At 57.1% G+C, this 114,635-nt stretch carries 106 protein-coding genes, 3 pseudogenes and 1 other annotated feature (1 of these 110 running past the window's edge); of the genes and pseudogenes, 54 read left to right on the top strand and 55 right to left on the bottom strand.

The genetic code is table 11. The annotated features are described in order from the left end of the window. Positions 1–1,300 carry the 5' portion of a LysM peptidoglycan-binding domain-containing protein gene (locus tag MUU53_RS09675; RefSeq protein WP_247260716.1) on the bottom strand. The gene continues 536 nt to the left of window position 1, outside the view, so only the first 1,300 of its 1,836 coding nucleotides appear in the window; it begins with the start codon at positions 1,298–1,300; the stop codon falls past the left edge of the window. A gap of 167 nt (positions 1,301–1,467) precedes the next feature. Between MUU53_RS09675 and MUU53_RS09670 the strand changes: the two genes are divergently transcribed. Further along, on the top strand, positions 1,468–2,073 hold the full coding sequence (locus MUU53_RS09670) for an LOG family protein (protein ID WP_247260715.1): 606 nt from the start codon (positions 1,468–1,470) through the stop codon (positions 2,071–2,073). 61 nt (positions 2,074–2,134) lie between these two features. Here the strand turns inward: MUU53_RS09670 and rarD are convergent, their stop codons facing one another. From rarD to MUU53_RS09610, 12 genes are all read right to left on the bottom strand, one after another. Next, positions 2,135–3,043 (bottom strand): EamA family transporter RarD, encoded by a 909-nt coding sequence (gene rarD, locus MUU53_RS09665; RefSeq protein ID WP_247260714.1) that lies wholly within the window; start codon positions 3,041–3,043, stop codon positions 2,135–2,137. 105 nt (positions 3,044–3,148) lie between these two features. Beyond that, a complete protein-coding gene (gene cimA, locus MUU53_RS09660; protein ID WP_247260713.1) occupies positions 3,149–4,765 on the bottom strand; it encodes a citramalate synthase in 1,617 nt (538 codons plus the stop codon). Positions 4,766–4,833: 68 nt separating this feature from the next. Further along, the gene (gene pip / locus MUU53_RS09655; RefSeq protein ID WP_247260712.1) at positions 4,834–5,793 is read right to left on the bottom strand and encodes a prolyl aminopeptidase; all 960 of its coding nucleotides are present in this window, start codon (positions 5,791–5,793) and stop codon (positions 4,834–4,836) included. A gap of 1 nt (position 5,794) precedes the next feature. Further along, the gene (locus tag MUU53_RS09650; RefSeq protein ID WP_247260711.1) at positions 5,795–6,262 is read right to left on the bottom strand and encodes a GFA family protein; all 468 of its coding nucleotides are present in this window, start codon (positions 6,260–6,262) and stop codon (positions 5,795–5,797) included. Between the two features lie 139 nt (positions 6,263–6,401). Then, entirely contained in the window at positions 6,402–7,787 is a 1,386-nt protein-coding gene (gene cysS / locus MUU53_RS09645) for a cysteine--tRNA ligase (RefSeq protein WP_247260710.1), read from the bottom strand. A gap of 267 nt (positions 7,788–8,054) precedes the next feature. Continuing rightward, positions 8,055–8,942 (bottom strand): DMT family transporter, encoded by an 888-nt coding sequence (locus MUU53_RS09640; RefSeq protein ID WP_247260709.1) that lies wholly within the window; start codon positions 8,940–8,942, stop codon positions 8,055–8,057. A 29-nt stretch (positions 8,943–8,971) separates the two neighbouring features. Beyond that, complete coding sequence (locus MUU53_RS09635) at positions 8,972–9,712, bottom strand: SDR family NAD(P)-dependent oxidoreductase (RefSeq protein ID WP_247260708.1); 741 nt, start codon at positions 9,710–9,712, stop codon at positions 8,972–8,974. Positions 9,713–9,765: 53 nt separating this feature from the next. Next, positions 9,766–11,256 (bottom strand): amidophosphoribosyltransferase, encoded by a 1,491-nt coding sequence (purF, locus tag MUU53_RS09630; RefSeq protein WP_247260707.1) that lies wholly within the window; start codon positions 11,254–11,256, stop codon positions 9,766–9,768. Positions 11,257–11,387: 131 nt separating this feature from the next. Then, positions 11,388–11,969: a CvpA family protein gene (locus tag MUU53_RS09625; protein ID WP_165136494.1), complete on the bottom strand. Its 582-nt coding sequence runs from the start codon at positions 11,967–11,969 to the stop codon at positions 11,388–11,390. 123 nt (positions 11,970–12,092) lie between these two features. Beyond that, positions 12,093–13,493, bottom strand: a complete 1,401-nt coding sequence (radA, locus tag MUU53_RS09620; protein ID WP_247260706.1) for a DNA repair protein RadA — start codon at positions 13,491–13,493, stop codon at positions 12,093–12,095. Positions 13,494–13,593: 100 nt separating this feature from the next. Continuing rightward, positions 13,594–14,760: an alanine racemase gene (alr, locus tag MUU53_RS09615; RefSeq protein ID WP_247260705.1), complete on the bottom strand. Its 1,167-nt coding sequence runs from the start codon at positions 14,758–14,760 to the stop codon at positions 13,594–13,596. Between the two features lie 156 nt (positions 14,761–14,916). Next, complete coding sequence (locus MUU53_RS09610; RefSeq protein WP_247260704.1) at positions 14,917–16,413, bottom strand: replicative DNA helicase; 1,497 nt, start codon at positions 16,411–16,413, stop codon at positions 14,917–14,919. A 380-nt stretch (positions 16,414–16,793) separates the two neighbouring features. Here MUU53_RS09610 and MUU53_RS09605 point away from each other — a divergent pair, with 380 nt between their 5' ends. From MUU53_RS09605 to MUU53_RS09595, 3 genes are read left to right on the top strand one after another with little or no spacing between them, the layout of a single operon-like run. After that, positions 16,794–17,249: a MarR family winged helix-turn-helix transcriptional regulator gene (locus MUU53_RS09605; protein WP_247260703.1), complete on the top strand. Its 456-nt coding sequence runs from the start codon at positions 16,794–16,796 to the stop codon at positions 17,247–17,249. Continuing rightward, the gene (locus MUU53_RS09600; protein WP_247260702.1) at positions 17,246–18,973 is read left to right on the top strand and encodes an MFS transporter; all 1,728 of its coding nucleotides are present in this window, start codon (positions 17,246–17,248) and stop codon (positions 18,971–18,973) included. Before MUU53_RS09605 ends, MUU53_RS09600 begins: the two co-directional genes overlap by 4 nt. 4 nt (positions 18,974–18,977) lie before the next feature. After that, a complete protein-coding gene (locus MUU53_RS09595) occupies positions 18,978–20,039 on the top strand; it encodes an HlyD family secretion protein (RefSeq protein WP_247260701.1) in 1,062 nt (353 codons plus the stop codon). Positions 20,040–20,115: 76 nt separating this feature from the next. On the opposite strand, the gene rplI is transcribed toward MUU53_RS09595, so the two are convergent. The 6 genes from rplI to MUU53_RS09565 form a co-directional block, all read right to left on the bottom strand. After that, positions 20,116–20,691 (bottom strand): 50S ribosomal protein L9, encoded by a 576-nt coding sequence (gene rplI, locus MUU53_RS09590; protein ID WP_247260700.1) that lies wholly within the window; start codon positions 20,689–20,691, stop codon positions 20,116–20,118. Between the two features lie 24 nt (positions 20,692–20,715). Continuing rightward, positions 20,716–21,681: a DUF2232 domain-containing protein gene (locus MUU53_RS09585; protein WP_247260699.1), complete on the bottom strand. Its 966-nt coding sequence runs from the start codon at positions 21,679–21,681 to the stop codon at positions 20,716–20,718. A gap of 157 nt (positions 21,682–21,838) precedes the next feature. Next, positions 21,839–22,087, bottom strand: a complete 249-nt coding sequence (rpsR, locus tag MUU53_RS09580; protein ID WP_062552730.1) for a 30S ribosomal protein S18 — start codon at positions 22,085–22,087, stop codon at positions 21,839–21,841. Between the two features lie 26 nt (positions 22,088–22,113). Continuing rightward, positions 22,114–22,569, bottom strand: coding sequence for a 30S ribosomal protein S6 (gene rpsF / locus MUU53_RS09575; RefSeq protein WP_247260698.1), 456 nt, complete (start codon positions 22,567–22,569; stop codon positions 22,114–22,116). 285 nt (positions 22,570–22,854) lie between these two features. Further along, on the bottom strand, positions 22,855–23,736 hold the full coding sequence (locus MUU53_RS09570) for an RTX toxin (RefSeq protein WP_247260697.1): 882 nt from the start codon (positions 23,734–23,736) through the stop codon (positions 22,855–22,857). 181 nt (positions 23,737–23,917) lie between these two features. After that, entirely contained in the window at positions 23,918–24,961 is a 1,044-nt protein-coding gene (locus tag MUU53_RS09565) for an aldo/keto reductase (RefSeq protein ID WP_247260696.1), read from the bottom strand. Positions 24,962–25,188: 227 nt separating this feature from the next. Here MUU53_RS09565 and fabD point away from each other — a divergent pair, with 227 nt between their 5' ends. From fabD to gmk, 7 genes are all read left to right on the top strand, one after another. Then, complete coding sequence (fabD, locus tag MUU53_RS09560; protein ID WP_247260695.1) at positions 25,189–26,133, top strand: ACP S-malonyltransferase; 945 nt, start codon at positions 25,189–25,191, stop codon at positions 26,131–26,133. Between the two features lie 18 nt (positions 26,134–26,151). Continuing rightward, positions 26,152–26,889, top strand: a complete 738-nt coding sequence (gene fabG / locus MUU53_RS09555; RefSeq protein ID WP_247260694.1) for a 3-oxoacyl-[acyl-carrier-protein] reductase — start codon at positions 26,152–26,154, stop codon at positions 26,887–26,889. Positions 26,890–27,179: 290 nt separating this feature from the next. Beyond that, the gene (locus tag MUU53_RS09550; protein ID WP_003502080.1) at positions 27,180–27,416 is read left to right on the top strand and encodes an acyl carrier protein; all 237 of its coding nucleotides are present in this window, start codon (positions 27,180–27,182) and stop codon (positions 27,414–27,416) included. 113 nt (positions 27,417–27,529) lie between these two features. Further along, positions 27,530–28,792: a beta-ketoacyl-ACP synthase II gene (gene fabF / locus MUU53_RS09545; protein WP_247260693.1), complete on the top strand. Its 1,263-nt coding sequence runs from the start codon at positions 27,530–27,532 to the stop codon at positions 28,790–28,792. A 110-nt stretch (positions 28,793–28,902) separates the two neighbouring features. Further along, complete coding sequence (gene mltG, locus MUU53_RS09540) at positions 28,903–30,108, top strand: endolytic transglycosylase MltG (RefSeq protein ID WP_247260692.1); 1,206 nt, start codon at positions 28,903–28,905, stop codon at positions 30,106–30,108. A 98-nt stretch (positions 30,109–30,206) separates the two neighbouring features. Further along, positions 30,207–31,094 (top strand): YicC/YloC family endoribonuclease, encoded by an 888-nt coding sequence (locus MUU53_RS09535; protein ID WP_247260691.1) that lies wholly within the window; start codon positions 30,207–30,209, stop codon positions 31,092–31,094. A gap of 3 nt (positions 31,095–31,097) precedes the next feature. Continuing rightward, entirely contained in the window at positions 31,098–31,766 is a 669-nt protein-coding gene (gmk, locus tag MUU53_RS09530) for a guanylate kinase (RefSeq protein WP_062552723.1), read from the top strand. A 165-nt stretch (positions 31,767–31,931) separates the two neighbouring features. Here the strand turns inward: gmk and rsmA are convergent, their stop codons facing one another. The 7 genes from rsmA to MUU53_RS09495 form a co-directional block, all read right to left on the bottom strand. Beyond that, positions 31,932–32,759, bottom strand: a complete 828-nt coding sequence (gene rsmA / locus MUU53_RS09525; RefSeq protein WP_247260690.1) for a 16S rRNA (adenine(1518)-N(6)/adenine(1519)-N(6))-dimethyltransferase RsmA — start codon at positions 32,757–32,759, stop codon at positions 31,932–31,934. After that, positions 32,759–33,787, bottom strand: coding sequence for a 4-hydroxythreonine-4-phosphate dehydrogenase PdxA (gene pdxA, locus MUU53_RS09520; RefSeq protein ID WP_247260689.1), 1,029 nt, complete (start codon positions 33,785–33,787; stop codon positions 32,759–32,761). The genes rsmA and pdxA overlap by 1 nt, the downstream gene beginning before the upstream one ends. Further along, positions 33,784–34,725, bottom strand: a complete 942-nt coding sequence (locus tag MUU53_RS09515) for a SurA N-terminal domain-containing protein (protein ID WP_247260688.1) — start codon at positions 34,723–34,725, stop codon at positions 33,784–33,786. The genes pdxA and MUU53_RS09515 overlap by 4 nt, the downstream gene beginning before the upstream one ends. Positions 34,726–34,853: 128 nt before the next feature. After that, entirely contained in the window at positions 34,854–37,178 is a 2,325-nt protein-coding gene (locus MUU53_RS09510) for an LPS-assembly protein LptD (RefSeq protein ID WP_247260687.1), read from the bottom strand. Then, positions 37,178–38,269 (bottom strand): LPS export ABC transporter permease LptG, encoded by a 1,092-nt coding sequence (gene lptG / locus MUU53_RS09505; RefSeq protein ID WP_281435059.1) that lies wholly within the window; start codon positions 38,267–38,269, stop codon positions 37,178–37,180. Before lptG ends, MUU53_RS09510 begins: the two co-directional genes overlap by 1 nt. Then, positions 38,266–39,441 carry an LPS export ABC transporter permease LptF gene (gene lptF, locus MUU53_RS09500; RefSeq protein ID WP_247260686.1) on the bottom strand — a complete coding sequence of 392 codons (1,176 nt, stop codon included), beginning with the start codon at positions 39,439–39,441 and terminating at the stop codon, positions 38,266–38,268. Before lptF ends, lptG begins: the two co-directional genes overlap by 4 nt. 112 nt (positions 39,442–39,553) lie before the next feature. Beyond that, positions 39,554–40,345 carry a phosphatase PAP2 family protein gene (locus MUU53_RS09495; protein ID WP_247260685.1) on the bottom strand — a complete coding sequence of 264 codons (792 nt, stop codon included), beginning with the start codon at positions 40,343–40,345 and terminating at the stop codon, positions 39,554–39,556. Positions 40,346–40,518: 173 nt separating this feature from the next. Between MUU53_RS09495 and MUU53_RS09490 the strand changes: the two genes are divergently transcribed. The 3 genes from MUU53_RS09490 to MUU53_RS09480 all read left to right on the top strand — a co-directional run bounded on the left by MUU53_RS09490 (position 40,519) and on the right by MUU53_RS09480 (position 43,264). Then, complete coding sequence (locus tag MUU53_RS09490) at positions 40,519–42,006, top strand: leucyl aminopeptidase (RefSeq protein ID WP_247260684.1); 1,488 nt, start codon at positions 40,519–40,521, stop codon at positions 42,004–42,006. A gap of 8 nt (positions 42,007–42,014) precedes the next feature. Beyond that, complete coding sequence (locus MUU53_RS09485; RefSeq protein ID WP_247260683.1) at positions 42,015–42,464, top strand: DNA polymerase III subunit chi; 450 nt, start codon at positions 42,015–42,017, stop codon at positions 42,462–42,464. A 206-nt stretch (positions 42,465–42,670) separates the two neighbouring features. After that, positions 42,671–43,264, top strand: coding sequence for a nitroreductase family protein (locus tag MUU53_RS09480; protein ID WP_247260682.1), 594 nt, complete (start codon positions 42,671–42,673; stop codon positions 43,262–43,264). Positions 43,265–43,331: 67 nt separating this feature from the next. Here the strand turns inward: MUU53_RS09480 and MUU53_RS09475 are convergent, their stop codons facing one another. From MUU53_RS09475 to MUU53_RS09460, 4 genes are all read right to left on the bottom strand, one after another. Continuing rightward, positions 43,332–44,180, bottom strand: coding sequence for a polysaccharide deacetylase family protein (locus tag MUU53_RS09475; protein WP_247260681.1), 849 nt, complete (start codon positions 44,178–44,180; stop codon positions 43,332–43,334). A gap of 101 nt (positions 44,181–44,281) precedes the next feature. Beyond that, a complete protein-coding gene (locus MUU53_RS09470) occupies positions 44,282–46,348 on the bottom strand; it encodes a prolyl oligopeptidase family serine peptidase (protein ID WP_247260680.1) in 2,067 nt (688 codons plus the stop codon). A 131-nt stretch (positions 46,349–46,479) separates the two neighbouring features. Continuing rightward, positions 46,480–48,432, bottom strand: coding sequence for a HAMP domain-containing methyl-accepting chemotaxis protein (locus tag MUU53_RS09465; RefSeq protein ID WP_247260679.1), 1,953 nt, complete (start codon positions 48,430–48,432; stop codon positions 46,480–46,482). Between the two features lie 409 nt (positions 48,433–48,841). Continuing rightward, positions 48,842–50,728 carry an ABC-F family ATP-binding cassette domain-containing protein gene (locus MUU53_RS09460; protein ID WP_247260678.1) on the bottom strand — a complete coding sequence of 629 codons (1,887 nt, stop codon included), beginning with the start codon at positions 50,726–50,728 and terminating at the stop codon, positions 48,842–48,844. Between the two features lie 183 nt (positions 50,729–50,911). Between MUU53_RS09460 and MUU53_RS09455 the strand changes: the two genes are divergently transcribed. Together MUU53_RS09455 and ndk are read left to right on the top strand one after the other, a co-directional pair. Next, positions 50,912–51,595 carry a glutathione S-transferase family protein gene (locus MUU53_RS09455; RefSeq protein WP_247260677.1) on the top strand — a complete coding sequence of 228 codons (684 nt, stop codon included), beginning with the start codon at positions 50,912–50,914 and terminating at the stop codon, positions 51,593–51,595. A gap of 122 nt (positions 51,596–51,717) precedes the next feature. After that, on the top strand, positions 51,718–52,140 hold the full coding sequence (gene ndk, locus MUU53_RS09450; RefSeq protein WP_062552712.1) for a nucleoside-diphosphate kinase: 423 nt from the start codon (positions 51,718–51,720) through the stop codon (positions 52,138–52,140). 66 nt (positions 52,141–52,206) lie between these two features. On the opposite strand, the gene MUU53_RS09445 is transcribed toward ndk, so the two are convergent. The 3 genes from MUU53_RS09445 to MUU53_RS09435 form a co-directional block, all read right to left on the bottom strand. Then, positions 52,207–52,416 (bottom strand): hypothetical protein, encoded by a 210-nt coding sequence (locus MUU53_RS09445; RefSeq protein WP_247260676.1) that lies wholly within the window; start codon positions 52,414–52,416, stop codon positions 52,207–52,209. An 80-nt stretch (positions 52,417–52,496) separates the two neighbouring features. Continuing rightward, the gene (locus MUU53_RS09440; protein WP_247260675.1) at positions 52,497–53,000 is read right to left on the bottom strand and encodes a hypothetical protein; all 504 of its coding nucleotides are present in this window, start codon (positions 52,998–53,000) and stop codon (positions 52,497–52,499) included. Then, positions 52,997–53,548 carry a CGNR zinc finger domain-containing protein gene (locus tag MUU53_RS09435; protein ID WP_247260674.1) on the bottom strand — a complete coding sequence of 184 codons (552 nt, stop codon included), beginning with the start codon at positions 53,546–53,548 and terminating at the stop codon, positions 52,997–52,999. Before MUU53_RS09435 ends, MUU53_RS09440 begins: the two co-directional genes overlap by 4 nt. A gap of 61 nt (positions 53,549–53,609) precedes the next feature. Here MUU53_RS09435 and MUU53_RS09430 point away from each other — a divergent pair, with 61 nt between their 5' ends. Next, entirely contained in the window at positions 53,610–54,506 is an 897-nt protein-coding gene (locus MUU53_RS09430; protein ID WP_247260673.1) for a branched-chain amino acid ABC transporter permease, read from the top strand. Here MUU53_RS09430 and MUU53_RS09425 read toward each other — a convergent pair. From MUU53_RS09425 to MUU53_RS09405, 5 genes are all read right to left on the bottom strand, one after another. Further along, positions 54,496–54,966, bottom strand: a complete 471-nt coding sequence (locus MUU53_RS09425; protein WP_281435058.1) for a molybdenum cofactor biosynthesis protein MoaE — start codon at positions 54,964–54,966, stop codon at positions 54,496–54,498. The two genes, MUU53_RS09430 and MUU53_RS09425, sit on opposite strands and share 11 nt — an antisense overlap. Before the next feature lie 4 nt (positions 54,967–54,970). Continuing rightward, on the bottom strand, positions 54,971–55,228 hold the full coding sequence (gene moaD / locus MUU53_RS09420) for a molybdopterin converting factor subunit 1 (protein WP_247260672.1): 258 nt from the start codon (positions 55,226–55,228) through the stop codon (positions 54,971–54,973). Next, positions 55,225–55,812 (bottom strand): CDP-diacylglycerol--glycerol-3-phosphate 3-phosphatidyltransferase, encoded by a 588-nt coding sequence (pgsA, locus tag MUU53_RS09415; RefSeq protein ID WP_247260671.1) that lies wholly within the window; start codon positions 55,810–55,812, stop codon positions 55,225–55,227. The genes moaD and pgsA overlap by 4 nt, the downstream gene beginning before the upstream one ends. Positions 55,813–55,903: 91 nt before the next feature. Beyond that, on the bottom strand, positions 55,904–57,940 hold the full coding sequence (gene uvrC / locus MUU53_RS09410) for an excinuclease ABC subunit UvrC (RefSeq protein WP_247260670.1): 2,037 nt from the start codon (positions 57,938–57,940) through the stop codon (positions 55,904–55,906). Then, positions 57,937–58,698 (bottom strand): SDR family oxidoreductase, encoded by a 762-nt coding sequence (locus MUU53_RS09405; RefSeq protein WP_343229108.1) that lies wholly within the window; start codon positions 58,696–58,698, stop codon positions 57,937–57,939. The genes uvrC and MUU53_RS09405 overlap by 4 nt, the downstream gene beginning before the upstream one ends. Positions 58,699–59,066: 368 nt before the next feature. Here MUU53_RS09405 and MUU53_RS09400 point away from each other — a divergent pair, with 368 nt between their 5' ends. Continuing rightward, positions 59,067–59,708 carry an outer membrane protein gene (locus MUU53_RS09400; RefSeq protein ID WP_247260669.1) on the top strand — a complete coding sequence of 214 codons (642 nt, stop codon included), beginning with the start codon at positions 59,067–59,069 and terminating at the stop codon, positions 59,706–59,708. Positions 59,709–59,772: 64 nt separating this feature from the next. Here the strand turns inward: MUU53_RS09400 and MUU53_RS09395 are convergent, their stop codons facing one another. The 3 genes from MUU53_RS09395 to MUU53_RS09385 all read right to left on the bottom strand — a co-directional run bounded on the left by MUU53_RS09395 (position 59,773) and on the right by MUU53_RS09385 (position 61,992). After that, positions 59,773–60,369: a glutathione S-transferase family protein gene (locus MUU53_RS09395; RefSeq protein ID WP_247260668.1), complete on the bottom strand. Its 597-nt coding sequence runs from the start codon at positions 60,367–60,369 to the stop codon at positions 59,773–59,775. 16 nt (positions 60,370–60,385) lie between these two features. Continuing rightward, a complete protein-coding gene (locus MUU53_RS09390; protein ID WP_247260667.1) occupies positions 60,386–61,051 on the bottom strand; it encodes a ribonuclease T2 family protein in 666 nt (221 codons plus the stop codon). 77 nt (positions 61,052–61,128) lie between these two features. Beyond that, complete coding sequence (locus MUU53_RS09385; protein ID WP_247260666.1) at positions 61,129–61,992, bottom strand: 23S rRNA (adenine(2030)-N(6))-methyltransferase RlmJ; 864 nt, start codon at positions 61,990–61,992, stop codon at positions 61,129–61,131. A gap of 86 nt (positions 61,993–62,078) precedes the next feature. Between MUU53_RS09385 and MUU53_RS09380 the strand changes: the two genes are divergently transcribed. The 3 genes from MUU53_RS09380 (at position 62,079) to MUU53_RS09370 (ending at position 65,026) form a co-directional block, all read left to right on the top strand. Next, positions 62,079–64,202, top strand: a complete 2,124-nt coding sequence (locus tag MUU53_RS09380; RefSeq protein ID WP_247260665.1) for a molybdopterin-containing oxidoreductase family protein — start codon at positions 62,079–62,081, stop codon at positions 64,200–64,202. Then, on the top strand, positions 64,199–64,792 hold the full coding sequence (locus MUU53_RS09375) for an NUDIX domain-containing protein (protein ID WP_247260664.1): 594 nt from the start codon (positions 64,199–64,201) through the stop codon (positions 64,790–64,792). Before MUU53_RS09380 ends, MUU53_RS09375 begins: the two co-directional genes overlap by 4 nt. A 66-nt stretch (positions 64,793–64,858) precedes the next feature. Then, the gene (locus MUU53_RS09370) at positions 64,859–65,026 is read left to right on the top strand and encodes an alpha/beta fold hydrolase (RefSeq protein ID WP_247260663.1); all 168 of its coding nucleotides are present in this window, start codon (positions 64,859–64,861) and stop codon (positions 65,024–65,026) included. A gap of 267 nt (positions 65,027–65,293) precedes the next feature. Here the strand turns inward: MUU53_RS09370 and purN are convergent, their stop codons facing one another. Together purN and purM are read right to left on the bottom strand one after the other, a co-directional pair. After that, entirely contained in the window at positions 65,294–65,926 is a 633-nt protein-coding gene (gene purN, locus MUU53_RS09365) for a phosphoribosylglycinamide formyltransferase (RefSeq protein WP_247260662.1), read from the bottom strand. Continuing rightward, positions 65,923–66,996 (bottom strand): phosphoribosylformylglycinamidine cyclo-ligase, encoded by a 1,074-nt coding sequence (purM, locus tag MUU53_RS09360; RefSeq protein WP_247260746.1) that lies wholly within the window; start codon positions 66,994–66,996, stop codon positions 65,923–65,925. The genes purN and purM overlap by 4 nt, the downstream gene beginning before the upstream one ends. Positions 66,997–67,294: 298 nt before the next feature. Here purM and MUU53_RS09355 point away from each other — a divergent pair, with 298 nt between their 5' ends. The 4 genes from MUU53_RS09355 to ppx all read left to right on the top strand — a co-directional run bounded on the left by MUU53_RS09355 (position 67,295) and on the right by ppx (position 73,009). Further along, entirely contained in the window at positions 67,295–68,458 is a 1,164-nt protein-coding gene (locus tag MUU53_RS09355; protein ID WP_247260661.1) for an AI-2E family transporter, read from the top strand. Beyond that, positions 68,442–69,152 carry a DnaA regulatory inactivator HdaA gene (gene hdaA / locus MUU53_RS09350; RefSeq protein ID WP_247260660.1) on the top strand — a complete coding sequence of 237 codons (711 nt, stop codon included), beginning with the start codon at positions 68,442–68,444 and terminating at the stop codon, positions 69,150–69,152. The genes MUU53_RS09355 and hdaA overlap by 17 nt, the downstream gene beginning before the upstream one ends. A gap of 140 nt (positions 69,153–69,292) precedes the next feature. After that, on the top strand, positions 69,293–71,482 hold the full coding sequence (locus tag MUU53_RS09345; RefSeq protein WP_377307280.1) for an RNA degradosome polyphosphate kinase: 2,190 nt from the start codon (positions 69,293–69,295) through the stop codon (positions 71,480–71,482). Positions 71,483–71,488: 6 nt separating this feature from the next. Then, a complete protein-coding gene (gene ppx / locus MUU53_RS09340) occupies positions 71,489–73,009 on the top strand; it encodes an exopolyphosphatase (protein WP_247260659.1) in 1,521 nt (506 codons plus the stop codon). Positions 73,010–73,018: 9 nt separating this feature from the next. On the opposite strand, the gene MUU53_RS09335 is transcribed toward ppx, so the two are convergent. From MUU53_RS09335 to MUU53_RS09320, 4 genes are all read right to left on the bottom strand, one after another. Beyond that, a complete protein-coding gene (locus tag MUU53_RS09335) occupies positions 73,019–73,969 on the bottom strand; it encodes an adenylate/guanylate cyclase domain-containing protein (RefSeq protein WP_247260658.1) in 951 nt (316 codons plus the stop codon). Positions 73,970–74,174: 205 nt separating this feature from the next. Next, positions 74,175–75,326: a ribonuclease D gene (gene rnd, locus MUU53_RS09330; RefSeq protein WP_247260657.1), complete on the bottom strand. Its 1,152-nt coding sequence runs from the start codon at positions 75,324–75,326 to the stop codon at positions 74,175–74,177. A 144-nt stretch (positions 75,327–75,470) separates the two neighbouring features. After that, the gene (locus MUU53_RS09325; protein WP_247260656.1) at positions 75,471–76,877 is read right to left on the bottom strand and encodes a multicopper oxidase family protein; all 1,407 of its coding nucleotides are present in this window, start codon (positions 76,875–76,877) and stop codon (positions 75,471–75,473) included. Between the two features lie 87 nt (positions 76,878–76,964). Next, the gene (locus tag MUU53_RS09320) at positions 76,965–78,212 is read right to left on the bottom strand and encodes an MFS transporter (protein ID WP_247260655.1); all 1,248 of its coding nucleotides are present in this window, start codon (positions 78,210–78,212) and stop codon (positions 76,965–76,967) included. Positions 78,213–78,526: 314 nt separating this feature from the next. Between MUU53_RS09320 and aspS the strand changes: the two genes are divergently transcribed. The 4 genes from aspS to MUU53_RS09300 all read left to right on the top strand — a co-directional run bounded on the left by aspS (position 78,527) and on the right by MUU53_RS09300 (position 83,801). Further along, on the top strand, positions 78,527–80,371 hold the full coding sequence (gene aspS, locus MUU53_RS09315) for an aspartate--tRNA ligase (protein WP_247260654.1): 1,845 nt from the start codon (positions 78,527–78,529) through the stop codon (positions 80,369–80,371). A 141-nt stretch (positions 80,372–80,512) separates the two neighbouring features. After that, positions 80,513–80,836: a DUF1236 domain-containing protein gene (locus MUU53_RS09310; RefSeq protein ID WP_247260653.1), complete on the top strand. Its 324-nt coding sequence runs from the start codon at positions 80,513–80,515 to the stop codon at positions 80,834–80,836. A 201-nt stretch (positions 80,837–81,037) separates the two neighbouring features. Next, positions 81,038–81,682 (top strand): glutathione S-transferase family protein, encoded by a 645-nt coding sequence (locus MUU53_RS09305; protein ID WP_247260652.1) that lies wholly within the window; start codon positions 81,038–81,040, stop codon positions 81,680–81,682. A 25-nt stretch (positions 81,683–81,707) separates the two neighbouring features. Continuing rightward, a complete protein-coding gene (locus MUU53_RS09300) occupies positions 81,708–83,801 on the top strand; it encodes a putative bifunctional diguanylate cyclase/phosphodiesterase (RefSeq protein WP_247260651.1) in 2,094 nt (697 codons plus the stop codon). A gap of 62 nt (positions 83,802–83,863) precedes the next feature. Here the strand turns inward: MUU53_RS09300 and MUU53_RS09295 are convergent, their stop codons facing one another. Beyond that, positions 83,864–85,054 (bottom strand): hypothetical protein, encoded by a 1,191-nt coding sequence (locus MUU53_RS09295; RefSeq protein ID WP_247260650.1) that lies wholly within the window; start codon positions 85,052–85,054, stop codon positions 83,864–83,866. Between the two features lie 184 nt (positions 85,055–85,238). On the opposite strand from MUU53_RS09295, the gene parC reads away from it, so the two are divergent. Continuing rightward, entirely contained in the window at positions 85,239–87,500 is a 2,262-nt protein-coding gene (gene parC / locus MUU53_RS09290) for a DNA topoisomerase IV subunit A (RefSeq protein ID WP_247260649.1), read from the top strand. A gap of 89 nt (positions 87,501–87,589) precedes the next feature. On the opposite strand, the gene MUU53_RS09285 is transcribed toward parC, so the two are convergent. The 3 genes from MUU53_RS09285 to hemB all read right to left on the bottom strand — a co-directional run bounded on the left by MUU53_RS09285 (position 87,590) and on the right by hemB (position 90,018). Next, the gene (locus MUU53_RS09285) at positions 87,590–88,351 is read right to left on the bottom strand and encodes an arginyltransferase (RefSeq protein ID WP_062552679.1); all 762 of its coding nucleotides are present in this window, start codon (positions 88,349–88,351) and stop codon (positions 87,590–87,592) included. A 114-nt stretch (positions 88,352–88,465) separates the two neighbouring features. Then, positions 88,466–88,924, bottom strand: a complete 459-nt coding sequence (locus MUU53_RS09280; protein ID WP_247260648.1) for an RDD family protein — start codon at positions 88,922–88,924, stop codon at positions 88,466–88,468. 80 nt (positions 88,925–89,004) lie between these two features. Then, on the bottom strand, positions 89,005–90,018 hold the full coding sequence (hemB, locus tag MUU53_RS09275) for a porphobilinogen synthase (RefSeq protein ID WP_247260647.1): 1,014 nt from the start codon (positions 90,016–90,018) through the stop codon (positions 89,005–89,007). A gap of 116 nt (positions 90,019–90,134) precedes the next feature. Here hemB and MUU53_RS09270 point away from each other — a divergent pair, with 116 nt between their 5' ends. From MUU53_RS09270 to MUU53_RS09215, 12 genes are all read left to right on the top strand, one after another. Then, positions 90,135–90,575 carry a DUF6163 family protein gene (locus MUU53_RS09270; protein ID WP_247260646.1) on the top strand — a complete coding sequence of 147 codons (441 nt, stop codon included), beginning with the start codon at positions 90,135–90,137 and terminating at the stop codon, positions 90,573–90,575. A gap of 233 nt (positions 90,576–90,808) precedes the next feature. Further along, positions 90,809–91,321 carry a transcriptional regulator LdtR gene (gene ldtR, locus MUU53_RS09265; RefSeq protein WP_247260744.1) on the top strand — a complete coding sequence of 171 codons (513 nt, stop codon included), beginning with the start codon at positions 90,809–90,811 and terminating at the stop codon, positions 91,319–91,321. A gap of 341 nt (positions 91,322–91,662) precedes the next feature. Then, complete coding sequence (locus tag MUU53_RS09260) at positions 91,663–92,997, top strand: L,D-transpeptidase family protein (RefSeq protein WP_247260645.1); 1,335 nt, start codon at positions 91,663–91,665, stop codon at positions 92,995–92,997. Between the two features lie 222 nt (positions 92,998–93,219). Beyond that, positions 93,220–95,475 (top strand): DUF3772 domain-containing protein, encoded by a 2,256-nt coding sequence (locus tag MUU53_RS09255; RefSeq protein ID WP_247260644.1) that lies wholly within the window; start codon positions 93,220–93,222, stop codon positions 95,473–95,475. A 158-nt stretch (positions 95,476–95,633) separates the two neighbouring features. Then, entirely contained in the window at positions 95,634–96,923 is a 1,290-nt protein-coding gene (glyA, locus tag MUU53_RS09250) for a serine hydroxymethyltransferase (protein WP_247260643.1), read from the top strand. A gap of 12 nt (positions 96,924–96,935) precedes the next feature. Next, a complete protein-coding gene (gene nrdR, locus MUU53_RS09245) occupies positions 96,936–97,415 on the top strand; it encodes a transcriptional regulator NrdR (protein WP_062552671.1) in 480 nt (159 codons plus the stop codon). A 3-nt stretch (positions 97,416–97,418) separates the two neighbouring features. Next, entirely contained in the window at positions 97,419–98,507 is a 1,089-nt protein-coding gene (gene ribD / locus MUU53_RS09240; protein WP_247260642.1) for a bifunctional diaminohydroxyphosphoribosylaminopyrimidine deaminase/5-amino-6-(5-phosphoribosylamino)uracil reductase RibD, read from the top strand. Next, a complete protein-coding gene (locus MUU53_RS09235; protein WP_247260641.1) occupies positions 98,489–99,103 on the top strand; it encodes a riboflavin synthase in 615 nt (204 codons plus the stop codon). The genes ribD and MUU53_RS09235 overlap by 19 nt, the downstream gene beginning before the upstream one ends. A 163-nt stretch (positions 99,104–99,266) precedes the next feature. Beyond that, positions 99,267–99,722, top strand: a complete 456-nt coding sequence (gene ribH / locus MUU53_RS09230) for a 6,7-dimethyl-8-ribityllumazine synthase (RefSeq protein WP_062552668.1) — start codon at positions 99,267–99,269, stop codon at positions 99,720–99,722. Positions 99,723–99,725: 3 nt separating this feature from the next. Next, complete coding sequence (gene nusB, locus MUU53_RS09225) at positions 99,726–100,202, top strand: transcription antitermination factor NusB (RefSeq protein ID WP_247260640.1); 477 nt, start codon at positions 99,726–99,728, stop codon at positions 100,200–100,202. A 14-nt stretch (positions 100,203–100,216) separates the two neighbouring features. Continuing rightward, positions 100,217–101,443, top strand: coding sequence for an MFS transporter (locus MUU53_RS09220; RefSeq protein WP_247260639.1), 1,227 nt, complete (start codon positions 100,217–100,219; stop codon positions 101,441–101,443). A 188-nt stretch (positions 101,444–101,631) separates the two neighbouring features. After that, entirely contained in the window at positions 101,632–103,770 is a 2,139-nt protein-coding gene (locus MUU53_RS09215; protein WP_247260743.1) for a sodium-translocating pyrophosphatase, read from the top strand. Between the two features lie 76 nt (positions 103,771–103,846). Here the strand turns inward: MUU53_RS09215 and MUU53_RS09210 are convergent, their stop codons facing one another. Beyond that, on the bottom strand, positions 103,847–104,359 hold the full coding sequence (locus MUU53_RS09210) for an outer membrane protein assembly factor BamE (protein WP_247260742.1): 513 nt from the start codon (positions 104,357–104,359) through the stop codon (positions 103,847–103,849). A 10-nt stretch (positions 104,360–104,369) separates the two neighbouring features. Continuing rightward, the gene (locus tag MUU53_RS09205; RefSeq protein WP_247260638.1) at positions 104,370–104,597 is read right to left on the bottom strand and encodes a hypothetical protein; all 228 of its coding nucleotides are present in this window, start codon (positions 104,595–104,597) and stop codon (positions 104,370–104,372) included. 29 nt (positions 104,598–104,626) lie between these two features. Here MUU53_RS09205 and MUU53_RS09200 point away from each other — a divergent pair, with 29 nt between their 5' ends. The 6 genes from MUU53_RS09200 (at position 104,627) to MUU53_RS09175 (ending at position 108,973) form a co-directional block, all read left to right on the top strand. Further along, entirely contained in the window at positions 104,627–105,175 is a 549-nt protein-coding gene (locus tag MUU53_RS09200) for a ubiquinol-cytochrome C chaperone family protein (RefSeq protein WP_247260637.1), read from the top strand. Continuing rightward, positions 105,172–105,741: a YceD family protein gene (locus MUU53_RS09195; RefSeq protein ID WP_247260636.1), complete on the top strand. Its 570-nt coding sequence runs from the start codon at positions 105,172–105,174 to the stop codon at positions 105,739–105,741. The genes MUU53_RS09200 and MUU53_RS09195 overlap by 4 nt, the downstream gene beginning before the upstream one ends. 95 nt (positions 105,742–105,836) lie before the next feature. After that, complete coding sequence (gene plsX, locus MUU53_RS09190) at positions 105,837–106,886, top strand: phosphate acyltransferase PlsX (protein WP_247260635.1); 1,050 nt, start codon at positions 105,837–105,839, stop codon at positions 106,884–106,886. 19 nt (positions 106,887–106,905) lie between these two features. After that, a complete protein-coding gene (locus MUU53_RS09185; protein ID WP_247260634.1) occupies positions 106,906–107,877 on the top strand; it encodes a beta-ketoacyl-ACP synthase III in 972 nt (323 codons plus the stop codon). A gap of 88 nt (positions 107,878–107,965) precedes the next feature. Further along, complete coding sequence (locus MUU53_RS09180) at positions 107,966–108,304, top strand: integration host factor subunit alpha (protein WP_247260633.1); 339 nt, start codon at positions 107,966–107,968, stop codon at positions 108,302–108,304. Between the two features lie 138 nt (positions 108,305–108,442). Further along, entirely contained in the window at positions 108,443–108,973 is a 531-nt protein-coding gene (locus tag MUU53_RS09175) for a MerR family transcriptional regulator (RefSeq protein WP_247260632.1), read from the top strand. 143 nt (positions 108,974–109,116) lie between these two features. On the opposite strand, the gene MUU53_RS23195 is transcribed toward MUU53_RS09175, so the two are convergent. Then, positions 109,117–109,248 (bottom strand): hypothetical protein, encoded by a 132-nt coding sequence (locus MUU53_RS23195; RefSeq protein ID WP_281435057.1) that lies wholly within the window; start codon positions 109,246–109,248, stop codon positions 109,117–109,119. A 176-nt stretch (positions 109,249–109,424) separates the two neighbouring features. Here MUU53_RS23195 and MUU53_RS09170 point away from each other — a divergent pair. Both MUU53_RS09170 and MUU53_RS09165 read left to right on the top strand, forming a co-directional pair. After that, a pseudogene (locus MUU53_RS09170) lies at positions 109,425–109,600 on the top strand (IS3 family transposase); the annotation flags it as partial. Further along, positions 109,517–109,628: a sequence feature (AL1L pseudoknot), on the top strand. (Overlaps the previous pseudogene by 84 nt.) Positions 109,629–109,920: 292 nt before the next feature. After that, positions 109,921–110,134: pseudogene (locus MUU53_RS09165) on the top strand (IS5/IS1182 family transposase); the annotation flags it as partial. Here MUU53_RS09165 and MUU53_RS23355 read toward each other — a convergent pair. Continuing rightward, positions 110,132–110,608, bottom strand: a pseudogene (locus tag MUU53_RS23355) (IS110 family transposase); the annotation flags it as partial. The pseudogenes MUU53_RS09165 and MUU53_RS23355 sit on opposite strands and share 3 nt — an antisense overlap. A gap of 472 nt (positions 110,609–111,080) precedes the next feature. Here MUU53_RS23355 and rpsL point away from each other — a divergent pair. From rpsL to MUU53_RS09140, 4 genes are all read left to right on the top strand, one after another. Then, on the top strand, positions 111,081–111,452 hold the full coding sequence (gene rpsL / locus MUU53_RS09155) for a 30S ribosomal protein S12 (protein WP_003507760.1): 372 nt from the start codon (positions 111,081–111,083) through the stop codon (positions 111,450–111,452). A gap of 72 nt (positions 111,453–111,524) precedes the next feature. Then, the gene (rpsG, locus tag MUU53_RS09150) at positions 111,525–111,995 is read left to right on the top strand and encodes a 30S ribosomal protein S7 (RefSeq protein ID WP_062553872.1); all 471 of its coding nucleotides are present in this window, start codon (positions 111,525–111,527) and stop codon (positions 111,993–111,995) included. Between the two features lie 33 nt (positions 111,996–112,028). Further along, entirely contained in the window at positions 112,029–114,128 is a 2,100-nt protein-coding gene (fusA, locus tag MUU53_RS09145) for an elongation factor G (protein ID WP_062553873.1), read from the top strand. Positions 114,129–114,201: 73 nt separating this feature from the next. Next, a partial coding sequence (locus MUU53_RS09140; protein WP_247260630.1) for a GTP-binding protein occupies positions 114,202–114,635 on the top strand: 434 nt, incomplete at its 3' end.

The following is a 114,635-nucleotide window of genomic DNA, read 5'->3' as shown; positions in this document are numbered from 1 at the left end:
CGGCAACCTGCTCCATGCTCGGCGTTGCATTGTTTGCATAGAGGTTCTGAAGCAGTTGGAATGCCTTTGCTACTTCATTGCGCAGTTTGTCGAAGGCCCCGGCGTCAATCTGTGTCAGGCTCGCCGCAGAATTTTGTTGCGATGCAACCGCCGCTACCTGGTCTCCGGCTGGTCGGTTGAAAGGAACCTCGACGCGGACGATGACCTTGTCGTCTGCGCCGATTTGATCGACGGCAATTGTATGCTGACCGACCGTCAGTTCGCGAACGCCATCGATGACGAAACTTCCGTCACCGCCTGCGGTAGTCTGGCCAATAAGCTGTCCGTCCGCATAGCCCTTGAGACGCGAACCGGGTTTCGCGACGCCAGCGACGAAGAGTTTGTTTCCTTCGACTTCAACCGCGCTGATTTGGAGGTTGGCCTTTGCTGCGTCGGACGGCTCCGTTGCGGGTGTCGCCAGTGCCTGGGTACTCGTGCTTTGCTGTGCCGGAGCTGTTGTACCCGTTGCAGGCGCCGCGACTGTCGGCAGCTGCGGGTCCGTTGACGGCTGAGCACTTGGAGCGTTCATGACCTGTGGAGCGGGCTTGGCAGGCTCGGTTGATAGCTGTGCCGAGGATGCATCAGGCGCAGTTGTCGCAACAGGGTCGGTCTTCGCGGAGGCTGCCGGTTTGGCGATGATGCGGCTGGCTTCCCCCGGTTTTGTAACCATGGCCAGCAATTCCGTCTCCTTGCCCCGAGGAACAGAAACGGTGGCGATTTCTTCGGAGATCACCGTCTTGCCGTCAGGAGTTGTCGCCTTCAAGACGAGCTGGTGGTCGCCCGGAGAAAGCGGCTTGTCGAGAATGGCAACGAACTCGCCAGCCTTGTCGACGGTGGTCGTGGCAACCGTATGCGCCTGGTCCGTTACCTCCAGCCTCGCGCCGGGGGCTGCGCGACCTGCAATCACCGTCGAGCCGTCCGGCTCGACACGAAGAACGTCGAATGTCGGAATGATGACCGGAGCCACGGCTTTCTGCGGTGCAGGCGAGGCTGGTGCTGTTGCAGCCTTTTCCGGTGCAGGCAGCACCTCCTGCTTCGCCTCGGCTTGCGGTTTTGCGCCCTTACTGGCCGTTGTTGATTGTGGTGTCGAACTTTCCGGTGCTGGAGGTTTAGGTGCCTCTACTACCGGAGCTGCCGGGGTCATGCCCGTCGACTGCGGCTTCTCATCGCCCGATAGCCTGGGCATGACGAAAAACACCATCAGCAGGGTTGCGACAGCAAGAACAGCAAGAGCAAGCCAACCGGCACGATTATGGATCATCAAAACCTCTCCTGGCGTCACAGCGCCAACGGTTCCGGATTACAGTGTTCATTAGGAGTTAACAAGGATTCGCCGCCTTTTGCACTTGCTCACCGCTTCATTCCCCGTCACTTTTGACAACGGAGCCGTGAAATTTGACATCCGATACATGTAATACGGAGAACGCTGTGCCAATTCGATCCATTTGTGCTTATTGTGGTTCACAGCCGGGACGGAATCCGGCCTACGTCTCGGCAGGCAGAATACTCGGTAAATCCATTGCCACCCATGGCCTGCGGCTTGTCTATGGCGGCGGTACAAAAGGTATCATGGGGGCGGTCGCATCAGGCGTTCTCTCCAACGGAGGTAAGGTCACCGGCATTATCCCGGAATTCCTGGTGGATATGGAGGCGACGCGCCATTCGCTTGGGCAGCTCAACGAGCTGATCATCACGAAAGATATGCACGAACGGAAACACAAGATGTTCGAACGCGCCGATGCTTTCGTTACGCTTCCCGGCGGGATCGGAACGCTGGAGGAGATCGTCGAGATCATGACTTGGGCGCAGCTCGGTCGTCATGGAAAGCCGATGGTTTTTGCCAACATCGGTGGCTTCTGGGATCCCATGCTGGAGTTGATCGATCATATGAAGCGTCAGGGCTTCATTCACAACGCCAATCTGGTCCAGCCTCTTGTTATCGATGATGTCGAGGATGTTGTTCCAGCGATCATGGATGCTTGGAGTGATACGCCTTTAGCAGAAGGTGACAGTGACGTGATTAAAAAGCTCTGATCCAAGAGAGTTTTCGGTGTGCCGGTTTTAGCGCAAAACCGGTACCTCACATGACCCACTCTCATCGAGTGCGGAAATTTCTCAGCATCGTGACGCTGTAGATCGCGAGGGACGACCAGATGAGCACGAATGCAAGAAGCTTTACTGGATTCATGGGTTCCTTGAAGACGAAGACCGCAATCAGGAACACAAAGGTGGGAGTCATGTACTGCATGATGCCGATGGTTGATAGCCTGAGCAGCTTGGCTGCATTGGCATAGATCATCAACGGGATTGCGGTCGCCAGCCCCGCCGCCGATAAAAGCCAGGTATCTGAAACCGTGCCATGTGTGAAATGCCCGGTTCCGTTCATTTCGAGCCAAATAATGTAAGGCAGGGCAAAGACCGTCAGGATGGCCACCTCAAGGAAGAAGCCTTGATTGGGGCCAACCGGCAAAGTTTTTCGAAGCAGCGCGTAAAATCCCCAACTGATGCTCAAGGTCAGTGAAATCCAGGGAAGTCGACCGGCGTCCCAGGTCAGAATTGCCACAGCGATCAGCGCAATGACAATCGCGGCTTTTTGTGCGGGCGCCAGTTTTTCTTTCAACAGCGTGGAGCCCAGCATGATGCTGAAGAGCGGATTGATGAAATAGCCGAGCGCCGCTTCGATCGCATGGCCTGAAGCAACCGCGTAGACATAGGTGCACCAGTTCACCGTGATCAGGCAGGCGGTCACGAAGGCCATGACCATGGTCTTGCCGGACTGAAGGGCGGCTTTCAGGTGGCCGAACCGCTTTGTCATCAGAAGCACGAGGGCGGCCAGCGGAAGCGACCACACCACCCGATGCGCCAACACTTCGAAAGGCGACAGATGGGACAGCATCTTGAGGTAGATTGGCATGAAGCCCCAGAGTCCATAGGCGGCAAAGGCATAGGCAAATCCCTTTGGCGTATCGCCACTCAGGGCAGGGGTTGCTTCGCTGCTTGCCATGCTGCATGCCTTTCATCGCTACGAGGTAGATGGTTACGCCTGAAGCACAGGCGTAACCAATTCATTTCGATGAAGCGAACATTCCAGTTATTGAAGCTCTGCGCCCTATTCGGCAGCCAGCCGCCCTGCCATATGCCGGTTCTTCATCAGCTTGTAGATGATGGAATCGATAAGCGCCTGGAAGGAGGCGTCGATGATGTTTTCCGAAACGCCGACCGTCCACCAGCGGGTTCCGTCCCCGTCCATGGACTCGATGAGCACGCGGGTGATTGCCTCGGTGCCGCCATTGAGAATGCGCACCTTGTAATCCACGAGTTCGAGTTCTTCGATCTCCCGATTGAATTTGCCGAGGTCCTTTCGCAAAGCCAGATCCAGTGCGTTCACCGGACCATCACCCTCTGCCACCGACATGATGCGGTGCCCATCGATGGCCAGGCGAACGACAGCCTCCGAGACGGTTTTCAACTGGCCGTTGGCGTCAAACCGTCGTTCCACCATGACGCGGAAACCGTCGATATCGAAGAAATGCGGAATTGTGCCCAGAGTGCGCCTCGCCAGAAGCTCGAAGCTCGCATCGGCACCTTCATAGGCATAGCCTTGCGCCTCACGCTCCTTGACGATGGAAATCAAAGTATCCAGACGCGGATCATCTTTTGCAACGTCCAGCCCGATGCGCTTCAGCGCGTTGAGGAAGTTGGATTTGCCACCCTGGTCGGAAACCATGACCTTGCGGAAATTGCCCACGCTTTCCGGGACCACATGCTCATAGGTGCGGGGATCCTTGAGCAATGCAGAGGCATGGATGCCCGCCTTCGTTGCGAAGGCGGAGGCGCCCACATAGGGTGCCTGGGCATAAGGTGAACGGTTCAGCAATTCATCGAAGGCGTGGGACAGCCGGGTCAGGCCCGTCAGGCGTTCCGCATCGATTGCGGTTTCGAAACGATCCGAATAAACCTTTTTCAAAGCGAGGGTGGGGATCAGCGTGATGAGGTTTGCGTTGCCGCAGCGCTCGCCGATGCCGTTCAGCGTTCCCTGGATCTGCCGCACGCCTGCCTCAACGGCAGCTAGCGAATTGGCAATGGCCTGCCCCGTATCGTCATGCGCATGAATGCCAAGCGAAGTCCCGGGAATGCCGGAGGCGATGACAGCGGCAACGATTCTGCGCACTTCGTCCGGCTGTGTGCCACCATTGGTGTCGCAGAGCACAACCCAGCGCGCACCGGCCTCATAGGCGGACTTGGCGCAGGCAAGCGCGTAATCGGGGTTTGCCTTGTAGCCATCGAAGAAATGCTCGCAATCGATGAGCGATTCCCGCCCCGATGCGACGACCGCCTTTACGCTGTCCCGGATCGATTCGAGATTTTCTTCGTTCGTGCAGCCAAGCGCGACCGCGACATGATAGTCCCAGCTCTTGGCGACAAGACAGATCGCATCGGTTTTCGATTGCAAAAGGGCGGCCAGACCAGGATCGTTTGCTGCCGAGACCCCCGCACGTTTCGTCATGCCGAAAGCGGTGAATTTGGCCGCATGCGTTTGCTTGCGTGCGAAAAATGCAGTGTCGGTGGGATTGGCGCCCGGGTAGCCCCCTTCCACATAATCAATGCCGAACTCGTCGAGAAGCTTCGAAATCGCGATCTTGTCCTCGACCGAGAAATCAATGCCGGGCGTCTGCTGCCCGTCACGCAGTGTCGTGTCGAAAAGATAGATGCGTTCCATGCTCATCAGTTGCGCCTCCCCGGGTCGCAAATCGTTCAATCAGAGGGCCCAAAGCGGGCCGCAAATCGCTTTCTTCAGTCCGTCTTGCCGGCAAAACGGTCCGTTGCCAGGATCAGTTGATCCAGAATTCCGGGCTCTAGGTAGGCGTGACCGGCCCCTTCGATGAGGTGAAAATCAGCCTTCGGCCAAGCCTTGTGCAGAGCCCAGGCATATTTGGCCGGGCAGGGCATGTCATAGCGGCCATGGATAATCACGCCCGGGATATCTTTCAGCTTGGAGGCATCGCGCAGCAGCTGCCCTTCCTCAAGCCAACCGGCATGAACGAAGTAATGGTTTTCGATGCGCGCAAACGCCAGTGCATAGGCGTCTTCCTCGAATGTGCCGGAATAAGTGGGATTCGGCAGAAGCGTGATCGTCTCACCCTCCCAGATGCTCCAGGCGCGCGCGCAACGCAACTGCGTCTCGCGATCATCGCCGACCAGACGGCGGCGATAGGCGGCCATCATTTCGTGGCGCTCATCTTCGGGAATGGGTGCCTGAAAACGCTCCCACTTGTCGGGGAACATTTCAGATACGCCGAACTGATAATACCAATCAAGCTCTGCCTTGGTGAGCGTGTAGATGCCGCGCAAGACAAGTTCGGACACGCGGTCAGCATGGGTTTCCGCATAGGCCAGCGCCAGCGTGGAGCCCCAGGAGCCGCCGAAGACCAGCCATTTTTCGACGCCCATCATCTCGCGCAACCGTTCGATATCGGCCACAAGATGCCAGGTCGTATTGTTCTCCAGGCTTGCATTCGGCGTGCTTTTGCCACAGCCGCGCTGATCGAAGAGGATCACATCGTACAGTGCCGGATCGAACAGGCGTCGCTGCGTCGGGCTGATCGTGCCGCCGGGACCGCCATGCAGGAACACCGCAGGCTTTGCTCCCTTCGTCCCGACCCGCTCCCAATAGACCCGATGACCATCGCCGGTCTCCAGGAAACCTGTCTCGAAGGGCTCGATCTCGGGATAAAACGTCCGCAACTCGCTCATGTCATGCATCCTTTGGCGGCCACTCGGCCGTATCGTGATCCGGGTGCTGGTAGCTTTCGACGGATGCCCATTTTGCATCGTATTCAGGACTAGAAAACTGCGTCTTCTCAAGCAGATGATCGATCCAGGGCAAGCGATGGCTGTAGTTCACCTGAATTTCCGGCTCAATCAGTTCAGGACGATCGAATGCACCGATAGCGATCTCCACCCCCTCATCAGATTGATAGGTGAGGGGCGTTCCGCACTTCGGGCAAAAACCACGCTTCACCTTGGCGGAAGAGCGAAACAGGCTGGGCTGCCCACGCGTCCAGGTCAGATGCGCCTGATCGGCCGTCACAAGTGCACCGAAAAAGCCCCCGAACGCTTTTTGGCACATGCGACAATGGCAGATGGACGGGCGGCCCAGTTTCTCAGCCCGAAACCGCACTGCACCGCATTGGCATCCGCCGGTAAATACGCCTTCCATCATGCCTCTCCTACCTCAAACTCACATAGGCAACCACGCTGATCGTGATCGCGGCAACCAGAACACCTTTTGCAATGAGCCCGTAAAGCAGCCATTTCGGCATTTTGGTGTTCGGGTTCTCAGCCATCCGTCCTTCTTCCTCTCAGCGCTTCATGTCCCAGGTGGTCACACGCTCGCCGGTATCCTTGTCCTTGCCATCTTTCAGCTGAATGCCCTTGGCGGCAAGTTCATCGCGAATGCGGTCGGCCTCGGCAAAATTCTTTGCCTTGAGAAGTTCGAGCCGCATTTCGACAAGTGCATCGATGCCCGCGGCAATGGCTTCGTCGACTTCCGTTGCCTTTGGCAGGATGCCGAGCAGATTGGCGGAAGCCGCAAAGCGTGCCTTCGCGTCTTCATCCGAATGCGAGGCCTGCGCCAGTGCATGGATGGCCTGAACGGCTGCAACCGTATTCAGGTCATCCGCCAATGCATCCAGTACGCTTTCGCAAGATTTTGCATTTCCCACCTCGACCACCGGCCATTTCGCCAGAAGACGTTCTGCCTCTTCCAGCCGTTTGACGGAGAAATCGATCGGCTCGCGGTAATGCGTCATCAGCATGGCGAGGCGCAGAACTTCGCCTGGCCATGTGCGGCCACCAAATTTCTCGGTTTCCAGCAACTCGTTGATCGTGACGAAATTGCCTTCCGACTTCGACATCTTGCGGCCTTCGACCTGCACGAAGCCATTGTGCATCCACACATTGGCCATCACATGCGTGCCGTGCGCACAACGGGACTGGGCGATTTCATTTTCATGATGCGGGAAGATGAGGTCTAGCCCGCCGCCGTGTATATCGAATGTCTCCCCCAGATAGCGGGCACTCATGGCCGAGCATTCGATATGCCAGCCGGGACGGCCACGACCCCAGGGGCTTGGCCAGCCCGGTTCACTTTCGCTGGACGCCTTCCATAGCACGAAGTCGCCGGGGTTTTTCTTGTGAGCATCGACCGCTATGCGCGCTCCCGCCTGCTGCTCATCCAGCGGACGCTTGGAAAGCTGGCCGTAATCGCTCATCGAGCGTGTATCAAAGAGAACCTCGCCCTCCGCCGCATAGGCGTGGCCGCGCCCGATCAGCTTCTCGATGATGCCGATCATCTGGGCAATGTTATCGGTTGCGCGCGGCTGGACGGTTGGTTCAAGGCAGCCGAGGGCGGTCACATCCGCCTGAAACTGCTTTTCGGTCCGTTCCGTCACCAGGCGGATGGCCTCGTTCAGATCGAGGCCCGGATGATCGCGCAGGGCGCGCGCGTTGATCTTGTCATCCACGTCGGTGATGTTGCGGGCATAGGTCACCTGCGCCTCGCCATAGACATGACGAAGCAGGCGAAACAGCACATCGAACACGATGACGGGGCGCGCATTGCCGATATGCGCGAAATCATAAACGGTGGGGCCGCAGACATACATGCGCACATTGTTCGGGTCGATTGGCTGAAATTCAGCCTTCTCGCGGGTCAGCGTGTTGTAAAGCTTGAGCTTGAGGCTCATGGACAGTCTCTCCCGAATGAAATTCACCCACCGGCCGGAACCGGTTCCCTTGTCTTCTTGGAATTTCGAGAGACGAGAACGGCCAGGCCAGCGAAACGCTAGCGAATAATAATCCCGCAAATGATGCAGCAGTTGGCCTTGTTCATGGGGCAAAGCTTATGGCGCGACAGGCAGGGATGGTCAAGGGGGCGTCAAGGCGCAAACGTTCGCCGGATCCGATCCCGACAGAATATTCTTTCTAGCGGGCCGCAGGCGCGCGAGAGAAGCTCAAGGCTGAAGCGGGATCTTGTCCTTGGCGGGAAAAATACCGAGTACCAGTGCACATCCTGCAATGATAACCGCACCACCGATGAATTGCAGGATGGTGATGGGTTCATTGAGGGCGAAGGCTCCCACAAGCACCGCAATCACCGTAACCACGAACTCGACGCTGATCGCGCGCGTGGCGCCAATGCTGCTGACGAGGCCGAAATACAGCACATAGGTGAGGGCGCTCATCACGCCGGCCTGAACAAGCAGATAGAGATAATCGATGGCGTGTGGCACACCCGGAACCGGAACGAGAAACAGGAGTGGCAGTGCCATGACCCCGCCGAACAGGAAGGCGCCGATCGTCACTTCCCAAGGGCCGGTGTCGCTCAGGTAACGGCTGGCATAATTGCTGCCAAAGGCCGCGCAGAAGGTGCTGAAGACCATGGCAACGCAGCCGAGAATGAAATTCCGGTCGACAGGCACAGCTGGAAAACCGACGAGCATGATGATGCCAATGGTTCCCAGGGCAAGCCCGGCAACGCGCGAAGGCGTGATGAGCTCTGTCCCCCACACTCTTGCAATCACCATGGAAAACAGGGGTATCGTGGCAACGAAGATCGCCGCCATGGCGGTGCCGATCAGCGGCGTGGCGTAGGAAATACCGATGAGCTGTCCGGCGACTGTTGTCGCACCGACAACGGCGAGTGGCCTCCAACTCGCCGGGAACCGCAGCTTGCGTCCCATAATCCGCGCGAGACCCAGCAGAAGTGCCCCCGCCAGCAGACAACGGAATGTTACCGATCCGACCCAGCCGAAGGCTGCAATGACATGCAGCAGCAGCAGGAAGGAAAGACCCCATGCGACCGAAAGAAAAATGTAAACGAGGATGTCGCGAGGGCGCATGAGAACTGTCTGAAACGCGGCTGCCGGAGTTATTCCGGCAATTTATAGTCTACGAATTTACCCTCGCGGACCACATAAAGACGGCCGGTTTCCGTCATGTCCGGGGCACAGAGCGGCAGGAGCTTTTCCGCGACCTCGGAAGGGTGCGGAACGGTTTTCGGATCTTCACCCGGCATGGCCTGCGCGCGCATGGCTGTGCGGGTGGCTCCAGGATTGACGTTGTTGACGCAGAGCTTGGTATGCGAGGTTTCCGCCGCCCAGGTGCGCCCCAGCATTTCGACAGCCGCCTTGCTAGTGGCATAGGCACCCCAAAAGGGACGGGCATCATTGGCAACGCCAGAGGAAAGCAGCAGGGCACGCCCCGCATCCGACTTCAAAAGAAGCGGTTCGACCGAGCGAATGAGCCGCCATGTCGCTGTGACGTTCGTCAGCATGACCTTCTCGAAGACCTTTGCTTCGACATGGCCGAGTGGGGAAATGACGCCCAGAATACCGGCATTGGCGACGAGAATGTCCAGCTTGCCCCAGCGCTCGAAAATCGAAGCTCCCAGCCGGTCGATTGCCTGCATGTCTGTGATGTCGAAGGGAACGAGGGTCGCCGTGCCGCCTGCTGCCTGAATGGCATCGTCCAGTTCTTCAAGGCCGCCCACCGTGCGTGCACAGGCAATCACATGCGCACCGGCTTTGGCGAGCGCCAGTGCCGTGAAATAGCCGATACCACGCGACGCGCCGGTGACCAGCGCGATCCTGCCCTTCAAGTCAATGCTCATATCCGTCCCACTATGAATGATCCGGCAGAGGCGATCCGCTCTGCCGGATTGTCTCAGCCGTTGCTGGCGAGAACCGAAACCTTCCGTCCCATCGTCTCGGCTGCTTTGTCAAGCAGGCGCGTCGGATAGTCGCCGGTAAAGTAGTGGTCGGTAAATTGCGGACGGGCCGGGTTGCGGTCTTCACCGCCAACGGCACGATAGAGACCGTTGATAGACAAGAACTGCAGGCTGTCTGCGCCGATATAGCGGCACATGGCTTCCACGCCGTCATATTGATTTGCCAGAAGCTTTTCCGCATCCGGCGTATCGATACCGTAGAAATCCGGATGGAAAATCATCGGGCTAGCCACACGCAAGTGCACTTCCTTGGCGCCTGCATCGCGGATCATCTGCACGATCTTCAGCGACGTCGTGCCGCGAACGATGGAATCATCCACCAACACGACCCGCTTGCCTTCGATCATGGCCCGATTGGCCGAATGTTTCAGCTTCACACCGAAGGCGCGGATCTGCTGCGTCGGCTCGATGAATGTACGACCGACATAATGATTGCGAATGATGCCGTATTCGAATGGAATGCCGCTTTCCTGCGCATAGCCAAGTGCCGCAGGTGTGCCGCCATCCGGCACGGGCACCACGACATCAGCCTCGATCGGCGCTTCCTTGGCGAGATTGATGCCCATGTTCTTGCGGGCGACATAGACGCTGCGACCGCCGACGACCGAGTCCGGACGGGCAAAATACACGTATTCGAACAGGCAGAGGCGTTCCGGCTGCGCTGTCGGAGACTTGCGCGAATCGATCTCGATCGAACCATCCGGCTGGATTTCGCAAATGATGATCTCGCCGTTCTCGACATCACGAACGTATTTCGCGCCGATGATATCGAGCGCACAGGTCTCCGAGCAGAAGATCGGCTTGCCATCGAGTTCACCCATGACCAGCGGGCGGATGCCCGTGGGGTCGCGTGCGGCAATCAGCTTCGTGCGGGTCAGCGCCAGCATCGAATAGCCGCCTTCCATCTGGCGGATGGCATCGATGAAGCGATCCGTTGTCGATGTATAGCGGGAGCGGGCGATGAGGTGCAGAACCACTTCCGTATCGGACGTGGACTGACAGATGGCGCCACCGGCGATCAACTGGCGACGCAGGGTCAGGCCATTGGTGAAATTGCCGTTGTGGGCGACCGCAATGCCGCCGACTTCGAGTTCTGCAAACAGCGGCTGCACGTTGCGCAAAGCAACTTCGCCGGTCGTCGAATAGCGCGTGTGGCCAATCGCCATGTCACCCGGCAGTTTCGCCAGCGTTGCGGGGTTGGTGTAGTGGTCTCCCACCAGACCCATATGCTTTTCAGTATGGAATTGTGTTCCATCGAAGCACACGATACCCGCTGCTTCCTGACCGCGATGCTGAAGGGCATGCAGGCCGAGGGCTGTCAGTGTTGCTGCATCGGGATGACCGAGAATACCAAACACGCCGCATTCTTCATGCAGGGTGTCACCATCAAGATCATGGAATGCGTCATGCGAAACCGGCTGATTCATCTGCAGGTCCTTGCCAACTCAGAAAAAATTGAAAGAGGCCGGTAGGGTTCGCAAGGAACATTATCCGGCCTTCTGTCATGGGTTTGTAACACAAATGGAGGCTTTTGGCTTCCCTCGGTAGTCCAGGTTCGTCAATTATTTGTAACAGGTGCGTTCGGAGCTTCGTCAGATGGAGCCGCCTCATTGCCCTTCGCCTCGCCACGTCCCAGGATGCGCGCGCGGATCTGAGGCTCGATATCCGTCGGCAGAACGGTCTCAAGCCGCGCAACGAGCGTATCCAGGAACGGCTTGGACTTGGCCTGCGTAACCCAGGCAGGCTGCGACCTGACATCGACCAGCCAGTTCCAGAAGGCGACGGCAACGACGAGCAGCAGAATGCCGCGCGCTGCCCCAAACAGGAAGCCGAGCGTGCGGTCCAGCGCGCCGATGCGGCTGTCGATGATGAAATCGGCAATGCGTGTCGTAATGAAAGTGATGATGATCAGCGCAACGAGAAAGATGACGCCTGCGGATCCGGCAAGAGCGATACGGTCGTCGGCTGTATAATTCTTGGCATAGGGCAGGAGCAGCGGGTGCAGATAATAGGCTGCCGCGATGGAACCCGCCCAGCTTGCGATGGACAGCACTTCGCGGGAGAAGCCGCGAACCATGGCGAGAACCGCCGAAAACAGCGTGACGCCAAGAACAATGCCGTCAAAAATCGTGATGGGCATAGATGATCTACTCCAAGACTGACCGGTCCCGCGGCGGGGATGCATGATGTGGCCTTAGCGGAACTCCGCAGAAAGGCAAGAATTTTGCGCACCTCTTACAACAGTGGCGACGCCGGGGGAAGATCAATCCTCATCTGTCTGCTTGCCGAGCTTGCGCGCGGAGCCTGCAATCTGCACCACGAGATCGGGTAGCCCTTCGATTTCGGTCAGGCCCTTGCGACCCTTCGGCAGTTCGGCAGAGGATGAAGGCAGTGTCGCGCGTGCAAAACCAAGCTTTTCCGCTTCCTTCAGACGTTGCGCGGTTTGTGAAACAGGACGCACCGCTCCCGAAAGGCTTACCTCACCGAAGAAGACCGAATCGACGGGCAAGGGCGTGCTGGTAAGCGACGAGACGAGGGCCGCGGCCACGGCAACATCCGCAGCCGGTTCGCTGATCCTGTATCCACCCGCCACATTAAGGTAGACATCGTGCTGTCCGAGCCGAACGCCACAATGCGCTTCCAGAACGGCCAGGATCATGGCGAGCCGGGAGCCATCCCATCCGACCACTGCACGGCGTGCCGTGCCAAGCGACGTTGGTGCCACGAGCGCCTGAACCTCAACCAGAACCGGACGCGTTCCCTCCATTCCGGCGAAAACGGCGGCTCCGGGGGCCTTGGTATTGCGTTCGCCAAGGAAAAGTTCGGATGGGTTTGTTACCTCCCGCAGGCCCTTATCGGACATTTCGAAGACGCCGATCTCATCGGTCGGTCCGAAGCGGTTCTTCACCGTCCGCAGGATCCGGTAGTGGTGGCCGCGATCGCCTTCGAAATAGAGAACGGCGTCCACCATGTGCTCCACAACGCGCGGTCCGGCAATCTGACCCTCCTTGGTCACATGGCCCACCAGAACCATGGCGGCACCGGTCTGCTTGGCAAATCGGATCATGGCCTGAACACCCGTGCGCACCTGCGTCACCGTACCGGGTGCCGAATCGACAATATCGCTCCACAATGTCTGGATGGAATCAATGATGACGAGGTCAGGCCGCTTGCCCTCGGCAAGCGTGGCAAGGATATCTTCCACATTGGTTTCGGCAGCCAGAAGCACATCGGTGGACGCCGCACCAAGGCGCTGTGCCCGAAGCCTGACCTGCGCCACGGCCTCTTCCCCGGAGACATAGATGATTCTGTGCCCGCGTCTGGAAAGGGCCGCTGCCGCCTGCATGAGCAGGGTGGATTTACCGATGCCGGGATCGCCGCCGACCAGCACCGCAGAGCCCCTCACGAAACCGCCGCCTGTCACGCGGTCCAGCTCGCTGATGCCCGTTTGAACGCGAGGCGCCTCTTCGGTTTCCCCGGAAAGCGTCGTCAGCGCAACGGCACGGCCCTTCTTGGGTGTCTTGCCCGGACCCCCGCCGATGCCGCCCAGAGGATCATCCTCGATGATCGTGTTCCATTCGCCGCATCCATCGCACTTCCCGGCCCAGCGCGTGTGCACCGTGCCGCAGTTCTGGCAGACGAATTGGGTTTTTGCCTTGGCCATGACTATCCAATGCTTGAAGGCCTCGGAATTAACGGCCTGTTTTGATCATGTTTTGTTCTCGTACCCTCTTGGCAGCAAGTTTGCAAGAGGATCGGTCAGCTCAGACCTCGTCGCCGGTGTATCGACGCTCATAGCGCAGGCCGAAACCTGTCAGGAGTTCGTAGCCAATGGTGCCGCCTGCTTCTGCAACGTCATCCAGCGGCATGTTCGGCCCGACAAGTTCGACATAATCGCCGGTTCGCAGAGCTCCGCTGGGTAGATCCGTTGCATCGAAGACCGTCAGATCCATGGTGATGCGCCCAAGAACCGGCAGCTTGTACCCGCCAAACGCGGCAGCAGCGCCGCCTGCTGTTCCGTTGCGCAAGGGAACACCTGAGCCTGATAGCGAACGCATATAGCCGTCTGCATATCCAACGGAAGCAACAGCAAGCCGACTGTCGCGGAGAAGCCGGTGCGTACCGCCATAACTCACTGTCTCGCCTGCTTTTGCATCCCGGATCTGCACAATGCGTGCCTCCGCCGTCGCTACGGTCCTTAGAGGTCGTTCCATCGCCAGCGAGGCCTTGCCTCCGTAAAGTGCTATTCCGGGTCGCGTGAGATCGAAGTGATAACGCGGTCCGAGGAAAATTCCGGCCGACGCCGAGAGGCTTGATTCAACACCTTCGAAAGCGGAGCTAACCTGCTGGAAAAGATCAAGCTGGTTGCGTGTCGCCTCCGCATCGGCAGCATCGGCTGTGTGCAGGTGGGAGAGCAGGAGCACCGGATCGAAACTCGTCGGGCGAGAAACATCCTGCGCCAGGGCCATCGCGTCGTCAAAGGAAAGCCCGAGCCGGTTAAAGCCAGTGTCTACCTGCACTGCGCAGGGATAGGCGCCCACCTCGGCGATCAACGACATCCAATGCGTCATCTGCTCTTCAGAGGCGAGAACGGGCACCAGGTCGTGCTCCAGAAACAGGCGCTCCTGTCCGGGCCAGATGCCTGACAGAACGAAGATCCTGGCATCAGGCGCATAGGCACGAAGCGTTGCACCTTCCGAAGCGGCGGCCACGAAGAAGTCCCGCGCCCCGGCTTCGTAGAGTGTCAGACCGCAGTCTTCGATGCCGAGCCCATAGGCATCAGCCTTCACCACGGCGCCGGTTCTTGCGCGACCGGAGCGTTTGGAAAGCTCGACCCAGTTCTCGGCCAAAGCCGTCAGATCGACGGTCAGGCGCACCGGAGCAATGTCGAACGGATCGGCTTCTTCGATCAGCGGCTCGGTGTCGGGCATTCTTGGATCCTTCTGCTACGTCGTGCGGACCCTATCACTTTTGTTCAAGACGATCATAACGAACACGTCTATTCTGCAGTCATGCACAATGTTTCGCAGCAAGAGATCATTGTGGTGAAACGCCCCGATTGGGATCGCGGCGCGCATCTTCAAGCATTAATGTTCTTCGTACTGAATAAAACTCGGGTCAGCCAGATCGGCAAAGCGCGTGAACTCGGACTGGAAGGCGAGCTTGACCGTGCCGGTCGGTCCGTGACGCTGCTTGGCAATGATCACGTCAGCCGTACCCTTCACCTTCTCCATATGCTGTTCCCATTCGGAGTATTTGGGATCGTTCGGATCGCGTGGCTCCATGTTCTTCACATAATATTCTTCGCGGAACACGAAGAGCACCACGTCCGCGTCCTGCTCGATTGAGCCCGATTCACGAAGGTCGGAAAGCTGCGGACGTTTGTCTTCCCGGCTTTCCACCTGACGCGAGAGCTGGGACAAAGCTATGATCGGCACATTCAGTTCCTTGCCGAGTGCTTTCAGGCCGGTCGTAATCTGCGTCACTTCCTGCACGCGGTTTTCGCCGGATTTGCCGGAGCCGGTCATCAGCTGAATATAGTCCACGACCAGAACATCAAGTCCGCGCTGGCGCTTCAGGCGTCGGGCGCGGGCGGAGAGCTGGGCGATGGAAATACCGCCGGTCTGGTCGATGAAAAGCGGTACCTTCTGCATCATCTGGCTGCAGGCAACCAGCTTCTCGAAATCGGCGTCGGTAATATCACCGCGGCGGATCTTCGAAGAAGAAACCTCTGTCTGTTCTGAGATGATACGGGTCGCCAACTGTTCTGACGACATTTCGAGCGAGTAGAAGCCCACAACGCCGCCATTCTTGGCTTTGAAGGAACCATCCGGCAGTACTTCTGGCTCATAGGCTGCGGCAATGTTGTAAGCAATGTTCGTGGCAAGCGAGGTCTTGCCCATGCCAGGGCGTCCCGCAAGAACGATCAAGTCGGAACGTTGCAGCCCGCCCATCTTCGCATCCAGCGACATAATTCCGGTCGAAATGCCGGAAAGATGGCCGTCTCGCTCAAAGGCAGCACCGGCCATGTCTATGGCCTGTGCCACGGCGTCAGAGAAGCTCTGGAAGCCGCCATCGTAGCGGCCGGTTTCCGCCAGTTCGAACAAGCGCCGTTCCGTGTCTTCGATCTGTGTCTGGGGCGGCATGTCCAGCGGCGCGTCATAGGCGATGTTGACCATGTCTTCGCCAATGGTGATCAGCGCGCGGCGCAGCGCCAGATCGTAGATCGCGCGGCCATAATCTTCCGCGTTGATGATAGTGACAGCTTCCCCGGCTAGACGACCGAGATATTGCGCCAGCGTCAGATCGCCGACCTTGGTTTCGGCGGGAAGAAAGGTCTTGATTGTCACCGGATGGGCGATCTTGCCCATGCGAATGATATCGCCTGCGACCTCGAAAATCTTACGATGCAGCGGTTCATAGAAATGACCCGGCTTCAGGAAGTCTGAAACGCGATAATAGGCGTCATTATTGACCAGGATCGCGCCCAGCAGAGCCTGTTCTGCCTCAAGATTGCTTGGGGCTTCGCGGTAGTGAGGCTCGTTAGAGAGAGCGGGCGCAAGTTTGCGCGCGGCTTCGTTCATCGTTTCGATCCAATCATGATCATCTTCGGTATTCTGCCACTTTACCTGTACCGGAAACAGATAACAGACATCAGTCCGTAACTCACAACGATTCACAGCCCGCAACCGCCGAATAACGGAAAAGCGGGGGTGATGCGAGTTTTCCGTTGACTGTGCTTTTCCCCGAATCAGGTCGCGGAGGACATATTATAGAGATCTCTTTTCCCCGGTGCAGATGCGATTGTATCTTTTGCAAAACTTGGTGAACGCGCGCATGGGGCGCCTTTGATGCCTGTCAAATTTGCATAGCTGGGTCCTGACACGAATTATTGTATATCATGATACTCTGACATAACTAGGGTGTAAATCATTAGTAACCTAATCATCAGGGATCGATACCAATGTCGAGTCACACGATCAATGAGCGGCTGTTCGACGAGATGTCGGCCTTCAACAGGCGGCTGCGTGCGATGTTCGACATGCGAACGCGCGAAACAGGCCTGACATTGACGCGGGCGAGGGTGCTTTTTGCGCTGAGCCGCCGGGGTCATCTTTCGCAAAAGGATCTGGCGCAGGAACTCGAAATCGAGACGCCGACACTGGTGCGCGTTCTTGACGGCATGGAGAAGCAGAACCTGATCGAACGACGCGCTGGCGAGGGTGATCGACGCGTCAAGGAGATCCATGTGACCGCGGAAGGAGAGGCTGCCGGACGTGCGGTTCAGACTCTGGCGCGCGATCTGAGGGCGCATCTGGTGGAAAATATCTCTCCCAAGGATCTAGAAGTCACTCTGCGCGTTCTCTTGCAACTCAACCGGAACCTTGCCGTTTCGAGTGCCGAGGAGCAGCATTTATGAGCAGTGTCACTGCAACGATGGAACGTCAGGCGGACACGCCCGAAGCCGTCAGCGAACCCTCGCCGACGCCGGTTGGCTTCCTGTCTTCCACCTTTCGTCCGCGCCAGCCTGTGCCGGTTGAAGAGCGACCGGTCTGGTTGACGCTTGCCTATATCTTTTCTGGGCTTCTAATGTTCCTGACCCAAGGTCTGGGTATGAACATTGTTACCGCCAATATCTATCAGTTGCAGGGAACCTTCTCGGCAACAATAGCCGAAGTCGCCGCCCTGTCTGCGGCATACATGGCGCCCTATGCCAGCCTTTCACTCGCGCTCTTCAAGATCCGTGTGCAGTACGGCCTGCGTCCCTTTGCCGAACTGAGCATCGCCGCCTTTGTTCTGGCCTCCTGCCTCAATCTTTTCGTGACTGACTTCCATTCGGCACTCGTCGTCCGCTTTGTCAGCGGCATGGCGGCGGCTCCGCTGTCGTCTCTCGGCTTTCTCTACATTCTGGAAGCATTCCCTGTGCAGAAGAAGCTGACAGTCGGCCTCAGCATTGCCCTGACTGGAACCCTGCTCGCAGCGCCCGTCGCGCGGATCATTTCTCCGGTCCTGATGGATATTGATGGCTACCAGACGCTCTATACGATGGAGCTGGGCCTTGCCTTGCTGGCTCTGCCGCTGATTTTCGTTCTGCCTCTCACAGCGCCGCCTCGCGTCAAGGCAATCGAACGCATGGATGTCTTCACCTACATGCTTCTGGCAGTCGGTCTGGGCTCTTTCGCCGTCTTCTTCACGCTCGGTCGCTTCTATTGGTGGTTAGAGGCCCCATGGCTCGGCATCCTGCTGGCGACCAGCATTGCGACGCTGACGGTCTTTGCCATGATCGAACTGCGCCGGACCAATCCGCTGCTCGATCTGCGCTGGATCTTCTCCTGGCAGAATCTGCATCTGGCGGCCGTGTTGATCATCTTCCGCGCGGTCACGGCGGAACAATCCAGCACTATGGTCGGCTTCCTGCAGCAGCTTGGAATCCAGAACGACCAGATGGGTGTTCTCTTTGGCTACATCCTTCTTGCCTCGCTTGTCGGCGGTGCAGTCTGCGCCTTCCTGATGTCACGGCAATATCTGGGCACCGCCCACGTAATCGCACTTGCCATGATTGCGATCGGCGCATTCCTGGACAGCCAGTCGACGAACCTCACAAGGCCGGAACAGTTCTATGTCAGCCAGTCCATGATCGCCTTCGGCGCAGCCATGTTTCTGCCTCCCGTCATGGCGCGTGGCTTTGCTGCAGCCATCCAGAAAGGGGCTCCCTATCTGGTCAATTTCATCGCGATCTTTCTGTTCACCCAGATCAGCGGTTCGGTTATCGCAACGGGTCTGCTTGGCACTTTCGTGACAATACGTGAGAAGTTTCACTCCAGCATGCTGGTCGAAAATATTCTTCTCACCGACCCGGATGTTGCACAGAGAGTTGCCCAGCTATCCGCAGGCTATTCCAAGGCGTTGACGGACAAGACGCTTCTGAACGCCGAGGGTTTGATGCTTCTTGGCCAGCAGGTTTCGCGCGAAGCCTACATCCTCGCTTACAACGACACCTTCCTGCTGATCGGCATTGCCACATCGGCCGCACTCATCGGTCTCCTCATTCACCTTTCCTGGGATAGCGCGAAAGCGGCATTGGCCGCGCGACGCATCGAGAAAACCTCCCAGGCAGAGGCAACAGCTCAATCTCAGGTATAAAGACATGTTGAAGAAACTATTTTCCCCAGTCACGCTCATTATCCTGCTCGTGGGCCTCGTTGGGCTTGGCCTCGTTCTTTACGCCTGGAGGCTACCACCGTTTACCAACAGCATGGAGATGACAGACAACGCCTATGTCCGCGGCTATGTCACCACGCTCAGCCCACAGGTCAGCGGTTATGTGGTCGAAGTTCCGATCAAGGACTATCAGAAGGTCAAGGCAGGCGATGTGCTGGCCAAGATCGATGACCGCATCTATCAGCAAAAGCTGGCACAGGCGCAGGCAACTCTGGCCAGCCAGAAAGCCGCACTGGATAATTCCCACCAGCAGGAAGTTTCTGCCAAGGCAAACATCACCTCCAGTGAAGCATCCCTGACCAGTGCGAAGGCTGCCCTGACGCAGGCAAGTCTCGCCAGCGAGCGACAGCAGAATCTCAGCCGTAGTGGTGTCGGCACGACCAGTGTACAGGAACAGGCGGAGGCCGCACTGGAAAAAGCGAGGGCTGGCGTGCAACAGGCAGAAGCGGCGCTGGAGGTTTCTCGCCAGCAGTTGCAAACGATCGTCGTCAATCGCGGCTCGTTGGAGGCTGCCGTCTCGAGTGCGGAAGCAACCGTGGAACTTGCGAAGATCGACCTCGCCAACACCGAAATCCATGCACCGCGGGACGGACGCGTGGGTGGGGTCGGCGCGCGCATCGGCCAGTATGTCACGGCTGGTACTCAACTGATGGCGATTGTGCCGGATGACGTGTGGATCATCGCCAATTTCAAGGAAACCCAGCTGCAGGGCATGCAGGTCGGCCAGCCGGTCCAGATCACCGTCGATGCTCTCGGCCATCGTGAACTGCGAGGGACAATTGAACGCTTTTCCCCGGCTGCGGCGTCCGAATTCGCAGTCATCAGGTCGGACAACGCGACAGGCAACTTCGTCAAGATCGCGCAACGTGTCGGTGTGCGCGTTAAACTGGATGCGGCCCAGCCTGCGGTCGAAGATCTTCAGCCCGGGCTATCCGTTGTTGTGCGTGTCGACAAGACCGAGCAACCGGTCAGAACCGCAGCGAACTGAAAAGAGCCCATACCATGACAACAAAAACCCCGGTTCGCTGAACCGGGGTTTGTTGCGCCAGAAATGGCGAAAGCAATCAAGCTTCGTCTTCGTCGCGGTCTGCATCCGGATCGAAGAAGTCTTCCGGACGAAGCGCGTCTTCGTCAACGCCGTAGATGGCATCAGCGGAGGTGAGGCTTTCGCCCTTGGCCTGACGCTCGGCTTCTTCAGCGGAACGGGCAACGTTCAATTCGACTTCAAGTTCGACTTCAGCATGCAGATGAAGCGTAACCTTGTGCAGACCGATTGCCTTGATTGGGTTGTTCAGGTCGACCTGGTTACGGCCAACGTTGAAGCCGTTGGCAATCAGAACGTCAACGACGTCACGAGCAGCAACAGAACCGTACAGCTGACCGGTTTCGCCAGCAGCGCGAACAACGATGAAGCTCTTGCCTTCGAGGGCTTCAGCAACCTTCTGGGCTTCAGACTTGCGCTCGAGGTTACGGGCTTCAAGCGTTGCACGCTCGGCTTCGAAGCGCTTCTTGTTGGCTTCGTTGGCGCGCAGCGCCTTGCCCTGCGGCAGCAGGAAGTTACGAGCGTAGCCATCGCGAACCTTTACGGTTTCGCCCATCTGGCCAAGCTTGGCAATGCGTTCAAGAAGAATGACGTCCATCTTCGTGTCCTTTCGAGTTCAATTTTAGGAGTTGGTGTTGTCTGTGGGGCGGGCAGGCGTCAACGCGATTGTCCGCCGCGTATCGGAAAGTCCGACGATCACGATGGCGATCATTGGCAATAGCATCATGGTCGAGAGATAGGCCAAAACGAGCGCAGGCACGCGCCAGTCCTTGCCGCGCAGCCGGAAATGCAGGGAGGCAAATCCGGCCATCAGGAAACCGGCGCCGAATGTGCCGCAGATCGTGGCGCCGATCATGGCCGGAACGCCGCCTGCAAACATCAGGACGATACCGGCGAGGAAAACGAAGATCGCATTGCGGTTCATGCGCAGGGCAGACGGCATGTCTTCACGTGGGCGAAGCGCGCGGCCGCTGCGGGATACGATCCGGATGGCGAGATAGAAGGCGGTAAACAGCAAGGTCACCCAGATGCCGCCCTGGATCATCGGCAGCATCAGAACGATCAGAACCTTGGTCTGGGCAAGGCTGTCTGCATTCGGTGCGAGGCCCGGGCTCTGCTGGTTGAAGCTCTCCGCCATCAGGTCGACCATGCGGTCCGTCAACTGCGGCCCGTAGCCGATGACCATGCCTAGAATAATGACCGCTGCCGTTACAAGCCCGCACAGATGCAACAGGATGTCCGAGATCGGGTACCAGGCCATCAAATGGTCAGGACCGCCAAGCTCAGAGGCAGGGCGAGCGAGATTGGCCAGATGCGAAAGCCAACCAGCCGGGATCAGGGTGAAGATTGCCATGGCTAGTGCGAACATGGGCGTCACGAGAACCGCGCCCAGAATTGCTGCCGTGATAATGGCAATGATCGCCGTACGATTTCCCCAGCCGAGACCGGCCACGAGAACGGGAAGCGCGGAAGAAGCATAGAGAACAGACGCAAAAGATGGTTGCGCATTCGCGCCCATGACGAGCAGCGTTGCGGCAATACCGGCGATGATGCCGGTTGTCAGCACTGTCTGGTTCAATCCGTTCACGTCTCGCTGTCCTGCCAGATCAAGCAGTTAGGGGAGGCACCTGAATCGAAGTCTCAGGTCGCATGGTCCCCAACATGGGTTTTAGAGGTTCCGATCCGCGCCCATCGCGGAAGGGAGACGCCGCCGAAGAGTTGAGCCCCGGCGGCGACTGTTTCAATTAGGAAACGACGTAAGGCAGCAGGCCGAGGAAGCGGGCGCGCTTGATGGCCTGGGCCAGCTCGCGCTGCTTCTTCTGGGAAACAGCTGTGATACGCGAAGGAACGATCTTGCCGCGCTCGGAAATGTAGCGCTGCAGAAGACGAACGTCCTTGTAGTCGATCCGCGGTGCATTTGCGCCCGAGAAGGGGCAGGTCTTGCGACGGCGGTGGAACGGGCGGCGTGCCGGAGCAGAGGATGCGTCAGCCATTGGTAATTCTCCTTAAGCTCTCGAAATTACGCACGGTCTTCGCGCGGAGCGCGCGGACCACGGTCACGGTCGCCATCACGCGGCGGACGCGGACCACGATCGCCGAAGTCACGGCGCGGGCCACGGTCATCGCCATCACGACGCGGACGATCATCACGATCGCGCTTCTGCATCATGGCAGATGCACCTTCTTCGTGCTTTTCGACAGCGATGGTCATGTAACGAAGAACGTCTTCATTGATGCGCATCTGACGCTCCATTTCGTGCACGGCAGCAGCCGGTGCATCGATGTCCATGAGCGCATAATGAGCCTTGCGGTTCTTCTTGATGCGGTACGTCAGGGACTTGAGGCCCCAGTTTTCAATGCGCCCGACCTTGCCGCCGTTAGCTTCGATAACACCCTTGTATTGTTCTACGAGGGCGTCAACCTGCTGAGCGGACATATCCTGCCGGGCAAGGAATACATGTTCGTAAAGAGCCATTGTAGCTTGCCTTTCTTGCGGTTGTCTTGGCCCGGTAATCGGCGGCTAAGCCTCAACGACTGGTCTTGGAAAGAGCAAAAGCCCAAGCAAGAAAAGCGTTACGATCGAGACGGTCGAGAGCGGAGACACGGGAGGCCGGAACCCTTGTGGTTCCAACGGTTCGATTTGCGAAACCGGCCCTCCGTTCAGCCACCAGCCAAAAGACCGGGCATTTCGAACAGCCGGTCTTATACCCTCATTTCGCACGAATGCAAGCCATCGGGAGAATTTACCGGTTTTGCCGGATCAGTTTATCCGCAGCATCGTCTGTCCGTCCTTGACGGCAAAGCTGAAACTGGCGGTCGTCTTGCCGTCCAGCGTGATGGTGATGCGATCCTCGCTGCCCTTGATGGATGCGGTCAGGGTGTTTCCGGCAACCGAGATGTCCAGGTCATTTGCCGTGAGGCTTCCCAGTGCGATGGCTAGACCTGATGTGCTGCGAACGGTGTCCTGTCCGTCACCTCGACCAAACCCATACTCGATCAAGGAATCGGTGCCGGTAGCGTTGATGCTGACAGTGTCATTACCCAGGCCGCCCCGGGCAAAGATCCGGTTGCCTTCCAGAACCAGATTGTCGTTGCCGTCCCCGGCATCCAGATTGCGGATCGTGTCTGCTGCGACCTTCATCGTATCATCGCCAGCTCCGCCAAGGAGGTCGAGGGCGAGTTTTGCCTTGATCTGAATATCGTCATTGCCGTCGCCGCCGTCGATCGATCCGACAAAGGCACCTGCGGCCTTGATGCTGTCATCGCCGCTGGCGGTGCGAATGCCCGAAATGGAGTCACTCTTGAGGATAAGGCTGTCATTGCCTGCACCTGCATCTATGTTGGTGATGCCGCGACCCGTGACCGTCAGCGTGTCGTCACCCTCGCCACCGGTGCCAGCGGTGACATAGCCTAACTGTTCCTCCATGGTCGCCTTGTCCTGCGCTTCGGAGGAATTGAGAGTGATGATCTCGATGATTCGGGAGAGTGCACGCTGGCTGGCATTCGGCTCGTTGTCAGCGGGCACGGCAGGCGGACGATTGCCTGCATATGTGGTGCTACTGACGGATTTGGGCGTTGAAAACAGCAGATCGATGTCGCGCGCTGCATTCGGGCTGCGAAAGAAGCCGCTGATCGTGCTCATGAATGCCTGCTCCCCGGACGAGATCGATACCGCAGCCTTATGACGCTTCGCGCTGAGGTGCTTGCTTCAGCTTACAATCAGGGCTTGAGACGATCCAGCAACACTACGGGACTAGGTTAGCATTCAGTGAAACGGCAGCCGCTGAGAAGGCTGCCGCAGAGTTCGCATCACAGGCTTGTTGTCAGATCGGCATTGGATACTGACGGTGGATCTTGTTGATCTCCCGCAGGATCTCGTCAGACAATGTGATGTCAGCCGCGCCGATATTGATCTTCAGCTGCTCCATCGCGGTCGCCCCGATGATCGCTGACGCCATGAAGGGGCGGGTGAGGCAGAAGGCCAGTGCCAGTTGCGAAGGATCGATCCCGTGCTTGGCCGCCAGATCCACATAGGCCTGCGTTGCCGCCTGCTGGTGCTGGACAAGACGCCCGCCGATATCGCCATTGATGGCGCCGCGTGAACCGGCTGGCTTTTCACCGGAGAGATACTTGCCGGAAAGAATGCCGCCTGCGAGCGGCGAATAGGCCAGAAGGCCCACATCTTCATGATGGGAAAGCTCTGCGAGGTCCAGATCGAAATGTCTGCACAGCAGGCTGTACTCATTCTGGATAGTGGCAACGCGCGGCAGGCCCTTCTCTTCGGCAAGCGAGAGGAATTTCTGCGTTCCCCAGGTCGTTTCGTTGGAAAGACCGATGGCGCGGATCTTGCCCGCCTTCACGCACGCGTCCAGCACATCCAGCTTTTCTTCGATCTCAGCCAGTGTCTGCGATTTGTCCTGTTTGAAGGGATCGTAACCCCAGTTGGCACGGAAGTGGTAGCTGCCACGATTCGGCCAGTGGATCTGGTAGAGATCGATGTAGTCGGTCTTCAGGCGCTGAAGGCTTGCATCCACGGCATCCTGTATGGCTTGCGCCGTAATCGGTGCACCGCCGCGAATATAAGGGCGTCCCGCACCGGCGACCTTCGTTGCAAGAACGACCTTGTCTCTCTTGCCGGTCTTCTCGAACCAGTTGCCAATCATGCGCTCGGTATCGGCATAGGTCTCGGCAGAGAGGGGCGTGGTGGGATAGAGTTCGGCCGTGTCAAAGAAATTGACCTGATGGTCGAGCGCGTAGTCCATTTGCTCGAATGCTTCGACTTCGCTGTTCTGCGAGCCCCAGGTCATCGTTCCGAGGCAGATTTCCGAAACGGAAATGTCGGTTCGTCCAAGTTTCTTGAATTTCATAAGGTGTATCCATGGTGGGCATGATGGGAGGGCGGCTGCAATGTAGGCCGCTTCTCGGGCAACGCAAGACGCGTCCCGAAAATGCAACTTCGAGAAAGCCGTCTTCCTCGCGGACGTTCATAAAGTGTGGCCTACCTGACCTCGAAGCCTCGTCTATTGGCCGAAAGTCTTGACTTGCTCGGCCAGAATGTGAATGGAAGGCAAAAATAGGGAAGGATACAGGCCCGATGAGCATTGCTTTCACATTCCCCGGTCAGGGCAGCCAGGCTGTCGGCATGGGCAAGGATCTCGCCGAAGCATTTCCGGAAGCGCGCGCCGTCTTTCAGGAAGTTGACGACGCGCTTGGTCAAAAACTCTCCGATATCATGTGGAACGGTCCGGAAGATCAACTGACGCTGACGGCCAATGCCCAGCCCGCTTTGATGGCGGTTTCCATGGCTGTCATCCGTGTACTGGAAGCCGGTGGCCTGAAGCTCGCCGACAAGATCTCCTATGTGGCGGGTCATTCGCTGGGTGAATACTCTGCCCTGGCGGCTGCCGGAACGTTTTCCATAGCCGATACCGCGCGCCTGCTGCGCATTCGCGGCGACGCGATGCAGTCTGCTGTGCCGGTGGGCGAGGGTGCCATGGCTGCCATCATCGGTCTCGAACACGCTGACGTTCAGGCGGCATGCGAAGGGGCGAAGGCGGCGGGTGTCTGCCAGATTGCCAATGATAATGGCGGTGGGCAGCTCGTAATTTCCGGCTCCAAGGCTGCGGTCGAGAAGGCCGCAGCTCTGGCAACCGAAAAGGGCGCAAAGCGCGCCATCATGCTGCCTGTCTCCGCGCCATTCCATTCCGATCTGATGGCGCCTGCCGCCACCGCCATGGCTCACGCCTTGGACAAGGTGGCCAAGCAGGATCCGGTCGTTCCGGTCGTCGCCAATGTGCGCGCCGCCCCTGTCACGCATGCGGACGAGATCGTCAAGCTGCTTGTCGCGCAGGTTACGGGACAGGTTCGTTGGCGCGAAACCGTTGAATGGTTTGGCGCGAACGGCGTGATCACATTGTACGAGCTGGGCTCCGGCAAGGTTTTGACCGGTCTGGCGCGTCGCATCGACAAGAACGTGACAGGCATTGCCGTCAACACACCTGCTGATATTGATGCGGCGCTGAAGACGCTGCTCGGCTGATTTTGAAGGATTACGAACATGTTTGATCTGACTGGCCGCAAGGCTCTTGTGACGGGTGCGACGGGCGGTATTGGCGAAGAGATCGCCCGTGCCCTTCATGCGCAGGGCGCCATCGTTGGTCTGCACGGAACGCGCGCCGAGAAGCTGGAAGCCCTGGCAGCCGAGCTTGGCGAGCGCGCCCATGTGTTCCCGGCAAATCTCGGCGACCGTGATGCCGTCAAGGCGCTCGGTGAAAAGGCTGAAGCCGAGTTGGCCGGCGTGGACATTCTCGTCAACAATGCCGGTATCACCAAGGATGGCCTGTTCGTACGCATGAGCGATGAGGACTGGGACAATGTCCTGGAAGTCAACCTGACCTCCACATTCCGTCTGACTCGCGAACTGACGCATCCCATGATGCGCCGGCGCTTCGGCCGCATCATCAACATCACGTCGGTCGTTGGCGTGACCGGAAATCCCGGTCAGGCAAACTATTGCGCGTCCAAGGCAGGGATGATCGGTTTTTCGAAGTCGCTGGCTCAGGAAATCGCCACCCGTAACGTAACGGTCAACTGCATTGCTCCCGGCTTCATCGAAAGTGCGATGACCGGAAAGCTCAATGACAAGCAGAAAGAAGCCATTCTGGGCGTCATCCCCATGAAGCGTATGGGCATCGGCGCCGACATCGCTACGGCTGTTGTCTACCTTGCTTCGAACGAAGCCGGATACGTAACGGGTCAGACCCTGCACGTGAACGGCGGCATGGCAATGATCTGAAGAGCTTGCCTTCCTTTGCTCCTGCACACAGTTTTGGCTGTTGGCAGCGGCAAAAGCGGTCATTTTCTGACTTTGCGGCGCGGTGAAACCGTGTTAAGCGGGCCAATGACTGGCTACAGTCACTCCGAATGCGGACCTCCTCGGTGCGATTGACGCATGACAAGGTCGCAGTCTAGCTTCGGGTCGAGCGAGTTTGCCCGGGAGCCGTTCTGCAAAAGACGGCCAAGGGTTCCAACAGGGTACGGCTGCCGTGAGGGCGGTCCGAAAAGATAAAGGTCGAGGAAACCGACATGAGCGATATCGCAGAGCGCGTTAAGAAAATTGTCATTGATCATCTCGGCGTCGATGCCGATAAGGTTGTCGAAGGTGCGAGCTTCATCGACGATCTGGGCGCTGACTCCCTCGACACCGTCGAACTGGTCATGGCTTTTGAAGAAGAGTTCGGCGTTGAAATTCCGGATGACGCTGCTGACTCCATCCTGACCGTCGGCGATGCCGTGAAGTTCATCGAAAAGGCCCAGGCCTGATCTGAACTCGATAACTGGGGCACGCCCTTAGGGCGGTCGCTCTTCAACGGCCCGGCAAGTTCGGGCCGTTTCAGTCATATGACATCATCAATTCTTGGCGGGTGGGCGCTGGCATGAGGCGTGTCGTTATTACCGGTACCGGTATGGTATCTCCTCTCGGCTGCGGTACGGAAATCAGCTGGTCCAGGCTGATTGCCGGTCAGAACGCGGCGCGGTTGGTTACAGAGTTTGAGGTTGAAGATCTCCCCGCAAAGATTGCTTGCCGTATTCCTACAGATCCTTCTATCGAGGGTGCCTTCAATCCGGATGACTGGATGGAGCCCAAGGAACAGCGTAAGGTCGACCCGTTCATCGTTTACGGTGTGGCGGCTGCAGACATGGCTCTGGCGGATGCAGGTTGGCATCCTAAAACAGATGATGACCAGTGCGCCACGGGCGTTCTGATCGGTTCCGGCATTGGTGGCCTCGAAGGTATTGTCGAAGCAGGCTATACTCTGCGCGACAAGGGCCCACGCCGTATCTCGCCCTTCTTTATTCCAGGTCGCCTGATCAACCTCGTTTCTGGTCAGGTATCGATAAAGCACAAACTGCGTGGTCCAAACCACGCCGTCGTCACCGCCTGCTCGACAGGCGCGCACGCCATCGGTGATGCCGCGCGGCTTATCGCTCTTGGTGACGCGGATGTCATGGTAGCTGGTGGTGCAGAATCGCCTATCTGCCGTATCTCGCTGGCTGGCTTCGCTGCCTGCAAGGCGCTCTCCACTCAGCACAATGACAATCCGCAGAAGGCTTCACGTCCCTATGATCGCGACCGTGACGGTTTCGTCATGGGTGAGGGCGCAGGTATCGTCGTGCTTGAAGAGTTGGAGCATGCCAAGGCGCGCGGCGCCAAGATCTACGCCGAAGTGGTCGGTTATGGTCTGTCCGGCGATGCCTTCCATATCACCGCACCTTCGGAAGACGGAGACGGCGCCTTCCGCTGCATGACAGCTGCCTTGAAGCGAGCAGGCATCAGCGCCTCCGAGCTCGATTATATTAATGCGCATGGGACATCGACCATGGCCGATACTATCGAGCTTGGCGCGGTGGAGCGGCTGGTGGGTAATGCGGCCTCGAAGATTTCCATGTCTTCAACCAAGTCAGCGGTCGGTCATCTGCTCGGTGCAGCCGGGGCAATCGAAGCGATTTTCTCGACGTTGGCGATCCGGGACAACATCGCGCCGCCAACGCTCAATCTGGACAATCCGGACGTAGAAACGGGTATCGATCTGGTACCGCATGTCGCACGCAAGCGTGAGATCAACGTAGCACTCTCCAACTCCTTCGGCTTCGGTGGCACAAACGCATCGCTGGTTTTGCGGCGCTACGAAGGCTGATTTCGAAGTGGGAGCCATATTGTGATTGACCGGTTCCCGCTTACAATCCCTGTTTTCGCCGCATTGCTTGGTCACAGACCGGCATTGTTGAGCTGATTTAAGGAGTAGCGGTGACCGATACGAACAGCACAAGCGAACCGAATTCGGGAAACAGCGGCGGCTCCGGCCCTTTCGTGCCAAAGTCACCGAACGAGGCTCTCAAGCCGGAGCGGGTGCCAGAACCGCCGCGCCGTTCCCGCAAGGCAAGAAGCCAGCTGGTCATCTTTCTGAATTTTCTGATGACTTTGATCGTTCTCGTCAGTGTTGTGGCCGTCGCCGCGTTCTATTACGTCATATCCGCTTATCAACAACCTGGACCGCTTGCCACGAACACGCATTTCGTCGTGCCGGATGGTGCAGGTCTCGCCCAGATTTCGCAGATGCTCGAACGCAACGGTATCGTGTCCGATGCCCGTGTCTTCCGTTATATGACGGCCAGCTATCTCCGGAAGGAGCAGACGCTGAAGGCGGGTGAATATGAGATCAAGGCGGGAATGTCGATGAAGGACATTGCCCTGCTGCTGGAATCTGGCAAGTCCATTCTCTATTCGGTCTCCATGCCGGAAGGGTTGACCGTTCAGCAGATGGTCAAACGCCTGGCAGACGACCCGGTTCTGGAGGGGCCGGTGCCCAACGAACTGCCGCCGGAAGGAAGCCTTCGTCCGGATACCTACAAGTTTTCGCGCGGAACGACGCGTGGCGAAATTCTCGCCCAGATGCGCGCGGCACAAGACAAGTTGATAGATCAGATCTGGGCAAAGCGCGATCCGGACCTTCCGATCAAGACGAAGCAGGAATTCGTGACGCTCGCCTCAATCGTGGAAAAGGAGACTGGTAAGGACGATGAGCGCGCTCATGTCGCTTCGGTCTTCATGAACCGTTTGAACAAGGGGATGCGCCTGCAATCCGACCCTACAATCCTCTATGGCCTGTTTGGTGGCGCTGGCCGTCCTCCAGATCGTCCTATCATGCGCTCCGATATCGACAAGGTGACGCCGTTCAACACCTATCAGATCAAGGGGCTTCCCCCGACGCCGATTGCAAATCCCGGTCGGGCAGCCCTGGAGGCAGTTGCCAATCCTTGGCGAACCAATGACCTTTATTTCGTAGCAGACGGCACAGGAGGTCACGCCTTCGCAGCCACGCTGGAGGAACACAATGCCAATGTGCGGCGTTGGCGCAAGATCGAGGCCGAACGGGCCAACGCCTCGGGTGATACGCTCAACGGCGGTTCACCAGGCGGTGCCGATGCCGAGAAGCCGCCGAAGGGCAACTGACGCGATTTCACATAACAAATTCGAGGCGTCGCTCCGGCGGCGCTTTTCTTTATCGAAGTAGCCGGTTCCGGTTGCTGCATGAATTCTGAGGCCAGCTAATGAATGTACAATCCATGACAGGATTTGCCCGCTGCGAGGGCACCAACGGTCGCTTTCGTTGGGTCTGGGAGTTGCGTTCCGTCAATGGCAAGGGGCTCGACTTCCGTCTGCGTCTGCCGCCAGGTTTCGAAGCCATGGAAAGTCAAATCAAGGCACGTGCCTCGAAGCACCTGAGCCGTGGGAATATTCAGGCGACGCTGACCGTTTCCGTGGCCGAATCGAGAATGGAAGCTGTCCTCAACCGCGATGCTCTGGAAGCCGTTCTCAAACTTCGAGAAGAGTTGGGAGGCCTGGTCGATAGCGCACCGCTCAAGCTCGACACCGTTCTTTCTATTCGTGGACTTGTTGATATCCGGGAAGCAGGTGAAGACCCAGCAGCCCTCGAGATCAGGGATCAGGACATTCTCGAAGGGTTGGAAACAGCTCTCTCCGATCTGGTATCCATGCGGATCCATGAGGGAAATGCGCTTGCCTTGGTTTTGCGCCAGCATTTGGAGACAATCGCGCGCCTGACGACGGTGATAGAGTCGGATCCTTCCCGCTCACCGGAGGAGATCGCCCGGCGCCTGGCAGCTCAAGTCGGAAGCCTCCTCGATGGCAATGGCGGGCTGGAGCGTGAGCGGCTTTACGCAGAGGTCGCACTGCTTGCGACCAAGGCCGATCTGCGGGAGGAGGTCGACCGGTTAAAGGCCCATGTCGGCGCAGTCGAGGAACTTCTGCAGAAAGGTGGCCCGGTCGGTCGCCGTCTCGATTTTCTTGCACAGGAATTTAACCGCGAGTCGAATACGATCTGTTCCAAATCGAACTCTTCCGCGGTAACCGCAGCCGGTATCGAGTTGAAAGTAGTGATCGACCAGTTTCGCGAACAGGTTCAGAATTTGGAGTAACCAATGAGCCCGGTGTCTTCCGTGCCAACAAAAATCGCCCGGCGTGGCCTGATGCTGGTGCTTTCGTCCCCATCAGGGGCAGGCAAATCCACAATTGCCAGCAACCTGCTGCGGGACGACCACAGCCTGGAAATCTCGGTCAGCGTCACGACCCGTGCAAAGCGGCCGAGCGAGATCGCAGGCAAGCACTATCATTTCATCTCTATCCCGCAATTCGAACGCATGCGCGATAACGGCGAGCTTCTCGAATGGGCGGAAGTGCATGGAAACTATTACGGCACGCCCCGCGAACCCGTCGAAAAGGCCATGGCCGAGGGCCGTGACATGCTGTTCGACATCGACTGGCAGGGCGCGTTACAGCTTCAGGAGAAGATGAAGGCGGACATCGTTTCCATCTTTGTCCTGCCGCCCAGCATGACGGAACTCCAGTCGCGCCTGCATCGCCGCGCTGAGGATACCGAGGAGGTCATCCGTACGCGCCTGGCAAATTCCCGTGCCGAAATCGAACACTGGCGCGAATATGACTATGTCATCGTCAATGATGATCTCGATGAGGCTTTCGGTCATGTGAACTGCATCGTCAATGCGGAGCGCGTTCGCCGCGATCGCCGCCATGGTCTCTTCGATTTCGTTCGGGAACTGCTTGAGGAAGAGCCGGTGCTACCGCGCTGAGGTCAAGCTGAGTACATCAATAGGCGCCGTGGCTTCTGCCACTAAAGCATGGCGCGCAAAAGTGTGAAGCGGTTTTGCGATGACGACATGCGATAAAACAAAGAGATAAAGCGTCAGGAGCGAATCTGAAAGATCGCGACACGCTTTCGCGTCTTTTTCACGCCCTCAGAGAAGATTGGCCAGTGTGACGAACTCGTGAACGGACAGGGTTTCAGCACGGCGTGTCGGATCAATCTCTGCATTTTCCAGAAGAACCTCGCCACCAAGGGGCTTCAGGCTCTGCCGAAGCATTTTCCGGCGCTGCCCAAAGGCGGCTTCCGTGACCTTTTCAAGCTTCTTCACATCGCACGGAAGTGGATTCTGGTTGGGTACCAGATGGACGACAGAAGAGGTCACCTTCGGCGGCGGTGTGAACGCCTGGGGCGGCACGTCAAAAGCCATACGAGCATCCGTGCGCCATCCGCACAACACGCCCAGGCGGCCGTAATGGTTATCATCTTCGCGTGCGACAATGCGCTGGCCCACTTCCTTCTGGAACATAAGCGTCAACGATTCCCAGAAGGGCGGCCATTGCTGTGGCAGCAGCCAGTTGATCAGCAACTGCGTTCCAACATTATAGGGAAGATTGGCAATGATCTTGACCGGACCATCGGGCGCCAGCGCCGCAAAATCCGTTTTCAGCGCATCCCCTTCGATGACTTCAAGCCGTCCGGGATAGAATTCCGATATTTCCGCAAGAGCAGGTAGGCAGCGGGAATCGCGCTCGACGGCGATCACCTTCTTCGCACCGAGAGAGAGGATTGCGCGTGTGAGACCACCCGGACCAGGGCCGACCTCAAACACAGTCACGTCGTCCAGAGAGCCTGCCGTACGCGCGATTTTCTGCGTGAGATTGAGATCCAGCAGAAAGTTCTGTCCAAGAGCCTTGCGCGCATCAAGGCCATGCCGGTTGATGACATCGCGCAGTGGCGGAAGCCCGTCCAATGTGCCCATTAGTTTTGCTGAGCCTCATGTGCGGCCAGTCTGGATGCGAGCCTCAAAGCAGCAATCAGGCTGGTGTCGCGCGCGATACCGGTTCCTGCAAGCGAGAACGCAGTACCGTGGTCCGGAGACGTCCGGATAAATGGCAGGCCAAGTGTCACGTTGACGGAATCATCGAAACCCAGAGCCTTAGCCGGGATGAGGGCTTGGTCGTGATACATGCACACCGCCACATCATAACGGCTACGAGCGTCATCGTGGAACATGGTATCGGCGGGTAGGGGGCCAAATGCATTGATACCGCGCGCGCGCACCTGTTCAATGGCTGGTGCAATGACATCGCGATCCTCGGTACCCATGGCGCCGTCCTCGCCTGCATGCGGGTTCAGGCCTGCGACCGCTATCCGCGGAGAAGCAATGTTGAAGCGATAGCGCAGGTCGTGATGAGCAATCGAGCATGTCTCGATGATTACGTCGGCTGTCAGTCTACGTGGGACGTCCGCCAGCGGTATATGGATCGTGACGGGAATTGCCCGGAGCTTTGGCCCGACAAGCATCATGACCGGCCTGCAATGCTTGCCGGTGGCGCGCTGCGCAAGATCGGCGAGAAATTCGGTGTGACCGGTAAACTTGAATCCAGCCTCGTAGAGAACCGACTTTGCGATCGGATTGGTCACAACTGCAGCGGTGATACCCTGCACGGTCAGGGAGACCGCAGCTTCTATTGAGCCAACGATCGACCGGGCGGCCGCAATGTGCGGACGTCCCGCCGCAATAACGCTACCAATCGCCACCGGCAGTACCGGCAACGCTTGATCGAAATGCTTCCAAGCATCCTTTGCATCGGTCTCACGCAACGGAAGTTGTTCACCCAGAAGGCGTGCACGCGCAGCAAGTGCTTCAGGGTCCCCAATGTAGATGAACGGATGCAGACCAAGATCCGTGCGCTTCAGCCAGGCCGAGATGGCGATGTCCAACCCGATGCCAGCAGGATCACCTTGCGTCAATGCCAGCGGACGCTCAACAACTATTACGCTCACGGATTTACGATCTGCGCCTTCTTGCGCAGTTCTTCCAGATATTTGGCGCTGTTGGGGTCATCGCCGCCCTTCTTCGCCTTGCCAATATCCTCAGCGCGGAAGACGACTTCTGCGGCCGCATCATCCGAGACCTGACGTTGATTGCAGATTGCCAGAAACTCAACGCCCTTTTCAGTCACACGGGTTCCCGTTGTACCGTTGGCGGAGGCTTTCTCGATCAGTGGCTTCCACTCTTCCGGCAGTTCAGGCTTCATCATACGACCAAGATCACGCACCGAAACGTCTCGCATCGTCTTAGCAAAATCCCTTGACTGCGCGCATCCGGGGAATCTCGAACGAGATTTCTCAGCCTCAGCCTTTCGCTGTGCGGTGATCTTGCCCTTCTTGGATTCCGGAATCACGAAGATGATCTGCTGGAGGAAGTACTCGGTCGTGATGGGCTTTTCCTTGTTCTGCATCATCCGCTTGACGAGTTCGTCATTCGACATGCGACCAGCGCCGTAACGCGCGTTGACAAGACGAGGCCAGCTCATCTGCACCGCGATAAAGGCTTTGAAATGCTCGACGCCGACACCGGCTTTGTTGAGGATCTCGCTCATTTGCGCAGGCGTCAGCTTGTTGCTTGCAGCGAATTTTGCGAATGAACGATCAACGTCCTCGGTGCTCACCGACATGCGAACGCGCGCAATCTCATCGCGCTTGAGAGCTTCTTCCACCAGCTCGTCGCGGGCCATCTTCTGCAGATTGCCGGTTTTCCGCTGCAGTTTCAGAAACGCGACGCGTTTTGCCACATCAGACGATGTAATTGGGGTCTTGTTGACGACAGAAACAACCTCGGTCGCAGCCGAGGCAGTCTGCGTCATGGGCTCAGCAACAAAGGATATGGCGAGCGCCGTTGTGGCAAGGGCAATCCGGCGCCATGCTACGCTTGCGAACATTTCTCATCCTCTTCCTGGCAGCGAGGCGGCATCGACGCCGCCTGTCCAATTAATGCACTTCTTGTGTTCGATTGCACATTTCATGCGGCGAAACAATGACGTTCCGCACGCATGTCAAACGCGGACCCCTATCGGGTTGTATCGCCGCCAATGTTGATGTCGCCCAGTGTGCGGAAGCTCAACCGAGCCGTGACCGTCCAGTCATTGGCATCCGTACTGGCCGGCTTGTCTGTGTAGCCAACTGTGAAGATCGTGCACTCGTCCGCGTATGTTACGCCGATACCACGCCGGATGACACGGTCATTGTTGAGATCCCACGTCGCCGAGGTGCCAAGTGACCAGTTTTCGTTGATGCGGAAATTGGCAGCACTCTTCAGGTACTGGCTATCCGTGTTCAGACCGTAATCAGGCTGCGCCTGTATGTTCGTATAGATCAATGATCCGCTCACCCTTGGCAGCGAATAGCTGATCGAGGCATCGGCGCGGCGCAGTTCGAAAGACTTTTCTTCGAAACGACCCTGGCCCTGGAAACTATAGCCCTGCGGAAGGTCAACCGCGGCCATGGCAACGAAATCGGACACATCCGATTCCAGGCCGGATTGCGCACCGACATTGACCAGGTCCGCTGTCGCAAACGAGTTGAGGCCTGCGATACGATAGGACTGACCAAAGATACCGCGAACGCCGACGCCATTGTCGAAGCTGCCGTTATAGCGAATGCCGACATTGGCACGCGTACCACCTTCGATACGGTCAAAACCGGAAAACTTGTCCCGGTCGAACAACGAGGTCGCATCGAACACGAAGCTCTGGGCATCTTCATTGGGCAGGCGACCGGCGAGTTGCTCATCCGGACGTGCGAAGATCTGCGCCATCGGTTCGATGATGTGGCTGCTGCCTGCACCTTCGATCAGGATGGGATAGCGTGCCTCAAGACCGGCCGTCAGCATGTAGCGCGTGCTCGCGCTGTCGCCCTCGAACCCGCCAGCATAGGTCACGCCGTTGAAGCCGGGCGCCGCATCACTCGTGTGGCGCAAAACGTCACCGCGTGCGGCGAGAATCGGCGTCAGCAGCAGGCCTTCATCCGTTGTGAACGTCCGCTTCCATTCCGCCTCGCTGGAGAAGCGGCTGTAGCTGCCTTCCAGGCCGCGGAAACGTGTCGACGTACCTTCGGTGTAGAAGTCGTCGAGGCGGCGCGACAGGTTGGTGAAGTTGGTGGTTACCTTCAACTCACCCCCTGCGACCGATTCAGGCGCATAGTAGAGATAGTCCAGAGACGGATAAACGATTGCCTGCTGCTTTTCAGCTGTACGGCGTGCATCCGTGTCCTGGATATCGAAGTAGTAGTTGTGCAGGTCGAAGTAGTTCCGCTGCCCGACCCCTGTCAGGTAGATGTCGTTGGTAAACGGCGTTCCCGCAACGTCGGTCAGCTTGTATGTCTTTGAAAAGTTATTGTCCGTCTGGGCCATGACATTCCAGCCAAAAGCCCAGCGAGGATTGATCTCGAATCGTGCCTTTGATGCGACCATGGCCCGCTGATCGGCACGTTCATCGCTCGTGCCCTTCACAAAGGCGCCCGGATCCTTCTGATCGATATAGGCGAAACGGAACGTATGGTCGCCGTTTTCAAAGCGGTTGCGAACCTCACCCTGCAGCAGAAGACCCTGCTTGGTGTAGTAGGTTGGGCTGATCGTCGCATCCATGCTCGGTGAGAAGACATGGTAGTAGGGAACGGTCAGACCCACTCCGAGCTTGTCGGTCACGGTGGCGCGCGGGAAGATAAAGCCTGACTTGCGCTCAACCGTTTCGTCGGGAACCGTTACGAAAGGAACATAGCCGATTGGCATACCGAACAGTTCGAACTGGGCGTGCTCAAGCCGGATGGTGTGCGCCTTTCCGTCACGGATGACGCGCTGCGCCTTCACCTGCCAAAGCGGGGCTTTGTCCGGGCGCTGGGCGCAGGGCAGACAAGCCGTGTATACGCCGTTGTTCAGCACCATCTTGTCGTCGGGCAGTTGTTCGGCACTTTCCGCAACCAGGCGCGTATTATCGGTCGTTTCGACGCGAAGCGAGTTCACGAAGCCCTGGCCGAAGTTATCCGTCACGTCCATCGCATCGGCATAGACACGGGTGCCACCGGGCTCGATCAGCTCGATATTGCCCGTCGCCATCACGCGACCGGATTTCTGGTCGTATTCGACACGCTGCGCCACCATACGGTAGCGATTGTAATAGATTTGAACGCCACCGATTGCCGTAACGCGCTGCGAATCCTGATTGTAGGTCAGTTCATTCGCGCGCAGGAGCATCTTTGCTCCATCGGCAACTGCGGGTGCGAGGGGTGAATCCTGCGCAGAAACAGGCAACGGGTAGGCAGCCGCAACACACGCAGCCGTGCCTGTCAGCAGGGCAGCGAAAAGCCGTCTGATATTCCCGCGGTCATTTACCGCCACTAGCCATCCTCCTGATGGAGCAGGATCGTTGCACCAAGCGCCAACGCAACAATGACTGGAATCCAGACTGCTACGAAGGGTGGCACGACACCGCTACTCCCAAATGCTTTCACAAGCACAGACACAACATAAAGCACGAAGCCGCAAACGATTCCACCCAGAATCACCGAGCGCGATTGCGCCATTCGGCTGAAACGAAGGGATACGGTTGCTGCAATGAGCGTCATTGCCACCAAGAGGAGCGGCAAGGACAAGAGCGAATGGAACTGAGTTTCCAGAGCTTTTGTAGAGATGCCGAAGGATCGGGCAACCTCAATTTTTCGTAAAATGTTAAAGAAAGCAACGCTTTCCGGCTTTGATAAAGACTCTTGCAGAAACTCCTGTTTTAAATTGGTTCGAACCTGGGCCGTCTCCTTGCGGGATGCTGGAGCATCGGTTCGCGTATCCAGAACGTTGTTAAGCTTCCAATAACCATTTTCCAAGGTTGCCGAGTCTGCATCCTGCCGCAGCGTGATGCGACCATTCTTGTCAAAATGGAACACGACGACATTGAATAGACGCGTTCCGCCATTGTCAAAGCTCTTGGCGCCAATAACAGTATCGCTATCCCCATCAATTTGTCTCAGCCATGGCAGAAAGTTTGATGGCTTGGATGCGTTGCTAGCCTTGCGCCAGTCTGTCTCCATGGAGGTAGCCAGATCCTGTCCCCAGGCACCGATAGGATTGATGACGGTCGTTGCCACGATGCCGATCAAGAAGGCACCAGCAACGAAAGGCAGCACGAACTGCCAGACGGAGAGGCCCGCGGCACGGGTCACGACAAGTTCCGAGCGTCGGTTCAGCGCGATCAGCGTCGTCATCCCGATGAAGAGGGTGAGTGTCGGAATGGTTTGCTGCAGGATGAGTGGCAGGCGCAGAGCGCTCATCAGCAAGCCGCCCGTGACAGTGTAGCCAACGAACCCAGACATGCGTCGACTTGTTTCGCTAAAGTCCGCCAGAAAGATGATCCCGCAGACGCCAAGCAGGAACCAGACGGAGGTTATGATGTAGCGCTTGAAGAAGTAGCGGCTCAGGGTCGGTGCGGCAATCATTGCGAACCTCCCTGAGTCGCATTCACGCTTGCGAGACGACGACGTGCAAGATCAGAAATGCGTCCCAGAGGCTGCGAAATGAAACGCGGCATCGCAAGCTGTCGATTCGTTACCAGCATATAAACGCATATCAGGCCGAAACCTATCGGAACGGCATAGACCAGCGGAGTCACCGCCGGAATGTTCTTAGAAAGATTCGTCACATAGAAGGAGAGCCATCGCAGCGTGAAGCACAGAATGAGTGCCAGAACCATGGGATGAAGCCGTGCCCTGCGGCTGGAGCGGGCTCCACCGGCTACCACCAACGAAATCAGCGCAAAGGCTACTGGCAGCAACCAGTCCGACATGCGACGGTGCAATTCCGAGCGGAAACTTCCAGGCGAGAACAGGAAGGTTTTGTCTGTCGGGTCTGGTTTCAACAGGAATGACAGACTTCTGTCGCTCGCAAAGACGGGTGCACCGTCTGTCGATTCGGTCATCGAGGACAGGTCGAATGCGTAGGAGACGAATTTGACGATCGAGATACGACCTTCCTTCGTCTTGCGGTGTACCTCACCATCGCGCATCGTCAGAGTCTTGCCGTCCTCGGCAATAGATCCTTCTCGGGCATAGTAGATGAGATCCATATTCGGATCGCGATAGTCGACCATATAAATTCCGGTCAGCACACGACCCGAATGACGCTCGGAGATCTGCACGTAGAGCCCGTCTTCGATGCTACGGAACGTCTTTTCCTCGATGACGGAAGACAGAAGATCCGCATAGGCCGCGGCCACCATTTCACGCGCTTTGACCCGAGCGGCAGGCTCCACGAAATTCGTGATCAGAAAGGATAAGGCCGCCATACTAATCGCAAGGATCATCACCGGGCGATAGATGATCGAACGGGCAGAACCGGCGGCATCAATGACCGCAAGCTCCGAATCATTGTTCATCGCATTCAGCGTTTGAGTAATGCCGATGACGATTGCGAAAGGCAAAACGACCGGAATGATCGTCGGCAGAATAAATGTCGCCAACGTCATGAACGAGCCCATGGACTGACCGGTGTCGGTCACCAGATTGATCCTGCCCAACACCTGGATTGTCCAGATGATCGTCAGGACCGGGACCAGTGTGATCAGAAACATCTGGAAAGCACGCCGGAAAATGTAGAGTTCGAGTATTTTCATACGGATCCGATACGCCAACATTTGCTGCGGCTTCACGCGCAGCCCAATACAATTGAGCTACGCCTTAATCGGCTCTTACGCAATTTATGTGGTCAAGGCGACAGTTGCCTACTCACAAAGCCGTTTTCGACCACCGATTTTTTTCTTCCTGTGTCTCATAATACACCGCAACCGCGGCATAGACTACGCAGGAGGAAAGGAAGCCCAGGGTGACATCCGATAGATAGTGTCCGCCAAAGGCGACCCTCAAGTAGGGCGAGACAAGGCAAAGCATCAGGATGGGCGGTGCCAGGAAAATGCGTAAGCGAGGAGGCAGCAGTACTACGAGACAGGCAAGCCAGCCCGCGCCCGCCGCTTCCCCCGAAATGAAGGAGCAGTTCGACAGGCAAGATCCATCCAACGTCCCGGCTGAAGCGAAGGCATGGGTGCCGCCAAACAGATCTGTTTCGTAGGGGCGAGGCCGACCCGAAATGGTTTTTAAGATCAGGTTGACCAACAGGTAAGGACCTAGGATCGAAGACAGAAGCGCAACCGAATAGCGTTTGGTTCTCGCCGAGTCATAGGTAGATCCGTGATGCTGAAAATTGCGGATCATCAGCAATATGATCACTATGCCTGCAGCAATCGGGATGTAGAAGTAGAATTTCCGGACAAAAATCAGGACCGGCTCTCGAGCCGCCGGAAAGTAGCCGCATATCCTTAAATCTGCACTTCCAAGTGCACACCCGCTCTCACGAAAGAACGCCTGGGCCGTCCAGATGTCGATGTCAGGGAACGCGTAGAACACGCCGAGCAATATCCACCAAAGCGTGAACAACGATACGAACCAAGCAGTGGGCCGACGAAGCAAACCGACGAAGGCATCCTTAGATGACAGAGAGTTAGATTGTAGAATATACGCCACGCTCTATTTCCCGGCCCCGATCGCGGCAGACAATAGCCACGAGAACTGTCTTCTAGCAAGGGGTAGCGCGGTGCGGTAAACTATACCTGAACGATTCAGGGCTTGTCGTCGCGCGTCTGCACACCAGATGCCTGTCAAATCAATCCTGCCTTTTTGTGTCCCACGGAGAAGACATGTCTTCCAAACTCGATATTCGCTTTGCCTCCGGTACGGAGCGTGCCGATCTTGCAATTCTCTTTCAGGTCTCTGACGAAAAACGGCCTTCAGGCGCGGGGGAGGCCGATCCTGCAGGTGTCCTCGAAAGAGCTTCGGGTGTAGCGAAGTTTCATGGAAAATCGATGACGGTGCTGGATTTGATTGCTCCGCATCAATCACCCTTCGATCGCGTCTCTGTGATTGGCCTTGGCAAGACGCAAGCTCTGAGCGACCACGATTGGCTGCGTGCAGGAGGCAAGGCGGCGAGTCTCATCAAGAAAGCCGAGACAGTCGCGGTCTATCTCGATGCGCCGGCCACGGTTCCGACGCCCCGTCAGGTCGCGGACGTTGCGCTTGGGATGCTGCTTCGCGCCTATTCCTTCGACCGGTTCAAGACCAAGAAGGGTGATGATGAAGAAGGCGACGTGAAGACCGTCTCCGTCACCATCATCAGCGCAGTGTCGGATGAAGCCGCCGCTTTACTTGGCGACGTGCAAGCCGTGGCGGGAGGCGTCAATCTCGCCCGCGAACTCGTCAACCTTCCGCCGAATGTCCTTGGTCCCATAGAGTTCGCAGATCATGCCAAAGCACTGGTCACACTTGATGTCGAGGTCGAAATTCTGACTGAAACCGAGATGAGGGCGCTCGGAATGGGTGCGCTGCTGGGCGTGGCCCAGGGCTCGGAGCGGCCGCCGCGACTGGCGGTCATGCAGTGGAAGGGCGGCAAGGCCTCAGACAAGCCGCTGGCCTTTGTTGGCAAGGGAGTGGTCTTCGATACGGGCGGCATTTCCATCAAGCCAGCTGCAAACATGGAAGACATGAAGGGCGATATGGGCGGCGCGGCGGCTGTCATCGGTTTGATGCATACGCTTGCGGCCCGCAAGGCGAAGGTGAATGCGGTCGGTATTCTGGGTCTGGTGGAGAATATGCCCGATGGCAAGGCACAGCGCCCCGGCGACATTGTCAAATCCATGTCGGGCCAGACCGTCGAAATCATCAATACCGATGCCGAGGGGCGCCTCGTTCTTGCAGATGCTCTTTGGTACTGCAACGACCGCTTCAAGCCGAGATTCATGGTGAACCTTGCGACCCTGACCGGCGCTATAGTTGTGGCACTCGGCAATCTCCACGCGGGTCTGTTTTCCAATGACGATCCTTTGTCCGAGGGGCTCCTTGCCGCTGGAGAAAAGACCGGCGAGAAGCTATGGCGCATGCCGCTTGGAAAGGAATATGACAAGCTGATAGACTCCAAGTTTGCCGACATGAAAAACACCGGCGGCCGCTATGGTGGCTCCATCACTGCCGCGCAGTTCCTAAAACGCTTCGTTGGAGAAACTCCTTGGGCGCATCTTGATGTCGCGGGCACGGCCATGGCATCTCCCTCGACCGAGATCAATCAGTCCTGGGGTTCCGGTTATGGCGTCCGCCTGCTCGATCAGTTGATCCGGGATCGTTACGAAGGCTGACCTATCGCATGACAGAGGTGCTTTTCTATCATCTGACCGAATCCAAGCTGGAGGATGCCCTTCCGGCCCTCTTGGAAAAAAGCGTGGAGCGGGGATGGCGTGTCATCGTCCAGACGGTCGGCAGGGATCGTTTGGACATGCTGGATCAGCACCTCTGGACGTTTCGAGAGGACAGTTTCCTGCCCCATGGCGCGGATGGGGATGCGTTTGAGCGCGATCAGCCTGTTCTGCTGACCGAGAGTTCGGCGAACGCCAACGCCGCAAGCGTGCGCTTCATCGTGGATGGAGCGCAGCCTCCTGAACTTGCGCCCTATGAGCGCGTGGTCTTCATGTTTGACGGCTATGACAATGCTCAACTGGAGGGGGCGCGAGAGCAGTGGAAGAGCCTGAAGGCTCAAGGCCATGCTCTGACCTATTGGCAGCAATCTCCTGAAGGCCGTTGGGTCAAAAAAGCATGAGTTAATTCGTCCGGAAAGCAACTCTCCCTCGCTTGTGCGGTGCGAAAGGTATTGCTAGCTGATAGGCGGGAGTTTTTGGTACCCCTAGAGCATGGAGCGCAAAAGTGTGCAGCGGTTTTGCGATAACGACATGCGAAAAAACAAAAAAGATAAAGCGTCGGAAGCGAATCTGAAAGATCGCGACGCGCTTGAGCTGGAGCCGCTTAATGACAATAAATACCCGCAAGGCCGATCATCCTGTTTCAGACATTTTTCCATCTCGCTGGTCGCCCCGTGCATTCACGGAGGAAACGATCAGCGAAAATGAGCTTCTGACCATTCTAGAAGCAGCACGCTGGGCGCCATCTGCCTTCAACGCGCAGCCTTGGCGTTTCATCTACACCCTGCGCGGCGATGCTGCCTGGGATGCAATTCTCGGCGCATTGCTGCCGTTCAACCAGACCTGGGCAAAGACGGCATCTGCTTTGGTGATTGTTGCCAGCGAAACCAAAATGGTGCCTCCGGGCAAGACTGAGGCTGTCGATAACGGCACGCACACGTTTGATGCCGGCGCCGCCTGGGGCTATCTCGCGCTGCAGGCGCATATCTCCGGTTTTGCAGCGCATGCCATGGCTGGCTTCGATAAGGACGCGATGGCAAAGGCTGTCAATCTGCCCGAAAATCATGTGCTGCACGCATCGGTCGCTATCGGCAAGCAGGGCGATGCGTCTCTGCTGCCCGAAGCATTGCAGGCGCGTGAAGTGCCAAGCCCGCGTCATCCGGTTCGCCAGATTGCCTTTCATGGCGGTTTCAAGGGCTGATGCCGGATTGATTTTTCCTAAGAAAGGCGGTCTTCGGGCCGCCTTTTCTTGTTTAACTGTTCAAAACTCAGTTCGCGAGAGACGCCATCAGCAGCGACGGTTTGTGGGAATGCTGAAGGTTGACGACCTTGTATCCTTCAGCCTTCAGCTGCGTCAGCAGAGCCGGAAGCATCGCCGCAGTGCGATGATGAATGTCATGCAGCAGGATGATTCCGCGGCCGTGATTGCGCAAGGCATTCATGGTCCGCGTTGCGACGGCGGCCGGTGAATCGCTGAAGTAATCCTTCGAATCGATTTGAACATCCAGAACCACCATGCCATTGGCCGCAACCCAGCTGCGCAAGCGGGAACTGTCCGCGAGATAAGGGAAGCGGAAGAACCCGACTTCTTCATTCGTCGCGCGACTGACGGCCAACTTGCCCTTTTCGATTTCCTCGACCGCCGCATCGAAGGAGAGCGATCTCAGGTTTGGATGGCGGTAGGTGTGGCTACCGATCGTATGGCCGGACCGCACCACCAACTTCGCGATATCCGGGTGCGCTTTTGCCATTTCGCCCACCATCAGGAACGTTCCCTTGACGCCGAATTCGTCGAGCGTCGCGAGAATCCGCTCGGTTTTCTTCGGCATCGGGCCGTCGTCGAAGGTCAGCACCACTTCCTTGTCGCGAAGCTTGAGATCGGCGATGGAGGCGACCTCAATGGTTCGTCCGGAAAGTCCTGCGGGATTGTTGATACGGCCCCACGCAACCGGTGTCAGAGCGACCGGATCCTGCGGTCCCTTTTTTACCGGCGCATCTATGGCAGGTGCCGCAGCGAAGGAGGAGACCAGCGTACCACCTTCCGATACGGGGCGTCCGGCGCAGGAAGAGAGCAGGCAGGCGAGAGAAGCTATGGCGCAAAGGACGCGGGCGGACATGAGACCAACTTTGAGATGAAAGGAGCAAGGCACTGATATGCTTCGCCACTTTCACTCAACATGGTTAATGACGCGTTTATGCGCCGCAGCAAAAGATCACGTCACGGCTTCATGATGGTCTGGCGGAGAAAGCTGTAGCCCATGGCGGTACGTCGAGCCATCTCGGCGGAATTTCCGGCGCCACCGTGCCCGCCTGAACCATATTCATGGAACAGAGGCTGATGTCCGGCCTCTTCCAGACGCTTTGCAAAGCGTCGAGCATGGGAAGGGTGCACGCGGTCGTCATTGCTCGAGCTTTCGATATAGATCGGCGGATAGCGTTTGACGGCAGCAGGCTGCACGTTCTGGAGCGGAGAATAGTCGAGCAGAAAGGCTCTATCCTCCGGCTTGTCAGGATCGCCATATTCATCCATCCATGCCCGTCCTGCCGGGAACTCGTGAAAGCGCATCATGTCGAGGACCGGAACACGGCACCACACAGCGCCGAAATCATCAGGATAGCGCGTCAACATGACACCCGTCAGCAGGCCGCCATTGCTGCCGCCGGTGCAGGCAATGCGCGCAGGCTTGGAGTAACCGCGCTTTACGAGATCTCGCGCGATGGCCACAAAGTCCTCGAAGGCCTTGTGTCTGCCCTCGCGCTTGGCAACGGTGTGCCAGTCCGGGCCGAGCTCGCTTCCGCCACGGATATAGGCCTGCACATAGGCACCGCCCTGTTTAAGCCAACCACCGGTCACGCCGGAGTAGCCGGCGGAAAGAGGTACGCTGAACCCGCCATACCCGTAAATGAGCACCGGAAGCTCGCCGTCTTCCCACGTTTTCGGCAAGACCAGATGATAGGGAACCTGCGTGCCATCTTCGGAAGTCGCTTCCAGAAGGAGAGACTGCATGCCCTCCGCATCAAAATAGGCTGGAGCCGAGCGGCCATTCTTCAGGATAGGCAGTGTTGAGCGATCCGAAAGATTCAGTTCAAAGCAGGCTGGTGGAGTCAAAAAGCCACGCCCGGTGACCCATAACCGGTCCGTTCCCAGATGAAGGTCGGAATATTGCGAGGAGAAGGATACGGATTCAAATCCATCCGGCAGATCGACCTTAATCGGCTGTGCATTCTCATCAGTCAGGTCGAGCAAGAATAGAGACGGCTGGAGCCGGTCCTCGACAATATAGACCACCCAGTCCCGCAGCAGTGCAAACTGGCTGATCGCACTGCCTGGCTTGGGTTCGAACAGAATACGCCGGTTCTGATCCAGGGGCTCGCTCGAGAAAGGCGTGAGCTTCTGCAGCGCCAAAGTTCCGGTCGCCAGTTGCTCATCGCTTTTCGCAAGCCAGACCACGAAACTGCGAGTGATGTCGAAATCCATGTCAACCGGCAGAGGCAGACGTTTCAGGTCGGCAGGAGAGGGGCCGACGTGAACGCTGGATTTACCGATCTGATGGTTCGCGACAAAGACATTGATCGAACGGGTCTCGGACTGGCCGGTCATGTTGAATTCCGGATGCAGCACAAAAGCATAAGCGCTGACGTCAGCCTTCTCGCCCGCATAGAGCGGTGCTGCGTCTTCGGCCCTGGTTCCGCGGGTCAGTCTGCGTCCAACGCGCGGCCATCCGGATTGCGTGGCCGAGTCTTCGTCAATCGAGCCGAAATAGCAGATTTCGTCGGCATTCAGCCAACTGGCATGGGAGCGAACGACTGGCGTGTCGAAGCCGCCTTCGACGATGGCTCTGGTTTCCGTATCGAATTCCAGCAGCCTCGAAAGGTCGGAACCGCCGTCGGAAAGGCGAAGGAGAACTCGTGTCGGCCGGAGAGGGCAAGTGATTGCACCGCCGAAAATCCAGCGCTTGCCTTCGCGCTCGCAGAAGGCGTCGACATCGAATACGGTTTCCCAAGGCGCGTCCGGCGATGGCTCCAGATCCGCGGGCAGGCGACGCCACAGACCGAGCGGATTGGTAGCAGTGCGGTGAAAATCGAAATACCAATTGCCGCGCCGGCTTGGGATGATGAGTCGGTCTTCGCGCTCCATCAAAGCCTGGATTGTCTTGGCGGTCTCTTCCATGTGCGGCGTTGTCAGTACGCTGGCTGAGGCAGTATTGCGGGCCTCCACGAAGGCAACGGTTTCAGGATCCTTGTCCTGCTCCAGAAAGAGATCCTCTGCGACGGGCTTTTCCATGGTCAACTCCTGCAAATCACAGGCAGGACCATAGAGCATCGCAAGACAAAGTGAATCCCGTTGCGAATTGATGTTCCGTCAAAATGCCAACCGGACGCCGAAATGCGCCCGGGCGGTTGGTGATTCTGAAATCAGCCTCTGCCAGCAGCAATTCTCGGAACGCTGCCGGGGCGGCCATTGCTATTCGCAAAGCCCGTCTGAGAGATATTGGCAGATCGCTCCAGTTTGAACCGGGCAATCAGATTGGAGAGGTGGAAGGCATCGTCCGCAAGCTTGTTGGTGCTGGCGGTTGTTTCCTCTACCATCGCCGCATTGCGCTGGGTTACCTGGTCCATCTGGCCGAGAGCCTGGTTGATCTCCATCAGGCTGCTCGATTGCTCGTTGGAAGAGCTGGCGATGGAGTGAACTTCTTCGTTGATACTTTCCACATGCGTTCGGATTTCGGAAAGAGCCTGACCCGTTGCCGTAACGAGCCGAACCCCGGCGCCCACTTCTTCGCCCGATTTGGTGATGAGCGCCTTGATATCCTTGGCCGCATTGGCGGAACGCTGGGCAAGTTCGCGCACTTCCTGCGCAACGACAGCAAAGCCCTTGCCCGCTTCGCCCGCGCGTGCCGCCTCGACCCCAGCGTTTAGAGCGAGGAGATTGGTCTGGAATGCGATCTCATCGATAACGTTGATGATCTGTCCGATCTGCCCGGAAGCGGCCTCGATTCGCTCCATCGCGGCAATGGCATCACCCACGACGACGCTCGAATTCTCCGTGCTGACGCGAGCGTGATCGACTTTCTTGGCGGCATCACCAGCACGCTGCGTCGACTGACGAAGAGCCGACGTGATGACTTCCAGCGCCGACGAAGTTTCTTCAAGGGCTGCGGCCTGCTGTTCCGTGCGCTTTGCCAGATCGTCGGAGGCGTAGCGCAATTCACCTGATCCGGAGTTAATCTGATCGATGGAATGATGCACTTCGGATACGATTGCTCGCAACGTATCCATCGTGGAATTCACGTTCTGCTGCAGTTCGAAGAAGGCGCCGCTGAACTTGCCCTGCATGCTTTCGGTCAGGTCCCCGCTTGCAAGCGCGCTCATCACTCGGCGCGTTTCCGAAAGACCTGCTTCAATATTGCCCACCAATTCGTTCATTCCAGAGGCAAACGCGTTGAGTTCGTCGAAGTGATAAGTGATCGTCATCCGGCGAGAGAAGTCACCCTCGATTGCCGCCTGAACCATATGGCCAATATCCTGGCGAAGTTCGTCGCATTTTTCGCCGAAAGCGGCTTCCTGCTCGACGTTCTGCTGAACCCGGATGCCATTCTCCTTGAACACCTGGACAGCCTTTGCCATATCGCCGATCTCGTTCTGTCGGTCCAGATAGGGGATTTCGACCTTGAACTCCGCGTTGGCAAGCTTGCGCATCAGCTTCGTGATCCGGTCGATGGGGCGGGATACTTCCCGCGATACGAAAATGGTCGCTCCGATACCTGCAATCACGCCGATCAGCAGGACGAGCCCGTTCGAGATAAGGGAATTGTTAAACTGAGTGGCACTTTCCGCATACATCCGCTTTGCTTCGTCAACATTGGCATCACGAAACACGTCGGCATAATTGTCCATCAACTCGTAGCTCTTGACCATGTCACCCGTCAGCAGCGATGCGGCGGCTTGCTTGTCGCCAGCGCGCGAGAGGCTGACGAGCCTGTCGTTAAGCTTGAGATACTCGTCTGCAGCAGCGGTGAAGCCGGCGAAAGCTTTGCGCTCGACATCGAGCGAAATCATCGGCGCATAGGTCGCCATTCGGTCCTTCAGCTTCTTCACTTCCTTCGCCAAAGCCTCGTCGGCGTCTTTCATCGCCTGCGGATCGGTAGTCAGGATATGACGTGTCTGCAGGCCGCGCAGATTGGCGATGGAGATGTTCAACCTGTTCGTAATGTCGACGCTTGGAACCGCATCATGGGCAAGCCCATCAACATTGCCGAAGATGTTTCGCATGGTCGATAGTGCAAAGCCGCCTTGCAGAAGCAGCAGGCAAAGAAGCAGCGCAAAAGCAGAGGTCAACGACGTTTTCAGCGAGATTGTCCGAAGCATGTATGTGTCCAGTTCAATCAGGGAAAGCGTTTGGCTCCATCATGGAGATGACGCGAAAAACAACCAGGCGAGCGATCATCCGCTCGACGCAAGACGCACAGACGCATCGCGCGGTGCTGTGCAAGGCACGATAAAGAGTCACGCAGCGAAAAGCGCGCGATTATGATCTATTTTCATCGAAATGCCCGTCAGGGCACATGAGGCGCAGCTTGCACGTAGGTGACACCTTTCCGTGCATTCTGCGCAGCGTTCTAAACCATGATGTGTCTCAAGATTTAAGATATTCCTAAAGCTGCAATAGGATTTCTACTTACTGATGAAACGCTATCGTAGTCTTCGGGAACGAGACTATGCCCTAATCTAAGGAAAAAAGCAGATCCATAGTCATATTTGATGGTTCATCCTGTCGTTATGAAGATAGGGCATCTTCATACTGAGATGAAAGCTCAAGCCAGAGTTCTTCTGTTTCAGCGAGTTTCGCGGCTGCATCACTGCGCTGTTTCGCTTTCTCCGCTGCCTTGGCGGGGGACTTCTCGTAAAGCTTCGGATCGGCTAGTTCGACGTCCAACGCCTGGATCAGCTTTTCAAGCTTCGCTGTCAATGCTTCTGCCTCGTTGATCCGCTTCTTGAGCGGAGCGAGAGATGCGCGCTTTTCAGCGTTTGCTTTGCGTTGGTCCGACTTGGAGACGTTATCTTCAACGCCTGGTGAAGATTTGTCGTCCTTCTTGCGCGATGAAGCAACGACGATGGAGCGATAGTCTTCCAGATCACCGTCGAAGGGCGCCACCGTTCCATCGTTCACGAGCCACAGACGATCCACCGTGGCCTCGATCAGATGGCGATCGTGTGAGATGAGTATGACGGCGCCGTTGTAATCATTCAGCGCTTCGATGAGCGCTCTGCGGCTATCGATGTCCAGATGGTTCGTCGGCTCGTCGAGAATGAGAAGGTTAGGAGCGTGAAACGCTGCAAGCCCCATGAGCAGGCGAGCCTTTTCTCCGCCAGATAGATCTTTGGCGGCAGTATCCATCTTCTCTGTTGCCAAACCCATCTGGGCCACACGCGCGCGAACCTTCGCTTCGGGCTGATCCGGCATCAGCCTTCGTACATGATCGGCAGGCGATTGTTCCGGTATCAGATCGTCCAACTGGTGCTGCGCAAAGAACCCGATCTTCAGGTTCGGGGCGACCCGCAGGTTACCGGATTGCGCTTCCAGCCTTCCGGAAATGAACTTCGCGAAAGTGGACTTGCCGTTACCGTTCGACCCGAGAAGCGCAATGCGATCATCATTGTCGATGCGCAGATTGATGCCCTTCAGAATCGGCTTGTCTGGCTCATAACCCACGACGCCCTTGTCGATCGCGACAATGGGCGAAGACGGTTGCTTCTCAGGCTCCGGAAACGTGATCGGCTGGACATGATCCTCGATCACTGCAGCGACAGTGCCCATACGCTCCAGCGCCTTGATGCGGCTCTGGGCCTGACGCGCCTTCGTCGCCTTGGCCCGGAAACGGTCGATGAAGCTTTGCAGATGCTTGCGGGCGGCGTCATTTTTCGCCTTGGCCTTCATCTGTAGTTCGTCGTTTTCCGCTTTCTGTCGCTCGAAGCTGTCGTAGCCGCCTCGATAGAAGGTCAACTTCTTCTGGTCGAGGTGGACAATTGCGTTCACGGCGTTGTTCAGCAGATCGCGGTCGTGGCTGATGATGACGACCGTATGCGGATAGCGCCGTACGTAATCCTCAAGCCAGAGCGTGCCTTCCAGATCGAGATAGTTCGTGGGCTCGTCCAGCAGCAAGAGATCCGGCTGCGAGAAGAGCACCGCTGCCAGCGCCACGCGCATGCGCCATCCGCCGGAAAATGATGAGGCGGGACGCGCCTGTGCTTCAGCGTCGAAACCGAGACCCGCCAGAATGCTGGCCGCGCGGGCCTCCGCGGAATGCGCATCGATATCGACCAGACGCATCTGGATTTCAGCGATGCGGTTCGGGTCCGTCGCGGCTTCCGCCTCCTTCAGAAGAGCCGTCCGTTCCTTGTCGGCCGCAAGAACGATTTCGATCAACGGATCCTCGGTGCCGGGAGCTTCCTGTGCTACCTGACCGATCCGCGCATTTTTGGGCAGCGATACAGAGCCGCTTTCGGAGGCCATCTCGCCGGTGATGACGCGAAACAGCGTGGACTTGCCCGCTCCATTGCGCCCAACAAGGCCGGCTTTCGTGCCGGTGGGAAGGCTGACGCTGGCGTGATCGAGAAGAAGGCGGCCTGCGACGCGTGCGGAAAGATCGGTAATCGTAATCATGGCCGCGGTTTTGGCCGAAGAATCAGGGGTTGGCAAGAGAATGAGTGGATCAGGTGCAGGCGAAGGAACGTTTGGTCGAGGCTTCGATTATCTTTGCAGATGAGACCGATCAAAAATGATGATTTGCAGGACGGTGCGCCAGGCGCTTGAATGTCGCACCAACCAGATGAGGGGACCAATGCCATGACCAGAATTCTCTACTCGCTATGCGGTCGCGATGTGAACAGGCCTTTCTCGCCGCACTGCTGGAAGATCGTCATGGCTCTGGAGCATAAGGGGCTTGACTATGTCGAGCGGCCGGTGCCGTTCACTGAAGTTCCCAAGCTCGAAAACGGGTTCTCCAAAACCGTACCGGTTCTGCGCGACGGTGATCTGCTGATCCGCGACAGCTTCGATATTGCAGTTTATCTTGAAGATACCTATCCCAACCGCCCGACGCTGTTTGGCGGCGAGGGTGGCAAGGCACTGGCACGCTTTGCGGAAGGTTACTCGCAGATGCTGGTCCATCCGGTGCTTTCGCGCATTGCGATCAAGGATATCCACGACATGCTGGACGAGAAAGACCAGACCTATTTCCGCACCAGCCGCGAAGAGCGGTTGGGGCGCAGGCTGGAGGAGTTCGAGGCCGGTCGTCCGCAGGCGATAACCGATCTCACTGCGCAACTGGAGCCGATGCGGCATATGTTAAAGTTCCAGCCGTATCTCGGCGGAGAAACGCCTCTGTTTGCGGACTATATCCTGTTTGGTGCGCTCCAGTGGTTGCGGATCACGACCGGCTCGCTTGCAATCTCGAAGGATCATTCGGTCGCTGAGTGGTTCGAGCGCTGCCTTGACCTGCATGGCGCAAAGGGCAGGGCGGTCGCCTAAAGGTGATACTTCTCATAGCTGACGTATGACGGCTGCGTGAAATTGCCGAAACCCCCTTGTTTTCGTGATTCGAGGCGGCTAAACACCGCCCACTTATCCCTACAACTGAGGAATTTCAGGCAATGGCGATTGAACGCACCTTCTCCATGATCAAGCCGGACGCAACCAAGCGTAACCTGACGGGCGCTATCACCAAGGTTTTCGAAGAAAATGGCCTTCGCGTCATTGCTTCCAAGCGCGTCTGGATGAGCAAGCGTGAAGCTGAAGGCTTCTACGCTGTTCACAAGGAACGTCCTTTCTTCGGCGAGCTCGTTGAAGGCATGACCTCAGGCCCGACCGTCGTTCAGGTTCTGGAAGGCGAAAACGCGATCCTCAAGAACCGCGAAATCATGGGTGCAACCAACCCGGCTCAGGCTGCTGAAGGCACCATCCGCAAGACCTTTGCTCTCTCCATCGGTGAGAACTCGGTTCACGGCTCCGATGCTCCGGAAACAGCCGCTCAGGAAATTGCTTACTGGTTCGCTGAAACCGAAATCGTCGGCTGATCGCTACTTAGCCGTATATCGGCTTTTCAAAGCCGTCCGCGAAATAGCGCGGGCGGTTTTTTCCATTTAGCCCAACTCGTCCAGCGCCGCCTCTATGCGAGGTCTGGCGCTCGCGGGAACGGGCAGGACTGGGCGTGGAGGCTCTGCCTCAAACAGGCCGAGCAGCGAGCCGATCGCATACATGACGCGGAAGCTGCCACATTTCTTGAACAGGGACCACAGAGGCTCGAACATCGCATTCAGCCGTTCTGCGGCGGCCCGTTCGCCTTTCATCATTGTGGCATCGCTCCCTTTGATCTACTTGGATGATGTGCCGGGAAGCGTATGACGAGACAAGGTTAACTGGTCACCAATCCCTAGGCCGGGCATCCCTGGACAGGCGACAGGTCGATGGCATCGTTTGGTTTGAACACCTGTGGATTGAGGTCATAGGCCGGTCCAACCACCAGTGACTGCGCTGGCAGAACACTCTGATCGATGGTCGCGACGAGATCGGCTTCCAATGTCTGGCGAACCTTGTCATCTGAACCGGCTATATCGACCCTGATGTGGTAGGTCTTGCCTTCCTTCACGCATTGGAGGTCGGGACTCTCCAGAACGATCTTCGTCATGTTCGGATAGAGTGTTTGGCGAGCTACGAGGTAATCGCCGCCGCGCGGGTTGTCGAAATAGGCGGTTGCACTTCCCGGCCTCAAGGGCTGTTCCAGAGGTCGAAGAGTGACGACATAGTTCGCCTTCGAAAGCCTGTAGTTGAAAACGAAGATATGACCGCTGAACTCGGCAATCTTGTTTTCCGTTTCTCGCTGGCAAGCTGTCAGGAGAGCGAGCGCAAAAGCGAACGCGGTGACCTTCCTAATCATGCCGGATCTCCAGACTTCTTGCGGCGATAGTGGCGGCTGGCCTTCGTACGATTGCCGCAGACGGCCATATCGCACCAGAAGCGGCTCTTGTTCTTGCTGCGGTCGAGGAAAAGCCAGCCGCAGTGACCGCAGATCTTCAGACGTTGCGGGTCAGGAAGGCTGAGGAGCCGCAGGGCTGAATGAACCGTTTCCGCTTCCAGCGAGCCGGCGGTGGGATTGCTGCGCAAAAGCTTTGCGCCCTGATCCAGCAGATCGGCGAGTACAAGCTGTTCATCATTCGCTGTCGCGAGGCTGCGGAAATAGCGGTCAACTGCCTCGCGGAATGTCAGAAAGGTCTGCTCATTGCCGGATTGAACCGGTCGCAACTGCTTCCAACTGTCTCGCTCTGCGGAAAGCACACAAGCAGCATTCGCAAAACCCGCCAACTGCTCTGGCACAGCGAAGCGATCCATGCTGCGTGCAGTGTCCATGCGCAGAATGACACTGTTGGCAACATCCAGTGCCAAGGCGCCGCCGACAAAACGATGGGGGGTCCAGGAAAAGTTCATATCGGAAATATAACTGGTAAAAGCAATTTTACCAGTTATATTTTGCGCCTGGAGGACGGGCATGGACTACGCACTTCAACAGTTTGCAAACGCGGTGCCGCTGTCCGCGCTCTATGCGCTCCTCGCATTTGGTTACGCCCTGTCGTTTACTCTCACCAAGCGGGCGGATTTAACCTACGGCGCGCTATTCGCCTTCTCCGGTCATGCATTCCTGCTCGGGGCCCATGCCGGATGGAACATCCTGTTTCTGACATTCGCCGCCTCGCTGGCCGCCGGAGCCGTTCTTACGCTTGCACTCGTCATGCCTCTGAGCGTTCTCATAGGTCACCGGATCGCAGCGCCACTCTCGGCAGTTTCTCCAAATGCCTTCACGGTCGCGTCGCTTGGGCTCTTGTTGGTGTTGATGGAGGGCGCGCGGCTTGCCTCCGGAACACAGGAACTCTGGCTGCCGCCTTTCCTCAACCAAAGCATCGCAATCCTGCCGAACCTCGTGTCGCCCGTGACTTTGACCGTTTTGCAGCTGGTGAATACCGGCGCCTTGCTGATCCTTCTCGTATCGGCCGCCGTATTTGTGGCGCTGTCACGATGGGGTCGCAATTGGAGGGCCGTGTCAGAGGACAGGCTGGCGGCGGAACTGTGCGGCGTGAATTCCCGCGCGATGTTTACGCAAACCTACGTGTTGAGCGCTCTACTGGCGGGGCTGGGCGGCATCCTGGCCACCATGCACTACGGTACGATGGGCTTTGGTGCCGGATTGATTTTTGGATTGAAGATCGTTCTGATTTCAGCGGCGGGCGGGCATCTTCACCCGTGGCGTTCAGCTGTGGGTGCGGCTATCTTTGCCTTCGGTGAGACCTTCTGGAGTGCTTTTGCACCCATGGTCTGGCGAGATGCGACCCTGATTTCCCTGCTCGCTTTGCTGCTGGTGATGACGCGCCAGCAAAAGCCTATGGCTTGAGCCACTTATCGCGCGCGGCGTCATCGGCATCCTTTGCCGCGACCCAACTGCCCGTGGAGCCATTCGCAAGGTGCTCCTTCTTCCAGAAGGGAGCTGCAGTCTTCAGAAAATCCATAACGAAATTCGCACCATCGAAGGCTGCCTGCCGATGAGATGCGGCGGCAATGACCAGCACGATATTCTCGCCAGGCGCAATCTTGCCGTAGCGATGGACGGCTGAGAGGCCGAGAAGGGAGAAGCGCGCGATTGCCAGTTCGGCGATGCGGGCCATTTCCGCTTCCGCCATGCCGGGGTAGTGCTCAAGTTCGAGAGCGTTAAGACTTCCGCCTTCATCGCGGCAGAGGCCGGTGAACGTCACGACGGCGCCAATGTCCTGTCGCCCCTCTGTCAACATCGCGATCTCGGTTTGCAGATCGAAATCTTCGCGCTGGACGCGGATGAAGGGCTTCAGAGCCACCATTTTCTTATCCACCCGTCATCGGTGGGAATATGCCGATTTCGCGCGCGCCGGCAATCGGTTCGTCGTGGTCGACATGTTCCTGATTGATGGCGAGGCGGATCACCTCCGGATACTGAAGTGCCGCTTCATATTCTTCGCCCAAGGTCTTCAGGTGATTCAGCAAATCCCGGCCGGTCACGACTGTTTCCGGAATGTCGATTTCCTCTTCCGGCTTGTCGATCCGCTCCCGGACCCAGGCGAAATAGACCAGCTTCACCTTCATTCTTCATCCACCACATGCTTGAGGCCAGCACGGAAATAATCATAGCCGGTATAGATCGTAAGAATGGCCGCGATCCAGAGGAAGGCACGACCGATTTCGGTTGTGTAGGGCAGAACCTTGTCCCCGGCATCGCCTGCCAGCAGGAAGGCGATAGAGACCATCTGCAAGGTGGTTTTCCACTTGGCAATGCGCGTCACAGGCACGGCGACCTTCAACGCGGCCAGATACTCTCGCAGGCCCGACACCAGAATTTCGCGGCAGAGAATGGTGATCGCCGCCCAGAGCGACCAGCCCGCAATCGTGCCATCCGCCGCCATCAGCAGCAGGACGGAAGCAACCAGAAGTTTGTCGGCAATCGGATCCAGCATGCGCCCGATATTCGATGTCTGGTTCCAGATGCGCGCCAGATAGCCGTCGAGGTAGTCCGTGATGGAAGCAACAACGAAGATTGCTAGCGCGGTCCAGCGTGCCACATCGGAGCTTTCGAGGCGCCCCTCGACAAAAAAGCACGCCACGACGACCGGTACGGCTACGATACGCGCATAGGTCAGAAGATTGGGAATGTTCAATGCGCGCGATGCCATGGTCAACCTGTCAGTTGCAATTGCCTTTAAGTGATGCTTCGGGCTCGAAGCGTCAACTCAAAATTCTCGTGTCGTATCTGTCTTCTGCCGTTCAATTCGATCTGTTCTCGTGGAAATGATTATAGATCTGCTTTGCCACCGACTCCGAAATTCCCTCCACCGTCATCAGATCGGTTATTCCGGCCCGGGAGACGGCTTTCGCGGTTCCGAAATGCTGGAGAAGCGCCCGCTTTCGCGAAGGGCCGATGCCCGAAATCTCGTCGAGCGGGTTCTTCACCATCTCTTTCTTGCGCCGCGCCCTGTGGGAGCCGATTGCAAAACGGTGAGCCTCGTCCCGAAGTCGCTGGATGAAGTAGAGCACCGGATCCCGCGGCGGCAATGAAAAATCGCTGCGGTCATCGGCAAAGAATCGCTCGCGCCCCGCATCGCGGTCCACACCCTTGGCAACGCCAATGGCCGTGACGACCTGCCTTATACCAAGCTCATCGAGAATCTTGCGCACCGCAGACATCTGTCCATGGCCGCCGTCGATGAGGATGACATCCGGCCAGGCAGGAAAGCCCGCGTCGACAGCATCTTCCTGAGAAGGCAGAGCGCTGCGATCCGGTAGGCCTTCCTCCTTCAGAAGACGTGAGAAGCGCCGCGTCATCACCTCGCGCATCATGCCGAAGTCATCGCCGGGGGTGATGTCCGTCGATTTGATGTTGAACTTGCGGTACTGGCCTTTCACGAAGCCTTCCGGTCCGGCAACCACCATGCCACCCACGGCATTCGTGCCCATGATATGGGAGTTATCGTAGATCTCGATCCGGCGCGGCACATAGGGCAGTTCAAAGGTTTCCGCGAAACCCTTCAGCAGCCGCTCTTGCGATGCCGTTTCTGCGAGACGGCGTCCATGGGCTTCGCGCGCATTGGCAAGCACATGGTCGCTGAGATCCTTTTTCTCGCCGCGCTGCGGCACGGAGATAGTGACCTTGTATCCGGCCTTTTCACTCAGCGCGTCCGCAAGCAGAGCCTGTTCCTCGATCGTTTCCGATAGAAGGATCTGACGCGGCACCGGCTTGTCGTCGTAAAATTGCGCCAGAAAGGCATTCAGAACTTCCGAGCCTTGGAGCTGCGGGTCCGCCTTGGGGAAATAGGCCTGGTTGCCCCAGTTCTGGCCCGCCCGGAAGAAGAAGACCTGAATGCAGGTCAATCCGCCTTCGTGATAGATCGCAAAGACATCGGCCTCTTCAACGCCGGCCGGATTGATGCCCTGATGGCCTTGGACATGACTGAGCGACGCCAGCCGGTCGCGATAGACGGCGGCACGTTCGAAATCCAGATCGGCAGAGGCCTCCGCCATCTGGCTGGCGATGGTCGCCTTTACGCTCTGGCTCTTACCGGACAGGAAGTCCTTCGCTTCCTGCACCAGAAGCCCGTAGTCCGAATCGCTGATCTCATGCGTGCAGGGGCCGGAACAGCGCTTGATCTGAAACAGCAGACAGGGCCGGGTGCGACTTTCAAAGACGCTGTCGGTGCAGGTCCGCAGCAAGAAGGCGCGCTGTAGGGAATTGATCGTGCGACCGACCGCACTCGCAGAGGCAAAGGGTCCGAAGTAATCGCCCTTGCGAGCCCGAGCACCCCGATGCTTGTAGATGGCCGGTGCCCGATGATCGCCCGTGATCATGATGTATGGGAAGCTTTTGTCGTCGCGCAACAGAACGTTGAAGCGGGGGCGCAGCCGCTTGATGAGGTTCGCTTCCAGAAGCAGCGCTTCGGTTTCCGTGCGGGTGGTGACGAATTCCATCTGCGTGGTTTCGCGCACCATCTTCGACAGACGGTTGGAATGAACCCGACCTTGCGCATAATTCGAGACACGCTTCTTCAGGCTGCGGGCCTTGCCCACATACAGCACATCGCCTGCTTCGTTGAACATGCGATAAACGCCTGGCGCGTTCGGCAAATGCTTCACGAACTCGGCAATAAGATCGGTGCCCTTCAGGCCCGACTCGTTCTTCCAGCCCTCGTTCCACTGGACGCCAGACAGCGATGACGCCGCTTCCGCTTCCGGCTGGATTACGTCGTCTTCATCGTCATCTGATTCGTCGTAGAGAACGCCGCCGTCAGGCAGTTTCGTTCCATTCATTCAATGATCTCCGCCACATCAGGCGTTTCCCAGGCCAGATGCTGGCCACCATCCAAGGCTATCATTTGGCCCGTGATGGACGGAGTGTCAAAAAGAAAACGGATCGTGCGGCCGAATTCATCCCGGGATGGCCCCTGTTTCAACGGCAGACCGGCAATCTGCTTGGCGAAATCTTCTTCCGCCTGACGCTCGCTTTTGAAGGAGGGGCCGGGGCCAATGCCGTTCACGCGGATGCGCGGCGCATAGGCTTGTGCAAGGGTCTGGGTCGCGGTCCAGAGTGCGACCTTGGAGAGAGTATAGGAGTAGAACTGAGGCGTCAGCTTCCAGACGCGTTGATCGATGATGTTGACGATGAGCCCGGTCTCGCCCTCCGGCAGTTGTGCCAGCAGGCCAGCCGAAAGAATGGACGGAGCCCGGACATGAATGGCAAAATGCTTGTCGAAGACATCCGGCTCGAAGCGATCCGGCTCATCCTTGAGAAAGATCGAGGCGCTATTCACCAGCCCGGTGAGGGGCCCGAGTTCCGCCGCCGCTCTGCAGATCAGCATTTCCGTCTGCCGGTCATCCAGCAGATCGGCCTGCAGGGCCACAGCCTGACAACCCTCATCTCGAAGATTTGCGGCGAGAGCTTCCGCCTCGGCTAGCGACGCGTTCGCGTGGATCGCAATGGCATGTCCGTGACGGGCAAGATCTTCGCAAATTGCCCGGCCCATGCGCTTCGCGCCGCCTGTCACAAGTATGGTTTGTCTTTTGTTCACGCTGTCACTCGCATTTGAGGGAGTTTTCACTAAAGTTTTTCATGATTGAGCTTTACGGTTCGCGCTTAACAATAGATCGGGCGAGAGGCCTGTTTTTGTTATACATGAATCTATTGATGTATTCACGTCGATGTGAATAATAGTCCTTATGAATAGCAAACGTATACGCTTTGTTAGGGTTAACAAAGTGCATGTTGCCTTGAAGCAACATCCAGATTCAGCCATCGCTCTGCCACAATCAATTCACATTTCGGTACTTTCAATTCCTCATTTCTCCACCAATTTCACTGTCAACGCGACGGGAAACCAAAAGCCTGCTGGAAACAAAGGCAGCTTCTCCCTCACGGCAATGAAAAGGAGAATTAAGTATGCGTACTCTTATCGCGACCCTCATGGCATCTGCCGCTGGTCTCATCGCTGTTTCGGCCCATGCGGCTGATGCTGTCACCCAGGTTCCGGAAGCACCTGCCGCCGTTGAAACTGCAGCACCTGTCAGCAACTGGTCCGGTTTCTACCTTGGTGGTTACGGCTCGTACGACATGGGCAAGTTCAAGGGTGGCTCGAGCCACACCGACGCTGACGGCGCAGGCGGCGGCGTATTCGGTGGTTACAACTGGCAGAGCGGCCAGATCGTTTACGGTGCTGAAGCAGACCTCGGCTACAACGGTCAGAAGGGCGCTGCAGGCAATGGCACCGTTGGCAAGGAAAAGCTGAACGGCTCTGTTCGTGCCCGCGTTGGCTACGACCTGAACCCCTTCATGATCTACGGTACGGCTGGTCTGGCCGCTGCTGACCATGAAGTTTCCAACGCTCGCGGTACCGACAGCAACACGGCTCTCGGCTACACGGTCGGCGCCGGCGTTGAAACCATGGTAACGAACAACATCACCGCTCGCGTTGAGTATCGTTACACGGACTATCAGGACAAGGATTACAACCTCGGCGGCACGAACTTCTCGCGCGGCTTCGACGACCACTCGGTCAAGGTTGGTATCGGCGTCAAGTTCTGATCCGCGTATTCTGGATCAAGAAGCGGTCGGAGGGAACCTTCGGCCGCTTTTTTTATGCTGGTGATCAGGCTGCAGGCTTCACAGTCGCAAATTCGGGGAACAGCTTCGAAAACTGGTCTGGCCACGCAGCAAGCTTCGGCCTGCCATCCGCCCATTTGCCAGCAAAGCGCAGATCAAGATAGCCGATCAGTGCAGCAAGGGCGAAGTGACCGCCGTGCAGGGTGTCGCCGACGACAGGAAGGTTGGCCTCGAGATAATCCAGACCGCGTGTCACCTTGCTCCACTGCTTGTCGATCCACGACTGCTCGACCTTATCCTCGGGCCGGAACCGACGTTCGTAGATGATGGCGAGCAGGCAATCCGTAATACCATCCGCCAGTGCTTCCAGTACTTCCGCGTCAGTTCGGGCTTGCGCCTCTGCCGGATAAAGCTTGCCGCCGGACTGACGGTTGAAGAACTGCATGATGGCAACCGAATCGTAGACAGGCTTTTGGCCATCGCGCAAAAGGACCGGAATCTTGCCCAGCGGATTGTTATCGATGAGTTCCGGCGGTTCGGCATTGGTGTCGACACGAACTTCTTCGACCCCAAGTGCAAGATGGCGCGCCGCCATGCGGCACTTCGCGGAGTATGGGGAAGCTGGGGACACAAGCAGTTTCATGGCATTTCCTTACATTTTACTGTGCCGGCGGCACGGTGATGCGTTTGATCTTGCAGCCACCCCGGTCAACCTGCGTGCAGGGGCGGAAGCCCAGATCCTTGGTCATGCAGATCCGCACCTCCTCAAACTTGGAGGCCTCACAATTGACGGCGATGGAGTCCGCGGTGAGGCCAGGATTGATCTCGGTGAATTTCTGCTCGATCACCTCGGCCGAGAAAGTCCCGGCGGTCTTGAGAGCGGTCAGATCCTGCGGCAGCTTGATCTTGTTGTAAGCGCTGCGGATTTTCTCCAGATAATCCTTCTGGGAAAGGCCCGTGCAGGTTCCATGCTTGCGCCATTGGTGCCCGATGAGGCCCATGGACGGCATGATGTCGAAATAGGGGCGCCCAACGGCATCTGGCACCGTTCGCGGTTCTGAACTGGCGCAGGATTGGGGGTAGCCGCTTTCATTCTGCGGCCAAAGCCCATGGACGATAAAGGAGAATTTCTTGTCGGCGCCGCATTGCTGCGGGCTCTTCTGTCCCCGCTCGCCTGAGCAGAAGGTGGGCGACCAGGACAGGGCGAGAACGTAGAAATCGAAGGCCCCGGCTTTGTCCTCCGCACGCGTTGGCGCTGCGGTGGCGAATGGACTCGCAACAAGGGTAGTGAGGGCAATCAGTTTTGGAAAAATAGAACGGAACATGAATCAAATCTCCGATGCACGGAGAAAATGTCCCGGCGTGCGTGCCGGGTCAAGCACCGTTCCATCGCGACCAACGACTAAGTGTCTATCCGTTCTTCTCCACGCAACCAGAATGCGCGCGCAGATGCAAAGCGATCCTGGGCAAGCAGATCCTTCAGGGGAGGAAGAAGCCGATGAAGGTCATCTTTCAGCGTGAAGGGTGGATTGACGATGATGAGGCCCGAGCCAGACAGGCCGGTGCCATCACGGTCACTCTTCACTGAAAGCTCTGCGCAAAGCATCTTGGGAATGTCGAGCGCCTGCAATTCCTCATGGAAACGCCGGATCGGCGCGCCTTTTTTCAGCGGATACCAAAGGCAGTAGGTGCCACCGGAAAATCGGCGATAGGCTGTTGCCAAGCCCTGAACCAGCCGTTCGTATTCTCCTTCGATCTCGAAAGGCGGATCGACGAGAACGATGCCACGCTTTTCTTTCGGCGGGAGGTGGGCGCCAAGCGACAGCCAGCCATCCAGCTCGGTCACACGGACCTGGAAGTCACCTTCGAAAAGACGTGCCAGACGGCGATAATCATCCGGATGCAGTTCCATCGCCGCAAGCCGGTCCTGTGGACGAAACAGGTTGCGCGCCAGACGGGGAGAGCCGGGATAGTAAGTGAGGCCACCTTTGGGATTTTCAGCACGAACCGCGTCGAGATAGGGCTGCAGAAGGCTTGCGACCTGACTGTCCCGATCGGCGTCCAGCAGGCGGCCGATACCATCCCGCCACTCGCCCGTCTTCTGCGCTTCTTCCGAAGAAAGGTCGTAGAGCCCAATACCGGCATGGGTATCCAGCACACGAAAAGCCTTGTCCTTCTTCTGCATGTGCCGGATCAAAAGAGCCAGGACAGCATGCTTGAGAACATCGGCAAAATTGCCTGCATGGTAAATGTGCCGGTAGTTCATTCCAAACCCTGCTGGATGATTTCAATAGATTTGATGCAACGCAAATGCCGCTTTCTGCGAGCCTTCGCATGTCCTATAGGAAAGACATGAACGTTGCGACCCCGATCACACTCAAAAATTCCACCGGACACACTGTCTGTCCGCATGACTGTCCCTCGGCCTGCGCGCTGGACGTTGATCTGACCGATGATGGCCGGATCGGACGCGTGCGCGGTGCCAACGCCAATAGCTACACGGCAGGCGTCATCTGCGCCAAGGTCGCTCGCTATGCGGAACGGCTCTATCACCCCGACCGCCTCATGACGCCGAAAAGGCGAAAGGGAGCAAAGGGTGACAGCAGTTGGCAGGAGATTTCCTGGGACGCCGCGCTGGACGAGATTGCCGAAGCCTTCGTGAAAGCCGAAGCCCAGCACGGCAGCGAGGCGATCTGGCCTTATTTCTATGCCGGAACCATGGGGCAGGTGCAGCGCGATTCCATCGAACGTCTTCGCCACGCCAAGCGTTATTCGGGCTTCTTTGGCTCCATCTGCACGAATATGGCCTGGACAGGCTATGTGCTGGGAACAGGCGCTTTGCGTGGACCCGATCCGCGCGAGATGGCGAAATCCGATTGCGTGGTGATCTGGGGGACAAACCCGGTGGCGACCCAAGTCAACGTCATGACCCATGCGGTCAAGGCGCGCAAGGAGCGCGGCGCCAAGATCGTCGTTATCGACATCTACGACAGCCCGACGATGAAGCGGGCGGATGTGAAGATCATCCTGAAGCCGGGTACGGATGCAGCACTTGCCTGCGCCGTCATGCACATCGCTTTCCGGGATGGTTACGCCGACCGTGACTACATGGCGAAATTTGCCGACGATCCCGCAGGATTGGAAGCGCATCTTCAGGCGAAGACGCCAGAATGGGCGTCTGCCATTACCGGGCTCTCGGTCGAAGAGATCGAGGCTTTCGCGCGTCTCGTCGGCACGACGAAGAAAACCTTCTTCCGCCTGGGCTATGGCTTTACGCGCCAGCGCAACGGAACCGTGTCGATGCACGCGGCGCTTTCGATCGCCACCGTGCTCGGCTCCTGGCAGTACGAGGGTGGCGGCGCCTTTCACAACAATGGAGAACTCTTCCGGCTCGACAAGCGCGAACTGATGGGCACAGCCTATGTCGACCCCGATATTCGCATGCTGGACCAGTCACAGATCGGTCGCGTTCTGACGGGTGATCCGGTGGCGCTGCGCCATCGTGGACCGGTGACGGCACTTCTCATCCAGAACACAAATCCGATGAATATCGCGCCGGAGCAGCGGCTGGTGCGGCAGGGTTTCCTGCGCGATGACCTGTTTGTCGCCGTCCATGAGCATTTCATGACAGACACCGCGCAGGTAGCCGATATCGTCTTGCCTGCGACGATGTTCGTTGAACATGATGATCTGTACCGCGCTGGCGGTCAGAACCACATCCTGCTCGGTCCGAAACTGGTGGAGCCACCGGCCACCGTGCGCACCAATCTCTTCGTCATTGAGGAACTCGCCAAGCGCCTTGGCGTGGATCACTATCAGGGCTTCGGTTTGAGCGAATGCGAACATATCGATCGCATGCTGCTGCCGAACGGCTATCCGGGTTACGAGCAGCTGCTGGTCGACAAATGGATCGATTGTCAGCCGGGCTTCGAGGAGTCTCACTATCTCAACGGCTTTGGCTATCCGGATGGGAAGTTCCGCTTCAAGCCGGATTGGGCAAACGGTCCATCCCCCAACAAGACGCCAGCCAGTATCGGTCCGCTCGGGCCCCACGCGGAGCTTCCGACATTCCCCGATCAGGTCAATGTCATCGAACTGACCGATGATGAGCATCCCTTCCGGCTGGCCACGTCGCCTGCGCGCAACTTCCTGAACTCCACGTTTGCGGAGACAAAAACCTCCCGCGACAAAGAGGGGCGTCCAGAGGTGATGGTTCACCCGGATGATGCCGCCAGCCATGATCTTGAAGACGGCAGCATCGTTCGCATCGGCAACCGGCGAGGTGACCTGCGCATCCACGTCAAGATCGTTGCGACTGCCCGGCGCGGCGTTCTGATTGCCGAGGGGCTCTGGCCGAATGGTGCACATATAGATGGTGAGGGGATCAATGTCCTGACCGGGGCTGACCCGGTGGCACCCTATGGCGGTGCCGCCGTTCATGACAATCGGGTATGGCTCAAGAAGGAAACGGCATGACGCAGCCAATGCAACCCGAAGTGACCATCGTCGAGAAGAAGCTGCTTTCCGATAACTGGTATTTTCTCCACAAGGTCAGCTTTGACTATACGGGTCGCAACGGCAAGACGAGCAGGCTCCACCGCGAAGTCTATGATCGGGGCAATGGTGCTACGATCCTGCTCTATGATCCGAAGCGGGATCTGGTGGTTCTGGTCCGCCAGTTCCGGATGCCTGCCTATATGAACGAGACCGACGGATTGCTGATCGAAACTCCGGCCGGTCTTCTGGATGGTGAACACCCGGAAGAAGCGATACGCCGCGAAGCGATTGAAGAAACCGGATATCAGGTGCGCGATGTGCGCTTTCTGTTCAAATGTTTCATGTCGCCCGGCGCCGTGACAGAACTCATTCACTTCTACGCCGCCATTATTGATGTGGAGGACAGGGTGAGTGAAGGAGGCGGTCTTGAGGAAGAGAACGAGGACATCGAGGTCCTGGAAATTCCGCTCTCGCAAGCTTTGACCATGGTGGAGAGTGGCGAGATCCTCGACGGCAAGACGATCATGCTGCTGCAATGGGCGCTGCTCAATCGCGATAGGCTTCGGTAGGGTCAGGACGGAACGCAGATCGGAAAACTGCGTTGAACGGGGCCAATCCAGCGAAAGGATCCCCCGATGACCATGATCAAGACCCGGACCGGAACAGAACTCTACGTGAAGGATTGGGGGCAGGGTCGCCCGATCGTCCTGCTTCATGGCTGGCCCCTGACCTCAGACACCTGGGATGATTTCGCCATGGAAGCGGCCAATACAGACGCTGATCATTCACGGAACAGGAGATAAAACGGTTCCGATCATGCATGCGGCCGCACCGCGGCGAAAATCATATCCGCGCAGAACTGATAGACTATGAAGGCGCGCCTCACGGACTGTTTGTATCCCAAAAGCAAAAAAATCGACCGAAGGCATCCTGCTTTTCTGAAGACCCGAAATCAGTCTCTGCGGAAATCGGGAACTATCTCATGTCTCTCGCCTATGCTGTGGGACAAATAACCGCCTATAGACAGCGCCGGGTTGGCAAAGGCAGTCGGCCCGGTATCAATTTCAGCACTACAGGCTGATGACAAAATCACTTGCCTGGACGGCAGGCGCGTAGAAAAGATTCGGCGGACCGGCAATCTTTTCCAGAGCAAGGCGATAGGTTGCATGTTCGACGATGAGAACGCGCGCCGCCAAACTATCTGATGTGTCGTCTTTCAGGATCGGCACAGCCGCCTGCGCGATAATTGGCCCTTCATCCATTCCCTCCGTAACGAAGTGAACTGTGCAGCCGGCCACCTTCATACCTGCCTCGATTGCACGTTGATGCGTGTGCAAACCCGGAAACAGCGGCAACAGTGATGGATGGATATTCAGGATGCGCCCCTCATAGGGACGAATGAAGTCCGAGGAGAGCAGACGCATGTAGCCCGCCAGACAAATGAGATCAGGGTTCAGTAAGGCAAGCGCCTCAAGCACCGCACTCTCATGCTCTGCCTTGGAACCATAATCCTTGCGCTCGAACGCAAAGGTCGGGATGCCTCGTGCTTCAGCCTTGGCGAGGCCGCCCGCGCCCTTGCGATCCGAAATCACACCGACGATCTCCGCAGGAAAATCGTCCGCCGCACATGCATCGGCGAGCGCCAGCATATTCGAACCGCCGCCTGAGATCAGCACAACAACGCGTTTGCGGATCTGGCTCATAGAGCAAGCGTTCCCTTGTAGATGGTTCCGGCAGCGCCCGCTTCCCGGGCAACCATGCGGCCAAGCGGTACCACCACTTCACCTTCACGATTGAGAACTTCTGTCACTGCCTGCGCATTTTCTGCCGAGACAACGGCGATCATGCCGACACCACAGTTGAAGGTGCGCAGCATTTCGGTGGCGACAACGCCGCCTGTCTTAGCAAGCCACGAGAAGACGGGCGGAACCGGGATGCTGTCGAGATCGATTTCTGCGGCCAGATGATCCGGCAGAACGCGTGGAATATTATCAGGGAAACCGCCGCCGGTAATATGTGCGAGGGCCTTGAGGGCGTTCGTTTCACGGATCGCTTTCAACAGCGGCTTTACGTAGATGCGGGTTGGCGTCAGCAGGGCTTCACCAAGTGTCTTGCTCTCGGAGAATGGAGCCGGATCGCTCCACGAGAGACCGGACACGTCCACGATTTTGCGGACGAGCGAGAAGCCGTTGGAGTGAACGCCCGATGAGGTTAGGCCGAGAATGACGTCGCCAGCCTGAAGGTCGCCAGTCGGCAGCAACTGTCCGCGCTCGGCAGCTCCGACAGCAAAACCTGCCAGATCGTAATCGCCGTCACGGTACATTCCGGGCATTTCCGCTGTTTCGCCGCCGATCAAGGCGCAGCCAGCCTGTCGGCAACCGTTTGCAATACCGAGAACGATTGCTGCACCCTGTTCCGGATTGAGCTTGCCCGTGGCAAAATAATCCAAGAAGAATAGCGGTTCGGCGCCCTGAACGACAAGGTCGTTGACACACATGGCCACCAGATCAATGCCGACGGTATCGTGACGGTCGGCGTCGATTGCGATCTTCAGCTTGGTGCCGACGCCATCGTTGGCCGCAACGAGCACCGGGTCGGTGAAGCCTGCTGCTTTCAGATCAAACAGGCCGCCGAAGCCACCAATCTCGCCATCGGCACCCGGTCGACGCGTTGAGCGGACAGCGGGCTTGATCTTCTCAACCATGAGATTGCCCGCATCGATATCGACGCCGGCATCGCTGTAGGTAAGACCATTCTTGCCTGCTTTACTCATCATGCGTCTCCATACGGGTTTGGCAGGTGCTGCAGCACTGACCCGGAGCGGTAGTCGTGCCTTGAGCGGAAACCTGCAAATTTGCTCAAAATCCCGGCTCCGCAACCTTACTGGTGACGGTTCCATTCTTGCGGCTGGCCATGGCACGGAGTGCCGTCAGATGCAAGAGTTGGCCGGTATTTGCCCCTGTTTTCTGAGCTGCCCAGCCCAGATTCCCCCTTCTAGCAATCCGGCTTGACCTTGATGGCAGACACAGCCTATCCCACTTCGTGAACGCAGTGCGGCAAGGAACCCTTTCATGGCCTATCACATCAGCGGTGCAAGCCTTCGGCGTTACGTGCTATTCTGGATTTGCGCCTTTATCGCCTTCGTTATTTTTCTTCTGGCCTTTCGAACGATCCTGTTGCCTTTCGTGGCGGGCATGGCACTGGCCTATTTTCTGGATCCGGTCGCAGACTGGCTGGAACGCCGAGGCCTCAGCCGGCTGATGGCAACCATTGTTATTCTCATCAGCTTCATCTTGATGTTCGCCATGGCGCTGATCGTGGTGGTGCCCCTCATTATCGGCCAGTTCAGCCAATTTGCCCAGGTCCTGCCTGATTACATCACACAGCTGCAGCAACTGATCGCCAATCCTGAAAACTCCTACCTTCCCAAGTGGATGGTAACGCAGATTCAGAACGCCAAGCAGAACTTCTCCGGCCTGATGTCGGAAGGCGCGGGCTTCATCGGTGGATTGCTGAACCAGTTGTGGAATTCGGGCAAAACGCTGATCGACGTGATTTCGCTTCTCGTTGTCACCCCCGTCGTCGCCTTCTATATCTTGCTGGATTGGGACCGCATGGTTGAGAAGGTGGACAGCTGGGTTCCGCGCGATCAGGTCCATACCATCCGCCAACTGGCGCGGGAGATGGACGATGCGGTTTCTGGCTTCATCCGCGGGCAGGGTTCGCTCTGCCTCATTCTCGGCATCTATTATGCGGTTGGCCTTTCACTGGTCGGTCTGAACTTTGGCCTGCTGATCGGCTTCGTCGCGGGTATGATCAGTTTCATTCCCTACATCGGTTCGCTGGTGGGACTCATCCTCGCTGTGGGTGTAGCGCTCATGCAGTTCTGGCCGGATTATGGCTGGATCATCGCTACCATGGCCGTGTTCTTTTCCGGGCAGTTCATCGAAGGCAATATTCTTCAGCCGAAGCTTGTGGGGTCCAGCGTAGGGCTGCATCCGGTCTGGCTGATGTTCGCGCTTCTGGCCTTCGGTGCCATGTTCGGGTTTGTTGGCTTGCTGATTGCTGTGCCCGCCGCCGCGGTTGTTGGCGTGCTTGTGCGGTTTGCGATCTCACGCTATCTTCAAAGCGATATATATTTCGGTCATTCGACTGCGCTGCCTTGGGATGAAAAGGCGGAAGTCGCAACAAAGGCCGTGCAAGAGCCCCAAATTTCGCATGACAGAGACGCTTGATAAAACAAGGCGCCAGCGCGCGGAGCAGCTTCCGCTGGCTCTGAGCCACGATGCCGCAATCGGTCGCGAGGATCTTCTCGTCGCGGAACCGGTCAGTGCAGCCGTTGCAATGATTGATGCATGGCCGCACTGGAATGCTCCGGTCGTGATTTTGACTGGGCCTGCTGGATGCGGAAAGACACATCTGGCCAACATCTGGCGAGAGAAGGCCGGTGCAGAGATCATTCAGCCGAAAGCTGGTGCGCATGCGGCAATAATCGCTGCGTCGCGACCGGTTCTCTTCGAGGATGCGGACCAGGTTGCTTTCGACGACAACGAGCTCTTTCACGTCATCAACAGTGTCCGGGAAAACGGTCATAGCCTGTTGATGACCGCGCGGCTCTGGCCCATGTCATGGCCCGTCACCCTTCCGGATCTACGCTCTCGCCTGAAGGCGGCGACTGTGGTCGAAATCGGAGAGCCGGACGAAGACCTGCTGGGACAAGTCATCATCAAGCTCTTTGCTGATCGCCAACTGCACATTGATGATCGGATTGTGGCTTATATCGTGGCACGTATGGAGCGCTCCATGCAGGCGGCCCAGGGTGTTGTAGAGCGACTGGATCATCTTGCTCTGGCCAGGGGCACAAGGATTACGCGTAATCTTGCGGCCGAAGTGCTGGAGAGTTTCTCTGCTGACGACCCGGAAGATTGACTGTCATCTTTCCGTCGTTGAAAAGTTATAGGGCCGGGAGGAAGGGCCGGAACAGGCGTTGATTCCGGCTGACATGAACTACGCCATGCGGCGCCAGTCGTGTCGAGAAACTCCTGTTCAGACTTTGGGAAGGGTCGTCAATGGATCAGATGTCGGAAACCAATGTGCTGCCGCCTGTTGCGGAGGCACCGGGCATCGATCTGCTGAGCAGCCCCGAGCGGTTTATCAACCGAGAATTTTCGTGGTTGCAGTTCAATCGGCGTGTTCTCGAGGAAACCTTGAATACAGCCCATCCGCTGCTGGAGCGGGTGCGTTTCCTGTCCATTTCGGCGGCCAATCTCGACGAGTTCTTCATGGTGCGCGTCGCAGGTCTGGAAGGGCAGGTACGTCAGGGTATCGTTGTGCGTAGCCCTGATGGCAAGACGTCGGCCGAACAGCTTGAAGAGATACTGAAGGAAATCGACAATCTTCAGATGGAGCAGCAGGCGTCTCTGGCCGTTCTGCAACAATATCTGGCCAAGGAAGACATCCTGATCGTGCGGCCAGCCGCCCTGTCCGACGAGGACCGAAGCTGGCTGGCAACCGATTTCGAGGAGAATCTTTTCCCGATCTTGACTCCGCTCTCCATTGATCCGGCCCATCCCTTCCCGTTCATCCCGAACCTCGGCTTTTCCATGGGCCTGCAGCTGGACAGCAAAAGCGGGCGCGAACCGATGACGGGCCTTCTGCGACTGCCGCCGACGCTGGATCGGTTCATTCGTTTGCCAGATGAGGGTGCAACGATCCGCTACATCACTCTTGAAGATGTCGTGAGCATGTTCATCGACCGCCTGTTCCCGGGCTATGAGGTGAAGGGCGCCGGTACATTCCGCATCATTCGCGACAGCGATATCGAAGTCGAGGAAGAGGCCGAAGATCTTGTCCGCTTCTTCGAGACGGCGCTGAAGCGCCGCCGCCGTGGCAAGGTTATCCGGATCGAAACGGATAGTGAAATGCCTGCATCACTGCGCCAGTTCGTAGTGCAGGAACTCGGCGTGCCGGATAACCGTATTGCCGTTCTGCCCGGATTGCTGGCGCTCAATACCCTGTCAGAAATCACCAAGGCACCGCGTGATGATCTGCGGTTTGAGCCCTACAACGCACGCTTCCCGGAGCGTGTGCGCGAGCACGCGGGTGATTGTTTCGCCGCCATTCGCGAAAAGGACATGGTGGTTCATCATCCCTATGAGAGCTTTGACGTCGTCGTGCAGTTCCTCTTGCAAGCAGCACGCGACCCCGAGGTTCTGGCGATCAAGCAGACCTTGTATCGTACGTCGAACGACAGCCCGATTGTCCGAGCCCTGATCGATGCCGCCGAAATGGGCAAGTCCGTCACCGCGCTCGTCGAGCTCAAGGCGAGGTTTGATGAAGAGGCGAACATACGATGGGCGCGTGACCTGGAGCGGGCAGGCGTGCAGGTCGTATTCGGTTTCATCGAACTTAAGACGCATGCGAAGATGTCGATGGTCGTGCGTCGTGAAGATGGCAAGCTACGTACCTACTGCCACCTCGGCACAGGCAATTATCACCCGGTCACCGCCAAGATCTACACGGACCTTTCGTTCTTCACGTGTAATCCTAAAATTGCACATGACATGGCCAATGTGTTCAATTTCATCACCGGCTACGGCGAGCCTGAGGAGAGCATGAAGCTGGCGGTTTCGCCCTATACATTGCGGCCCCGAATCCTGAAGCATATCGAGGAAGAGATCGTTCATGCGACCGAAGGCCGCCCTGCGGCGATCTGGATGAAGATGAACTCGCTGGTCGATCCGGACATCATCGATGCGCTCTACCGCGCCAGCAGGGCAGGCGTCGAAGTAGATCTCGTGGTACGCGGCATCTGCTGCCTTCGCCCACAGGTCGAGGGTCTCTCGGAAAACATTCGCGTGAAATCGATCGTCGGTCGCTTCCTGGAGCACAGCCGCATCTTCTGTTTTGGCAATGGCCAGGGCCTGCCTTCTGAAAGGGCATTGGTCTATATCGGCTCTGCCGACATGATGCCACGCAATCTTGATCGAAGGGTCGAAACCCTTGTGCCGCTTCTTAACCCTACGGTGCACGAGCAGGTTCTTTCACAGATCATGCTGGGTAACCTGATTGACAACCAACAGAGCTACGAGATACTGCCCGATGGAACATCGCGCAGGATTGAAGCACGCAAAGGTGAGGAACCTTTCAACGCGCAACACTATTTCATGACCAATCCGAGCCTTTCAGGCCGAGGTGAAGCATTGAAGTCGAGCGCGCCGAAACTCATCGCGGGCATCATGTCCGGACGTAAGAAATAGGGCTTTATGGTACGATCTGATGCACAGGGGCGTCTCCCCGGAAGCGCACCTGTTTCCGTGGTGGATATTGGGTCCAACTCTGTTCGCCTCGTGGTCTACGAAGGCTTGTCTCGCGCACCTGCCGTTCTATTCAATGAAAAGGTGCTCTGTGGTCTCGGCAAGGGCATAGGCCTAACAGGCAAGATGGACGAGGAGGCGGTCGAGCGCGCCCTTAATGCACTACGTCGGTTCCGCGCGCTGTCGGATCAGGCGCAGGCAACGCGTATTTTCATTCTGGCTACGGCAGCCGCGCGTGAGGCGAGCAACGGACCCGCTTTCATCGAGGAAGCAGAGCGCATCCTCAGCCATCCCGTTCAGGTGCTGTCCGGTGAAGAGGAAGCTCTGTATTCGGCCCTTGGCGTTATCAGCGGCTTTAGTGAAGTCGACGGAATCGTCGGCGATCTGGGCGGCGGTTCGCTCGAACTCATCGACATAGAAGCTGGAAAGGTTGGCAAGGGCATCACACTGCCGCTCGGCGGTTTGCGCCTCTCAGAAGTGTCCGGCGGATCGCTGGCGAAGGCTCGCAGCCTTGCTAAGGTCCATGTGAAGGATGCGAAACTTCTTGCGAAAGGTGCCGGGCGCACGTTTTACGCGGTCGGTGGAACCTGGCGCAACATCGCCAAGCTTCACATGGAGATGGCGCATTACCCTTTGCACATGATGCAAGGGTATGAGCTGCGCTTCGACGAGATCCAGAACTTTCTTGAGCAGATCGTACTGTCGAAGGACAGCAAGGATCCGGCCTGGCAATCGGTGTCCAAGAACCGCAGGGCGCTTCTGCCCTTTGGTGCGGTTGCCATGCAGGAAGTGCTGAGCATCATGAAGCCGGCGGGCGTGATCTTCTCCGCGCAGGGCGTGCGAGAAGGTTACCTGTATGCCCAGCTTCCCACGGAGGAGCAGGCGGAAGACCCGCTCTTGCTGGCATCTGACCAACTTGCCATTCTGCGCGCTCGCTCGCCAGAGCATGCTCGCGAACTGGCGGATTGGACCGGCCGCACGGTGCCCGCATTCGGGATCGATGAATCGGAAGAGGAAAGCCGATACCGCCGGGCGGCATGTCTTCTGGCGGACATCAGTTGGCGCGCTCATCCGGATTACCGTGGGCTGCAGGCTTTGAACTTGATTGCGCATTCGTCGCTGGTCGGCATCACACATCCGGGCCGCGCCTATCTTGCGCTTGCCAACTATTACCGTTTTGAAGGTCTTCACGACGATGGCGCGACAGAGCCTTTGGCGCAAATCGCCACGCCGCGGCTTCTGGGTCTCGCCAAAATTCTGGGCGGGTTGCTGCGCGTAGTTTACCTCTTCTCGGCATCCATGCCAGGCGTCGTCAACCACCTATACTTCCGGAAGTCCAACCAGCCGGATCTTGATCTCGAACTGGTCGTTCCGCACGAATACATCAATTTCTCGGGCGAGCGCCTGGACGGACGCCTCCAACAACTGGCGAAGCTGACGGGCCGTCGTCTTGCTTTCGTCTTCGAGTAATTCGCCAGCTTAGCCAGGTACCTGTCTCAGCGCGAAAACGGTAAGGGGAGCATCATGACCTTTGACCGTATGCGCTCCGCAGGAATCGGCGGTCACATTGTCCGGCAGGTTTAGACGGGCCAAAAGCTCGGCTGATATCAGAACAGGCTCTTCAAGGGTCTTGCAAAGGCCTTCTATCCGCGCGGTCGTATTCACCACATCGCCGAAATACGTGATTTTCTGATGAAATAGACCGATTGCGGCGGTAACCACCACGCCGCCGTGGAGAGCCGCGCAAATTTTCGGCACCCTACCAAACTGCTGGATCCACCAATCCTTGTTGCATTCCAACTCTTCCAGAATTGCGCAGAGGCATACTACACAGCGCGCCCTGTCGACCCCAATCTTCATTCGCCAGGTTATAATGGCGCAGTCGCCGACATAGTCGTCGATTTCTCCATCATGCGCGCGGACGTGAGCCGCAAAACTTGCGAAGATTTCGCCAAGAAATTCCTGCGCTCGCAGATCGCCGAACTGACGTGCGTAGCTGGTTGAACCGATAACGTCGATGAATAGAAAGACACGCTCTTCGCGTAGCGGTTTTCGATATCGACCCGTCACAAGACTGGAGAACACTTCCCGGCCCAGCAACTGGCGAATCCGCAGGAGGGTGATCCCTGCGAAGAAGAAACTTAAAGTGTAGAGGAAGGTTGCGGGACGCTGGATCAAAACATCTCTCCAATCGGATTGAATCAATCCAGAGAGCTTCAGGAGTGTCCCTGCGAGGGCAAAGCCGGAACAACTGAGCACGACATAGGAAATCAGGCTTCCCGCAATATAGCCAGGAGTCGGTAGTTTCTGGATCCGTTCGTGAAAATTTGGAAGCAATCTGCCGACTTCGAAAAGAATGAGGGGAAGGCTGCAAGCCAGAGCGTAGATCGCTCCAATATAATAGGCTTCGCTTTCCATAAACAGTACCATGTACAGCACGCCCGTGAGCGCGATCAGCAGGCAGAGCAAGATCCATCGCGTGGGAGATATGACGGCCCTCCCACTCGGTGTTGCAATGCGCTTTCTTTGAGGTTTCTGCATGACTTCGCTACCTTGCTGGCTGCAGTTTCGAGGCAACAGCCATTACCATGGTCACTCACGGAACGATGAAGGAACCAGGCAGCAACCGATAGGCTCAGGATCCGAGGTCCACCGCTTCGACCCGCTTATCCACGAAGCGAAGTGCGACCTGGCCCGAGATCAGCTTCAAAGCCGGATCTCCGAAAAGATCTTTTCGCCAGCCTTGCAGAGCAGGCACATCCGCAGCCGCACCATCGGTCGCAATCTTGTCGAGATCGTCGCTGCTGGCGAGAACCTTGGCGGCCACGCCGTGCTTCTCCGAAACCAGCCGCAACAAGACTTTCAAAAGTTCCACGGCAGACTGAGCGCCTTCGGGAACATGCGTGTGCTTTGCGGCCTGTGGCATATCCGATCGCGGCAGGCTCAAGGCTTCGTTGACTGCAGACAGGATCGAAGTTCCGGAAGACGATCGTTCCCAGCCTTTCGGGATCGTACGCAATCGACTCAGCGCATCCACGTCCTTTGGCTGTTGCTGGGCAATTTCAAAAATCGCGTCATCCTTAAGCACCCGGGAGCGGGGCACGTTACGGCTTCGCGCTTCGCGTTCTCTCCAGGCAGCCACATATTTGAGAACCGCCAGTTCCTGGGGTTTGCGCAGCCGCGAGCGCAGACGCAGCCAAGCATCATCTGGATGCATGTCGTAGGTTTCGGGCGATTCCAGAACCGCCATCTCCTCGCTCACCCAGGTTGTACGTCCCTCCGCCTCTAACTTGTTCTTCAGGAAGAGATAGACGTCACGCAGATGGGTTACATCGGCCAGAGCATAGTCCAGCTGCTTTTCCGAAAGGGGACGTCTGCTCCAGTCGGTGAAACGTGACGACTTGTCAATCTGCACATTCTTGATCCGCTGGACGAGCTGATCATAGGAGATCGAGTCGCCAAAGCCGCACACCATGGCAGCCACTTGTGTGTCGAAGATTGGATGCGGGATCAGATTTCCAAGATGGTAGACGATTTCCAGATCCTGACGTGCGGCATGAAAGACCTTCACAACATCCGGATTGGCCATCAATACAAAAAAAGGCCTCAGATCCAGGCCCTTGGCGAGTGGATCGACAATCACTTCAAGATCCGGCCCTGCCATTTGTATGAGGCAGAGCTCTGGCCAGAAGGTCGTTTCGCGCAAGAATTCGGTATCAACGGTCACGAATTGCGAGCGGGCAAGAGTCCGGCAGGCTTCCTCAAGGGCAATTGTCGTATCGATCATCAGCTTCGTCGGCAGGAGTTGAGAATAAATGTTCTATCTTCCTTTCCCTTTCGTCAGCCAAAGTCAACAGATGGAGCGTTGCGATGGATCAACCCCCGGTATTATTCGCTGCTTTGTCGTTAAGATGGCAACATTGTACAAAGTTCAGATTACCCGGACGTAGGACGTCATTCCGCTCTTTTGATGCTCGATGATATGGCAATGCATGACCCAGTCACCTGGATTTTCGGCAACCAGTGATAGTTGTACTTTCTCGTCTGGCAGGGCCAGATAGGTATCGGTAATCAGAGGCGGAACCTGCCTCAAACTGGAAGAAACGACCTGAAAGTTCATTCCGTGCAAATGGATCGGGTGGACGTGCGGCGTCAGGTTCTCCAGATTGAAGACATAGCTCTTGCCCAGCTTCAACTCCGCAAGCGGCGCGGTCGGATCGGCGCTGTCCCCAGGCCAAGGCACACGATTAATGGCCCAGAACGTATATCCAAGCGAGCCGCAGAAGGATTCCTTTGCGCCACCTTCTGCCGTAGCGCTGAGGATCAGCGGTATCTGCTCTGCATTCTTGAGATCAGGCTCCTGCCATGGATTGGCTGAGAGAGGTGGCAGATCCTCGAGCCGGTGCTTCAGGCTTTGGCCGATGGCCTTGAAGGTCGCAACAGTTTTTGCGGTGGAAGGGCGAGTGTCCAAAAGCGACACGACACTGCCTTCGACATCCGGCATGCGAAGCGCAAGGTCGAGGCGCTGACCGGGCCCGATGACCGCCGTTTCCAGTCGGAAACGCTCCGGCATCGGCTGGCTGTCGACGGCAATCACGTCGGCATCGGCACCATCCAACCGAAGCTGGTAGATGCGGGTCACATCACTGGCAACGAGGCGCAAACGTACAATTCCACCTGATGGCGCCTCATAGGCAGGCTGAACCTGCCAATTCGCTCCTCTCACGGTGCCGAATGTTCCGTTTCTGGCGGCATCCCGTGGTTTGAACTGTTCGATAAACTGTCCGTCCGCCCCAAGCCTCCAATCGCGCAGATTGATCGCGATTTCTGCATCGAATTGCGGATCCTTCGAGTCCTCGACAATCAGCATTCCCGTCATACCGCGGCCCATCTGTGTCAGCGTATTGCAGTGGGGATGGTACCAGAAGGTGCCTGCATCTGGTGCCGCAAACCGATAGTCGAAGCTGTCGCCCGTATAGACATAGGGTTGGGTCAGAAAGGGAACGCCATCCATCCGGTTCTCGATGCGCAGGCCATGCCAGTGAATGGTCGTTGGCTCATCGAGACGGTTCACAAGCTTCGCGGAAAAGGGTTCCCCACGCTTCAAGCGCAAAGTCGGCGGCATCAACGCATCCGGCTCGCCAAGGGAGCGATAGGTCATGACGCCATCGGTCAGATGCTGACCGTCCAGCAAGGCTTTGGCGTTCACGGCCTCAAGTTCGACCTTGCTGGCTGCATTTGCCGTTTCGCTTGAAACTATCGCGGCACCAAGCCCCGTTCCATAGGCCGCAATGCCAAGACCAGCTTTCAGCAAGCTTCTGCGGTTCATCTGGATCATGGTGGCGCGTCCTGCTTCTTATCGCCGCCTTTTAAACCTGAGTACACAAATCATCAATGAGCTGACGCGGGCAGAGTGACGCAGTGTTCAGGTCCGTGGTGGCTGACGCTCGTCATCGGGTGCCCCAGCCAGCTTGTTGAAATAGGCGGAGGTCCGCAGCAGAGCCTGAAAACGTCCAGGTCTTTGTTCCGGTGGAACAGCAGGGCGGGTTTTCATTCTCAGGAATGTGTAGACAAGGAACCCGGTGAATATGAACGAGGTGTAGATAAAGAACACTTTGGGGCCGATGAACTGCAGCAAAAGCGAGGCAAGCAGCGGTCCTATGGTTGCCCCGATGGACCAGAAAAATAGAAGCCCTGCCGAAACCAGTGCGTGCTCGCCCGGCTTTGCGTGGTCGTTGGCGTGCGCTGAGCAAAGCGAGTAAAGTGGCATTGCAAAGGCACCGTATATGAAGATGCCGATAATGTTTGCCGTTTGATCGAGGCCCGCGAAAAATGAAAGGTATCCGCCTGTCAGGATCGTTCCGACCGTTGCCCAGATGATAACTTTACGCCGATCCAGCTTGTCGGAATAAAGGCCGAGGGGATATTGCAGAACGACGCCGCCGATGATGCCTGCGCTCATAAAGGTGGCGATACCCGTAACGCTCATACCGATATCCTGCGCATAGATCGGTCCGATATTGCGGAATGCCGCCATCGCGAGACCCACGGCAATGACGCCGACCACGGATAGCGGCGAGATCCGCCAGACCGCCAAAATATCGTAATTGATGGCTTCCGGTGGCGTAGGGTGCGAGCGGTCTGCGACAGAAATCGGCACCAGCGACATCGCCATGGCAATGGCAACCAGCGAAAAAATGACCGGCCCTTCGACGCCAAGTGCCGGAATGAGATATTGGGCCAGTGTTACCGAAGACAGATCAACCAAGCGATAGACAGATAGCGTCCTTGCTCGGTTGGCATTGGTGACCTTGGCATTGATCCAGCTTTCGATGACGGCGAAAAGACTGGCCACCGCAACGCCAATGATAAACCGCATTAGCATCCAGAAGCCGGGTTCGATGATGAGCGGCATGAGAATGCAACAGCTTGCCGTTATGGCCGCCATGGCTGCGAAGCTGCGGATATGGCCGATCGACCGCAAGATTCGTGTTACATAGAGGCAACCAACAGCGAACCCGACGCTATAGGCGGCACCGATCATTCCGATCGTTGATGGTGAAAAGCCCTCGGCGGACCCGCGAAGCGCAATATAGGTTCCCTGTAGGCCGTTGCCGCCAATCAGTATGCCGGCAGTAACGAGCAGGGGGATCAGCGGGCGTATGGTGGACATGGTTCGGGCCATCTGCTGTGCTTAACGAGCGAGGGGCCATTCCCATGCGTCGTTCCATTATTTTAGTCACGCCTTGAGTCGGAAGATAGTTCAGAGCTTAGATTGATCCATCACGGGAACTGATGGATGCCCAGACTTTGCACGCGATCTCTGTCGTGTCTCAATAAATATCGAGGCGCCAAATCCTGTGCACCGCTTCTCTCCTTGGCAGTTATGCTTGACAAATCTGGCGCACCATGCGCTTTTCCGCCCGATTTTAAACGCTGGCCGGAATCTGTCTTTCGCGCTGGCTTACCCGATTCCAGGATTTTGAAATGCACCCTTATCGCAGCCACACCTGTGCCGCTCTCAGGAAGTCCGATGTCGGCGCGACCGTTCGCCTCTCCGGCTGGGTCCACCGTGTTCGTGATCACGGCGGCGTTCTGTTCATCGACCTTCGCGACCATTATGGAATGACCCAGGTTGTCGCCGATCCCGATAGTCCGGCCTTCAAGGTCGCCGAAACCGTTCGCGGCGAATGGGTCATTCGTATCGATGGCGTGGTCAAGGCCCGCACCGACGAAACTGTCAACAAGAACATGCCGACGGGCGAAATCGAGCTCTATGCCAAGGAGATCGAGGTTCTGTCGGCTGCCAAGGAACTGCCGCTGCCGGTCTTCGGTGAACCGGAATACCCGGAAGATGTTCGCCTGAAGTATCGCTTCCTCGATCTACGCCGCGAAACGCTGCACAAGAATATCGTCAAGCGTACGCAGATCATCGCGGCCATACGGTCCGGTATGACGTCCGCCGGATTTGCCGAATACTCGACGCCTATTCTGACCGCATCTTCGCCGGAAGGTGCGCGTGACTTCCTCGTGCCGAGCCGCATTCATCCCGGCAAGTTCTTCGCGCTGCCGCAGGCGCCGCAGCAGTACAAGCAGCTTCTGATGGTGGCTGGCTTCGACCGCTACTTCCAGATCGCGCCGTGCTTCCGCGATGAGGATCCGCGCGCAGACCGTCTGCCGGGCGAATTCTACCAGCTCGACGTCGAGATGAGTTTCGTAACCCAGGAAGATGTCTGGGGCACGATGGAGCCGATGATGACGGCGGTGTTCGAACAGTTTGCCGAGGGCAAGCCTGTAACGAAGAACTGGCCGCGCATTCCCTATGATGAAGCGATCCGCAAGTACGGCTCGGACAAGCCGGATCTGCGCAACCCCATCACCATGCAGGCTGTGACCGAGCATTTCGCTGGCTCAGGCTTCAAGGTCTTCGCGAACATGATTACGTCGAACCCGAAGGTCGAAGTCTGGGCAATTCCGGCGAAGACCGGCGGTAGCCGCGCTTTCTGCGACCGCATGAATGCCTGGGCGCAAGCGCAGGGCCAGCCGGGTCTCGGTTACATCTTCTGGCGCCAGGAAACAACTGACGATGCAACTTGGCCTTCCGATGGTAGCCTGCCAACCGATGAATCGTCTTGGCGACCAGTGGGTTCTGGTCCGCTTGCCAAGAACATTGGCCCAGAACGAACAGAAGCTATTCGCACGCAGCTTGGACTGGAAGCCGGTGACGCCTGCTTCTTCGTGGCGGGCGATCCTGCCAAGTTCTACAAGTTCGCTGGTGAAGCCCGCACGCGCGCAGGCGAGGAACTGAACCTCGTTGATCGCGATCGCTACGAGTTCTGCTGGATCGTCGATTTCCCGTTCTTCGAATACAACGAAGAAGACAAGAAGATCGATTTCGCTCACAACCCGTTCTCGATGCCGCAGGGCGGATTGGATGCTCTCGAAAACCAGGATCCTCTGACGATCAAGGCCTATCAGTACGATGCCGTCTGCAACGGCTTCGAGATCGCCTCGGGCTCCATCCGTAACCAGTCGCCGGATCTTATGGTCAAGGCCTTCGAACTGGTTGGTCTCTCCAAGGCTGACGTCGAAGAGCGTTTTGGCGGCATGTACCGCGCATTCCAGTATGGTGCGCCTCCACACGGCGGTTGCGCCTTCGGTATCGACCGCGTCGTCATGCTTCTGGTGGGCGCGAAGAACCTGCGCGAAATCACGCTGTTCCCGATGAACCAGCAGGCCCAGGATCTGCTGATGAATGCGCCGTCGGAGGCAACTCCGACGCAGCTTCGCGAGCTTTCGCTGCGCGTTATCCCGCCGCAGAAGAAAGACTGATCGTCAGGCTGATTATCGTCTTCAACGCCGCCGCTTTTAGAAAGCGGCGGCGTTTTTGTTTATCCGCCGATGGGGCCATCGCGAGGGAACCAAGTCACCATCCCGGTGTTGTCTGGCAGAACAAACACAGGGAGAATTGGAATGTTGAAGTCGATGATCGTCGCATCTGCGACCCTTTTCATGTCGACTGCTGCCTTTGCGCAATCCACCGTGATCGTATCCGAACCGCCGCCGCCAGGCGCGGTCGTCGTTCGCGAAATGCCTGCGCAGGTGCGGACCTACGTCATGCAACAGAGCGTCCCGTCCGTTTCCTATCAAGGCGACGTTCTGGTCGGTCGTGTGCTGCCGCAGGATGTCGATGTACATGTGGTCGATGGCTATAACGACTACGCCTATACGGTCGTGAACGAGCGACGTGTCGTTGTCGATCCAGACACGCGTCGTGTCATTCAGGTTCTTGATTGAAGGCCAGTATCTGCTCTACGTGAGTAGTAAATTGCCCACGCCTTCTTATGTAAATCGCTTTATTAGTTTTTGTTGAAATTAGAAACTGAAACCTTATTCATAACCACTTTGAATTTCGTCGATACAATCGACGGTATCTCTTCAACTAAATCTCAACGGATTTAATACATAGTAGATGTGTTAATGTGCCGAGGAGGGATCATGGATCGAATTTATGTCACCCGGGGTTCTGGAAACTGTTTCAAACCATTTCTGGCATCTTCGTATTGCGACAAAACACTAGACTTTATCGATGTTAATTTATTAGGTGGCGAACATAAATCTGATGCGTTTCTCGCAATCAATGACCGGGGCCAGGTCCCGTATATGGTGACCGGGTCAGGGGTCGGCATCGGTGAGTCAAACGCCATGCTTTGGCTTATCGCCGATGGCTCCGACCTTATGCCGGATACAGCTGTAGAACGAGCCCGCAGCCTGCAATGGATGTTCTTCGAGCAGTCCAAACTGGAGCCGTTTATTTCACCCGCACGTTTTCTTACCTTTATTGCTCCGCAACTGGGGAAGGGCAGAGAATCCGACATTGCCAACTGGTTGGAAAAGGCAAGAAGTGGTCTCGCTAACCTGGATGCACATCTCGGCAAGAGCAGCTTCATGCTGGGAGAGCGCTACGGGATCACGGATATCGCCGTTTTCGGCTATGTACACGTGTCTCACGAAGCAGGGATAGACATGGCTGAATTCCCAGCCGTTCAGCGGTGGATTGACCGCGTTGCCTCCACACCCAGATTCCGGCCACTGGCCGAGCTTTGCATCAATGCGCGCCCGTTCTCGCAGGGTCTCGCTTAAAAAAACGTAGCGGGGAGGAGGCTGCATGCCAAAGGTGAGTGTGGCGAAGAGAGTGGCACTTCAGGCCGAAGCGGAGCCTGCTGTCTGGCACGGGCGCGATCTGCTGGACCGACTTGCAACCGCAGTGTGGATCTTCGATATCGATGAAGGACGTGTTGTCTGGGGGAATGAGATGGCGCTCGATATCTGGGCCGCTGTCGACTTGGAGGAACTGCGCGCGCGCCGCATGAAAGACAATATGTCGCCGGCGGTTTCTCGTCGTCTGCTGCAATATCAAATCGATTTTATCGAAAAAGATGCGGTCTTCACCGAAATGTGGACGCTGTATCCACGGGGCGTGCCTCGTCCACTTCAGGTCCGCTTTAGCGGCTTCCGTTTGCCTGATGGGCGTATGGCCATGCTCTGTGAGGGACGCGATGAGATGAGCCTGGTGCCGGAGGCCATTCGTAGCGCCGACGTTCTGCTTCACACCCATCTCATGATATCTCTACATACAATCGAAGGGCGAACACTATACTGCAATCCAGCCGCGAGGGCGGACTTCGACATTCGGTACGGCTCCCTCAGTGATCGCTTCGTCGATCCGCATGACTTTACATCTTTGTTGCACCAGTTGGAGAGCGTTGGCGAAGCCCGATTGATTGCCGAGGTCTACACAGCCCAGGGAAAGCGCTGGCATGAACTTATTGCGCGTTCCTGCTTTGATCCGGTCTCAGGCTCGCCCTCTCTCATCCTGAGCGAGTCCGACGTCACGGAACTCAAGGAGGCGGAGGCGTTGGCGAAAAAGCTGGCGCATCATGACCCCCTAACAGGCCTCTACAACCGGCTGAGCCTACCTCTGCGCTTCGAGGAGTTGGCGGCAAGAGCTCAGCGCATGGGATCCCGCATCAGCCTGCTCTTCATCGATCTCGATCAATTCAAGGCAGTCAACGATACCCTAGGTCATCTGCAGGGAGACAATCTTCTGCGTGACGTTGCGGGACGGTTGCGCGAAATCTGTAGCGAAGATGATGTCGTGGTGCGTTTGGCAGGGGATGAATTCCTGTTCCTGCTTCTTCAGCGTCAGGATGTTGCTTGTCGGTTGAAAAGCGTTTCAGACAGTGTACTGGAAAGGCTTTCCATTACGGTTGAAAGCGACCGACACCAGTTGATGGTCACACCCAGTATTGGAATTGCCCACTATCCGGACCACGGGACCGATATCCAGGCACTGATGCGTCGCGCTGATCTTGCCATGTATCAGGCGAAGGCCGCTGGCCGAAACCAGGTCTTCGTTTATAACGAAACACTCAGCCGGGCGCGCGAAGAGGAGCTTGAATTGCTGAGCGGTCTTCGGGATGGGCTGCGCTATGGACAGATCATTCCCTTTTATCAGCCTCGTGTCAGTGCAGAAGATGGCAGCATAATCGGTATGGAAGCACTGGCACGGTGGAAACATCCCAAGCTCGGCATGGTGCCGCCGTCGACGTTTATTCCTCTTGCGGAAAAAGCAGGGCTCATCAATCAGATCGGGACGATTGTCCTTGAACAAGCCGTCGAGCAGCGCGAACAATGGATGCGGAACGGCATCGATTTAACTATTTCTGTCAACCTGTCCCTCCGTCAGCTTTGCGAAACAGGATTCAGCGATGTGGTAGAAGCCTGCCTCAACCGCCATTCCTGCCCTCCGGAGCGCTTGGAGCTTGAATTGACCGAAACTCTATTCTCTGAAAGTGATCCCCTCGTCCAGGAAAACCTGAACAGGATCAGAGCGCTCGGCGTCCGAATCGCAATCGACGATTTCGGGACTGGCTATTCCAACATTGCCCGACTGAACGAGTTAGCAGTCGATTGCATCAAGATCGACCGAAGCCTTGTTTCGCAACTTCCGAAGAATGAGGAAATGGTCAGGCTCGTCATCTCCATGTGCAAGCTGATGCAGGTTACCATTGTTGCCGAAGGCATCGAAAACGAAACAGTTGCGGAATGGGCGCGATCCCATGGCGTTCAGGAATTGCAAGGCTATCTCTACGGTGCGCCGCTTCCGGCCGCTTGCGCTGAAAAACTCGCCCGGAACAGTAATCTACAGTTCTCGAAGATTGACGTCGATAACAATCGTTTTGTCGCAGCCGGGATTTGACGCGTGAAAAAAAGGCGCCGATCAGCAATCGGCGCCATTGAGGCTCGAAAGTTGCATGCCGCTTAATCGTTGGCAGAGATCGAAACGCCCAGCATGTCCGGGAGCGAATTCGGAGCCGCCTGCGCTGCGCCAATGATCATAGGAAGCGGAACTGGGTTCGCAGGCTCTGCCGTAATCGTGATGTTCTGAGGATTGTCGAGGTAGGTATTCACTGCGCTGGAGACGGCGTTCTGGAGCTTGGGCAGATTGGCCTGCGCCATCGCCAGCGGCACCATGCCCTTGAGCATCATGGCCATTTGTTCGCCTGAAACATTCTGGCTCTTGCCCGCATAGTTCAGGGACCGCTTGGTAATGCCGTCGTCCGAGAAGCTGATCTGCGCGCTGTTGAAGGTCAACTGCTGGAGAAGGCCAAGCATGGCAAGGCCCGCAGCCTGCTGGGCGGCTTCCTTGTTCGGATTGGCTTCCATGGCCGCGGTCGTATCGCGCAGCGACTTCAGGAAGCTCGGCGTATAACCGGACAGGCTGAACGTCATATCGAGACGACCGATATTGGCGAAATCGAAGGCATATTCCGTGATGTCGATCGTTCCGGGGCCAACTTCCCATTCGCCCTCCATGGTGATGGTACCATCGATCTTGGTCAGGCCAAGGCTTTCGATGGTTGCCTTTGCATTGACATCGTCAACGGTAGAGAGATCGACCTTCACGCCATCGACAGAAGCGCTGAAGCTCAGGCTGGAATTGTCGTCCGAGCGTTCGGTCGTCACCTTGGATTCTGCGATAGCAACGACCTGCTTCCCGTCAACCGTTACCTCAACAGGACCGCTGTGCGCTTCGTCGTAGACCATCAGGGAATCAATGGTGTCGCCATTGGTATTGCCGGGAATGTAGAGGCCTGCGAAGTAGAGATCCTTTGCTGTAATCTGGGTCTTGTCTTCGCTGGCATTGATGTTGGCGAACGTCATTCTCTCGACCGTATAGCCGCCGCCCTTGGCATCTTTCACGCCGGTCAGCTGGACATCGCCGATATTCAGACGCGAGCCACCCTTGGTGTCGCCGACGGTTACGCCCTTCAGTGTCACGTTGGAGCCGTTGATGTCAACGGACGCTGGCGTGATGTTGCCGGGCTGAAGATTGAAGCCAGCCGTCAGCTTCTTCATAAGATCCGCGCCGTCGAGTGCGAAGGCAGGAGAGCTGACAAGCCATAGTGCGGCCCCAACGGAAAGCAGTTGTTTGGAACGAATATGCAGCATCAAGCGATCCTCCAGCGGTCGGCATGGCAAACTGAACTCTGATTCCCGCCCTTTATATGCACTTAGCTCAAAAGGTCCATGGGGCATGCAACCCAGTGTTCAATCTCCCGTCGTTTCACGCTCATCCACAGCCCGCTTGCAAGGCTTTGTTGCCGGGAATCAGGCTTTCCGATAGTCAAGGACCATGGGAAAAAATCTGACACCTCCGCCCGACGACGATGGCGGCGATAACATCCTGCCGGTGGACCTGAAGGCCGCCCTTGAGGAGCGTTATCTCGCCTACGCCTTGTCAACAATCATGCACCGCGCGCTTCCGGATGTGCGTGACGGCCTGAAGCCGGTGCATCGCCGCATTATCCATGCCATGAGCGAGATGGGGATCAGGCCCAACTCCGCGTTCAAGAAGTGTGCTCGTATCGTCGGCGACGTGATCGGTAAATTCCATCCGCATGGCGACCAATCGGTATATGACGCTTTGGTACGTCTCGCGCAGGACTTTTCGCAGCGTTACCCCGTGGTCGACGGACAGGGCAACTTCGGCAATATCGATGGCGACAGTGCAGCTGCCTACCGATACACCGAAGCCCGAATGACCGAAGTAGCGGCTCTGCTGCTGGAAGGCGTCGATCAGGACGCCGTCGATTTTCGTGCCACCTACAACGAAGAAGACGAAGAGCCGACGGTTCTGCCGGGCGCTTTCCCGAACCTTCTGGCGAATGGCGCATCGGGAATCGCGGTGGGTATGGCGACATCCATACCCCCTCACAACGCACATGAGCTCTGTGACGCGGCTCTGCATCTCATCAAGCATCCGGATGCGCCGGTTGAAAAGCTTGTGGAATTCGTGCCCGGACCGGATTTCCCGACAGGTGGCGTCATCATCGATGGTCGAGAGTCGATCATTGATGCCTACAAGACTGGTCGCGGTGGTTTCCGCGTCCGTGCGAAATGGGAAACCGAGGATCTGGGCCGCGGCGGCTATCAGATCATCATCACGGAAATTCCATTTCAGGTTCAGAAGTCCCGCCTGATCGAAAAGATCGCGGAGCTTCTCATTGCCCGCAAGCTTCCGCTGCTGGAAGACGTGCGCGACGAGTCGGCGGAAGACATCCGCGTCGTGCTGGTGCCAAAGAACCGCACCGTCGATGCGACACTTCTCATGGAATCGCTCTTCCGCCTGACGGAGCTGGAAAGCCGGTTCCCGCTGAACATGAACGTTCTCTCCATGGGCAAGGTGCCCAAGGTGATGGCTTTGAACGAGGTTCTGCTGGAGTGGCTGCAGCACCGAAAGGACGTGCTGATCCGCCGTTCGCGTTTCCGCCTGGCTGCCATTGAGCGTCGGCTGGAAATCCTCGGCGGTCTGTTGATCGCCTACCTCAATCTGGATGAAGTAATCCGCATCATTCGCGAGGAGGATGAGCCGAAGCCGGTCATGGTCGCCAAATGGCAACTGACCGACGTGCAAGTCGAAGCTATTCTGAACATGCGCCTGCGCAATCTGCGCAAGCTGGAGGAATTCGAGATCCGCAAGGAGTTCGATGAACTCACGAAGGAGAAGGCCGATATCGACGCCCTGCTTGCCTCAGACGACAAACAGTGGAAAGTGATCGAGCATGAGATTCAGGATGTTCGCAAGAATTTTGCCAAGGGCAAGGGAAAGCCGTTTGCACGCCTGACCCAGTTTGCGGACGCGCCGGAGGCCGATATCGAAGCCATCCAGCAGGCCATGATCGAGAAGGAGCCGATTACAGTCGTCATCTCCCAGAAGGGCTGGATCCGTGCGCTGAAGGGTCATATCGGCGATACGTCCGGTCTGACGTTCAAGGAAGGTGATGGATTCAAGATCGCTTTCCCGGCGCAGACGACCGACAAGATCCTGCTCCTGACCACGGGTGGCAAGGCCTATACGCTGGGAGCCGACAAGCTGCCCGGTGGACGCGGCCATGGCGAACCGATCCGCATCATGGTCGATATGGAAAACGACCAGGATGTTCTGACGGCCTTCGTGCACGACCCATCGCGCAAGCTTCTGCTAGCCTCAACAGCGGGCAATGGTTTCATCGTGCCGGAAACCGAACTCGTGGCGAATACCCGCAAGGGCAAGCAGATCATGAATGTATGCATGCCTGATGAGGCAAAGCTGGTGATCACCGTGGCGGGTGATCATGTGGCGATCGTGGGAGAAAACCGGAAACTGCTGGTGTTCCCGATGGCGCAACTGCCGGAAATGAACCGCGGCAAGGGCGTGCGTCTGCAGCGCTACAAGGACGGCGGTATTTCCGATATCAAATGCTTTGCCATTGCCGATGGTCTGACCTGGGAAGACAGTGCCGGGCGGGTGTTCTCCAAGAACAAGGATGAACTGCTGGAATGGCTCGGTGACCGTGCAACCGCTGGCCGCTCTGTCCCGAAGGGTTTCCCCCGCAGTGGAAAGTTCAGCGGCTGATCAGGAATAGGGGACGGTGTGATCGCGCAGGAAGCGCGTCGCACCGTCTTCATCGATCTCGCCGGGCGCGACAGCGCGAGCGAGCATGTTTAGTTATCATTTCCTAAATCATACCGTTCCCAGCCTCTCGGGGTCAGGTGTTCCTGCGGCTGGTAACGCGTCTTGTAATGCATCTTTGCAGAACCCTTGACCCAGTAGCCGAGATAGACGTGGGGCAGCCCCAATTGCCGGGTCCGATTGATGTGATCGAGAATGATGAAAGTGCCGAGTGATCGCTTCTCCATGTCCGGCTTGAAGAAAGAGTAGACCATGGAAAGGCCATCGCTCATCAGATCGGTCAGCGCCACGCCGATGAGTTCCCCTTGCGGCTTGTCTCCGATGCCTTGGCCCGGCACGCGACGGCGATACTCAACAAGGCGCGTGTTGACATGGGTGTCTTCCACCATGATCGCATAGTCGAGCGCCGACATATCTGACATGCCGCCGCGCTGATGACGGCTATCGAGGTACTCCCGGAAAAGAGTGAACTGTTCTGTGGAAGGTTGGGTCGGGACCATCGTCCCCACCAGATCGCGGTTCGCACCCAATACCTTGCGCATGGTTCGGTTTGGCTCGAACTCGTTCGCCAGAATCCGAACCGAAACACAGGCCCGGCATCCCTCGCAGGCCGGACGGTAGGCAATGTTTTGAGAGCGGCGAAATCCGCCCTGTGTCAAAAGGTCGTTCATCTCGGCGGCGCGAGGACCAACAAGGTGAGTGAAGACCTTGCGTTCCATCTCGCCCGCAAGATACGGGCAGGCTGCCGGTGCCGTCAGATAGAACTGAGGAGATGGCGTTGCCTGGGTATTCATACGTAGAACTTGACCTTTGCTGATGTCCAGTCGGCACTAATGCCTCCCGCGCCTGAGACACTAGCATGGCGCAACTTCCCAAAAGGTCAACAGAAGCAGCGCAACTTGGTTCGATCAAACCGTACGCACGATCACCGTTCCAAGCAGCATGTCGTGTACGAGACGCGAGCGATCCGTGAAAAGACCTGCAAGCAGGATCAGCGGCGTCAGGACCGAGTTCAATATCCAGAAGAGCACCATGTGAACGACTGCGGTCAGGAAATCCAGGCGACGACCATCGACCCGCATCATCGCGATGCCTGCTGCCCGCATGCCGGGGCTCGCCTGCGAGCGACCACCAAGCGTCATGCCGAAATAGATCAGCGCGACGATGACGAAGAGGGCCGGATAGAGGAAGAAGCCAAGTCCGAGCGTGATGATTCCGAGGAAGAAAACCACGATCGCCGCCGGAATGCAGAGAAGCAGAACCAGCATGTAATCGATCACGAAGGCAAAGATCCGGCGAGACAGCACGCCGCGATAGGCGCGCCAATCTTCCGGTGCGGCAACGACAGTGCTGTTATCGAACGACATCGAGGATCTCCTTCGGTTCTCGACACGAGATATGGGAAGCCATGATGAACTCTACAATATGGCTTTTGCTGAAGTGTGCTTTAGCTTCGCGCCAGCTTTCTTGCGACCTCGGTCGCGAAATAGGTCAGGATACCGTCACAGCCCGCGCGTTTGAAGCAGAGCAAGGTCTCCATCATGATACGCTCGCCATCGATCCAACCGTTCATGGCAGCAGCCTTGATCTGCGTATATTCCCCGGAAACCTGATAGGCGTAGGTCGGGAGACCGAAGGCTTCCTTCATGCGCCAGCAGATATCGAGATAGGCAAGCCCAGGCTTCACCATCAGCATATCGGCGCCTTCTTCTACATCGAGTGCGGCGTCGAGCATTGCCTCGGTGCCGTTGGCCGGGTTGATGTAATAGCTATTTTTGTCGCCCTTCAGCAGACCGCCGGTGTTGATGGCCTCGCGGTAAGGGCCGTAAAAGCCGGACGAAAACTTGGTGGCGTAAGACATGATGCCGACATCCTGATGCCCGGCGGCGTCAAGCGCTCGGCGAATTGCTCCAATCCGTCCATCCATCATTTCCGACGGCGCGATGATGTCGGCTCCGGCATCGGCCTGCATGACGGCGGCGCGGGACACCTGATCCACGGTTTCATCATTGACGATGACGCCGTCGCGTAAAATTCCATCATGTCCGTGGCTGGTGAAGGGATCGAGCGCCACATCCGTGATGATGCCGATGTTTGGAACGGCCTGTTTGACGGCGCGTGTGAACTGATTGATGAGATTGTCCCGCTCCAGGATCTGCGAGCCAGTCGGATCCCGCTTTTCCATTTCAATGTCAGGGAAGGGGGCAACAGCCGGAATGCCAAGTTCGGCTGCCTCCCGCAGCGCTTCCACCGCCTTGTCGACACTCATGCGGTTCACGCCTGGCATCGCCTTGATCGGATCAACGATGTTTGTCCCCGGCATGATGAAAATGGGCCAGATCAGATCATCGACCGTCACCCGGTTTTCCTGGGTCAGCCTGCGCGTCCAGTCCGCCTTTCGGTTGCGTCGCATGCGACGGTGGCCGGTGATCTCATCGACAAGATGCGTCTTGTTGCTCATGGCTGACCTCATTGCATTTCAATTGTGGTGCATGGCCTACCATGTGAGCAGGTTGAAGGCGAGGGGCAGGGGAGCACGCTCTGGCATGGAGCACCCAACGCGGCTATTCTGCATGGATGGAGATTGATTCACCCGCCTCGCCGAAGCGCAGTATCGCTGAAATTCTGTTTGTCGTGTTCCTGCGCGGCACCGCTGTTGTGTGCCTGTGGTTTGGGCTTCAGTATTGGAGCATGCTGGTAGGCTACTCCTTCGGCGGGCGCGCCCGGTTCGATCTCCTCACGCTCCCCTGGCGTGTCGCAGGCTCGGCGCTGGCGGTTGTTTTTCCGGTCGCATCGCTCGGTCTCTGGATGGCGACATCCTGGGGACCGGTGCTCTGGGTCATTGGTGCTGGCACGCAGATCCTCATGTACCAGGTCTGGCCCGAAATCTTTGGCCGCAATCTCGTTGTTCCGCTGCTCCATGGGCTTGTTGCTGCGCTGTATATCCTGTTCCGCATCGCGCTTTGGGTGGAAGAAAAGCGGAAGTTCGAGGAGCGGGTAAGGATTGATTTACCCTGATTTTCAAGCTTTTACGGCTGAATTTGGCTAAAAATTTAAACGTAAGCAACTGAATAAAAAGCAGAATTTATTATTCCGGTATGGGTGGGGCCAATCGGTCGAGCTGGGGAAAAGATGCGTTAGGGTTTCATTAGCCCTGTGTTTTAAGTCGAATTTTATGAGCATTCGATAGTGTCACTCACAAGGCGGGAAGAAAAACCAACACCGCTAAACAAAACAGTGAGGCAGACATGTTGAACAACCAGATCAAGCCGCAGGCAACTGCAGCAGCCGATAGTCATGAAGAAACTATTCGCAACCTTTACATGGAATCCCTGCACCTCGTCGAGCGCCTGCATCGCCGCCTGCTTGATGTGATCAAGGACGAGTTCGATCGTCAGGGACGCGACGATATCAATGCCGTCCAGGCTCTCCTCCTCTTCAACATCGGCAATTCCGAACTGACTGCCGGTGAGCTGCGCTCACGTGGCTACTACCTCGGCTCGAATGTTTCCTACAACGTCAAGAAGCTCGTTGACCTCGGCTTCATCAATCACCAGCGTTCACGTATCGACCGTCGCTCGGTTCGTATCAGCCTTACCAAGACCGGTCAGGAAATTGCAGAAGTCGTTGGTAAGCTCTACGAGCGCCACATCGGCTCAATCGAAAAGGTGGGCGGCATCGGCGAGCCTGAGTTCGTCCAGATGAACAAGCTGCTCCAGCGCCTGGATCGCTTCTGGAACGACACCATTGCTTATCGTATGTGATGAGGCTCTACAGTCCGATCCACCGGACTGCCATGCCAAAGCCACAGACGACCTCCACTTCGAAAACCGGACGTGCCCAGCGCGTCCGGTTTCGTGCTTTCTGGATCTATATGGTCACGAATTTTACACACCGCTGTGACCGAAACGCTCCTGACAAGAATTGGCCATATTGCTATGGGACCGCGAAACAAGTGTTGTGGCGCAACTTGTCCTCTCCATCCAGAGGCTCCCAGCGTCATGAAGAACGTGGATATTCGGGACAGCCTAATCTCCACCACGCTTTATTAACCATATCCGGTATAGGCATTGATGCTGTGCTGTCGGGTTAGATGGATTGAGTGATGTCGAACAAGAACAACTTCGAACTTATCTCGCGCAGATCGCTCCTGCGGTCGGCAGTCTCGCTTGGAGCCGCTGCGGTGGCTGCGCCGGTTCTGGCTCAGGATGCGCTTCAGGACATCATTTCCGCTCCTCGCCGCGGCGCATGGGACGATCAGTTCGACGCCAGCGCTGCTTCGCGCGCGACGGTCAATGTTGTTTCCAACAATCCCGTTCTCGGGTCACAGGCGCCCGGCTACATTCAGCAGGCGATTGGGGAATATCAGGGTATCGTCTCGAATGGCGGCTGGCCTCTGGTGACACCAGGGCAGGCAGGCTTACGAATTGGCAATGCAGACCCGGCGGTGCAGCAGCTTCGTCAGCGCTTGATGATATCCGGCGACCTTGCGCGCAATGCCGGGATGTCAACATCATTCGATTCCTATGTCGAAAGCGCCGTCAAGCGTTTCCAGGTTCGCCATGGTCTGCCGGCGGACGGCGTTCTGGGTGAGTTCACGCTGAAGGCGTTGAACGTTCCGGCAGAAACGCGCCTGATGCAGCTTCAGACGAACCTTGTTCGCGTGCAAGCGATGGCGGGTGATCTGGGCATTCGCCATGTCATGGTGAACATTCCAGCGGCCTATATCGAGGCAGTCGAATCGGACCGCGTCGTTCTTCGCAATACTGCCATTGTCGGCCGTATCGACCGCCCGACCCATCTTGTGAATTCGAAGATTTACGAAGTCATTCTCAACCCGTACTGGACGGCTCCCCGCTCGATCGTTGAGAAAGACATTGTGCCGTTGATGCGCAAGGATCCGACCTACCTGAAGCGCAACAACATCCGTCTCTTTGACGGAAGGGGCCAGGAAGTTGCGCCGGAAACGGTTGACTGGAATGCGCCGAAGGCACCAAACCTGATGTTCCGTCAGGACCCGGGCAAGATCAACGCCATGGCGTCGACTAAGATCAACTTCCATAACATAAACGGCGAGTACATGCATGACACCCCGCAGCAGGGGTTGTTCAACAAGTTGATGCGGTTTGAATCGTCCGGCTGCGTTCGTGTCCAGAACGTGCGAGATCTCGTGACCTGGCTGCTTCGGGATACGCCCCCGTGGAGCCGCCAGGAAATTGAGCGGGTCATCGCAACGGGCGAAAATACGCCGATCAAGCTGGCACAGGAAGTTCCGGTCTACTTCGTCTACATCACGGCCTGGTCCGCAAGGGATGGTGTCGTTCAGTTCCGTGACGATATCTACCAGCGTGATGGTGCAACTGAACTCGCACTGCAGACCAAGACCGGTACGGAGCAAAATCCCGGCTCGATCGAACAGGACATGCTGCCGCAGCAGTAAAAGATTGAATATGTCAGGTCTGGAAGGCCGACCTCCTCGCGAGGCCGGCCTTTTTCATTTCTCGCCCCATCACTTTCACTATCGAGGATTGGCTCTTGCATTCAAGAGATCCATCTGGTTTCCCGGATAGATAGAGGGAATTTGAGGGGCAAGGGCAGCATGAAGCCATACGGAAATGTTGCAGCGATCAAATTGGGCAAGCTTTGGTTTAGGCCTTGTCTGTTGCTTATTGTTGCACTCGTCAGCCTTGCGACGCTCGATCCGAAGATTGCAGCTGCGCAGACAATAGCCGCAGATCCGGCGCTGGAATGGGCGCGGACCGCCCAGAGAGCCGAGCAGGCCCTGCAATCGGGTGAGGCGTCGTCCGATGCTTTCGAAGTTCTTCGGTCCGAACTGGCTACCCAGCGGGCAGACGCCGATGCCATTGTCGACGAGGCAGGGCTTTCCATACGATTGCTGGAAGCGCAACTGGCAACACTTGGGCCCGCTCCCGGCAAGGATGACAAGGAGCCGGATCTGGTTGCGGCACGGCGCAAGCAGTTGGGCGACGAACTGGCCAAGGCGCGTGAGCCGGTGATGAACGCCAAGCAGGCATCGGCCCGGGCAAACGTTCTGATCGAGGAAATCGACAGGCTTGTCCGTTCGCGGTCGGCGACCAGCCTTTTCGAGCTCAGACCATCGCCGCTCTTCCCTTCAAGCTGGTCGGCCATGATGAGCGATTTCGCTCGGCTGGATGCGAAGATAACCGACGATATCACCCGTCTGCGGTCGCCATCGACCGAGCCGTTCGATTTTGTCGGCGATCGGCTCATTCCAGCCGCCTTGCTTTTGCTCACAACCTTTCTTTTGCCGGTCTGCCTCGGCCACTTGCTACTGGTCTATCTCGAACGGCGTATATCGGCGCCTGCAGGATCGGTGCGCTTCGTCGGGCAGGCTCTCGGCGTACACGTGATCCGGCTGGTTTTCTCGCTGATTGCCGCCAGTCTTGTCGTTATCGCGGCAGTCCTGCTGGAAGACGGCATCAAGTCGATCCAGAACACTTCGGGTGCTGCCATCGCGATTGCCATCGCATTTGTCATCGCAAACTCGATTGGTAATGTCCTCTACGCGCCCAGCCAGCCTGCACTGCGTCTCATACGGTTGAGCGATGGTCTTTCCCGCTCCTGCTATTGGCTCGGCATGGCGTTTGCCGGATCCATGGGGCTGGAACTTCTGATGGAAGGACTAACGGAGGACTTCGCATTCTCGCCGGGTGGAAGTTCGGCCCTGCAGAGCGTCAGCATCGTCATTGGCTGCGTTATCCTCTTCGTCTTCGCAAAGATCCTCCGGAAAGTTGCGCTGGAAGTAGCGACGGATGAGGATGACGATGCTCCCTTCGGTCCCGGCTTTTTCCGTATCGCCAGTCGAGCGGTGCAGGTTATCGCGGTTCTATCCCTTATCGCTGCGGCAATCGGTTACGTGCCGCTGGCGCGTGCGGTGCTCGCACCCATCATGGGCAGTATCGCGATCTTCGGCCTGGCCTTCATCCTACACTATGTGGTGATGCTGCCGGTGCGCGGCGCCTTGCGCGGTCAGCAATCATCGCTGGAACTGGCATCCATGGTCATTGCGGCAGTGATCGTCCTGGTCAGCCTGCCGCTGATCGCGATTGTCTGGGGCGCGCGCGAAGCGGAACTCGCAGAGCTGTGGCGGGTCATTCAGAACGGTGTGGATCTCGGCGGTGCCAAATTGTCGCCGAAAGTCCTTGTTGTCCTTATAATAACCTTTCTTTTTGGCATGCTGCTGACGCGCTGGATGCAGCGGCTCATCGAGCGCCTTGTCCTGCCCAAGACAAGGATTGATAGCGGAGGGCGCAACGCGATCCGGACCGGGCTCGGCTATGTCGGGTTTATTCTGTCTGCCCTTATGGCGATTTCTGTTGCAGGGCTTAATCTGTCGAATCTCGCCATCATCGCGGGCGCACTTTCAGTCGGCGTCGGTTTTGGCATGCAGACCATCGTGTCGAACTTCGTATCCGGCATCATTCTCCTGATCGAACGACCTATCAAGGAGGGTGACTGGATCGAGGTATCGGGCTTTTCGGGCATCGTGCGGAAGATCGCCGTCCGCTCGACGCGGATCGAAACCTTCGACCGCCATGATGTCATCATCCCAAATGCCGACCTGATTGCCGGAACGGTCAAGAACATGACCTTGAGCTCGCGGGCAGGGCGCATGATCATTCCGATCAATGTTTCGCGCCATGCGGATATCGACGGCATCCGCCAGATCCTCCTGGATACTGCGAAAAGCCATCCGGCCATCCTTGCACAGCCTGCACCGCAGGTCTTCCTGCGAAACCTTGGCGCCAGCATGCTGAACTTCGAGCTGCGGTGCTATTTGCGCGACGTCGGAACCGAAACAGGCGCGCGCTCCGATCTGCTTCTGACCCTCAACCGGACCTTCGCTGATCTGGGTGTGGACATGCAGTCCGATTGAGGGTTTCGTTTCTTTAACAATCTCTGGTGAGCGAAATTGAATCATCAGATGCTTTTCAAGCCTGTCCGGAATTGATCCGCAAATGTCGCTGTCCGTATTGCGCTTGTGATGGCGGACCGTTAAGACGCCATCGCATCAGTTGTTCCAGGAGCCCTGTCATGTCGCATAGAGATGCATTCTTCTCCCGCCCACTTGCTGAGTCCGATCCGGAAATTTTCGGTGCGATTGAGAAGGAGCTGGGTCGTCAACGTCACGAAATCGAATTGATCGCCTCTGAAAACATTGTTTCGCGCGCCGTTCTGGAAGCGCAGGGTTCGATCATGACGAACAAGTATGCTGAAGGCTATCCGGGCAAGCGCTACTACGGTGGTTGCCAGTTCGTTGACATCGCGGAAGAACTCGCCATCGAACGTGCCAAGAAGCTGTTCGGCGTCAACTTCGCCAACGTTCAACCGAACTCCGGTTCGCAGATGAACCAGGCGGTGTTCCTCGCGCTGCTTCAGCCGGGCGATACCTTCATGGGTCTCGACCTGAATTCCGGCGGTCACCTGACCCACGGTTCGCCGGTCAACATGTCCGGCAAGTGGTTCAATGTCGTGTCCTACGGTGTTCGTGAAGAAGATCATCAGCTGGACATTGACGAAGTTGCCCGCAAGGCTGAAGAACATAAGCCGAAGCTCATCATCGCCGGTGGTACCGCCTATTCCCGTATCTGGGATTGGAAGCGTTTCCGCGAAATCGCAGATTCCGTTGGCGCTTACCTGATGGTTGACATGGCGCATATCGCCGGTCTCGTGGCCGGTGGCGTTCATCCGTCGCCGTTCCCACACTGCCATGTGGCAACAACCACCACGCACAAGTCTCTGCGCGGTCCGCGTGGCGGCATGATCCTGACGAATCATGAGGATCTGGCGAAGAAGTTCAATTCCGCCGTCTTCCCCGGTCTCCAGGGTGGTCCGCTGATGCACGTCATCGCTGCCAAGGCTGTTGCTTTCGGCGAGGCGCTTCAGCCGGAATTCAAGGATTATGCGGCGCAGGTCGTGAAGAACGCGAAGGCTCTGGCCGATACGCTGATCAAGCACAATCTCGATATCGTGTCCGGCGGCACAGACAACCATCTGATGCTGGTCGATCTTCGCAAGAAGAACGCGACCGGCAAGCGTGCGGAAGCAGCTCTCGGCCGCGCCTACATCACCTGCAACAAGAACGGCATTCCGTTCGACCCTGAGAAGCCATTCGTGACATCCGGCGTTCGTCTTGGCACGCCGGCCGGTACCACGCGCGGCTTCAAGGAAGCAGAATTCACCGAAATCGGAAACCTGATCGTCGAAGTTCTCGACGGTCTGAAGGTTGCCAATTCGGATGAAGGCAATGCAGCCGTGGAAGAGGCAGTGCGCGGCAAGGTCGTCTCGCTGACAGAACGCTTCCCGATGTATCCGTATATGTAAGAGGCAACTAAGATGCGCTGCCCCTACTGCGGTTCCGAAGACACTCAGGTCAAGGATTCGCGTCCGGCGGAGGATTTCACCTCCATCCGTCGGCGGCGCATCTGCCCGGATTGCGGCGGTCGCTTCACAACATTCGAACGCGTGCAATTGCGCGAACTGATGGTTGTGAAGAAGACCGGCCGCAAGGTTCCTTTCGATCGCAACAAGCTGGTGCGGTCTTTCCAGATCGCGCTTCGCAAGCGTCCCGTCGATGCCGATCGGATTGAGCGCGCGGTATCGGGTATCGTTCGCCGCCTCGAAAGCTCTGGCGAGAGCGAAATCAGTTCCGAGCAGATCGGTCTGCAGGTTCTGGAAGCCTTGAAGAGCCTCGATGACGTAGCATTCGTGCGCTACGCGTCCGTCTACCGCGACTTCAGCCATGCGGATGACTTCGAAAAGGTCATCTCTGAAATCACAGCCAAGATCGGTCGTGATTCCACTGCGGAATCTTGATCCGTGTCGGCTTCGCCTGATGATGAGCGCTACATGGCGCAAGCCATCGCGCTGTCGCGAACGCACACCGGACAAACCGGTACCAACCCATCCGTCGGATGCCTTATCGTCAGGAATGGTGTGGTGATCGGATCCGCCGTCACTGCCGTCGGTGGACGCCCGCATGCGGAAACACAGGCCCTGGCCATGGCTGGAGAGGCGGCAAGGGGTGCGGTGGCCTATGTCACCCTTGAGCCATGTTCTCATTATGGGCGCACACCCCCTTGCGCTAACGCGCTTGTCGAGGCGGGCATTGTGCGCGTTGTCGTCGGGTTGAAGGATCCTGATCCTCGCGTTTCCGGCAAGGGTCTTGCGATCTTGCAAAGTGCGGGCATCGAGGTGGTAACAGGCATCTTGCAGGATCAATCCTGTGATGCGCTTAGGGCCTACCTGATGCGGCAGATGAAGGCACGGCCCTATGTGACTCTGAAACTTGCCGTTTCCACCGATGGCATGATCGGTCGGAGAGGCGAGGGGCAGGTCGCCATCACTGGCCCTCTTTCGCGCCATGAGGTGCACCGTATGCGGGCGGAGATGGATGCTATCCTCATCGGTATCGGAACAGCCATCGCCGATGATCCACAACTGGATGTCCGTATTGCAGGGATGGAGCATCGTTCTCCGATCCGTATCGTGCTGGATCGTCATCTGCGGCTTCCGCTCGACGGCAAGCTGGTTGCAAGCGCGCAGCAAATTCCGGTAATCGCAGTTGGAGACCGGTTTGCCGAAACCGCACCGGCGCTTATCAAGGCGGGTGTCGAAATTCTGGATGCACCCGATTTGCCAACCCTGTTGACGCGGCTTGCCGATCGAGGCCTTTCATCGGTTCTGGTTGAAGGTGGCGCTACGGTTGCCCAGGCATTTCTGGATGCCGGTCTCGTCGACCGTATCGTGCTCTTTGAAGGCCCGTTAGCGATTGGCGAAGGCGGGATTGAATCTCCGCTCACGCATGACGACATACCGCAGGATTACAAGCCGGTACGCCGATTGAACTTCGGCCCAGACCAGTGTTGCGAATACGAGAGGAAATTTGAATGTTCACAGGCATCGTAACAGACGTCGGATCGGTTTCCGCCCTCACGCAGCTGGATGAAGGCATTCGGTTGCGCGTGACCACAAGTTACGATCCTCGCACCATCGATATCGGCGCCTCGATCGCCCATGCGGGTGTGTGCTTGACGGTAACGAAGCTCTCGGAAACCGACAGCAACGAGCGTTGGTATGAAGTTGAGGCCTGGGAAGAGGCGCTACGTCTAACCACGATCTCTTCGTGGACAGTCGGGACACGTATCAATCTTGAGCGCGCCCTGAAAATTGGCGATGAACTTGGTGGTCACATCGTCTCCGGCCACGTGGACGGAAAGGCCGAGATCCTATCCATCACGTCAGAAGGCGAGGCGGTGCGTATTCGTCTGAGGGCACCTCAGCAGTACGCTCGCTTTGTCGCACCGAAGGGGTCAGTGGCGCTTGATGGAACCTCATTGACCGTGAATGCGGTTGAAGGCACGGATTTCGATATTCTGCTGATACGCCACACACTCGAAGTCACCACCTGGGGTGATCGTAAAGCGGGCGATTTCGTCAATTTCGAGGTCGATACAATGGCGCGCTATGCGGCACGGCTGGCGGAATTCCCGGCGAATAGCTAGCCTCTGGCCGTTCACCAAAACTGAGGAAAATACGCTTCGGCCTCCATTCGCGTGTGTCGTGCATGGCTGACCCGTGGAAAATCACTTGCCATTCGACGCGTGGCATGGTTTGACGCGCCCAACTCCCAACATCTTATTTCGCAGAATTGCGACCAGGACGACCATGACCGATTCACACAAGCCTCACCTGTTGATTGTCGAAGCGCGCTTTTACGACGACTTCGCCGACGCGCTTCTGGATGGCGCAGTCAGCGCCCTGCAAGAGGCTGGCGCCACGTATGACCTGATCACTGTGCCTGGCGCGCTCGAAATTCCGCCGGCAATTGCCATGGCGCTCGATGCCGCGGAGCAGGGTGGCGTCAATTATGATGGCTTCATCGCGCTCGGCATGGTCATCCGCGGCGAGACCTATCATTTCGATATCGTGGCGAACGAATCTTCCCGTGCGCTGATGGATCTTGCCGTCTCGGAGTCACTGGCCATCGGCAATGGCATCCTGACTGTCGAGAATGATGAACAGGCCTGGGCACGTGTCCGCAAGTCGGACAAGGACAAGGGTGGTTTTGCTGCGCGTGCAGCTCTCACCATGATTGCGCTTCGTGAGAAACTGGGCGCCTGATCCATGTCTAAAGATCCTGCACAGCCTATCAAAACAGCAAACCAACGCGGCGCCGCCCGTCTCGCTGCCGTTCAGGCCCTCTACCAGATGGATATCGGCGGCACTGGTGTCCTGGAAGTGGTTGCCGAATATGAAGAGCACCGTCTTGGTCAGGAGCTCGATGGCGATACCTATCTGAAGGCGGACCCCTCGTGGTTTCGTGCGATCGTCGCCGGTGTCGTTCGCGATCAGTTGAAGATTGACCCGGTTATCGGTGCCGCGCTTCTGGATGGCTGGCCGTTGTCGCGCATCGATTCGACGCTCCGCGCAATTCTTCGTGCCGGCACGTTCGAAATCCTTGACCGTAAGGATGTCCCGGTCGCGGTCATCGTGACGGAATATGTCGAGATCGCACAGGCCTTCTTTGAAGGAGAAGAGCCCAAGATCGTCAATGCGGTTCTCGATCGCATTGCCAAGCAGGTTCGCAGCGAGAAGAAGTAGCAGGAACGAAAGTCATGGAAAACGCAGGTGGCACAGCACTGGACAGGCAGCTGGGTGCCGCCAAACGCAATGTTTTCCTGCTTGCGAGTGCGCAAGCGGTGCTCGGTTCGGCAGCCCCGCTCAGCATCTCCGTGGGTGCATTGGCAGGTTACCAACTGCTCGGGGCTGACAAGTCTCTGGCGACAGCACCGGTGACAGGCTTCAATATCGGCACCGCACTCGGGGCTGTCGGCATCGCAATTCTCTCCCGTTTCCTTGGGCGCCAAGCCGCTTTCATGGTTGGTGCGCTGCTAGGTGCCGTCGGTGGCGGTCTGGCGACCGCCGCGCTCTTCCAAATGAATTTCTGGCTCTTTGCAGCGGCACTCACGCTGATAGGCATGAGCGGCGGCTTCGCCCAGAAGATCCGTTTTGCAGCGGCAGATGCGTCGCCCTCCTATTTCAAGCCGAAGGCGATTTCCTGGATCTTGGGGGCTGGCATCGTGTCAGCAATCATCGGGCCGCAACTGGCAATCTGGGCTAAGGATATCTTTGCGCCAGTAACTTTTGCCGGAACGTTTCTGGCCTTGTTGCCACTTTGCGCAATCGCCCTTGTGATCCTGACCTTCCTGAAGCTGCCACCGATGGCGAAAGCCGGATCATCAGATACGCCTGCCAGGCCGTTGAGGGAGATCATCTCCAACCAGCGTTTCGTCACGGGAATGATTTGCGGCGTCGGCTCCTATGCGCTCATGACCTTCGTGATGACCGGTGCGCCGCTCGCCATGGTTGTCGGCTGCGGATTTCCGACTGAACTCGCCACGCTCGGCATCCAGTGGCACGTGATCGCCATGTTCGGCCCGAGCTTTTTCACCGGCATGATCATTGCGCGGGTTGGGGCTGAGAAGATCGTTGCACTTGGTCTTTTCACGCTCATGGGCTGCGCCGTCATCGCGCACATGGGGATCGAACTCTGGAACTTCTGGGGCGCCCTGATCCTGCTCGGTATTGGCTGGAACTTCGGCTTTATCGGCTCAACGGCGATCGTTGCCTCCACTTACCGACCACACGAGGCAGACAAGGTGCAGGGCTTTCACGATATCTTCCTGTTTGGAACGGTTGCGCTGTCTTCGTTCTCTTCCGGCAAGGTCTTCACCAATTACGGCTGGAGCTTCATGAACCTGTTCATTTGGCCAGTTTCGACTCTTTGCCTCGTGCTGATCCTGATGCTGCTCATCCGCCAGAAGCGCGCGGCCTCTGCTTGATTGGCTGCAAACATGTGCTGAGTCTTCGTTGTGTGACCTTATGCTCGCGCTTATTATTCCTTGACGCGATTTGTTAACGAACGCACTCTCGCGCTTGACTGTCAGGCCTATGTCCTTGGGAGGGGATCTGTCTGATGGTTCTCGCCGGCGCAATTCTTGTGGCCGGTCCATTGGGAGAGGAAATTCGTATGACAGTGATACTGGGAGTGATCGTCTGCGGGTTCTTGTCAGTGGCCTACGCTGTTTGGGCCACTCGGTCGGTTCTGGCGGCGGATCAAGGCAATCCCCGCATGCAGGAAATTGCCGGATACATTCGTGAGGGTGCGCAGGCCTATCTGACGCGCCAGTACATGACGATCGCCATAGTTGGCGTTGTCGTGACATTGGGAACATGGTGGTTACTGTCCGCGCTCGCGGCCATCGGCTTCGTTATCGGCGCTGTTTTGTCCGGGGCTGCAGGCTTCATCGGAATGCACGTCTCGGTTCGCGCCAATGTTCGCACAGCGCAGGCGTCGTCTCACAGCCTCGCGGCGGGTCTTGATATTGCCTTCAAGTCTGGCGCCATTACCGGAATGCTCGTTGCGGGCCTGGCTCTGTTGGGCGTTTCCATCTACTATGGAATACTGACTTCGGGTCTCGGCCATGCGCCGGGTTCACGTGAAGTGATCGATGCTCTGGTTGCGCTTGGATTCGGCGCCTCTCTCATTTCCATCTTCGCGCGCCTTGGCGGCGGCATCTTCACCAAAGGTGCCGATGTCGGTGGTGATCTCGTCGGCAAGGTGGAAGCAGGAATTCCAGAGGATGATCCGCGCAACCCAGCAACAATTGCTGACAACGTTGGGGACAATGTTGGCGATTGCGCTGGCATGGCGGCCGATCTTTTCGAAACCTACGCCGTATCGGTCGTCGCAACCATGGTTCTGGCAGCCATCTTCTTTGCCGGCGCGCCCAACCTCGCTGCGATCATGGTCTATCCGTTGGCCATCTGCGCAGCCTGCATTCTCACATCGATCGTGGGAACATTCTTCGTCAAACTCGGTGCCAATGGCTCCATCATGGGCGCTCTCTATAAGGGCCTGATCGTCACAGGCGTGCTTTCGATCGTCGGCCTAGGCGCTGCGACGTCGTTCACGATAGGCTGGGGCAGTATCGGTACGGTTGCGGAGAAGCAGATAACCGGAACCAACCTGTTCTTCTGCGGTATACTCGGTCTCGTCGTGACGGCTCTGATCGTGGTGATCACGGAGTACTATACGGGCACCAACAAGCGTCCGGTGAATTCCATCGCGCAGGCGTCAGTCACCGGCCACGGCACCAATGTGATCCAGGGTCTTGCGGTATCGCTCGAATCGACGGCGCTTCCGGCCATCGTCATCGTGGGCGGCATCATCACCACCTATCAGCTTGGCGGCCTGTTCGGCACCGGGATAGCGGTCACGGCAATGCTTGGTCTTGCTGGAATGATCGTGGCACTCGATGCGTTCGGCCCGGTGACCGATAATGCCGGCGGGATTGCCGAAATGGCAGGCCTTCCTCCGGAAGTGCGTAAATCCACCGATGCGCTCGACGCCGTCGGTAACACAACGAAGGCCGTGACCAAGGGGTACGCCATCGGCTCCGCCGGTCTCGGTGCGCTCGTGCTTTTTGCAGCCTATGCCAACGATTTGCAATACTTTGCAGCCAATGGTCAGAAATATCCGTACTTTGCGGATGTGGGTGCGATCTCCTTCAGTCTTGCAAATCCTTACGTGGTTGCGGGCCTGATCTTCGGTGGTCTTATTCCCTATCTCTTTGGTGGGATGGCCATGACTGCTGTCGGAAAGGCAGGTAGCGCCGTTGTGGAAGAGGTACGCAGGCAGTTCCGCGAGAAGCCAGGCATCATGCAGGGGACAGACCGTCCGGACTACGGTCGCGCGGTGGATATGCTCACCAAGGCCGCAATCCGCGAAATGATACTGCCTTCGCTGCTCCCGGTTCTGGCGCCGGTCATTGTCTACTTCGGCGTTCTCTTGATTTCGGGATCGAAGGCGTCGGCTTTTGCCGCACTCGGAGCCTCGCTGCTCGGCGTCATTATCAACGGACTTTTCGTCGCAATTTCCATGACCTCCGGTGGTGGTGCCTGGGACAACGCGAAGAAGAGCTTCGAAGATGGCTTCGTCGATAAGGATGGCACGCGTCATATGAAGGGATCGGATGCGCACAAGGCTTCCGTGACCGGCGATACCGTGGGTGACCCTTACAAGGATACGGCTGGCCCGGCAGTCAATCCGGCGATAAAGATCACCAATATTGTGGCATTGCTGCTTCTGGCGATCCTCGCTGCGTGAGTGACTGATCGATAACGGAAAAGCCCGCAGCATCAGAAGACGCCGCGGGCTTTTTGATTTGCAATTCGTTCGTACGTTAGTTGCCACCCAGAATGCTGCGTACGGCCGCTGCACCACTGCTGCCTGTGCCGCCACCACCCGACAGGAGTTGTTGCAGGAAGGTGAGGTCGCGGCCGCCAGTCGGTGTCGTGCGGCTGATAGTGTCAAACACCTTGCCATCCTGCAGCGTATAGACCGCGCGCCGGGCGACAGTACCTTCCTTGTTGAAATAGATCGCAACGACGGTCTGCTCCACCAGCTTCGGTTTCATGAAGGCCGCAGAGCGATGGCGTTTCTGCGAGATGTAGTAAAAGACTTCGCCATCAAAGGTCGCCGTGGTGGAGGGTGTACCCATGCTGAGCAGAACTTGTTCGCGGCTTGATCCCTCTGGAATAAGATCAAGAGAATCCTTGTCGAGAACGTAGCCGTTGTACATCGTCTGCCCAATATCCATGCTGGTGCAGCCGGAAACGCCAAGCGCGAGTGCCACGGCGGCAACCGCAACTGTGCCTCTCAAATTCACGTCAGAACCAAACACGCGCTTCTTCAACACTTTGTCCTCATGTCTTCCTGCCGTTCAACGACAGCAAACCTGCTGCGATAGCATTGTGGCTATTCCGCGAAACCCGCAACGGCAATCGGCATTTTCCAGCCATATTCTCGCGCGAAGCCTCGCCGATAGCGATCGCCATTGCAATTCGTGCCTGCTTCGGTAAACCACCTTTTGTTTCCATGCAACAAGGTGGCGCGCCTTCATTGGCTGCTTTGGCAGCAAAGAGTGTGATCACGTAAAAAACATGATCGAGTCTCGAGCCCCATGATCTTAAAACTCTTCAAAAAGAAGAATAGCAACCGCATCATCGTCGACCGACAATACGCGATATTGACTTCTACGGCCCGCATCCCCTTCTTTTATTCGAATCTGTGTGTCCCGGATACTGTGATGGGTCGGTTCGAGATGCTGTCGCTGGTGATGATTCTCTTTTTCCGGCGAACATCCAGTTCGGGCCAGAGCGGCAAGGAACTGGCTCAGGAGATCATTGACGCGTTTTTTCAGGATATCGATCATTCCATCCGGGAGCTTGGTGTCGGCGATCAAAGCGTGCCCAAACGAATGAAGAAGTTTGCAGGCATGTTCTACGGTCGCGTTCAATCCTATGGGGAGGCTCTTCAGGCCGAGGATGGAGCGGCACTTGCCCAAGCATTGCGCCGGAACATCCACCCGGATATGAGTGAAGCACCTTCGATGGAAGGGCTGGCCGCCTGGGCGCTGAGGACGGAGAAGAGGCTGGCGGCGCTTTCGGACGATGATATTGCGCGGGGTGCCTTGCAGTTGCCCGTGCCAGGACAAGAGGACTTGCAGTGAAGACATCACCCGACGCCAGATCCAGACCGCCTTTTTCCTATGCGGTCAAGGTTGGGCATATTTCTGCCAATCCGGTGACAGTTCGAATTTCTGCAGACGAGCGTGAACGAGAAGGACTGGCGGAACTCTGGAAGGTTTCCTCCGTGGAAGAACTCAGCGCGGAAATGCAGATTGCCCGCTGGAAGAAGGATGGAGTCCGGGTTCGCGGCCACATCACTGCCCGTTTGACCCAGAACTGCGTCGTGACGCTGGAGCCCGTCGAGAGCGTGGTATCGGAAGACTTCGAGCAGATCTTTGTGCCTGAAGGCTCCAAGCTTGCGCGTATGATGACAGGCGAAAGCGCTGAAATGGTACTGGACCCTGATGGTCCCGATCTGCCGGAGACATTCGAGGGCGACACCATCGATGCAGGCGCCACCGTTGCGGAAATGGTTGCCCTTGGCATTGATCCCTATCCTCGAAAAGCTGGCATCGAATTCGCAGATCATATCGAGTCGGATCCAACAGCGAAGGACGACAAGCCAAACCCGTTTGCCGTTCTGAAGGACTGGAAAAAGAAGGAATAGCGTTTGCATTCGCTTGCGAATGAGTTGTATGGGGCGAATGAACCAAGATTTTGGCCGCGACACAGCCAGGCCGGCGGCAGAAGGACCAGGAACGCGTGATCAGAATTTCTCTTGATGCCATGGGCGGTGATTACGGTCCTGCCGTGGTCATTCCGGGTGCAGCCAAGGCTTTGGAACGGCATCCGGACGTGGTGTTCGTGATGTACGGACTTCAGCAGGAATGCGAGCCTATTCTTGCCAGATATCCGAAGCTGAAGGAAAGTACGACTTTCCACCATTGCGATGTTGCAATCATGATGGACGAAAAGCCAAGCGCCGCCCTGCGGCGTGGTCGCTACGTCTCGAGCATGTGGCGCTCCATTGAGGCTGTGAAGTCCGGTGAGGCCGATGCTGTTGTTTCCGCCGGCAACACCGGCGCGTTGATGGCTATGGCCAAATTTTGCCTTCGGACGATGGAAAACATCGAACGTCCCGCGATCGCCGGTATCTGGCCGACGTTGAAGGGCGAAAGTATCGTTCTTGATATCGGCGCCACCATTGGCGCCGATGCCCAACAGTTGCTGGATTTTGCGCTCATGGGCGGAGCGATGGCCCGCGCGCTGTTCGAGATCGAGAAGCCGACGGTGGGACTGCTGAATGTCGGCGTCGAGGAGGTCAAAGGACAGGAGGAGGTCAAGGAGGCCGGGCGCATGCTGCGGGAAGCCAATCTGTCGACTATATCCTACCACGGTTTTGTTGAAGGTGATGATATCGGACGTGGGGTTGTGGACGTTGTGGTAACCGAAGGTTTCACCGGCAACATCGCGTTGAAGACGGCGGAAGGTACGGCCAAGCAAATGGCGGAATTGCTTCGCTCCGCGATGTCGCGCACATTGATGTCAAAAATCGGTTATCTTTTTGCAAAAGGCGCGTTCGACCGGCTTCGCGAAAAGATGGATCCACGCAAGGTCAATGGCGGTGTGTTTCTTGGCTTGAATGGCATCGTGATCAAGAGCCATGGTGGAACAGATGCAGAAGGTTACGCAGCCGCCATCGATGTGGGATACGACATGGTGCGGAACTCGCTGAACCAGAAGATCGTACAGGATTTGAAAACATATCATGCTCGCCGCCTGCCTCCTGCAGGCCCGGAAGAAGCGGCGTGACCAAAGGAATTTGCATCAGATGATTCGCTCTGTCGTACGCGGGTTCGGATCCGCACTCCCCCAACGCGTGGTCACAAACAAGGAAATGGAAAGCCTTGTCGAAACCTCCGACGACTGGATTGTACAGCGAACCGGGATCCGCCAGCGCTATATTGCAGGCGAAGGCGAGACCACCGCCTCTCTGGGTGAAGCCGCAGCGCGGGACGCTCTGCAGCGCGCAGGATTGACGCCGGAGGACATCGATCTGGTGATCGTTGCGACCTCGACGCCGGACAACACGTTTCCGGCGACTGCCGTCAATATTCAGAACCGCCTTGGTATGACCAAGGGCTATGCCTTCGACGTGCAGGCCGTCTGCACAGGCTTTGTTTATGCCATGGCCACCGCCGATGCACATTTGCGGGCAGGCATGGCGAAGCGTGCCCTGGTCATCGGGGCGGAGACCTTCTCCCGCATTCTGGACTGGACGGATCGCACAACCTGCGTTCTCTTCGGCGATGGCGCGGGTGCGCTGGTTCTGGAAGCGCAGGAACAGGAAGGCAAAGTGTCTGATCGCGGCGTTCTGACGTCTCATCTGCGTTCTGACGGCTCGCACAAGGAAAAGCTATATGTCGACGGTGGGCCGTCGACGAGTGGCACAGTCGGTCATCTGCGGATGGAAGGCCGTGAGGTCTTCAAGCACGCCGTCGGCATGATTACGGATGTTATCGTCGCTGCTTTTGAAGCGACCGGCACCACGGCTGAGGATCTGAACTGGCTTGTGCCCCATCAGGCGAATCGTAGAATCATCGACGGTTCAGCGAAAAAGCTGGGAATCCCTCTCGAAAAGGTTGTGGTTACAGTCGATCTGCATGGCAACACCTCGGCGGCATCCATTCCACTAGCCCTGTCGGTAGCGGCCAGGGATGGCCGGATCAAGCAAGGCGATCTTGTGATGCTCGAAGCCATGGGCGGGGGCTTTACTTGGGGTGCTTTGCTGGTCCGTTGGTAGAAGCAGTAAGAGAGGCGCTTGACCCTAGGCATTAACGCACATAGTGTTTGAAAAAATTGATCAATATAGCTTCAGACGGGCGAGGATCATGGTTGGCAAAACAGTAACACGGGCAGATTTGGCAGAGTCGGTGTTTCGCAAGGTCGGCCTGTCCAGAACGGAGTCCGCCGAGTTGGTGGAAACGGTGATCGATGAGATCTGCAACGCCATCGTGCGCGGCGAGACAGTAAAGCTGTCCTCATTTGCGACATTTCAGGTCCGCTCGAAGAATGAGCGCATAGGTCGCAACCCGAAGACTGGCGAAGAGGTTCCGATTTCACCTCGTCGCGTGATGACTTTCAAAGCATCGAACGTCCTGAAGCAGAGAATTCTGAAGTCACATCTCTCTCGCAGAGCAAAACAGAAACCGGCGAACCCGGCTTCGTGATGAGCGCGACATCGTAAGCATAAACTCTGTTGGTTGGTCGCCGCGGCACTTGATCCTATGGTGCAGTGCCGCCGAAATGCTGTATGAGTTTATCCGTTATTATGATTCGTTCCGACGGTTTCTCGGAGAGATGTAAACGTGGACAAAAGCCCCGACGCGTTCCGGACGATTAGCGAAGTTGCGGATGATCTTGATCTTCCGCAGCATGTATTGCGCTTCTGGGAAACCCGCTTTCCGCAAATCAAACCGATGAAAAGGGGTGGTGGACGGCGCTACTACCGCCCGGAAGATATCGATCTTTTGAAGGGTATTCGCCATCTTCTCTACGATCACGGCTATACCATAAAGGGCGTTCAGAAGCTTCTGAAGTCGAATGGCAACAAGTTTGTTACGGCAATCGCCATGGGTGATATGGCGACGATGGAAGCCATCATGGCCGCTAATAGCGACCGGCACGAGGAGCCGAAGGGCCTAAGCCATGCAGATGAAGATCAATTGCTCGGCAAGCCAAAGGCTAAACCGAGTGGCCGCTTCTTCGGATTTGGGGGGGGAGTTGATGATGAGATCTCGATTGGCAAAAGCTCCATCGCCAAAGACGATCGGGCTTTGCTGCAGGAAGCGCTTTTCGATCTACTAGAATGCAAGCGCCTGCTTGATCAAGTTCGCTGAAGCCCGTCCAGTGCCCGCACATTTTCGACTTATAATGCTTTGTTTAAACTTATATTTGCGTATATAATTTCAGGTCAGCTTTCAGCCAATTAAGCAATCAACTATGTTCCACTCAAGTCGACTGAACGAGCGATGATCTAAGTCTAAGCACGAACCTTGGCCATCAAAGCCGTATTATGCTGGCGGGCGTCAGCTTCGGCCTTCTTTGCGGCCAAAGGCAAGCAAATAGTGAAAAGCACCAAACCGAACACGAAAATACGTCCCTGAATCGCCATATCGACCCCATCCCTGTAGCCCGGAGGTTGATAGTAGATTAAAATTAATCGAAACTGAAAGCCTAAAATGCAGGAAGCGTGATCAAAAATTGATTTCTGATGTTACACAACGATTTGATCATCGGTTTTACCCAAGCCTTAACAGGGTTGCTCTGCCTATAGCGGCAAGAGTGCAGGGGCTGCCAAGCGATGTGGCCGAGAAGATGAAGGCTCTTGAACGGCAGAACCGCGAGCTTCTTCAGGTAAACGAGCTATTGCGCAAGGCATATGCATATTTCGCGATGGCGGCACTCGAGCGCTCATTGACGCGATGATTTCCTTCATCGACGAACATCGCGCAGTGCTCGGGGTCGCGTGATGCGTCCTAACCGACAACTCCGCTATCGCTATCGCTATCGCAAATCAGACAGCCTCGACGCTGAAAGCGCTGCACGATCGGTTCTTAACGGCCAAACGATAGCTCTGGCAAAGGCACAAACTGGATCATCGGAAATCATCCGGCACATCAAGGTCGCCCGAGACAGTGCTATAAGGGCTAAGTCGCAGGCGATGATCACTTTGCGAACTTTGATGATAAGCTTACCGTCTGACCTGTGTGAAGCGCTCGACCAGATCAAAGGGCCAATCGCCTGAATTCGCGACATAGACGCGCTTCGGCCCGGCGAGATCCTCTCGCCGAGCTCGTGGTGCGACCTGTCCGAACGACTTGGGGACTATGGCTCTATCAAGCGGCGTTACTATCGCTGGATTGAGATGGGCGTTCTTGATGAGATGCTCGCTGTTCTGGCGCGCGAAGCTGATCTCGAATGGCTGATAATCGACAGCAAGCACCATCGTGTGCGCCCATCCGTATGCAGCTGGAGCCCGCCTGTCAAAAATGGGTAGCGGCGGTTGCCCCCTCGACCATCTCCTCAAAGGCGATCTGCTGTGCCGGATGATCGAATTGTTGCTCCTGCAGCCAGCGCAGGTATCGCATCGTCCAGCCCTACTTACCTCGGGAACTCACATCGCAGTAAGCTCGCCGTTCCTGAGTAGCCGGACCAGCGCGAGTGCATCCCAACGGTTCGTCTTTAATCTGTCACCTGGCTTTCTGGGAATCAAGGAAGGCGCGACGACCACACCTTCATGGCCAAGCGATCGGATGAGTCGATGCAGACCATATCTGGTCGCACCGACCTCGTAGCGGCAATGAACGCGGTAAAACCTCGCAGCTATGCGGTGGAAGATGCGGCGTATGCCGGTATCGAGTACGTCAACTTCACCCCAAAGCGAACCTCTCCCTCCCGGGTTCAGCGATAGCAATCGCATTCACTATTTTGGTGACTTCGAGTCCGACAAATGCTTCTCTAGAATCCGCTATGGCTCGTCTTCAAGTGATGAGGATCGGCTCGGCCTATCCAAGCAACGTTTGAAGACCGGTGTATGGCGGCCGCTTCAGCCGCGAAGACTGACATACGGGCTTACGATTATCGGCTCTGTTCAGCGATGTTAGACGCTCGAACCCAGCGAATCCCCGGTCCTTACGGGGTAAATACCGATTTCGGCCTTGACGTCTACAGGGTAAAACAGTAAACGCCGCGCATCGGAAGCGATGTGAAGCTTACCCGTTGAGGACGACTCGTCCGCAACATGGCTTCAAGCAAGGTTCCATAACGCACGTTGAAGACACGAATTTGCACGCATGACGCAGGTGATGCGTCCTCTGCCTTGGGTGGTCAATCCGGAATTTCGGGTCGGCCACGTTTTGTGCATGTGGAAATGTGCGCGGGGCCGGACACGGTGTGAGATTGGCCCGCAAGGGTCTTGAAACAAATATTATAAGGGATGGGTATATGCCTACCGTAAACCAGCTGATCCGCAAGCCTCGCCAGGCACAGGTTAAGCGCAACAAGGTTCCTGCTCTGCAGGAAAATCCACAGAAGCGCGGCGTTTGCACACGCGTTTACACAACGACCCCGAAGAAGCCTAACTCGGCTCTGCGTAAGGTTGCCAAGATCCGTTTGACCAATGGCTTCGAAGTCATCGGCTACATCCCGGGTGAAGGCCATAACCTTCAGGAGCACTCTGTCGTCATGATTCGTGGCGGCCGCGTAAAGGACTTGCCGGGTGTGCGTTACCACATCATCCGCGGTGTTCTCGATACGCAGGGCGTGAAGAACCGCAAGCAGCGCCGCTCCAAGTACGGCGCGAAGCGTCCTAAGTAATCAATTCAGTCAGCGGCGCCGCGCGAGGTCCTCCGCGTACTAGGGCGTTCAGCCAGATAAAGAGACAGAAGTATGTCAAGACGTCATAAAGCAGAAAAGCGTGAGATCAATCCGGATCCAAAGTTCGGCGATCTGGTTGTCACGAAGTTCATGAATGCCATCATGTTGCATGGCAAGAAGTCTGTTGCCGAAACCATCGTCTACGGTGCGTTCGATGCAGTCCAGGGAAAGTCGAAGCAGGAGCCCCTGCAGGTTTTCCATCAGGCGCTGGAGAATGTTGCTCCGCACGTAGAAGTTCGTTCGCGCCGCGTTGGTGGTGCAACGTACCAGGTTCCGGTTGACGTACGTCCCGAGCGCCGCCAGGCGCTGGCAATTCGCTGGCTGATCGCTGCTGCGCGCAAGCGCAATGAAACGACCATGGTTGATCGTCTGTCGGGCGAGTTGCTCGACGCTGCAAACAACCGTGGTAGCGCAGTTAAGAAGCGTGAAGACACTCACAAGATGGCCGACGCGAACCGCGCGTTCTCGCATTACCGTTGGTAATCTTCATCCGATCGAAGTTCGAAAGGCAGTCCTATGGCTCGCGAGTATAAAATCGAAGACTACCGAAATTTCGGTATTATGGCGCACATCGACGCCGGCAAGACCACGACCACCGAGCGTATCCTGTATTACACCGGTAAGTCGCACAAGATCGGCGAAGTTCACGACGGCGCCGCGACCATGGACTGGATGGAGCAGGAGCAGGAGCGTGGTATCACCATCACGTCTGCCGCGACGACCACGTTCTGGAAGGGTCGTGATGGCAAGATGCGTCGGTTCAACATCATCGACACGCCCGGACACGTTGACTTCACGATCGAAGTAGAACGTTCTCTGCGCGTTCTTGACGGTGCGATCGCTCTGCTCGATGCCAACGCTGGCGTTGAGCCGCAGACGGAAACTGTTTGGCGTCAGGCTGAAAAGTACAACGTCCCGCGGATGATCTTCTGCAACAAGATGGATAAGACCGGCGCGGACTTCTATCGCTCGGTTGAAATGATCAAGACTCGTCTTGGAGCGACTGCAGTTGTCATGCAGCTTCCGATCGGTGCTGAAACCGAATTCAAGGGCGTTGTCGACCTGATCGAGATGAATGCTCTCGTATGGCGCGACGAATCTCTCGGCGCTCAGTGGGACGTCGTTGAGATTCCGGACGACCTGAAGGACAAGGCTGCTGAATATCGCGAAAAGCTGATCGAGACAGTTGTCGAGATCGACGAAGAAGCGATGGAAGCCTATCTGAACGGCGAGATGCCTGACAACGACAAGATCCGCGAACTCGTTCGTCGCGGCACGATCGACGTCAAGTTCCATCCAATGTTCTGCGGTACCGCGTTCAAGAACAAGGGCGTTCAGCCTCTTCTCGACGCCGTTGTCGACTACCTGCCTTCGCCGCTCGACATCCCGGCGATCAAGGGCATCGACTTTAAGACGGAAGCTGAAATCGAGCGTCATGCAGATGACTCCGAGCCGCTTTCCATGCTTGCGTTCAAGATCATGAACGACCCCTTCGTCGGTTCGCTGACGTTTGCACGTATTTACTCCGGCAAGCTCGAAAAGGGTTCGTCGGTTATCAATACGGTCAAGGACAAGCGCGAGCGTGTCGGTCGTATGCTTCAGATGCATTCGAACAGTCGTGAAGACATCGAAGAAGCCTTTGCGGGCGACATCGTGGCGCTTGCTGGTCTGAAGGAAACCACAACGGGTGATACGCTTTGCGATCCGTTGAAGCCAGTTATCCTTGAGCGCATGGAGTTCCCGGAGCCGGTCATCCAGATCGCGATCGAGCCGAAGTCCAAGGGCGACCAGGAAAAGATGGGCCTTGCCCTGAACCGACTGGCCGCAGAAGATCCGTCCTTCCGCGTCAAGACCGACCAGGAATCCGGTCAGACCATCATCGCCGGCATGGGCGAACTTCACCTCGACATCATCGTCGACCGTATGCGTCGCGAATTCAAGGTTGAAGCCAACGTTGGTGCTCCGCAGGTTGCATACCGTGAAACCATCACGCGTCAGCACGAAGAAGACTATACGCACAAAAAGCAGTCTGGTGGTACCGGTCAGTTTGCGCGCGTCAAGATCGTCTTCGAACCGAACCCGGATGGCGAAGACTTCAAGTTCGAGTCGAAGATCGTCGGTGGTGCAGTTCCGAAGGAGTACATCCCGGGCGTTCAGAAGGGTATCGAAAGCGTTCTGTCTTCCGGCCCATTGGCTGGCTTCCCGATGCTCGGCGTCAAGGCGACGCTCATCGACGGTGCCTTCCACGACGTCGACTCGTCGGTTCTCGCCTTCGAAATCGCTTCTCGTGCATGCTTCCGTGAAGCTGCCAAGAAGGCTGGTGCTCAGTTGCTTGAGCCGATGATGAAGGTGGAAGTTGTTACGCCTGAGGATTACGTCGGTGACGTTATCGGCGATCTGAACTCGCGTCGCGGCCAGATTCAGGGCCAGGAACAGCGCGGCATTGCGATCGTGATCAACGCGCATGTGCCGCTGGCGAACATGTTCAAGTACGTCGACAACCTGCGCTCCATGTCTCAGGGCCGCGCGCAGTATTCGATGGTCTTCGATCATTACGCACCTGTCCCGAACAACGTGGCTCAGGAAATTCAGGCAAAGTACTCCGGTCAGAAGTGACCGGGGTAACCCTTTGAACGAAACAACTTAGGTATTACCCCCACATTGTGGGGACTATGATGGAGAGCCTGAAATGGCAAAGAGCAAGTTTGAGCGTACCAAGCCGCATGTGAACATCGGCACGATTGGCCACGTTGACCATGGCAAGACGTCTCTGACGGCAGCGATCACGAAGTACTTCGGCGAGTTCAAGGCGTACGACCAGATCGACGCTGCTCCGGAAGAGAAGGCGCGTGGTATCACGATTTCGACGGCTCACGTTGAGTATGAGACGGCGAACCGTCACTACGCCCACGTTGACTGCCCCGGCCACGCCGACTACGTCAAGAACATGATCACGGGCGCAGCGCAGATGGACGGCGCGATTCTGGTTTGCTCTGCTGCTGACGGCCCGATGCCGCAGACGCGCGAGCACATCCTTCTGGCTCGTCAGGTTGGCGTTCCTGCGATCGTTGTGTTCCTGAACAAGGTCGACCAGGTTGACGACGCTGAACTTCTGGAACTCGT

Source organism: Affinirhizobium lemnae, assembly GCF_022968395.1.
Lineage (GTDB): Bacteria > Pseudomonadota > Alphaproteobacteria > Rhizobiales > Rhizobiaceae > Neorhizobium > Neorhizobium lemnae.
The sequence above is the reverse complement of the archived record's forward strand: the minus strand, read 5'-3'. Positions and strand labels throughout refer to the sequence as shown.

Bases quoted from the DNA above. Each gene is read 5' to 3' on its own strand.
- rarD (WP_247260714.1), bottom strand. From the start codon at position 3,043: ATGGCAAGCAGCGAAGCAACCCCTGCCCTGAGTGGCGATACGCCAAAG.
- cimA (WP_247260713.1), bottom strand. From the start codon at position 4,765: ATGAGCATGGAACGCATCTATCTTTTCGACACGACACTGCGTGACGGG.
- pip (WP_247260712.1), bottom strand. From the start codon at position 5,793: ATGAGCGAGTTGCGGACGTTTTATCCCGAGATCGAGCCCTTCGAGACA.
- MUU53_RS09650 (WP_247260711.1), bottom strand. From the start codon at position 6,262: ATGATGGAAGGCGTATTTACCGGCGGATGCCAATGCGGTGCAGTGCGG.
- cysS (WP_247260710.1), bottom strand. From the start codon at position 7,787: ATGAGCCTCAAGCTCAAGCTTTACAACACGCTGACCCGCGAGAAGGCT.
- MUU53_RS09640 (WP_247260709.1), bottom strand. From the start codon at position 8,942: ATGCGCCCTCGCGACATCCTCGTTTACATTTTTCTTTCGGTCGCATGG.
- MUU53_RS09635 (WP_247260708.1), bottom strand. From the start codon at position 9,712: ATGAGCATTGACTTGAAGGGCAGGATCGCGCTGGTCACCGGCGCGTCG.
- purF (WP_247260707.1), bottom strand. From the start codon at position 11,256: ATGAATCAGCCGGTTTCGCATGACGCATTCCATGATCTTGATGGTGAC.
- MUU53_RS09625 (WP_165136494.1), bottom strand. From the start codon at position 11,969: ATGCCCATCACGATTTTTGACGGCATTGTTCTTGGCGTCACGCTGTTT.
- radA (WP_247260706.1), bottom strand. From the start codon at position 13,493: ATGGCCAAGGCAAAAACCCAATTCGTCTGCCAGAACTGCGGCACGGTG.
- alr (WP_247260705.1), bottom strand. From the start codon at position 14,760: ATGCCCGACACCGAGCCGCTGATCGAAGAAGCCGATCCGTTCGACATT.
- MUU53_RS09610 (WP_247260704.1), bottom strand. From the start codon at position 16,413: ATGAACGAAGCCGCGCGCAAACTTGCGCCCGCTCTCTCTAACGAGCCT.
- MUU53_RS09605 (WP_247260703.1), top strand. From the start codon at position 16,794: ATGTCGAGTCACACGATCAATGAGCGGCTGTTCGACGAGATGTCGGCC.
- MUU53_RS09600 (WP_247260702.1), top strand. From the start codon at position 17,246: ATGAGCAGTGTCACTGCAACGATGGAACGTCAGGCGGACACGCCCGAA.
- MUU53_RS09595 (WP_247260701.1), top strand. From the start codon at position 18,978: ATGTTGAAGAAACTATTTTCCCCAGTCACGCTCATTATCCTGCTCGTG.
- rplI (WP_247260700.1), bottom strand. From the start codon at position 20,691: ATGGACGTCATTCTTCTTGAACGCATTGCCAAGCTTGGCCAGATGGGC.
- rpsR (WP_062552730.1), bottom strand. From the start codon at position 22,087: ATGGCTGACGCATCCTCTGCTCCGGCACGCCGCCCGTTCCACCGCCGT.
- rpsF (WP_247260698.1), bottom strand. From the start codon at position 22,569: ATGGCTCTTTACGAACATGTATTCCTTGCCCGGCAGGATATGTCCGCT.
- MUU53_RS09570 (WP_247260697.1), bottom strand. From the start codon at position 23,736: ATGAGCACGATCAGCGGCTTCTTTCGCAGCCCGAATGCAGCGCGCGAC.
- MUU53_RS09565 (WP_247260696.1), bottom strand. From the start codon at position 24,961: ATGAAATTCAAGAAACTTGGACGAACCGACATTTCCGTTTCGGAAATC.
- fabD (WP_247260695.1), top strand. From the start codon at position 25,189: ATGAGCATTGCTTTCACATTCCCCGGTCAGGGCAGCCAGGCTGTCGGC.
- fabG (WP_247260694.1), top strand. From the start codon at position 26,152: ATGTTTGATCTGACTGGCCGCAAGGCTCTTGTGACGGGTGCGACGGGC.
- MUU53_RS09550 (WP_003502080.1), top strand. From the start codon at position 27,180: ATGAGCGATATCGCAGAGCGCGTTAAGAAAATTGTCATTGATCATCTC.
- fabF (WP_247260693.1), top strand. From the start codon at position 27,530: ATGAGGCGTGTCGTTATTACCGGTACCGGTATGGTATCTCCTCTCGGC.
- MUU53_RS09535 (WP_247260691.1), top strand. From the start codon at position 30,207: ATGAATGTACAATCCATGACAGGATTTGCCCGCTGCGAGGGCACCAAC.
- gmk (WP_062552723.1), top strand. From the start codon at position 31,098: ATGAGCCCGGTGTCTTCCGTGCCAACAAAAATCGCCCGGCGTGGCCTG.
- rsmA (WP_247260690.1), bottom strand. From the start codon at position 32,759: ATGGGCACATTGGACGGGCTTCCGCCACTGCGCGATGTCATCAACCGG.
- MUU53_RS09515 (WP_247260688.1), bottom strand. From the start codon at position 34,725: ATGTTCGCAAGCGTAGCATGGCGCCGGATTGCCCTTGCCACAACGGCG.
- lptG (WP_281435059.1), bottom strand. From the start codon at position 38,269: ATGATTGCCGCACCGACCCTGAGCCGCTACTTCTTCAAGCGCTACATC.
- lptF (WP_247260686.1), bottom strand. From the start codon at position 39,441: ATGAAAATACTCGAACTCTACATTTTCCGGCGTGCTTTCCAGATGTTT.
- MUU53_RS09490 (WP_247260684.1), top strand. From the start codon at position 40,519: ATGTCTTCCAAACTCGATATTCGCTTTGCCTCCGGTACGGAGCGTGCC.
- MUU53_RS09485 (WP_247260683.1), top strand. From the start codon at position 42,015: ATGACAGAGGTGCTTTTCTATCATCTGACCGAATCCAAGCTGGAGGAT.
- MUU53_RS09480 (WP_247260682.1), top strand. From the start codon at position 42,671: ATGACAATAAATACCCGCAAGGCCGATCATCCTGTTTCAGACATTTTT.
- MUU53_RS09475 (WP_247260681.1), bottom strand. From the start codon at position 44,180: ATGTCCGCCCGCGTCCTTTGCGCCATAGCTTCTCTCGCCTGCCTGCTC.
- MUU53_RS09470 (WP_247260680.1), bottom strand. From the start codon at position 46,348: ATGGAAAAGCCCGTCGCAGAGGATCTCTTTCTGGAGCAGGACAAGGAT.
- MUU53_RS09465 (WP_247260679.1), bottom strand. From the start codon at position 48,432: ATGCTTCGGACAATCTCGCTGAAAACGTCGTTGACCTCTGCTTTTGCG.
- MUU53_RS09460 (WP_247260678.1), bottom strand. From the start codon at position 50,728: ATGATTACGATTACCGATCTTTCCGCACGCGTCGCAGGCCGCCTTCTT.
- MUU53_RS09455 (WP_247260677.1), top strand. From the start codon at position 50,912: ATGACCAGAATTCTCTACTCGCTATGCGGTCGCGATGTGAACAGGCCT.
- ndk (WP_062552712.1), top strand. From the start codon at position 51,718: ATGGCGATTGAACGCACCTTCTCCATGATCAAGCCGGACGCAACCAAG.
- MUU53_RS09445 (WP_247260676.1), bottom strand. From the start codon at position 52,416: ATGATGAAAGGCGAACGGGCCGCCGCAGAACGGCTGAATGCGATGTTC.
- MUU53_RS09440 (WP_247260675.1), bottom strand. From the start codon at position 53,000: ATGATTAGGAAGGTCACCGCGTTCGCTTTTGCGCTCGCTCTCCTGACA.
- MUU53_RS09435 (WP_247260674.1), bottom strand. From the start codon at position 53,548: ATGAACTTTTCCTGGACCCCCCATCGTTTTGTCGGCGGCGCCTTGGCA.
- MUU53_RS09430 (WP_247260673.1), top strand. From the start codon at position 53,610: ATGGACTACGCACTTCAACAGTTTGCAAACGCGGTGCCGCTGTCCGCG.
- MUU53_RS09425 (WP_281435058.1), bottom strand. From the start codon at position 54,966: ATGGTGGCTCTGAAGCCCTTCATCCGCGTCCAGCGCGAAGATTTCGAT.
- moaD (WP_247260672.1), bottom strand. From the start codon at position 55,228: ATGAAGGTGAAGCTGGTCTATTTCGCCTGGGTCCGGGAGCGGATCGAC.
- pgsA (WP_247260671.1), bottom strand. From the start codon at position 55,812: ATGGCATCGCGCGCATTGAACATTCCCAATCTTCTGACCTATGCGCGT.
- uvrC (WP_247260670.1), bottom strand. From the start codon at position 57,940: ATGAATGGAACGAAACTGCCTGACGGCGGCGTTCTCTACGACGAATCA.
- MUU53_RS09400 (WP_247260669.1), top strand. From the start codon at position 59,067: ATGCGTACTCTTATCGCGACCCTCATGGCATCTGCCGCTGGTCTCATC.
- MUU53_RS09395 (WP_247260668.1), bottom strand. From the start codon at position 60,369: ATGAAACTGCTTGTGTCCCCAGCTTCCCCATACTCCGCGAAGTGCCGC.
- MUU53_RS09390 (WP_247260667.1), bottom strand. From the start codon at position 61,051: ATGTTCCGTTCTATTTTTCCAAAACTGATTGCCCTCACTACCCTTGTT.
- MUU53_RS09385 (WP_247260666.1), bottom strand. From the start codon at position 61,992: ATGAACTACCGGCACATTTACCATGCAGGCAATTTTGCCGATGTTCTC.
- MUU53_RS09380 (WP_247260665.1), top strand. From the start codon at position 62,079: ATGAACGTTGCGACCCCGATCACACTCAAAAATTCCACCGGACACACT.
- MUU53_RS09375 (WP_247260664.1), top strand. From the start codon at position 64,199: ATGACGCAGCCAATGCAACCCGAAGTGACCATCGTCGAGAAGAAGCTG.
- MUU53_RS09370 (WP_247260663.1), top strand. From the start codon at position 64,859: ATGACCATGATCAAGACCCGGACCGGAACAGAACTCTACGTGAAGGAT.
- purN (WP_247260662.1), bottom strand. From the start codon at position 65,926: ATGAGCCAGATCCGCAAACGCGTTGTTGTGCTGATCTCAGGCGGCGGT.
- purM (WP_247260746.1), bottom strand. From the start codon at position 66,996: ATGAGTAAAGCAGGCAAGAATGGTCTTACCTACAGCGATGCCGGCGTC.
- MUU53_RS09355 (WP_247260661.1), top strand. From the start codon at position 67,295: ATGGCCTATCACATCAGCGGTGCAAGCCTTCGGCGTTACGTGCTATTC.
- hdaA (WP_247260660.1), top strand. From the start codon at position 68,442: ATGACAGAGACGCTTGATAAAACAAGGCGCCAGCGCGCGGAGCAGCTT.
- MUU53_RS09345 (WP_377307280.1), top strand. From the start codon at position 69,293: ATGGATCAGATGTCGGAAACCAATGTGCTGCCGCCTGTTGCGGAGGCA.
- ppx (WP_247260659.1), top strand. From the start codon at position 71,489: ATGGTACGATCTGATGCACAGGGGCGTCTCCCCGGAAGCGCACCTGTT.
- MUU53_RS09335 (WP_247260658.1), bottom strand. From the start codon at position 73,969: ATGGTACTGTTTATGGAAAGCGAAGCCTATTATATTGGAGCGATCTAC.
- rnd (WP_247260657.1), bottom strand. From the start codon at position 75,326: ATGATCGATACGACAATTGCCCTTGAGGAAGCCTGCCGGACTCTTGCC.
- MUU53_RS09325 (WP_247260656.1), bottom strand. From the start codon at position 76,877: ATGATCCAGATGAACCGCAGAAGCTTGCTGAAAGCTGGTCTTGGCATT.
- MUU53_RS09320 (WP_247260655.1), bottom strand. From the start codon at position 78,212: ATGTCCACCATACGCCCGCTGATCCCCCTGCTCGTTACTGCCGGCATA.
- aspS (WP_247260654.1), top strand. From the start codon at position 78,527: ATGCACCCTTATCGCAGCCACACCTGTGCCGCTCTCAGGAAGTCCGAT.
- MUU53_RS09310 (WP_247260653.1), top strand. From the start codon at position 80,513: ATGTTGAAGTCGATGATCGTCGCATCTGCGACCCTTTTCATGTCGACT.
- MUU53_RS09305 (WP_247260652.1), top strand. From the start codon at position 81,038: ATGGATCGAATTTATGTCACCCGGGGTTCTGGAAACTGTTTCAAACCA.
- MUU53_RS09300 (WP_247260651.1), top strand. From the start codon at position 81,708: ATGCCAAAGGTGAGTGTGGCGAAGAGAGTGGCACTTCAGGCCGAAGCG.
- MUU53_RS09295 (WP_247260650.1), bottom strand. From the start codon at position 85,054: ATGCTGCATATTCGTTCCAAACAACTGCTTTCCGTTGGGGCCGCACTA.
- parC (WP_247260649.1), top strand. From the start codon at position 85,239: ATGGGAAAAAATCTGACACCTCCGCCCGACGACGATGGCGGCGATAAC.
- MUU53_RS09285 (WP_062552679.1), bottom strand. From the start codon at position 88,351: ATGAATACCCAGGCAACGCCATCTCCTCAGTTCTATCTGACGGCACCG.
- MUU53_RS09280 (WP_247260648.1), bottom strand. From the start codon at position 88,924: ATGTCGTTCGATAACAGCACTGTCGTTGCCGCACCGGAAGATTGGCGC.
- hemB (WP_247260647.1), bottom strand. From the start codon at position 90,018: ATGAGCAACAAGACGCATCTTGTCGATGAGATCACCGGCCACCGTCGC.
- MUU53_RS09270 (WP_247260646.1), top strand. From the start codon at position 90,135: ATGGAGATTGATTCACCCGCCTCGCCGAAGCGCAGTATCGCTGAAATT.
- MUU53_RS09260 (WP_247260645.1), top strand. From the start codon at position 91,663: ATGTCGAACAAGAACAACTTCGAACTTATCTCGCGCAGATCGCTCCTG.
- glyA (WP_247260643.1), top strand. From the start codon at position 95,634: ATGTCGCATAGAGATGCATTCTTCTCCCGCCCACTTGCTGAGTCCGAT.
- nrdR (WP_062552671.1), top strand. From the start codon at position 96,936: ATGCGCTGCCCCTACTGCGGTTCCGAAGACACTCAGGTCAAGGATTCG.
- MUU53_RS09235 (WP_247260641.1), top strand. From the start codon at position 98,489: ATGTTCACAGGCATCGTAACAGACGTCGGATCGGTTTCCGCCCTCACG.
- ribH (WP_062552668.1), top strand. From the start codon at position 99,267: ATGACCGATTCACACAAGCCTCACCTGTTGATTGTCGAAGCGCGCTTT.
- nusB (WP_247260640.1), top strand. From the start codon at position 99,726: ATGTCTAAAGATCCTGCACAGCCTATCAAAACAGCAAACCAACGCGGC.
- MUU53_RS09220 (WP_247260639.1), top strand. From the start codon at position 100,217: ATGGAAAACGCAGGTGGCACAGCACTGGACAGGCAGCTGGGTGCCGCC.
- MUU53_RS09215 (WP_247260743.1), top strand. From the start codon at position 101,632: ATGACAGTGATACTGGGAGTGATCGTCTGCGGGTTCTTGTCAGTGGCC.
- MUU53_RS09200 (WP_247260637.1), top strand. From the start codon at position 104,627: ATGATCTTAAAACTCTTCAAAAAGAAGAATAGCAACCGCATCATCGTC.
- MUU53_RS09185 (WP_247260634.1), top strand. From the start codon at position 106,906: ATGATTCGCTCTGTCGTACGCGGGTTCGGATCCGCACTCCCCCAACGC.
- MUU53_RS09180 (WP_247260633.1), top strand. From the start codon at position 107,966: ATGGTTGGCAAAACAGTAACACGGGCAGATTTGGCAGAGTCGGTGTTT.
- MUU53_RS23195 (WP_281435057.1), bottom strand. From the start codon at position 109,248: ATGGCGATTCAGGGACGTATTTTCGTGTTCGGTTTGGTGCTTTTCACT.
- rpsL (WP_003507760.1), top strand. From the start codon at position 111,081: ATGCCTACCGTAAACCAGCTGATCCGCAAGCCTCGCCAGGCACAGGTT.
- rpsG (WP_062553872.1), top strand. From the start codon at position 111,525: ATGTCAAGACGTCATAAAGCAGAAAAGCGTGAGATCAATCCGGATCCA.
- fusA (WP_062553873.1), top strand. From the start codon at position 112,029: ATGGCTCGCGAGTATAAAATCGAAGACTACCGAAATTTCGGTATTATG.